Here is a 115,343-nt window from a genome sequence, read left to right as displayed (position 1 = left end):
CGCGCTCACCGTGCCGCGCTACCCGATGAACGTCTACTACAACGTCGGCAAGGCCACCGAGCAGACCGACGAGTACAACTGGCTGTACACGAAGAAGGCCGACGGCGGCAGCGGCATCTGCGAGAACTCCACCACGACCACCTGCCTGAAGGCCCCGCTGGACGTGAAGACCGGCTTCTCGTCCTACATCGTGCCCCTCGAGGCCCGTATCGCCATGGGCCACGTCCTCGCCAACGACCCGCGCCCGCACTTCATGCACCAGTCCAACCTCGCCGAGGAGCGGATCGGCTACACGGTCCTGGAGAAGGTCCTCTCCGACTACTCCGGCCTCTACGCCGACAACACCCCGCTGGTCAACCTCCGTATGCGGGACATCGGCACGGAGATGAGCAAGCGGGCCGCCTGGGCCGCCGCCCTCTCCGCCGGCAAGGTCACCGCCTACCGCATCGGCAGCACCGTCACCGTCTCCGCGCCCGCCGGTACGCAGCTCTCCGCCACCCTGCCCGCCGGCACCGTCCGGGGCGACACCGGGGCCGTCTTCGGCGACGCCTACGCGGGCCTGCGCTCCGGCTGGGCCGCCCCCGCCGCAGGCCAGGACCGGCTGGACCTCACCCTGCCCGCCGGCGCCACCCCGGCAGCCCGCGCACTGACCTCCGCCACCGCCGGCGGACGGCTCCCGGCCGCGAAGGCCCTGCCGGTCCCCGAGGGCGTCACCGCCCGGGTGCCCTACGGCCCCGGCGATGCCGCCGCCCGGCGCTGACCCGGACCGCCATCACTCCGTGCCGCACCACCCCATGCACAGCCGACACTGGAGAGAACCGAGTTCTATGCACGGACCGCCTGCCGAAACGGCATCCGACACTCCCATGGTGACCCTGCTCACCGAGGGAACGTACCCGCACAGCCATGGCGGAGTGAGCGTGTGGTGCGACCAGCTCGTCCAGGGCATGCCCGACGTCGACTTCCGGGTCATAGCGGTCACCGGCACCGGCCGCGAACCGCTCGCCTGGGAACCGCCCGGCCACGTCCGGGAGGTGGAGAGCCACCCCCTGTGGGGCCCTCCGCCCCCCGGCCGCGCCCCGCGCGGCCGGGACCTGCGGGCCTTCCTCACCGCCTACGAACAGTTCCTGCTGTCCCTCCTGGACCCGGACCAGGAGCCGCACTTCGCCCGCACCTTCTACCGCCTCGCCGACCACGCCGCCTCCGGCACCCTGTCGGCCGCCCTGCGCAGCGAGGCCGCCGCCCGCACCCTCGTCCGCGTCTGGAACCGGCCGCACCTGCACACCGCGGCCGCCCGCCCCACCCTGCACGACGCCCTGCTGGCCACCGACCTGCTGGAGCACGCGCTGCGCCCGCTCGCGGCCACCCCGCCCGCCCGAGGCGTCACCCACGCCGTCAGCGGAGGGCTCGCGACACTGCCCGGCCTGGTCGCCCACCACCGCTACGGCACGCCCTTCCTCCTCACCGAGCACGGCATCTACCTGCGCGAGCGCTACCTGAGCTTCCGCGCCGAGTCCTACCGCTGGCCGGTCAAGGCCCTGATGCTGGGCCTGTTCCGGATGCTCGCCGGGGAGAGCTACCGGTGCGCCTCCCTCGTCACCCCCGGCAACCGCTACAACCGGCGCTGGGAGGAGCACGGCGGTACCCCGCCCGACCGCATCCGCACCGTCTACAACGGCGTCGACCCCACGGCGTTCCCGCCCGCCGGGCCCGAGCCGGACGCCCCGACGCTCAGCTGGGCCGGGCGCGTCGACCCCATCAAGGGCCTGGAGACGCTCATCCGCGCCTTCGCGCTCGTCCGCGAGGAGATCCCCGAGGCCCGCCTGCGGCTCTTCGGCGGCACCCCGCGCGGCGGCGAGGGCTACCGCACCGCCTGCGAGAAGCTCGCCGCGGAACTCGGCGCGGGCGAAGCCGTCGTCTTCGAAGGGCGCGTCGACGACATCCGCGACGCCTACGCCGCCGGCAACGTCGTGATGCTCTCCAGCATCAGCGAAGGATTCCCCTTCACCCTCATCGAAGCCATGTCGTGCGGGCGGGCCACCGTCTCCACGGACGTCGGCGGAGTCCGCGAGGCCGTCGGCGACACCGGGCTCGTCGTACCGCCCCGCGACCCCGAGGCCATGGCCCGCGCCGCCCTCAAGCTCCTGCGCGACCCCGCACGGCGCGCGGACATGGGGGAGCGGGCCCGGCTCAGGGTCATCGAACAGTTCACCCTCCGGCAGACCATCGACGCCTTCCGCGACATCTACCACGACCTCGCCGGCACCCGCCGGCCCGAGTCCGCCCTCGAACGGCCCCGGCGCAGGCAGGCAGAGCCGGCCCGGGCGCTCGCGGACGCCGAGAGACCCGTCATGGCCCTGGCCGCGGGCGGTGCGGGATGAGCGGCTTACTCCGCCTCGTACCCGACGAGCCCGAGCCCGCCTACGAGCCGGCGGCCGCACGCGCAACGGTGCGGCCGCGGCCGACCTGGGCCGCCGACCCCGTCGACGAACTCGCCCAGCAGCTGGCCGAGGTGTGCGCCGCGGCCGTCCACCCCGACGAGATCGCGGCCGTCCTGGAAGCCGACGGCCTCACGGGCGAACAGATCACCGAACGTTACGGACGCGCCGACGCCTTCGAACTCGCAGCGGAGCTGTACGCGCGCGTGCCCCGCAGCCACCCCGAACCCGGACCCCGTCCGGACCCCTGGAAGGTGACCCCGGGCCGCTTCGTGCTGCGGGCCCTGGTGTTCACCCTCCCCGGCTTCGGCTACTCCCTCGCCGCGCCCCTGATGGCCGGCGCCAGGGACGGCTACGGCCTGCCCCCGGGCACGGCGGGCCTCGTCGCCTCCGCACTCGTGGCGTGGGCCTGGAACCAGGCCCTCGCCCACCGCGCCTACCTGCGCCTGGCGACGGGCGGGCGCAGCGCCGCGGCCCGCTGCCTGCAGTGGGGCGCACCGCTCGGCGCCCTCCTGGCCGCGGCCGCGGCGGTGATCCCGCCCGGCCTGCCGGGAGTGGCCGCCTTCGCGGCCGGCCAGGCGCTCTACCTCGCCGCGGCGACGGTCCTGCTGGTGCTCGGCCGGGAACGGCTGCTGCTCCTCATGCTCGCGCCCACCGCGGCCGGCGGAGCGGCGCTCCTGGCCGGCCGGCCGCCCGACGCCCTGCGCATCGCCCTGCTCCTGGCCACCGCCGGGGGAGTGCTCGCCGCGGCGGCCCACGAGGTCGTACGGGCCCGCCGCGAAGGGAAACCACCCGCACAGCCCGCCCTGTCGCCGCTCGCCTCCCTCCCGTACGGTCTGTTCGGCCTGGGCTGCGGCGTGCTGACGACCCTCGCCGCACTCGGCGACGTCCTGCGCCGCACCCCGGGCGCGACCACCGCCGGGGCCGCCGTCATCGCGCTCACCCTCAGCATGGGAGCCGCGGAATGGCTGCTGTACCGCTGCCGCGGCACCGCACTCGCGGCACTCGCCCGCTCCACCACCACGGCCGGGCTCAAGCTCGGCGCGGCCCGCGTGCTGAGCCTGTGCCTCGCCGCCTACCTCGCGGCCCTCGCCCTGCTCGCCCTGGCAACGGGCGCGCTGTGGCCGGACGGCCCACCGGTCACCGCCGGCCGGACCGCCTCCCTGCTCGCCCTGGGCGCCGTCCTGTGGACCGGGCTGCTCCTCCAGGCATTCGGCGTCGCCTGGCTCCCGGCCCTGGTGTGCCTGGCCGCGGCCGGCGCCGAATCGGCCGCCGCCGTCCTGCGGATTTCCACACCCGTAACGGCCCAGCTCCTCGTCTGTACGGCGGCGGCAGCCTGTCTGCTCGCCGCCGCCACCGCCCTGCTCAGCCGGATCACTGCGCACCGCTGACGCACCGTTCGCTCCGTCCCCGCTCCACCGCGGCCGGAGCCGGCCGCCACCGCTCACGCAAAGGGAGACCGTCATGCCCGCATCCGCACCCGCACCCGTAGCCGTCACCGGCGCGGAGGGATTCATCGGCTCGCACCTGGTGGAAGCGCTCGTCGCCGCCGGCCACCGCGTCCGCGCGATGGTGCAGTACAACTCCTTCTCCTCCTACGGGTGGCTGGAGACCCTGCCCGGCGAGGTGATGGACAACGTCGAGGTCGCCCTCGGCGACGTGCGCGACCCCGGCTCCGTCCACGGCCTGGTGACCGGCACCGAGGCCGTCTACCACCTGGCCGCCCTCATCGCGATCCCCTACTCCTACCGCGCCCCGCACAGCTACGTGGAGACCAACGTCACCGGCACCCTCAACGTGCTGGAGGCCGTGCGCCACCTCGGCATCCCGCGCCTGGTCCACACCTCCACCAGCGAGACCTACGGCACCGCGCAGACCGTGCCCATCAGCGAGGACCACCCCATCAACACCCAGTCGCCGTACGCCGCCTCGAAGGCCGGCGGCGACCGCCTCGCGGACAGCTACCACGCCAGCTTCGACGTCCCCGTCGTCACGCTGCGCCCCTTCAACACCTTCGGCCCGCGCCAGTCCATGCGGGCCGTCATCCCCACCGTCATCGGCCAGGTCGCCGCGGGGGAGCGCACCATCACCCTCGGCGACCTGCGTCCCACCCGTGACTTCAGCTACGTCAAGGACACCGTCGCCGCCTTCCTCGCCGTCGGCACCGCCCCCGCCGCCGACGTCGTCGGACGCACCTTCAACTCCGGTACGGGCGAGGAGATCTCGGTCGGCGACCTCGTCTCCCTCATCGGCAAGATCATGGACACCGAGCTGGAGGTCCGCGCGGACCAGGAGCGCATCCGGCCCGCCGCCTCGGAGGTCATGCGCCTGGTGTGCGACGCCGGCCGGCTGCGCGCCGCCACCGGATGGGCCCCCGCCCACACCCTGGAGCAGGGGCTCGCCCAGACCGTCGCGTTCTTCCGCGACCCGCTGAACCTCGGCCGGTACAAGGCCGGCATCTACAACGTCTGACGCGACGGCACCGCCCCGACGTCACCCACGCAGAGAGGAACAGCACCCATGCATGTCGTCATTCTTGCCGGAGGCAAAGGCGTCCGGCTCCGCCCGTACACCACCGCCCTGCCCAAGCCCCTGGTGCCCATCGGCGAGGAGCACGCGATCCTGGAGATCGTGATGCGCCAGCTCGTGGGCGCGGGGTTCACCAGCTGCACCCTGGCCATCGGCCACCTCGGGCACATCATCCGCGCCTACGTCGGCGACGGCTCCCAGTGGGGCATACGCGTCGACTACGCCACCGAGGAGAGCCCCCTCGGCACCATGGGACCCCTCCTCACCATGCTCGACCGGCTGCCCGAGAACTTCCTCGCCATGAACGGCGACATCCTCACCGACCTCGACTTCGGTGATGTGTACCGTACCCACGTGGCCTCCGCAGCCCCGCTGACCATCGCGACCTACGCCCGCCAGGTGAGCATCGACTTCGGGGTGCTGACCACCGACTGCGGCAGGGTCGTCGGCTTCGCGGAGAAGCCCAGGATGGACTACCGGGTCTCCATGGGCGTCTACGGCGTCTCGCGCACCGCCCTCGCCCGCTACACCCCGGGGCTGCCGCTGGGCTTCGACGAGCTGGTGCTGGACATGCTGGAGGCGAACACCCCGCCGCACGCCTACGAGTTCGACGGCTACTGGCTCGACATCGGCCGGCCGGACGACTACGACCGCGCCAACCGGGAGTTCTCCCTGCACCGCGACATGCTGATCAAGGGAGTGTGAAGGGCAGGCATGCGCATCATCGTCCTGGGCGGCACCGGCTTCCTGGGCCGGCACGCCGCCGAGCACCTGCGCGCCCTCCCGGGCGCGCAGGTGCTCGCCGCCGGCCGCTCGGCCTCCGCCGACGTCCCCGTCGACCTCGCCTCGGCGGAGGTGGACGCCCTCGCCGCCGCCCTGCGGCGCGCCGCGCCCGACGCCGTGGTCAACTGCGCGGGTGCGGTCGGCGGCAGCCCGGTGGGCCTCACCGGCGTCAACGCCCTGGGCCCCGCCGTCCTGTGCGAGGCCCTGCGCGCGGCGGCGCCCCGGGCCCGCCTCGTCCACCTGGGCTCCGCCGCCGAGTACGGGCCCGCCGACCGGCCCCTCGCCGAGACCGACGCCGCGCGCCCGCTCGGCCTCTACGGCGCCGCCAAGCTGGCCGGCACCCTCGCCGTCACCGGCTCCGGCCTGGACGCCGCCGTCCTGCGGGTGTTCAACCCCGTGGGCCCCGGCGCGCCCGCCGCCTCCCTGCCCGGCCGGCTCGCCGGGCTCCTCCGCGACGCCGGGCGGGACGGCCGCATCCGGGTCGGCGACCTCTCCGCCCACCGCGACTTCGTCGACGCGCGCGACGTCGCCGACGCCGTCGCGCTCGCCGTCACCGCGCCCGGCCCCCTACCGCCCGTCCTCAACATCGGCAGCGGTACCGCCCGCCCCGTCCGGGCGGTCGCCGACGGGCTCATCGCCTCGGCGGGCTTCCGGGGCCGGATCGACGAGGACGGCGACGGCTCGCCCCGCTCCGCCGCCGTGCCCTGGCAGCAGGCGGACACCGCCCTGGCCGCGAAGGCCCTGGGCTGGACGCCGCGGCGTCCCCTCGCCACCTCCCTCGCCGACCTGTGGGCCGAGACCCGTGACCGGGCCGGGGAGCACCCCCGGTGAGCCCACCCGACCCCCGGCCGGACGGGCAGCGGCTGCTCGTCCCGCTCTACGTCCACCCGGACGCCGACCCCGCGGCGTGGGCCGCCCTGGAGGCGGCCGCGCCCCGGCTCCACGGCGTCGTCCTCAACGTCGCGGACGGGCCCGGGTCCCGCCCCGACCCCTCCTTCGGGGCCGTGGCGGAACGCCTGCGCGGCGCCGGCGTACGGCTGCTCGGCTACGTCGACACCGGCTACGGCCACCGGCCGCCGCGCGCGGTCGTCGGCGACATCCGCCGCCACCGCCGCTGGTACGGCGTCGACGGCGTCTTCCTCGACCAGACGGCCGCGCAGGCCGCGCACCTGCCCCACTACCGCCGGCTCGTCATGCTCGCCAGGGCGCTGGGCGCGCGGACGGCCGTCCTCAACCCCGGCACCCACCCCGACCCCGGCTATGCGCGCGTCGCCGATCTCCTCGTGACCTTCGAGGGCACCTGGGAGACCTACCGGAGGGCCGGCGTGCCTCCATGGACCGCCGACCACCCGCCGGCCCGCTTCTGCCACCTCGTCCACGGCGTGCCGGCCGGGCACGCCGCCCACGTGGCGCGTACCGCCGGGGACCGGGGTGCCGGGGTGCACTGCGCGGTGCCGGGCGAGGGCGCCAACCCGTGGCGCGCGGCACCGTGGGTGAACGGGGAGCCGCGTTCGGCGGACGGGGGGCCGTCTCCCGGGGGCGGGACTTCGCCCGGCGCGGACGGGCCGGAGCCCGGGCCCGACCCGCGCCTTCGGACGGAAGGGGATCCGCTGCCCGCGGGCCGGCATCCGCTCCCCGCGGACGGGACCTTGCCCGGGACGGACGGCATCCGGCCCGGGGCGGGCGGCCCGGGGCCCGGGGGATCCCTCCGGCGGAGGGTGCGGTGACGCCCCTGCGCCGCCTGCCCTCCGCGGCGTTGCTCGTGTTGTTTCTGCTCGCCGGAGTGGCTGGGTGCTCGGGCACGGACGACGGCGACGGCCCGGACGGCGGAGGCGAGCCCACGCCCACGGCGTCCGGCGAAGCCCCCCGCGCCGCCGGGAAGCACTGGCGGCCCCGCCCCGGCACCCGCTGGCAGTGGCAGCTCGACGGCAAGGCCGACACGTCCGCCGGCGTGCCCGTCTACGACATCGACGGCTTCGAGAACACGGCCCGTACGGTCAAGGAGCTGCACGACCGCGGCGCCAAGGTGATCTGCTACGTCAACGCCGGCGCATGGGAGGACTTCCGCCCGGACCGGAAGGCGTTCCCGGAGCGGCTGCTCGGCGAGCGGAACAAGGGCTGGAAGGGCGAGAGGTGGCTGGACATCCGCCGCCTCGACGTCCTGCGGCCGATCATGGCGGCCCGCTTCGACATGTGCCGGCGGAAGGGCTTCGACGCCGTCGAGCCGGACCTGATGGAGGGCTACCGCAGCCGCACGGGCTTCCCGCTGTCCGCGGCCGACCAGCTCGCCTTCAACCGGATGCTGGCCGCGCTCGCCCACGAACGCGGCATGGCCGTCGGCCTGAAGAACGACCTGGACCAGATTCCCGCCCTCGTGGGCGACTTCGACTTCGCGGTGAACGAGCAGTGCGCCGAGTTCGAGGAGTGCGAGAAGCTGACGCCGTTCGTGAAGAGCGGCAAGGCCGTCTTCCACGTCGAGTACGACCTGGAGCGGAAGGACTTCTGCCCCACGGCGCAGCGGCTCGGCCTCAGCTCGATGCGCAAGAGGCTCGAACTGGACGCCTGGCGCGAGCCGTGCGGGTGACCGGCGCCGGCGCCGCGCCGGTCACACCTCGCCGACGTACACCCACTGCCCGTCCTCACGGACGAAGCGGCTGTTCTCGTGCTGGAAGTCCGCGCGGCCGCGGGCGGTGCAGTGGGCGCGGAACTCCACGGTGCCCTCCTGGTGGAAGGCCGTGCCGTCCGTCGTCCCCAGGATCTCCAGCCGGGTCCACTCCATGGCGGGGTCGAAGTCCAGCCCGTCGGGCCGGGTCGAGGAGTGCCAGGTGCGCAGCAGGTAGGCGGCGTCGCGGACGGCGAACGCGCTGTAGCGCGAGCGCATCAGCCGTTCGGCCGTCGCGGCCGCCCGCTCACCCGCGTGCAGGCTGCCGCAGCAGTCGCCGTAGGCCGCGTCGAGGCCGCAGGGGCAGGGGGAGGCGGCGGTGACGGCCGGCCGGGGCGCGTGGGGTCTGGTTCTTCTGGACACCCCACGATTGTGCCCGCTCCCCGGCCCGGCCCCGGCACCGGCTCAGCCGGCGGCGGGGACGTACGCCAGCCCGTGCGCGCCCGCCTCGCCCTTCCGGCCGACCTCCAGCGTGGTGATCACGTCCATCCGCTCCAGGTCCACCACGGTCACCGTGCCGGACACGACGTTGGCCACGTAGCCCACCGTGCCGTCCGGCGAGGACGTGATGGTCAGCGGGAACCGGCCGACGGGCACCTGGCCCACGACCTCGCCCCCGCCCGGTGCGAAGACGGTGAGCACCCCGTCCCGCTGGGCGCCGAGCGTCCCGCCCTCGCCCCAGTCCACCCGCAGCTCGCCCGTGAGGACCGCGCCCGTGGCCGTGGTGTGCACGGGGAAGACCACGCCCCCGGTCGGCAGTACGCGCTCCACCTCGCCGGTGGCGGCGTCGATCACCCGGATGCCGGGCTGTGCGGCCGGGGCGGACGCGAAGTCGGCCTTGGGCGCGGCGACGTAGACGTACCTGCCGTCGGGGGAGACGTCCAGCCCTTCGCTGCCGGGCACGGCGACGCGCCCGGCGAACTCGTCCCGTTCCAGGTCCAGGACGGAGACGAACGACGCCTCCTTGTTGGTGGACCAGCCGCGGCGGCCGTCCGGGGAGATCGCGAACCAGTGCGGGCCGTCGGCCATGACCGGGATCCGGCCGATGCGGCGGCGGGTGTCCGCGTCGAGGATCACGACGCCGCCCGGCTCGGTCGCGGTGGCCTCGACGCTGACGTACAGCCGGGAGCGCTCCCGGTCCAGGGCGAGGCCGTGCGGTGCGTGGTCCGGGGCGAGGTCGACGGTGTCGACGACCTTCCGGGCGTCGGCGTCGATGACGGTGATCTGCCGGGCGCGCCCCCGGTGGGCCCCGTAGTAGCCGTCGACGTACGTGCTCGCGCAGTACAGCAGGCGCCGGTCCGCATCGAAGCGCAACTCGTGCGGCTGCGCGGGCACTTCGACCACGTCGAGCTGCTCGTAGGTACCGGCGTCGAAGAAGGTGACGGTGGGTCCGGACTGGCTCACGACGGCCAGCACGTCGGGGCGGGAATCCGCGTTCGTGTTCATGGCCCGTATCCTCGGCCGCCCTTGCGGGGGCGTTCCAATGCCGGGCGGGCAAGGATGCCTTGCGGCAGGCGCATTCGCCCAGCTGACGGCGGCCGCGGGGCCCGGCCGACGTGGCGCGCGTCACATCCGCGTCCCCCGGGTGGCTGCCGGTGCGCGCCCCGCCTGCGTCGCCCGGGGCGTCCCCCGGGGCGCCCCCGGGCGTCGTCCTGCTGGCGGCGGAACCCCGGCGCCGGGATCATCTGAACCCCGAACGGTGCCTACGGGAGGAGTTCCCCGCATGTCCGGTTCGCCGTGCCGCGTGCTCCGCCTGCCCCACCCGCTCCGCCCGCCCCGTATCCGCGCGCCCCTGGTCGCGGCCCTGGCGGCGCTGGCCCTGGTGCTGTGCGGGCTGCCCGCCTCCGCAGCGCCCGCGGCGGCCTACGACCACCGGAGATGCGGGAACACCTCCGGCCGGGTGCTGCTCACCCTCGACGACTGGCCCTTCGACCACGGCGAACGGGCCGTGGAGACCGGCGCCTACCTCCAGGGGAAGGGGATCCGCGCGGCGTTCTTCCTCATCAACCAGTACGCCTCGCAGCAGCCTCAGGTCGCCGAAGTCCTGCGCCGCCAGGGGCACTGGGTGGGCAACCACACCTATTCACACCCGCACTTGACGAAGCTTCCGGAGGCCGAGGTGCGCAAGGAGATCCGTGACGGCGTCAGGAGCACGCTGTTCCGTCCGCCGTTCGGGGACTACGGCCCCCGGGAGAAGCGGATCGCCGCGAGCCTGGGCTACCGCGTGTGCACCTGGACCGTCGACACCCTCGACTGGGCGGATTCCGGCGGCCGCTTCCCCGACGTCGCCACGCTGCGGGCGAGGGTCCGCAACGCACCCGCGGAGGACAAGCGCGGGGGAGTGGTGCTCGGGCACCTCTTCAGCAACTACCCCGACGCCCTGCCGGGCATCGTCGACGACCTGCGGGCGCAGGGTTACGCCCTGTGCCGCAACACCGGCCCCACCGGTCCGGTGATCAGGGACCCGCTGCGGTGCTGACCGACGGGGTGTCGCCTTGAAGCCGACAATTCCTCACCTAATGTGAGGAACACTATGATCCGCACAATCGGCTGGAATGCCGCACCCGGCCCCCGGGCCGCTCCGCCGCACTCCTCCGGGCGGAAGGCGCCCCGGTGGACGCGGGCATGAGCGTGCCCGCCCGCCGCCTGCGCCACGAGGGCGTGCCGCAGGCGGCCCGCCGTGCCCTGTGGGTGGTGGCGGCCGCCTGCCCCGGCTTCTACTTCTTCCGGTATGTCACCGGCGACTCCGTCATGGCCCTGTACGCCATGTTCGGGGCACTGCCCCTCGTCATGTTCTGCCGCGTCCCCGGCCCGCCGCGGCAGCGGACCCGGATCCTGCTCACCGCCCTGCCCGCCGGCTGGGTCCTCGTCACCGCCGGAACGCTCCTCGCCGTCAATCCCTGGGCAGCCGTCGGCGGCATGTTCGCCGTCGGCTTCCTCGTCTCCTACTGCGGCGTCGGCGGCCCGCGCCTGACCGGCCTCGCCATGGCCTTCCAGCTCTTCTACGTGCTGCCCTGCTTCCCGCCCTACGCGCCCGCCACCCTGGACTCCCGGCTCACCGGCCTGACCGCGGGCATCCTGCTCGCCGTCCTGGCCGAGCGGTTCCTGTGGCCCGAGCCCGCCCCCGTCCCCTACCGCGCCGTCCTCGCCGAGGCGGCGGCGGCCGCGGCCGACTACGCCAGCGCCACCGCCTACCACCTCGAAGCCGGCGGCGGCGCGCCTGCCGAGCGGGAGGCGGCCCACCGCGCGATGGCCGCCGCCCGCCTCTCGCGCGTGCCCGTGAGCGAGAGACCCGCCTCGCCCTCCGTGCACGACCGGGCCCTCAACCACACCCGCGCGGCCGTCCGCCACGTGCGCGACCAGCTCGACCGCCTCGCCGACTGCCCCGGCCACCCCGCCGCGGGCCCCGCCGCCGTGACCCTGCTCCGGCACACCGAACTCTCCCTGCGGGCCGTCGCCGGCGAGCTGCGCACCGGCACCGCGGACGCCCGGCCCGACCCGCTGCCCGCGGCCCTCGCCGCCTTCGACGCCGTCCGCGTCGCCGAACTGCAGGAGGCCTCCACCGCCCGGCTGCGCCAGGACGCCGTCGCCCGGGGCGCCGCCGAAGGCACCCGGCTGGCCACCGTGGCCGCCCGCCTCGCGCTCGGCCACGCGCAGCCGCCCGCCGTGCCGCCGCCGCACCCCGGCGCGGACGTCCTCGCGTACGCGGACACGCCCGCGCACCTGCTGTGGTGGCGGCGCCTGCGGATGCACCTGACCCCCCGCTCGGTCCACCTGCAGAACGCCCTGCGCCTGGCCCTGGCGCTGGCCTGCGCACGGCTGCTCGTCGGCGCGCTCGAGATGTCCCACGGCTTCTGGGTGCTGCTCGCGACCCTCAGCCTCATGCGCACCTCGGCGGCCGACACCCGGGCGGCCCTGGCCCCGGCCTTCGCCGGCACGGTCGCGGGCGCCGCCGTCGCCGCCCTCATGCTCTACGCCGCCGGGGACCGGCCCCTCTTCTACGCCCTCGCCCTGCCCGTCGTCATCCTCGTCGGCTTCACCCTGGGGCCCCCGCTCGGGCCCGCCTGGACGCAGGCCGCCTTCACCCTCGCCTTCGTCCTCGTCTTCACCCAGATCTCCGGCGCCGACTGGCGGCTGTCCGAGGTGCGGCTCCTCGACGTCGCCGTCGGCGGCGCCGTCGGCGCCCTGGCGGGCCTCCTCGCCTGGCCGCGCGGCGGCCGCGGCGAACTCGCGCGCGACCTGGCGGACTTCCTCGCCGAGGGCGCCGTCGCCTGCCGCGCCGTCACCGCCCTGCTGGGCGACGACCGGCTCCAGCGCGACCGCTCCCAGGGCGACCCGCTGCAGGCCGCGCGGCGCGCCATGCACCTCGCCGAGGCCTCCTTCGCCCAGTACCTGACGGAGCGCATGCGCCGCAACCGGCCCGAGCCGCACTGGGAGGCCGCCCTGGCCACCGGGCGCACCATCGTGCACGGCGCCGAGCTCTTGCTGATGTCGCATCAGGAAGGGCTGCGCGAGCCCCTCCCGCCGGGACCCGCCGCCGCCCTGACCGGACTCGCCGGACAGGTGGCCCAGGAGGTGCTGCGCGCCGCGGACACGCTGCGCGGCTCCGGGCCGCGCGAGCCCCGTACGACCGTCTCCCGCTACCCGGCGGAGGACTCCGGCCCCTTGCGGCGGGCGGCCGACCGGCACGGCATCGGCGACGCCCACGTCCTGCTCGTCGTCGACGCCGAGGCCTGGCTCACCGGAGTGGCCCACGACGCGGTCCGCACCCGTTCGGCGCCGCCCCGGACGGAGGTGCCGGCCACACGCCGGGCGGGCCCGTCGAGGGCGCGGGTGCGGGGCGCCGGACCCGGCGGCCTCACGCCCTGATCTGCGCCTGCGCCCCCTCGCCCGGCGCCGCCCCCGCGCCCCGGGACGCCGGCACGGGCTCCTCCTGCGCCAGCCGGTCCGCGACCTGCCGGGCCTGGCGGACCACATTGCGCAGGTGGTTCGCGAACGGAATGCGGACGTGCGTACCGACCCCCACCACCCACACGTGCTCCGGCGGCGCCTCCGGCCCGCTCCGTACCCGCAGGTCCGCCTCCAGACCGCTGACAGCCGTGCCCCCCTCGGGCGCGCCGTCCACGTAGAGGGCGGTCTTCTCCCGGTCCCAGTGCAGGAGGGGCGGGCCGAAACCGGTCGCGTTGACGACGTAGTCGAAGCGCTCCGGCGCCGCGCCCGAGCGCTCCACCCGCCACGCGCCGCCCTCGAAGGAGACGGACCGAGGGTAGGGGCGGACCATGCGCAGCGCCCCGGAGTCGAAGTGCGCGAGCAGCCGCCGGGCGTTGACGTGGGAGAGGGCGGTCGCATACCGGCCGGTCATCCAGGCGAACTCCGCCGCCAGTTCCCGGAGGCGGCCCGGGGGCAGGGCGGGAGCCAGCGCGATGAGCTGCTCGATCATGGGCACGATGACGTCCGGCCACGCGCACGCGCCCGCCTCCACGAGGGCGGTCTCCTCGCGCAGCCGCTGCACCGGATCGCAGGCGCGGGAGACCTGCCGGCGCAGGGGACGGCGGTCGTGCAGCCGGATCGCCTCCACCACGCACCGCACCAGCCGGTCCTCCAGGTACGGGTCCGCGGGGTCGAGGCGGGAGATGCGCTCCAGCGGCGGGTACGGGCGCAGCGGCGCGGCCAGGGACTCGCGGACGGCGGGCAGCCGGCCCGACGGCGAGGTCAACGTGGTGCGATGGCCGTCGCGGCACAGCAGCAGCGCCGCGTCCGCCGCCGACTGGTGGCTGCCGAGGACGAGCACCCGCGAGCCCGGGCGCAGGCCCTCCCGGATCCGGGACGCCGGGTAGGGGCTGTCGAGATAGCGCGGGTGGCCGAGGAAGGCGGCGAAGCCGTCGGGGACGCGGGGGCGGTGGACGCCGGTGCAGACGACCACGTCGTCGGCGCGCAGCTCCTCGCCGGTGGAGATCCGCACCCGGTGGCCGTCCGGGCCGCCGGCGCCGATGCTCTGCGCGCTCGCCCGTACGTGCTCGGCGGCGACGCCGAGCCGCCCGGCCTGCTCCCGGGCCGCGGCGGAGCGGTCGGCGCAGTACTCGGCCATCCGGGCGCGGGGGACGCAGTCCTTCGCGGTGCCCGCCCAGCCGTGCTCGCGCAGGTAGGCGACGAAGTCGCCGGGCCGGTCCGCGAGGAGCGAGTTCAGCTCGGCCGCGCTGTTGCACAGCAGCAGCGGGTCGTCGTCCCCGAAGGCCAGGCCCCAGCCCACCGGGTGGGGGTCCACGACGCGCACGGACCGGACCGGCAGCGGTGGCCGGCGGTCGGCGAGCGCGCGGACCAGCTGCAGCAGCACACTGATCCCGGCGACCCCGCCGCCGACGATGACGACGTCCCGGCCGGCGATACGAGCGATGCGTCCCACGAGCACCGTCCTCCCCTCGGTCATCCCCCCGGGTCCGTAGAGCACCCTGCCCATCCGGCCCTCCCGCGGAACCCGCGCGGCCCGTGCAGAGGCGTAGACCGTGTCTCCGTCGCACACCCCCGGGTTCTTGGGCCGAACGGGCGTCACCGTCCGTCACCTCGGGCTGTCCGCTCCGGACTGCCTGTTCCTGCTGGTAGATCGGCAGGAACAGGTGCGACGCGGAAGGAGCGGCCATGGGTGAGCCTGCGGCACCGGTCTCGGCGCCGCCCTCCGTCGCCGCGAGCGCCGCGCGGATCGCCGCGGCCTGTGCCGGGGCCGTTCCCGCCGCCGTGGCACGGCTGAGCGGCGCCCACCTGTCGCCCGGCTGGGCCGTGGCCGTCTTCGGCCTGGGGGTGCTCTGCTCGGCGCTCCTGCTGATGTGGGCCGCGGAGACGGCCCGCGTGGACATGGCCGGGGCGCTCGCTCTGGCCCTGCTGGCCTTCATCGCCGTGCTGCCCGAGTACGCCGTCGACCTCTACTTCGCCTACGCGGCTGGTTCCGACCCCTCCTACGCCGCCTACGCGGCGGCCAACATGACCGGCGCGAACCGGCTCCTGGTGGGCGTCGGCTGGCCGCTCGTCGCGCTCGCCGCCGCCCTGGCGCTGCGCCGCCGCGGCGCGGCCCCGGGCGCGATCGTGCTGGAGCCGCACCGCCGCATCGACGTCGCCTTCCTCGCGGTGTCCGCCGTCTTCGCGTTCGTGATGCCGCTCAGCCGCGAGATCGGCTGGTACGTACCGGTGGTGCTCGTCCCCTGGTACGGCTACTACCTCTACCGGATCTCGAAGTGCGGCTCGGGCGAGATGGAGGAGCTCGTCGGCGTCCCGGCGCGGCTGGCCCTGCTGCCGCGGGCCGGGCGGCGCACCGTGACGGCCGTGCTCTTCGCGGGCGCCGCGGCCGTGGTCTTCGCCTGTGCCGAGCCGTTCGCGGAGGGACTGGTGGAGGCGGGCGCCTCGCTCGGCATCGACCGCTTCGTGCTGGTCCAGTGGCTCGCCCCGCTCGCGTCCGAGGCCCCGGAGCTGATCGTCGCCGTGGTCTTCGCCTGGCGCATGCGGGCCGGCGACGGCCTCGGCGCGCTGTTGTCCAGCAAGGTCAACCAGTGGACGCTGCTGGTGGGCTGCCTGCCCCTCGCCCACGCGCTCGGCGGGGGAGGGGCGGACCTGCCGCTGGTGACCCGTCAGGTCGACGAGGTCGCCCTGACGGCCGCGCAGACCGTCCTGGCCGTCGTCGTCCTGCTGGACCTGCGCTTCGCCCGGTGGCAGGCCGCAGCCCTGCTCATCTTCTTCGCGGTGCAGTTCGCGCTTCCGGGCGAATACGCCCGGGAGGTGCTGACCTACGTCTATCTGGGCCTGGCCGCCCTTCTGCTGACGACGCGGGTGCGCTACCTCCCGGACACGGTCCGGGCCCTGGGCGGGCGGATCGCGGGGGACCCGCACTTTTGAACTCCCGGGCCGGGAGGAGCCCGGTGCCGGCGTGGGCTAGGGCTCGGAGATCAGCTCCGTCACCGCCTTCAGCCCGTCCGTGGCCAGCGCCCGGCGCTGCCGGTCCGCCCCGGTGCCCCGCCGCAGCAGGCGGCTGACCAGCGAGCTCACCTGCCGGGTGTCGCCCGACTCCTCCAGTGACTGCCCTATGTAGGCGAGCAGGCTGCGGACGACCTCGTCCGCGCCGTGGCGCCGGCCCGCGGGGTCCACGAGGACCCCGTCGAGCCCGTGCCGGGCGGCGTGCCAGTTCGCCGCGGCCAGCAGCTCCGGCAGGCAGGGCGTCGGGGGCCGCCCGGCCTTCTCGTCGCGGATGGCGGTGGCGACCAGCCCGCGGACGATGCCCGCGAACATGACGGCGTCGTCGGCGCGCAGCTGGACGTCCAGGCAGCGCACCTCGATCGTGGGATAGCGGTCCGACAGCCGTGCCTGCCAGTAGAGCTGGCCCCGGTCCTCGATCGCCCCGGCCGTCAACAGCGCCTGGATGCGCGCCTCGTAGTCCGCGAGGCCGTCGAAGTACGGGGGCGGTCCGCTGACCGGCCAGCGGCTGTAGACCACGGTCCGCCAGCTGGAGAAGCCGGTGTCGAGGCCGTTCCACAGCGGGGAGTTGCCCGCCATGGCGACCAGGACGGGCAGCCAGGGCCGCACCCGGTTGAGGACCGCGACGCCCATCTCGCGGTCGGGGATGGCGACATGGACGTGCATCCCGTGGACGAACTGCTCGTCCACGAGCTGGGCGGCACGGATCCGCATCGCCAGATAGCGCGGATTGCCGGTGACCGGGATGCGCTCGGGCCCCGAGCACGGCGCCGTACCGCAGGCGGCGATCCGGCAGCCGGACCGCTTGGCGGCGGAGCTCACCGCATGGCGCAGCCGCAGCAGGTGCCGGCTGGCCTCGGCGAGATCGGCGCAGACCGGAGTGGCGACTTCCACCTGGGCCTGCAACAGCTCCGCCTGAATCTCCCGCTCGTTCACGACCGGTTCCAGGTCGACCGCCGCCCGGACCTCGTCGGCCAGGGGTACCGGCAGTGCGGTGGCCGGGTCGAGCAGAAGATACTCCTCCTCGATCCCTAGGGTGAGCATGCCGTAGGGCTACCCTCGCGCTCCCGAAGCGAACCGCACGGAGCCCGCCGCCACGGCTTTCTGACGCAAAGACGCCCTACCGACGCCCTGCTGCGGCCCTCGCCACCTCGACTTTTCCGCACCGCCGGGATGACTCGAATCAGTTCTTCAACGCCCTTTTGATAAAGGGGATTACCGGTTACCGGTGATGCCGGGTAACACCCCGGTTCCAGGGATCGCCGTGAAGTGAAGAAGTTCACAGAAGCACCTTTCGGCTCCGAATTCCGGCGGCCCGTGATGCAGGATCGTGCAGCGAACAACAAGATCCCGTCACCGAGGCGGGCGACCCGGGCGGACGCCGAGTCCTGCCGCCGTACCGGGTGCGGAGCAGAAACGAATGGATCGGCAGGAGCGGGAGACCCGAGCACGGCGGACCACGATGGCGGTGGTCCTTGGGGTGAAGCCATTTCAGGTGGCCGGGCAACTTCGACAGCCCGAACCCGACAGGTCATCTTTCGCAGGCGGATGACGAAGGGTTTTGGCATGTCTGCGTTCCCTGGCATATCCACGCTCATGTCCCGCGCCGGCGCCGCTTCGGTGGTCACCGCGGCCACCGTGACCGCGTCGATGCTCCTCCCCGGAATGTCGGCCGAGGCGAGCGCGGCCACTCCGGGCGCCGCCGCCCTGAAGGTCGCGGCCTCCAAGCAGGGCTCCCCCTACCAGTACGGCGCCGCCGGCCCCAACCGGTTCGACTGCTCGGGCCTCACGCTCTACTCGTTCAAGAAGGCCGGCAAGACCCTGCCGCGCACCGCGGCCGCGCAGTACAACAAGACCCGGCACATCTCCGCCGGCTCCCGCCAGACGGGCGACCTGGTCTTCTTCCACTCGGGAAGCAACGTCTACCACGTCGGGATCTACGCGGGTAACAACAAGATCTGGCACTCGCCCAAGCCGGGCACGACCGTCCGGCTGGAGAAGATCTGGTCCAACAGCGTCTGGTACGGCCGGGTCAACTGACCGGACTGACCGGACTGACCGGGCCGGGGCGACCCACCCCGGCCCGGAGACCTCCGGGGAACCTGTGAAGGGCTCCCCGGAGGAGTGCGTCACCGCAGTGCGTCAGGACCGCAGTGCGTCAGGCCGGTGCCCCGCCTCAGGGCAACTGGGCCCCGTACGCCTGCAGTGCTGCCGGTACGGGCTGGAAGAACGTCTCTCCGCCGCCGGAGCAGTCGCCGCTGCCGCCCGAGGTGAGGCCGAGGGCGGTGGCACCGTCGAAGAGGGCGCCGCCGCTGTCGCCCGGTTCGGCGCAGACCGAGGTGCCGATCATGCCCTCGACCGCCCCCTCCTCGTAGTTGACGGTCACGTCGAGGGCGGTGACCTCACCGCCGTGGACCCGGGTGGTGCTGCCGCTGCGCTGCACCTTCTCGCCGACGACGGCCTCCCCGGCCTTGCTGATGTTCTGCGTGCCGCCGTTGTAGAGGTCCACCGCGCTCGGGTGGGCGATGGTGGAGGTGTAGCGGACGAGCGCGTAGTCGTGGCCGGGGAAGGACGAGCTCTCGACGACGCCGATCTGGGCGCCGCCCTGGGTCGCGGACCAGGTCCGCGAGGCGTTGCCGCAGTGCCCGGCCGTGAGGAAGTACGGCTTGCCGCCCTTGGTGACGTTGAAGCCCAGCGAGCAGCGCACGCCGCTGCCCCAGATCGCGTCGCCGCCCGCGATGAGCGGACGGAACTTCCCTGCCGTTCTCTTGACCGCGACCTTGTCGCCGAGCCGTGCGACGGCCTTGTCGAGCCGGTCCTGCCGGGCGCCCGTGACCGTGCTGTCGGCGGTGACGACGACCTTGTTGATGCGGGGGTCCACCGACCAGGCCGTGCCTGGAATGGCTGCCTCCGCCTTCAGTGTCCGCAGGGCCGAGGCGAGCTCGGCGGCCGAGTGGCGCACGGTCCTCGGTTCGGCACCGGCGGCCCGTACCCTGGCCGCCGTCTCCTGATCGAGGACGCCGACGACGAGCCTACCGGTCCCGGCGTCGTAGTACGAGCCGGCCGAGTCCGCGCCGAGCTCGGCGGAGATCCGCTGAGCCAGCTCCGCGGCCTGCGGCGAGGAGAGCTGACGGGGCGCCGGTGAGGACGCGTGCGCGGCGGGGAGCGTCAGCGCCGCGGCCGTCAGGGCGACGATCGCCGCGCCGGCACCGGCCGTACGGCGTGTGGAGATGCGGGAACGTTTCACTCGTGACCTCCTGTGGGGGAGTGCCCGGCGGCACGGTGGTGCCCGGGCGTGGAGGACGTGCGGGTGCGATGCGCGTACGGGACGCACGTGCGCGACCCGTGTGCGTGACGCGTAGGTGATGCGCATCGGTGAGGACACGGCGCACGACAGGCCGATGAGATCGTCGCGTCCATGTCAAGAACGGGATACGGGCGAGTATCCCGATGAGACAAGCGGAAGTTCAAGAGCGACATTCGGTCGTGCGAAGGGTGCCGGCCGCAGCCCCCCGGAGGCTCAGCGGCACCGGAAGCCGTCCCCCTGAACGGGAGTGACGGGCATGGACGGCTGCCGGGCGGTGACCGGACAGCAGAGGGCACGCCTGTCCGGTATTCGCTCTCCGCGGTTCGCCCATGGAGCGGCGCCGGTGCGTTCTTTGCTCACTCTTAACGTCCGGGGCGCCGCAAAGGGAGGGCCGGGTCCCGCCGTTCGCACGGCGCTCCCCGGCCCGGCCTTGCGGTTACTGCGCCCCCGTCGTGTGGGTCGGACGGATCGGGCCGCTGCCACCCGGGGCCTGCGGCGCGGTGCCCTCCGCGCGCTCGACCGGCTTGTCCAGCTCGGACGCGAGTGCCTCCTCGGACGGCGTGGCGGCCTGCTCGGCGGGGGCCCCGGCCTGCTCGGTGCTCTTGGGGTCCTCAGCGGTCATATCGAAACTCCTGTGTCAGGCGCGCTGCGATGCGCATGGAACAAACTGTGCCTGCAGTATGTAACGGCGTCATCAACGGACGATCAACGGCCCCTCACCGGCCTCTGCTCCCGCGCCGGGCACTGAGGTACTGTCACCACCTGTCGCCGGACAGAGCCGGCAGGGCACGGTCGGGGGAAACATGCGGGACACAACAGAGCCGTCCGCAGACCGGCTCCACTTCCAGCTGCTCGGCCCGGTACGTGCGCTGGCGGACGGTCACCACGTGGATCTGGGCGCGCGCCAGCAGCGCGCCATGCTCGCCGTCCTCCTGCTGCGCGGCGGCGCCACCGTCTCCAGCGACGAGCTCATCGACGCCCTCTGGGGCGAGGCCGCACCGCCCCAGGCCCTCGGCACCATCCGCACGTACGCCTCCCGCCTGCGCACCCTCCTCGAACCCGGGCGCGCCGCCCGCACCCCCGCCACCGTCCTCGTCTCCGTCGCCGGGGGTTACGCCCTGCGCGTGGCACCCGAGCGCGTCGACGCCCTCGTCTTCGAGCGCCTCCTCGCCGAGGCCGCCGCCGCCCACGCCGCCGGTGACATCGCGACCGCCCACGCCTCGTACACCGCCGCACTGGACCTCTGGCACGGCGCCGCGCTCGCCGGTCTCCCCGGCCCCTACTGCGAGCGCCAGCAGGACAGGCTCTCCGAAGCGCGCCTGGCCGCGCAGGAGGGCCTCTTCGACTGCGCGCTCGCCCTCGGCCGCCACGCCGAAGTGGTCCCCGAGCTCACCTCGCTCACCGCCGAGCACCCGCTGCGCGAGCGGCTGCGCGCGCAGCTGGTCCTCGCCCTCTACCGCTGCGGCCGCCAGGTCGACGCGCTCGCCGCCTACGCGGAGGCACGGCGGCTGCTCGTCGAGGAGCTCGGCGTCGAACCCGGCCCGGAGCTGACCCGGCTGCACGCCCAGGTGCTCGCCGGCGCCCCGGAGCTCGCGCTGCCCGCCGCCGGGGCCACGGCCGCACCCGGCACCGGCCAGGCGCGCCGCCCGGCCGGAGCCCCCTTCCAGCTGCCCGCGGGCATACCCGACTTCACCGGCCGCGAGGACCTCGTGCGCGAGGTGCACGGCGCGCTCACCGGCGCCGCCGGCCCCGCCGTGGTGATCGCCATGCTCACCGGCATCGGCGGCGTCGGCAAGACCACCCTCGCCGTCCACACCGCCCACCTGGCCCGCCCCGGCTTCCCCGACGGCCAGCTCTACGTGGACCTGCGGGGCGCCGGCTCCGACCCCGCCGACAGCGGCAGCGTCCTGGCCCACTTCCTCCAGGCTTTAGACGTCCCCGAGACCGACATCCCCGACGACCTGGAACAACGGGCGGCCCTCTACCGGTCCGTGCTCGCCGACCGGCGCGTGCTGCTCCTCCTCGACAACGCCCGCGACGCCGCCCAGATCCGCCCGCTGCTGCCCGGCACCGCCGGCTGCGCCGTGCTCGTGACGACCCGCTCCCGGGCCATCACCCTCGGCGGCGCCCGCCACTTCCACATCGGCGTGGCCAGCGAGCCGGAAGCCCTCTCGCTGCTGGCCGCCATCGCCGGGCAGGAGCGGGTCGCCGCCGAGCCGCGCGCCGCCGGGGCCCTGGTCGCCTCGTGCGGCCACCTGCCGCTGGCCGTGCGCATCGTGGCCTCCCGCCTCGCCTCCCGGCCCGGCTGGACCCTCGCCTCGCTCGTCGCCCGCCTCGACGACGAGCGCCGCCGCCTCGACGAGCTGCAGGCCGGCGACCTGACGGTGGAGACCACCTTCCGGCTCGGCTACACCCACCTGCCGTCCGACCAGGCCCGGGCCTTCCGCCTGCTGGCCCTCGCCGACGCACCCGACCTCCCGCTGGCCGCCGCGGCCGCCCTCCTCGACCGCGACGACTTCACCGCCGAGGACCTCGCCGAGGGCCTCGCCGACGCCGGCATGCTCGAGTCGTACGCCCCCGGCCGCTACCGCTTCCACGACCTCCTGCGGCTCTACGCGCGTCGCCGGGCCGAGCGTACGGAGACGCCGCAGGAGCGGAGCGGGGCCGTCCTGCGCCTCCTCGACCACCTGCTCGCCACCGTCGCCAACGCCTCCCGCATCCTCGAACCCGACCACGCCCTGCACCGCCACCTGCACCCCGCCGGCGCACCCGGCCTCGTCTTCGCCGACGCCGACGAGGCCCGGCAGTGGCTGCGCCGCGAGCACATCACGCTCGCCGCCACCCTCACCCAGGCCGTGCGCGAGCTCCCCGGCGCGCTGCGCGCCGCCGGCGACGTGCTGCTCACCTGGTCCGGCCTCATCGAAGGCCCCGCCCACCGCGACGAACTGCGCCGCCTGTCCGAACTGACGGCCGCCGCCGCGCGCGGGGCGGGAGACCCGTGCGTCGAGGCCCGAGCCCGGTACACCCTCGGCAACCTGCACTACCTCACCGACGTGTACGAGGCCGCCGAGCGCGAGCTGTCCGAGGCACTGCGCCTCGCGGAGGCCGCCGGCGACCCCATGTGCCGCCACCTCGCCGCCAACGCCCTCGGCATCCTCTGCTTCGCCACCGACCGCCCCGCGCGCGCCCTGCCCCTCCTGGAGCAGGCCCGCGTCCTGTGCGACGTCCTGGGCGACAAGGGCAGCGAAGCGCGGGTGCTCGCCAACACCGCCCGCGTCCGCCTCGCCCTGGACCAGCCCCGCGAGGCCGAGCGGGACGCCGCCGAGGCCGTCCGTCTCGCCGAGGCCACCGGCAACGGCCCGACCGTCGCCCTCACGCTCTACCAGCACGGCTGCGTCCTCCACAAGACCGGCCGCCCGGACCTGGCGGCCCGTCAACTGCGCGACGCCCTCGGGTACTTCATCGAACAGCAGCAGCGCGGCTGGGAAGGGCTGGCCTGGGCCCGCCTCGCGGAGTGCCGGCTGGCCGAGTGGCGCGACAACGATGCCGTCTCCTGCGCCGAGCAGTCCCTGCAGATCGCCCGCGAACTGGGCAAGACCTACTGCCAGGGCCTGGCCCACGCCGTCCTGGGCCGGGCCCTTCCCCGCCTGGGCGACCCGTCCCGCGGCCGGGACCACCTGCACGAGGCCCTGGCCCTCTTCGAACGGCTCGGCGTCCCGGAGGCGGCCCGGGTCCGCACCCTCCTCGCGGAGACGCCGGTACGGACACGGTGACCCGCAGGCACGGGCCTTCCCTCAGCGGGCGGCGCGGTTCGAGGCGCCGCCGTTCACCGGCTGGGGGGCCGGGCCGGGATCGGGAAGGTTCTTGAAGAACTCCGAGGACTCGCGGTCGCGGATGCGGAACACGGCGTCGAGGAGGCTATGCGCCGAGCGGGACGCGCCGTCGGACCGCTCGGGGCCGAGCCCTCCCGCCCGCCAGGCGAGATAGACACGGGTGAGCTCGATCTCGGTCTCCCGCAGCAGGATCCAGGAGACGTCCCAGCGGTAGAGGCCCTTGAGCGCCGTCGTGATCGCCACGAGGAACCCCGCCCCGGAGATGGCCACCGACTTGCCCGGGAATTCGAGGGCGGTCAGCACGGGCAGCGCCGCGCCGACGAGGATCACCACGGCACCGCTCAGCCGGTAGAGCCGCCGGTGCCATCCGGCGCGGACGTCGTAGAAGTCGATGACGTCCAGGACGTACCGCTCGGCGGCGGCCGTGAAGCCCTCCTCGGAATTGCGCCACCGGGGCGCGGTCGCTCTCAGGCCCAGTTTCCTCAACACGCTTTTCCCCCACGTTCACAGGGCTGACACGGGCAGGTATCCGGAGAAGAAGACGTTGCTCACCGACTCCCGCGCGGCCCGCTCCTCCTCCGGCGAGTGGACGGTCCATCCGATGACGGGAAGGCCCCGCCGCTGCCAGAAGCGCAGGGCACGCGACGGCAGCGCCTCCAGTTCGAAGCTGATGAAGCCGGGGCGGGAGACGGCGTTGGTGACCATGGACCTGCCGACGGCGTGCAGGACCGGCGGCGCGGACCGCAGGGCGCCCGCGATCTGCCCGACCGGGACGCCGGGGAGCATGCGCCCCAGCCGGTGGACCGTACGGGGGTCGAAGGACTGCACGGCCACGCGGCCGCCGTAGCCGCGGAGCGCCGCGGCCACGGCCCGCTCCAGGCCGGACGCCCCGGCCACGCCCCACCGGCGGACGTCGACCATGACGGGCACCCGGCCGGCCACCACGGCGAGCACCTCGGGCAGCGTGGCGGGCACGTGGGCCGCGAGGGCCGAGGAGGCGACCGCCCGCAGTTCCCCGAGCCGCAGGGAGGTGACGGGCAGTTCACGGCCGGACGGCAGGCGGACCACCGCGTCGTGCACGACGGCGAGGGCACCGTCCCTGGTCAGCTGCACGTCGAGCTCGAAGGGGACGCCGTGCTCGACGGCGCGCCGGAACGCCGCCATCGAGTTCTCCGCCACGGCGTCCGGGCCCCCGTGCAGGCCCCGGTGCGCGATCGGCCGGCTCAGGTGCCAGGGGAGATCTCGCACGGTGCCCTCCGGAGCGGTCGTCACGACGGCGTCGCGGGCCGGGGGGCGTCGCACAGCCGCTGGAATGCCGCGAGCATGCGGGTCTCGGCCAGGGACAGGGAGTTGTGCACGCCGAGCAGGTGGTGGAGCTCCTCGAAGCGTACCCACGCGTCGCGGTAGCCGAGTCTGCGCAGGGCCTGGACCCGGTCCGGGGAGAAGGACAGCAGGCCGGTCAGCGGCCCCAGCGGGCCGGGCGGGACGATGGGCACGCTGGGCCGGATGTCGATGCGGGTGACGCGGCTCGCGGCGTGCGAGCTCACCACGGCGTCCGGGTGCAGGTGGACCACCACCACGACCTCGCAGTGCTCCTGCTCCGCGAAGGCGCGCACCGGCGTCCGGTCGCCGGGGCCGCCGAGCCCGCCGTCGAGGTAGGCGCAGCCGTCGACCACGCGGGAGGGGAAGATGAACGGCAGCGCGGCGCTGGCGAGCACGGCTTCCCTGATCTGGTGCTCCGGATAGCCGTTGAGCCGCAGGATGCTCCCCCTGGCACCGCCCAGCCACCGCAGGACTTCCATGAGGTGGCGCAGCCGGACGGGCAGCGACTCCGTGCGGACCAGCGGATAGGCGGCCACCCACAGGGGCCGGCCGGCCCGGATCGCCGCCGCGTCCACCGCCTCGTTCACCAGCTCCTCCAGCAGGCCCGCCCGGCGGCGCAGGCCCAGCAGCCGCGAGGCGAGCAGCCGGGCCTGCCGGGCCGTGCCCTCGGCCGCCGCCCCGGCCGCGTCCAGCGGCAGGCCCTGGTCGGCGAAGGGCACAACGCCCGACTGCGTGGAGAAGCGCTCCCAGAACTCCGCCAGGCGCAGGGTGCCGGACTTCAGGTCCGGGGCGCCGGCGAGCACGGCGCCGTTGAGGGCGCCGATGCTGGTGCCGGCGACGGCCGCGATGTCGAGGCCCATCTCCGCGAGGTAGTCGCAGACACCCAGCTCGTAGGCGCCCTTGGCACCCCCGCCGGCCAGCACCAGGCCGATGCGCAGGGAGCCGGTCGGCCGGAACGGCGGCCGGGTCCCGGGCGATGCGGCGGGGCCGTCCGGGCCCGGTGCCGCCGTGGGCACGGGGGCGGCCTGCCCCGGCGCCACGCTGCTCGCGCGCTCCGCCCACGTGGAGAAGGCGCGTTCGACGTCCTGTCCGTCACTCATGTCCCGTACCGTCCTGTCCGCCGTCGTCGGACTCCGCGAGCTTGCGGAGCCGGATCCGCCGTTGACGCGCCTCCGCGAACTGCTCGGCCACGATGCGCCGCACGAGCTGCTCGACGCTCAGGCTGGACGGCAGGAAGAGGTCCCCGCTGCCGCTGCTGTCGCGCAGGGCCGAGCGCGCGGCCTCGTCGGCTTCGGCTCCCCCCACGGCCAGCTCCGCCGCCCGGGCCAGGGCCGAGGTCAGCGGCCCGGTCGCGTCCGACAGCTCGTCCGCCACGCCCAGGCCGAGCAGTTCGGCCACCATCAGCCGGTGGTTCTCGCCGGGCAGGTCGCGGACGGCGGTGGTGAGCATGGCCGGCAGCGACTTGACCCCGTCGAACCAGGGCACGGGCGGGTCCTGCAGCATGCGCTCGGTCAACTGCCGCTGCATGAGGGCCTCTCCGCCGCTGAAGGCGTACGTGCCGGCCGGGCCGGAGGCCACCTCGCGGGCGAGCAGGACCGCCCCCACCAGCCAGGGCAGGCCCGGGTCGGGCCGCGGATGGCGCCAGCGGCGGGCGGCGGCGTCCATGGCCGTACGGGCCTCCAGCGCCGCCAGCCGGCGCTCGTGGTCGGACAGGAAGCGGCCCGTGTCACCGGCCAGCCGCGCCAGGACCGCCCCCAGCTCGCCGATCGCGTCCGCCGACCACCGGGTGGACGTCTCGACGCGCTCGATCCGCTTCTTCGCGTCGTGCACCTCTTCCGAGACCTCGGCCACCACGAGATCGGTCACGGTCATCCGCTCGCCGAGGTGCGTCAGCCAGCGCAGCGTGAGCTTCTGGGTGCTGAGCATCCGGTCGCGGACGGTCCGTTCGCGTATGCGGTCGCGGCCGGTGGCGCGGCCGAGCAGGCGGGCGAAGAAGCCCTCGCGGGCCCCGGCGCGCGCCAGGTCGTTCGCCGTGTGCAGGTCGTTGGTCAGCTCGAGGAGCAGCCGGTCGTCGACGAGCGGCACGCCGCGGGCGACGATCTCCAGGGAGAGGGTGTCCTCGGGGGCCGTCACGGTGTCTCGTCCGGGACCAGGAAGACGAACGCCTTCAGGTGGTGCTCGGGCGCCTCGCCCTGAACGGCGTAGGCCGGTGCGACGACGAAGCCCGGGGACCCGGTGTCCTGTCTGTTGTACGGCTGGTAGTCACCCTCGGCGAGGGCTTCGACGGCGACGTCGAACTGCAGGGTGGCGGGCAGCTCGACGGCCGCCATGTCCCGGACGATGCCGTTGGCCGCGTCCACGACCTTGCGCAGCCGGGGCTCGGCGGCCTCGGTCGCATACCCGCGCTCCGCCAGTGTGGACAGCACGGGCTCCGTCGTCGCGGCCGCGCCCTGCCGGGCCGGGGCGAAGAGGAGGTGCACGGTCTCGGCGACGGCGCGCGCCCGTGCGGCCGGCATGCCGCCGGCGATCCGGTCCCACTGCCGGGCGTCGGCCGGACACAGCTCGCGGGCGAGGTTGCGCAAGTCCTGGTCGACCAGCCGCTGGTAGCGCTCCTTGATCTGGGAGTGTCGCCGGTGCATGTCGCTCGGCGCCTCCCCGGTGGCGATGGCGTCGCGGACCCCCGCGGAGCGCAGCCGGTCCAGCAGGGTCTCCACCTGCCGGACCCGGGCCTCCAGGTGTTCCACGCGGGAGGCCATGACCGTCACCCCGTCCGACAGCCGGCCCACCGTCTCCCGCAGGCGCGCGATGTCGTGCTGCGCGGAGCCCCCTCTCCTGGACTTGGCGGCCTGCTGTTCGGCCCGTACCTCCACGTCGTGCCGCCACGACTCCACCGCCACCAGCCGGTCGTGCAGTTCTCCCAGCTGACCGAGCCACCACTCCTGCGAGTACTGCCCGCTCGTCGCCGCTCGCATGGAGGGGGCGGCGGGCTGCTCCTGAGAGGCCTCGTGCTCGTTCCACCCGTAGTGGTCGTACATTGGCTCGGCTCACCTTCCTTTCGGGGCGTCGGGGCGGTCGGTGCTGCCGCGGCCGTAGAGGTCGTCGAAGGCGACCTCGGCGCTGCGGGCGGCTCCGGACCGGCGGTCGCGGACCTCTACTTCGATCTCCGTCGTCCCGAAGGAGAAGGCGACGTCCAGGGAACGCCGGCTCGTGGGGAGGCCGACCGAGCCCGAGATATCGGGAATGACTTTCCCGATGGCTTCGCAGCCCTCCTCGTCCGTGTATTGCGGGTCATGTGCGTAGGTGGCGTGGATGGTCACCTGGACCGAGGTCCACTTGGGGAATACCGCCACCGTGCTCAGCGCCTGGTGATCGGTCGGAACGAGATCGCCGCGCCGGGCCATCACGACGAAGCGGTCATTGCATTTCTCGTTTCCGTCGTCGTCGATGAAGAATTTCTCCTGGGGGTCGATACCGTGCCGGAACGGCATGCTGCAGCCGAATCCGTAGGTGTATTTGGAGCGCCGCCCCCAGATGATGGACGGGTCGTAGGCGAAGTGCACGGCGCCGCCGAGAACGGCGACGGCGGGGTCCATCGGTGTGATCACCCGGACTTCGTGGCCGAAGCGCTGGGCGATGCGGTCGCGCAGGTAGGTGGAGCGGGCGAATCCGCCCACCAGCAGCATTTGCTCGCGGCCCACCGGCGGCCCGTCGCCGGACGCGGCGGCCCGCTGCCGCTCGATGGTGCCGAGGATGGGGCGCACCACGGATTCGAAGAGCTTCGTGACCTCGTGTGCGGTGATCTCGATGTAGTGCGTCTCGCCCGAGGCGAGCACCGTCAGCCGGGACTTGGTCGCCTCGTCGAGGGCGTCCCAGATCTTGCCGGGGACGCTGATGAGCACCGTGTCACTGATCACGGGGGTGCCGTCGGCGGCGGTCTCGGAGACGAGCCGCACCTTCTCGGTCTCCCATTCCGACTCCAGCTGCCCGACCTCCTTGGGGAAGGCGGCGACCAGCTGTTTGAGCTGCTGCTCCCCGAAGCGGTCGGTGAGGATGCCGGTGACGAAGGCGTGGTTGACGTAGGCGGAGCCGAGGCGGTCGCCGTCGGCGACGCGGGTCTCCTTGAGCTGCCCGGGGCCGACGCCCTCGGCCCGGATCTGGTAGCTGGTGATGTCGACGGTGCCGCCGCCGCAGTCGACGACCATGAACCGGCTGCCCGGGGTGTCGACCTCCAGCTGCCCCTCGGGGCGGTCCGGGCCGAGCACGGTGCCCGCGTTGAGCGCGCAGTAGACCGCGGCGGCCTCGGGCTCCTGCACCAGGAGCAGCCGCTCGGCGTCCCCCGGGAGCCCGGCCGCGACGGCGGCCGTCCGCATGAACTGCCGGTCGGCCTCGGTCCACATGGCGGGGATGGTCAGGCACCAGCGGATCTCGTCGGCGGTGTAGGCTGCGCCGCCGACGGCGTAGCGGCCTATCTGGTCCAGCGCGGCCCCGCGGACGTGCATGAGCATGGCGGTGACCAGGCCCTTGACGGTGTCACGGCGTGCCCCCGCCAGGCGGCCCTGGAACTCCGGGATGTCCGACTTGCCCTCGCGGCCGTGAACGGCCATCTTGAACTTGCTGGCGTAGCCGAAATTCTGGGGGTTCCCGCGGGCGAGTTCGCGGTCCCAGGCATTGCGTGCCTTTTCGCCGAACTTCACCGGTTCGCCCGCCCGGTTGACCAGAACGGCGCTCAGGTCCTTCGGGTAGGTGTGGCCCCCGGATTGTGTGAACGGCTGGTAGACCACGACCCGGTGTCCCGCCGCGTCCTGGAGCGCGGAGACGGTGGCCCAGGCGAATCCGGTGCCGTGCGTTCCGAAATCGATCGCGACGATCACCTTGGGTTTGAAAATCACACCACGTGTTGACGGCGTCATGGCTCCCCCGAGCTCCGCACAGTTGCCGACAGGTGCTTGAGGGTACACGTCACTCCGGGTGCCCGGGAGTCCATTCGCGGAATGGCTTCCACCTGTGCGCGGCGGCGGTCCGCAGAATGGATTCCCTTGCTATAAGCACCGATTGAGGGGACGCCGGGAACGAGGGCGGGAGAGCGGCTGCGATATTCTTAGATATATCCGTTCGATCTTTCTCCGGTGCCGTTCGGTGCGTTATCCCGGCAACCCTCCATTGATCTCGACGACCTGACCGGTGATGTACGAGGCCCGGTCCGACACCAGGTACGCGACCAGATCGGCCACCTCCTCCGGGGCACCCGCCCGGCCGAGCGGGATCTGCTCCAGGTGACGCTTCGTCACCGCCTCCGGCAGGGCGGCCGTCATGTCGGTGCTGATCAGCCCCGGGGCGACGACGTTGGCGCGGATGCCGTACCTGCCGGCCTCCTTGGCGAGCGAGCGGGTGAAGCCGATGATGCCCGCCTTCGAGGCGGAGTAATTGGTCTGCGTCGCACTGCCGCTCACCCCGGCGATGGAGGAGAGGGTGACGATCGCCCCCTTGCGGCGCTTCATCAGCGGGAAGACGGCCGCGCGGCAGATGTGGTACGTGCCGTGCAGGTTGGTCTCGATGACCTCCCGCCACTCCTCGTCGGCCATCAGCGCGAGGGGCCGGTCGCGGGTGATGCCCGCGCAGGTGACGACCGCGCTCGGAGGGCCGAGCTCGCGCACCGCCGCGGTGACGAACTCCCGGGCCGCGGCGGCGTCCGCCACGTCCGCCTGCCGGGCGTATACCCGGACGCCCGCCGCCAGGGCCGCCTTCGCGGTGCCCTCGGCGGCGCCTGCGTCGGAGCGGTAGCAGAAGGCGACGTCGTGACCGTCCTCGGCCAGCCGCGTCACCACCGCCCGCCCGATGCCGCGCGAGCCGCCGGTGACCAGGGCCACCGGCCGCGGTGCGGCACCGGGCGGAGGGCCGCTCCGCGCGGTGCCGGCCGCCGCGCTCATGCCGCGGACCGGCTCGCGACCCGGTCCCGCACCAGCTCGGCGATCCGCCGGAAGGAACCCAGGTCCGCGAGGTCGGAGTCGTCGATGCGGATGCCGTACTGCTCCTCTATGCGTACGGCGATCTCCAGGGAGATCAGCGAGTCCACGTCGAGGTCCTCCTTGAAGCGGGCGTCGTCGGTGACCTCCTCGACGGGGAGTTCGAGGGCGTCGGCGACCACGGCGCGGAGCTCTTCGACGTCGAGGGGGGAGGTCGTGGGCTGAAGGGTCATGTCGGTCTCCGGATTCGGGGGTCGGTCGGGTCTTCGGTACGTGAAATGTGCTCGGGGAACGGCGAGTTGAATGGTCAGGGAGCGGTCAGCAGCAGCGCCGCCGCGGCGTCGTCGTCCGCACTCCCGGCCGAGGCCAGGACCGCGCGGCCGCCGTCCTTCGCGCCGCCTTCCGCGCCGCGGTCGAAGTGTGCGACGGCCGCAGCACACTGCAGCACGCCCAGGGCACCGGAGCAGCGGCCGAGCCGCCCCGTCAGGTCGACGGCCGCTGCGTCCGCAGGAGCACCGGCGTCGTCCTCGCCGGTCAGCCACAGGCCGACGGAGGCGGGGGAGGCGCCCCGCAGGACGGCGGTCACCGCCGCCCCCGGGTCCGCGCCGCGCGCGTACGCGCCTTCGCCGACGACGGCCCGCGGCCGGGCACCGCGTGCCTGCGCCCGCGCCCGCGACTCCAGGACGAGGGCGACCGCGCCGTCGAAGACCGGGCCGCCCAGCAGCTTGGTGACGGCGTCGCCCGACGGCTCGACGCCGATGACGACGGCCGTCTCCGCGCGCCCCGCGGCGAGGACCCCGCGCGCCCAGAACACGGCGTCGAGCCCGCTGGTGGGGCCGTTGCACAAGGTGATGCCGGGGCCGCGCAGCCCGTGGCGCATGGCGACGGAGCCGGCGATGACGTTGCTGGAGGTCTGCGGGAGGCCGAGGGGGCTCAGGCCGGTCACGGTGTCCCGGGCGATGATGTCGGCGAATGCGCAGACGCTGTCCAGGATGGCGAAGTTGGAGCTGACGAGCACGGCCGTGGTGCCGCCGTCGCCGGTGAAGGCCTTGCCGTCGTGCAGGCCGGCGTCGCGCAGGGCCGGTTCGGTGGCGCGCAGGGCGAGGCGCGAGGCGCGGTCCTTGTGCCGCATCTCGCGGCCGGTGAGCCCGGTGTGCGGGTCGAAGCCGCCCTCGCGCACGGCGCCGAGGAGTTCGTCGGGAAAGGTGAGGCCGCGGACGGCGAGTCCGACGCCGGTGACGACGACCTGGGGGGCCGCGGAGCCGCCCGCCGTCCGGACGGCGGCAGTGCTTGCGCTGTCGCTCATCGCGCCGCCTCCACTATCGCCGCGGCGTTGATGCCGCCGAAGCCGAACGCGTCGATCTGGGCGAGGCCGATGCCGGCCGCGGCCGCCGTGTCCTGGACCAGCCGCAGCCCCGCGGCCTCCTCGACCGGTTCGGCGAGCCCGAGCACCGGCGGCACCGTGCCGTGCCGGAAGGCCAGCGCCGCGACCACCAGGCTCAGCAGCCCCGAGCCGCCCAGCGTGTGGCCGGTCATCGACTTGACGGCCGTCATCAGCGGTCCGCCGCCCCGGTGCCCGGTGCCGGGCCCGAAGATCTGCGCAAGCACCCCTGCCTCGGTGGAGTCGTTCTTGGGGGTGCCGCTGCCGTGCAGCATGACCAGGTCGATGTCCTCGGGGGAGACCCCGGCGCGCCGGTGGGCGTCGCGCACCACCCGGGTGATGCCCTCGGGGTCGGGGGCCGTGGGGTGATGGGCGTCGCAGTTGATGCCGACGGCCCGCACGCGCGCGTGCACGCGCCGCCCGGGCGAGTCGTCGGCCGGGACGCGCTGAACGACGACGGCCACTGCGCCTTCGCCCATCAGCATGCCCTTGTGCGAGCGGTCGAACGGGCGCAGGGCGTCGGGGACGTCGTTCTGCACCCGGTCCAGCGTGCCGAAGGCGCTCTCGCCGATCGCGTCCGTGCCGGCCACCACGACGGTGTCCGCGGCCCCGGCCTCGATGAGGTCGGTGGCCATGGCCAGCGCGTACAGCGAGGCGGCGCAGGCGTTGGCGAAGGTGTACGTGCGCGTGGCGCCGAAGGTCTCCCGCAGCGCGGTGCCGAAGTGCAGGGAGGAGGGGGTCAGTGGGGCGCCGCCCCGCCACCACAGCTCGGCGCTGCGCTGTTCCTGGAGGGTCGTGCCCACCAGGACGGGGACGTCACCGAGGTCGTGGGGGAGGCCCGCGTCCGTGAGGGCCTGGGCGACGGCCTGCTGCAGCCAGCGGGTGGCCCGGCCCGGCTCGTCGGCGCCCGGGCGGGCGCGGTCGTCGACCTCGTACGCCTGCCTGGCCCGGTATCTGGTGGTGTCGAAGGCGCGCAGGCCGGCGAGTCCGCTGCGGCCCGCGCAGAGCGAGTCGAAGATCTCCTGCGGGGTGGCGCCGATGCTCGCGACCGCCCCCATGCCCGTGATGTCCCAGGTCATGACTGTCCCATCCGCTCGCGCAGCCGGTAGGCGGCGAGCTTTCCGGTGGCCGTCGCCGGCAGGACGTCGACGAACTCGAAGCGGCTGGGCCGCTTGTACGGAGCCAGGCGGCTGCGGACGCAGGCCCGGATGGCCCGGCGGACGGTGTCCCGGTCGGTGCCCTTCGCGGTGACCGTGAAGGCCACCGAGCGCTGCAGCCCGTCGGGGTCGGGGGCGCCGATCACCACGCAGTCCGTGACCCCGTCGATCGACCGGACCACGTCCTCGATCTCGCGGGGGACGACCTTGTAGCCGCCGAGGTTGAGGATGTCGTCGGCGCGGCACAGGTAGGCGATGGTGCCGTCGGGGTTCCGGCGGACGATGTCGCCGGTGTACGCGCCGCCCGCGTCGAACGTCACCGCGTCGTCGCCGGCCCGGTCGACGTAGCCGAGGGAGACCGTGGGCCCGGCGATGTGCAGCCGGCCGTCCGTGCCGTCGGGCACCGGCTCGCCGCGGTCGTCGCGGACGGTCACGGTCACCCCGGGCACGGGCAGGCCGGCCAGCCCGTGCAGGGGCCGGTCCGGGGGCGTCGCGACGGCGACGTGCATGACCTCGGTCGCGCCCAGGCAGTTCATGACGTGCGCGCCGAAGGCGGCCTCGATGCGCCGGCTCAGCCCGGCCGGGCAGTGCTCGCCGGCGGTCAGGCACAGGCGTACGGACGACAGCGCGTCCGCGTCCAGGCGGTCGGCGGATTCGAGGAGGCCCGCGTACAGGCGCGGCACCGAGCACAGCACGGTCGGCCGGTACCGGCGCAGGGCGGCGCTCACCGACCGCGGGTCGACGGCGCCGCGGAGGACGACGGCGCTCGCCCCGGCGGCCAGCGTGCACAGCACCGAGCTGCCGAAGCCGTAGCCGAACGACATCCGGGCGGTGGACAGCAGGACGTCGCCGGGGCGCAGGCCCAGGACCGCGCCGTAGCCGTCGAGCATGGCGCCGATCCCGGAGGCGGAGTGCCGCACGCCCTTGGGCCGGCCGGTGGAGCCGGAGGTGTACTGGACCAGCCACTCGGCGCCGGCGGGGCGGGACGCCGCGGGGACGGGCGCTCCGGTGGGGTGGGCGCCCGTGGACCGGCCGGTGGCCAGGCCCTCCCGGACCTGATCCCCTGTCAGGGCGGGCAGGTGGGCGAACGCCTCCTGCAGGGAACGCTGCTGGGCCGGGGCCGTGTCGAGGTGGACGACGCCGGCGCCGCAGTCGGCGGCGACGAACCGGATGTCCTCGTCGCCGAGCATCGGGCTCACGGGAACCGGCACGCACCCGTGCCACCACAGCCCCAGCACGGCCACGACCGTGGCCACGGAGTCCTCGGCGACGATCAGCGCGCGGGTGCCGGCCGGCACGCCGAGCGCGTCCAGTGCCCGCGCGTAGCCCTGCGCGGCCTCGTACAGGCGGGCGTACGAGACGGAGCCGGCGTCCGGGTCGGTGTACGCGGTCCGCTCCCCGTGGCCCGCAGCGACGTGGGCGCCGACCAGACGGTCCACCAGGCCGCCCGCGCGCGGGCCCTTCGCGGCCAGCAACTCCGCCGCGTCCCGGACGCTGTCCATCCCCGCCGTCTCGTCGTCGCCGAGCGCGACCCCGAAGGTCTGCTCGATGCGCGCCGCGATTTCCACCTTCTCCAGGGAGTCGACCTTCAGGTCCTGGTGGAACGAGGCGTCGGCCCGTACGTCCTCCACGTCGATGTCGAGGACGAACGCCACTATGTCGCGCAGCCGGTCGCCGGTATCGGATTTCCGCACAGGTGGCACTGTGTACTCCTTCTCGGGAACGTACGGCACCGGTCACTACGGATTCCGGAGCACGCCGGAGGACTTTCCCGAACATAGCCACGGGCCTGTGACGGCCGAACCCGCGGCGGGGGAGTCCGTCAAGTGGAATCCGCACCGGCCCGCCGGGGTCGCGCTCGGTCTTCTACTCCCTTCGCTGCGGGGTGACTTGACGGGCTATCCCGCCGGGGTTGGCGGGCCGCCGGACGGCGCGCCTAGCGTCGCCTTCCGGTGGGCCCGCACAGCGGACTGCCATGTTCCGGCAATCGCGGACGCCACACGCACACGCACCACACACGCACACCGTGCACCGCATGCCGATCCGTTCCGAATCCGAGGCCAGGTGAATGATGCCCCTCACATCGCACACGCTCCTCACACCGGAGGCCCGCCTGCGCCTCGTGGACCACCCCGGACTCGGCGGCGGCAACGCCTGGCGCGTGGCCGCCGAGACCAACCCCGCGGCCGACCTGCCGCTGATCGCCGCCGACATCCCGCTGCTCAACACGGACGGCTGGCAGCAGACCGAGTTCAGCCTCCGCAGCCTCGACGGCCTCGCCGAGGCGTGGGCCACCTGGTACCACGACCGCGGCGTCCGGCCGCGCGACCGCGTCGCCGTCTACATCGAGGACTCCTTCGAGGACCACCTCCACCTCGCCGCCCTCGCCCGCATCGGGGCGATCGCCGTCCTCATCAACGGCCGGATGAAACCGGAACTCGCGCTCGGGCTGATCCGCCGCACCGCCCCCGTCGGCATCTACACCGACGCACCCCGGCTGGCCCTCTTCGCCGGCCGCGAGCGCGAACTGCCCGTCGTCCGCTGGACCTGCACCCGCCAGGACGCCGGCATCCTCGGCAACCGCACCCTGCCCGCCGGGGCCGAGTACCGCCACGGCGCGGACGACCCCGTCGTCATCTGCCACTCCTCGGGCACCACGGGCAACCCCAAGCCCGTCGTGTGGACCCACGCGCAGAGCGTCGCGGGAGCCCGTTACCGGCTGGCCAACCCGCCCGGCCCCGAGACCTCCGTCGTCCTCGCCGCCTACCCCCAGTCCCACTCCAGCGCCATCGCCTTCACCTTCTACTCCCTGCTCGCCGGCGTCCCCACCGTCGGCTGGTCCGACCCCACCGGGCCCGGGCTCGCGCGCGGCTGCGCCACCTACCGGCCCGGCGTCGTCCTCGCCTTCAACGAGGCCCTGGCCCACCTCGCGACGTACAACCCCGACCCGGAGGACTTCACCTCCGTCGAGGTGTGGGTCAACCTCGGCGACTGCGGCCACGACGCCCACATGCGGCGCCTGATGGAGCTGGGGCACACCACCGTCGGCGACCGCACCGTCCCCGGCTCGGTCATCGACGACGGGCTCGGCTCCTCCGAGCTCGGCTGGGCCGCCCTGCGCCGCGAGATCACCCCCGGCAGCCCGCCCCGCGCCCGCCACCTCGGCCGCCGCGTCCCCCTCTCCGAGGTCGCCGTCCTGCGCGAGGACGGCAGCCACGCGGACCCCGGCGAGGTCGGCCTGCTCGGCGTCCGCGGCGACTCCATCGCCCGCGGCTACTGGAACGACTCCGACACCACCTACCGCTCCACCCTCGCCGGCTACTGGCTCTCCGGCGACCTCGTCCACCGCACCGAGGACGGCGAGTACTTCCACGTCGACCGCGCCGTCGACCGCATCCGCACCGACGCCGGCGACGGCTACTCGGCCCTGATGGAGGAGGAGATCCTCCTGGGACTGAAGGAGGTCGCCGACTGCGCGGTCGTCGCCGGGCACGACCAGGACCGTACGGTCCCCGTCGCCCTCGTCCGGCTGTTCGACGGCGGCGGGGACGCCGCGGACCTGCTGCGCCGGGCCAACGACGTCCTCGACCGGATCGGCCAGCCCCGGCTCGCCCTGCTGGAGATCGCGGCCTCCCCGGGCGACATCCCCCTCGGCCCCACGGGCAAGGTGCTCAAGCGGCAGCTGCGCGAGAAGTACGTGGCCCTGCAGACCTACCGGCCCGCTGACCCCGCGGCCGTGGCCACGGCCGGCGACGGGACGGCGGTGACGCTCCGATGACGACCGTCACCCCCCGCCCCGCGAGCCTGCTCGACGCGCCGCCCGAGGACACCGTCGCCTGGATCAACGCGGCGGGCGAAGGCACCCTGGCCGGGCGGATGGGCATCACCTTCCACGAGGCGACGCCGCAACGCCTGGTCGCCACCATGCCCGTGGCCGGCAACACCCAGCTCTACCGCATGCTCCACGGCGGGGCCTCCGCCGTGCTCGCCGAATCGCTCGGCTCGATCGGTGCCGTCCTGCACGCCGGCGACGGTCACATCGCCGTCGGCGTCGACATCAACGCCACCCACCACCTGGCGGTCCGCAACGGGACCGTCACCGGAGTCGCCACCGCGCTCCACCTCGGCAGGACGACGGCCACCTACGAGGTCGTCATCTCCGACGAGAGCGGGCGGCGCCTGTGCACCTCCCGCATCACCTGCGCCATCCACGGCCGACGGAAGAGCCGCTGACCCGCAGCCCTTACACCCGGCCGGCCCCTTCACCCGTACCGACCACAGGTCCGCGAACCGCGCCGTCCGCCGCGCGCGACCGGCGCCGAGGAGCCCCATGACCGACCAACTCGCCCCGCCCGCCGTGGCGGAGGCCTCGACCACACCGACCGTACGCACCGGACCTACCCTCCTCGTCCTGCTGTCCGCCATGTTCTTCGCCCAGTTCGACTTCTTCGTGGTGAACGTCGCCGCGCCGTCGCTGGAGAAGAGCATCCACGCGGGGCCCGCCGCCCTCGAACTCGTCGTCGGCGGCTACGCCTTCGCCTACGCGGCCGGCATGATCACCGGAGGCCGGCTGGGTGACAAGTACGGCTACCGGCGGCTGTTCGTCATCGGCACGATCGCCTTCGGCATCACCTCGCTGCTGTGCGGCATCGCCGTCAACCCCGAGCAGCTCATCGCCGCCCGGCTGGCCCAGGGCCTCGCCGGCGCGGTGATGGTCCCGCAGGTCCTCGCCGTGATCACGGCGGACTTCCCCGACGAGCGCAAGCCCAAGGCCATGGCCTGGTACGGCGCCGCCGCAGGTCTCGGCTCCATCGCCGGCCAGGTCCTCGGCGGCGCGCTGATCGCCGCGGACTTCGCCGGGCTCGGCTGGCGGAGCATCTTCCTCATCAACGTCCCGTTCTGCGCGGTGATCGCGGCCGCCGCCATGCGCGTCCTGCCCGCCCGGACCCACCGGCGGCGCATCGGGCTCGACCCCGTCGGGGCGTCCGGCGTCACCCTCGCCCTCGCCCTGCTGCTCGTGCCCCTGACCATGGGCCACACCTCGAACTGGCCGGTGTGGACCTGGGTCAGCATGGCCCTCGCGATCCCCGTCGCCGCGCTCACCCTGCGCTGGGAGCGCACCCTCGCGCGCCGCGGCGGCGACCCCGTGCTCGTCTTCCCGTTGTTCCGCAGCCCCTCCTTTAGGGGCGGCGTGATCGCGAGCGTCGCGTTCATGGTCTACTTCGGCAGCTTCATGTTCACGCTCACCCTGCTGCTGCAGTCCGGCATGGACCTCGGCCCGTTCCAGGCGGGCCTGGTGTTCTCCCCGATGGGCATCCTCTTCACCGCCACCTCGATGATCGGCGGCAGGCTCACCGGCCGCTGGGGCATGAGCGCCCTCGTCGTCAGCAGCGGCGTGATCGTCCTGGGCCTGGTGGCCCTGGCCGTACGGCTGTACGCGGCCGGCCCCGACACCGGCCTGCCGTGGATCGTGCTGTGCCTGTGCCTGATCGGCGCCGGCAACGGCGTCGTCCTGCCCGCCCTCTTCGGCGCCGCGCTGATGCGGGTCCGGGCCCAGGACGCGGGCATCGCCTCCGGCATCCTCACCACCACCCAGCAGTTCGCGAGCGCGGCCGGTGTCGCGGTCGTCGGCGCGGTGTTCTTCGCCGTCGCCGGCAAGCACGCCACCGCCGCGAGCTGGGCCGACGCCATGGCCTGGGCGACCGCGATCAGCGTGCTGATGGTCCTCGTCGTGATGTGGATGACGTGGACCTTCCGGCGCTTCACCGGCGGCGGGGAGAGGCCCGCCGAGGTCCCCGCCGCGCACGTCTGACCACCACACCGACAGGAGACAGCACGCCATGTGCGGAATAGCAGGATGGGTCTCGTACGACCCGGCACGCCCCGTCACCGCCGACACGGCGAACGCGATGACGCACACCATGGCGTGCCGCGGCCCGGACGCGCACGGCCTCTGGCTGGACGACCGGGCCGCCCTCGGCCACCGCCGCCTCGCCGTCATCGACCCCGACGGCGGCAAACAGCCCATGACCTTCGAACACGCCGGCCGGACGGTCGTCGCCCTCACCTACAGCGGCGAGGTGTTCAACTTCCGCGAGCTGCGGGCCGAGCTGGAGGGCCGCGGGCACGTCTTCCGTACGAGCAGCGACACCGAGGTCGTCCTGCACGCCTACCTCGAGTGGGGCGAGGACTGCACCGAGCGCCTCAACGGCATGTACGCCTTCGCCCTGTGGGACGCCCGGACCCAGGAGCTGCTGCTGGTCCGTGACCGCATGGGCATCAAGCCGCTGTACTACCACCCCACGCCCGACGGCGTCCTCTTCGGCTCCGAGCCCAAGGCCATCCTCGCCCACCCCGCCGTACGCCCCGCCGTCGACGCCGAAGGCCTCGCCGAGCTCGTCGCCTTCACGAAGACCCCCGGCCACGCCGTCTACAAGGGCATGTACGAGCTGCCCCCCGGCCACACCGCCCGCATCCGCCGCGGCGGCCTGACCCTGCGCCGCTACTGGGCCCTGGAGTCCCGCGAGCACACCGACGACCTCGACACGACGATCGCCCGCATCCGCGAGCTGCTGGAAGACATCATCGCCCGGCAGATGGTCGCCGACGTCCCCCTCGGCACCCTGCTCTCCGGCGGCCTGGACTCCAGCGTCATCACCGCCCTCGGCGCCCGGCAGCGCACGGCCGAGGGCGGCGCCCCCGTACAGTCCTTCGCCCTCGACTTCGCCCGCCACGCCGAGAACTTCACGGCCGACGACTGGCGCGGCACGCGCGACACCCCGTACGCCGAGGCCCTCGCCCGGCACGCCGGCTCCGACCACCGGGTCATCACCCTCCCGTCGTCCGCGCTGCTCGACACCGCCGCCCGCGAAGCCGTCATGCGCGCCCGCGACCTGCCCTTCGACCTCGGCGACGGCGACACCTCCCTCTACCTGCTGTTCAAGGCGGTCCGCGAGCAGTGCACGGTCGCGCTCTCGGGGGAGTCCGCCGACGAGGTCTTCGGCGGCTACCGCTGGTTCCACCACCCCCGCTCCGTGGCCGCCGACACCTTCCCCTGGCTCGCGCCGCCCTTCGGCACCGGCATCTCCGGCCCCGGCAGCGGCCCCGGCGAGGCCCTGCTGGACCGCGGCCTGCTCGAGAAGATCGACCTGCAGGGGTACCGGGCGGAGCGCTACCGCGAGGCACTCGCCGAAGTGCCCCGCCTGCCCGGCGAGAGCGGCCTGGAACGGCGCATGCGCGAGATCGGCTACCTGCACCTGACGCGCTTCGTCCAGTGGATGCTCGACCGCAAGGACCGCGCCAGCATGGCCGTCGGCCTGGAGGTCCGCGTCCCCTTCTGCGACCACCGCCTCGTCGAGTACGTCTTCAACACCCCCTGGGCCATGAAGACCTTCGACGGCCGGGAGAAGTCCCTGCTGCGTGCCGCCACCCGCGACCTCCTGCCGGACGTCGTCGCCGACCGCGTCAAGGCCCCGTACCCCACCACGCGCGACCCGTACTACCTCGACGGCCTGCGCAGCGCGCTGAAGCGGGCCACCGAGGGCCCGGACTCGCTCGTCCGCCCGCTCCTCGACGGCCCCTCGCTGGCCGCGGCCACCGCCGACGACCCCCGGCCGGGCTACCGCACCGGCAGCGAACTGGTCCTGGCCCTGGACTTCTGGCTGCGGACGCACGACGTGTCGCTGGAGTTCTGAGCACGGGGGACGGAGGGCCGCCCCGCCCCCCGTCTCCCACCCCCCGTCTCCCAAGTCGGCCAGTTGTCGACTGCCGGGCGCCACGCACAGCCACGACACTGCCAGGTGATTCCCGCGGCCGAGTACGGAGTACGTCGAGCACAGGGAGGCACCTGATGATCCATCTGACCGAGACCCTGGCCCTGCAGAGCGTCGAGGAGTTCCTGACGCCGGCGGAGCTCGGACAACTGGTCAAGATCATGGACAGCGAGATCGCGGCGACCGGATGGAAGCCGCGCCGCCAGGCCGAACTCCTCCGGGCCCCAGGGCTGGCCCAGGAGATCCTGCGCGCCGCCACGGCCCGCGCCCTGCACGTCCTGCAGCGGGCCCTGCCCTCGGTGGCCGCCGACGCCCGCTGGGACTACACCGAACTGACGGCCGGCCAGCACATTCCGGCCCACATCGACGGGATCCCCGACCCGGCCGTCGCGCCCCGGCGCATCGGACGCATCGGCGTGGTCCTCGAAGACGCCGACGCGGGCGGAGAGTTCTACATCGAGACCACGGCCGCCCCGGCCGTCTGGACGGGGGACGTCGTGGGCGAGGCCGAGGGCTACGCCCCCGGCACCCCCCTGACGCACCGGATGCCGCACCTGGGCGGCCACGAGGCCGTCCCCGCCTGGCTCCGCGGCATCGACGCCACCCGCTGGGTCACCCCCACCCGCCCCGGCACCGCACTCGCCTACGGCGCACAGGTCCTCCACGGCGTACAACCGGTCCGCGCCGGAAAACTGCGCAAGTTCGTCACCGACCTGCTGGACACCCCGGCACGCAGGTAGCCGCGACAGCCGCACCCCGTACCGCGCGTAAATCGCTTGGCCAGGTCACCGGCGTCCGCACAGACTTGCCCCATGCAGGAGCCCTACCGCCGGATCCGGGCGGCGCACACCGACAGCACCATCACCGTCTACCAGGCCTACGCACCCCGCCTCGGCCTGCCGGCCGCCCGGGACGGCCGGTTCCCGGCCGCGTGGAAGCGGGACCGGATGACGTGGATAAAGCCCTCCTTTCTCTGGATGATGTACCGCTGCGGCTGGGCCACCAAGGCCGACCAGGAGTGCGTCCTCGCGATCGAGATCGACCGGGTCGGCTTCGACTGGGCCCTGGCCAACGCCTGTCTGTCCCACTACGACCGGGACGTCCACGCCGACCGCGCCGCCTGGCAGCGCGAGCTGAAGGCCGCACCGGCCAGGGTGCAGTGGGACCCCGAGCGCGACCTGCACCTGAAGGCCCTGCCTCACCGGTCGCTCCAGCTGGGGCTCGCGGGCGAGGCGGCGCGTCGTTACGCCGATGAGTGGACCGTGTCCATCACGGACGTCACGCCCCTGGCCCGTGAGGTCCACCGGCTGGTCGGCGCCGGGGACCTCGACGAGGCGCGGCGCAGGCTGCCGGAGGAGCGGCCGTACGAGCCGGCCGGCGGCTCGTGCTCGTAGCGGGTTCATGGCCGGAATTCGCTCGTCGCTTCGCCATGAACCCGCCGATGCGCGCGTTCGTGTCCCGGGTCAGTCCGCCGGCAGCAGCTCCGTGAGCGGCAGGGCTGCCGCGTCCTGCGGGGGCCGCGAGAGGTAGAGCGTCGTGTGGAAGTACCCCTCGGTCTCCTTGCCCCGGGGGTCCTCGCCCGCGGCCTCGACGGCCTCGACGGCGTACCGCTGCTCCTCCGGCCCGCTGAAATGGCGCTGCGGGAACGTGCGGGCGGTGTACTTCTCCGTGCTCAGGCCGTGGGCGGCCAGGGCGTCGGCGATCGGCTCGTACGAGGCGGTCCGGAGCACGAACGAGGCCACCCAGGGCGGCGTGTCCGTGCCCGCGGTGAGGGCCTTGAGCGTCCTGGCGGACAGGAATGTGGTCCCGCCGGTGACGGTGATGAGCCGGGCCCGCCGCGTCTGCCGCAGCAGCTCTCCGCTGGGCTCGGCGGTCTCCAGGTTCTCGGCGAACCCCTCGTCGAGCAGCCCGGCGGCCTGCGCGTAGGACACGGCCTGCGCGGCCACGTCGATGCCGACCACGCGGGCGGCTCCCGGCCGCCGGCGTGCCGCGAAGTACGCCCGGTCGTCCTCGATGAGCTCGGCCGTGGTGAGCGGCGCGACCTGCGGCGAGGTGTAGCGGGTGTAGAGCTCGTCCAAGGTGACGTCGTGGTTGAGGAGTGCCGCGTTGATGCCGTAGGAGCAGCAGATGTCCACGACGGTCGGCGGCTCGTCGCCGGGTGGGCCCCCGAGCGTCTCGGCCATACGCCGGAAGACGCTCTGGGCATGGTGCGGTGTCTGGTACTCCAGAGGTCCCAGCACCGTGAAGTACGCCCGGGGGTCGGGCTGGTCGTAGATCTTGTCGAACGAGGTCATCCCGGAGGTCATCGCACAATTCCTCTCGCCCCTGGGGGCCGGCCGGACCGGCCCCGCTACAGGTAGAGCCTCCGGGGCCGAAAAGGGAACAGGGCAGGGGCTGAATTCGGCCATTTTCGGCGTATGTGCTGTCCCGTACTCTTCGACGCTACCCCGCCCCGTCCGGATCGTCCGCGGACCTGGTCAGACCACCGCGCCCGAGTCCCTCGGGTCCTTGCGTGGTGCGGGGGACGCGGGTGGTGCGGCGGCGGGCCGGTGTTCTTCGAGGATCACGGCGATCGGTGCGGCCGTCAGGACGGTCGAGCCGATGCCGAACAGCACCCCGGCGAGCAGCGCCAGGGAGAAGTCGGCGAGCGAGTCGCCTCCCAGCACCGCGAGCGCGGCGAGGACGAAGAGGACGCCCATGCCCGTGTTCACCGTGCGCGGCACGGTGTGCAGGATCGCGCTGTCGACGGCGGACGCCAGAGGCGTCCGCCCCTCGCCCGCCCCCGGGCCTCCGGCCCGTCCAGGGCGCCGCGTCTCGCGGATGCGGTCGAAGACGACCACCGTGTCGTTGACGGAGTAGCCGACCACCGTGAGCAGCGCCGCGAGGAAGACGCTGTCGGCCGGCCGGCCCAGCCAGGCGAAGAGCCCGGCCACCAGCAGCACGTCCTGGACCATCGCCGCCACCGCCGCCGTCGCGAAGGTCCAGCGGAAGCGCACGCTGAGGTAGACGAGCTGGGCCGCCACCGCGACGCCCAGGGCGATCAGCGCCTTGTCGCGCAGCTCGCTGCCCAGGCTCGGCCCGATCCGCTCGTCGCGCTCGACGGTGACGGCCCCGCCGTGGGCTTCCAGGGCCGACTGGATGCGCTGCCGGCCGCCGTCGTCCATGGCGCCGGTGCGCACGACGACGTCACCGTTGCCCGACTTCTGTACGACGGCCCGCGGGAATCCGGCGTCACCGACCGCGGCGCGCGCCTTCTCCACGTCCACGGGGCGGCTCGTGCCGTACTCGACCAGACGGCCCCCGGTGAACTCGACGCCGAGCTGCAGCCCGCGCGCCCCGAGACCCGCGACGGCGAGGGCCAGCAGCGCGGCGCTGACGCCCAGCCAGATGCGGCGGTAGTGCATCAGACGGGGGCCGCGGCGGGCGAGGAAGGCCCGCATCCGGCCCGTCGAGGCGACTCCGGCCAGGCGCGGCCGGCGCCGGACGCAGTCGTGCCGCAGCGCCCAGTCCGCGAGCACCCGGGTGATGACGAGGGCGGAGATCATGGAGGCCGCGACGCCCACGGACAGGGTGACGCCGAAGCCCTTGACCGGGCCCGTGGCGAAGAAGAAGAGCAGGCCGGCGGCGAGGAGGGTCGTCACGTTCGAGTCGACGACGGCGCTCCAGGCCTTGCCGAAGCCCTTCCGCAGCGGGCCGCACAGATCCTGCGGGCCGCTGCGGCGGGCGGCTGCGACCCGGGTCCGTTCGTACTCCTCCCGGGTCCGTTCGAAGACGAGGACGTTCGCGTCGACGGCCATGCCCACGGCCAGCACGAACCCGGCCAGCCCGGGAAGGGTGAGCGTGGCCCCGAGCGCGACCAGCGCGGCGTACGAGATCAGCCCGTACAGCGCGAGCGCCACCGTGGCCAGGACGCCGAGCAGCCGGTAGACGGCGATGACGAACAGCGCCGTGCAGACGAGGCCGATGACCGCCGCGCCCGCGCTCGCCCGGATCGCCTCGGCGCCCAGCGTCGGGCCGACGGTGCGCTGTTCGACGACCTCGACCGGGACGGGCAGGGCCCCGCCCTTGACGAGCGCCGCCAGATCGCGGGCCGCGGCGTCGTCGAACCCGCCGGTGATCTGGGCGCTGCCGCCCTGGATCCCGGTCCGGCACGGCACGCTGCGCTGCATGGCCGGTGCCGAGACGACGCGGTCGTCGAGGACGATCGCGACCCGGCGGGAGGTCTCGCCCGGCGCGGCGCACGCGGCCTCGCCCGTGACGCGCGCCCAGCTCTTCTCGCCGCCGCCCCGGAAGGAGAGGGCGACGGTCCAGCCGCTGCCGGTCTGCGCGTCGAGGACGGCCCGGGCGTCCTTGACGTCCTTGCCGGTGAGGGCTGCCGGGCCCAGGCGCAGGGAGTGGCCGGGGGCGTCGGGGTCGGGGAGGGTCCGTGCGCCGGCGGCGCCGTCCGCGGCCGCCGGGGGACGGTCGCCGTCCGGCGCGGTGCCGAGTACGGGGTGGAAGGTGAGCTGGGCGGTGCGGCCGATGACGTCGACGGCCTTCCGGGGGTCCTGGACGCCGGGCAGTTCGACGACGATGCGGCGCTCGCCGGAGCGTGCGAGCGACGGCTCGGCCACGCCGAGCGCGTCGACCCGCTGCCGCAGGACCTCCAGCGCCCGGTCGGTGGCGGCGGCGTCCGCCCGGGACGTGGGCGAGTCCCGCGTCTCCAGCACGATCTGGGTGCCGCCGCGCAGGTCGAGGCCGAGCCGGGCGGGGGTGGTCAGGGCGAAGAACAGGGAGGCCGCGACGACGGCGAGGGCGACGAGCGCGCGCCACAGCGGGGCACGGCGCGAGGGCCGGGGTGACATGGTTTCTCCACTTCACGGCAGACGGAGGTGGAGCGTCGGCAGCCGGAGGCCCGGCCTCGCAGGACGGATTGACGAAACGCCGGAAATGACGCCTTGTCAGATGCCGCTGCGGGCACGCGAGAAGGGCAGGGCGGGGCCGACGCTCAGGGCGTCAGATGCTCCGTGTGGAGGGAGGGCCGCGGGTGCGGCGCGAGGAGGGGGCCGCCGCGGGCGGGGCACGCTCCTGCCGGGGCCCGGCGGCCTCGCCGGTCGGCAGCGGGACGGCGAGCGGCCCGGTCACCGGGCCGGGCACCGCTCCGGGCAGCCCGGGCAGACGGGTGTGCTGCACGGCTGCGGAGACGTGGAGGCCCTGGGCGCGGGTGCCGTCCGCCGCGGGCGGGGAGTCCGGCGCGCTGAGCGCGGGACGGGCCGGGTCGGCGGAGCCGGTGACCGAGGTGACGGAGGTGACCGAGGCGAGCGAGCCGACCGGTGGGGCGACGGCCGGGGCACCGACGGCGGGCCCCGTACCGCAGACCACGCTGAGCAGGAGGACGAGCAGGGACCACAGGGCGACCGGCACCGGAGTGCGCCGTGCGTGCTGCTCCACACCGCCTCCGTCCGTTCGGTTCCGTGCCCGGTATCGCCGTCAGCGCGCGCCGGGGCGCGCAGGCTCCACCCTAGCCCGCGAGGCCGGGGCGGCCACCACCCGTCACGGCGACGGCCTCAGCCGGTCGACAGCGAGCCCGCCACCTCCGTCAGCGCATCGAGGACCGGCCGGATGAGCGGGTGGTCCTCGGCGCCGCGGCGGACCGCCGCGAACACGCGCCGGGTCGCGGCCAGGCCCTCGACGGGGCGGACGACGGTGTCCTTCAGCTCCATGCCGCGCAGCGCCGAGCGCGGTACGAGGGCCACCCCGGCTCCGGCCCCGGCCAGGGCCACCACGGCGCGGAAGTCGTCCGAGGAGTGCACCAGGCGGGGCTGGAAGCCGGCCAGTTCGCAGGCCAGCACCACCACGTCGTGGCAGGGGTTGCCCGGGTAGGGCCCGATCCAGTCGCTGTCGGCCAGCTCGTCCAGGCACACGTGGGAGCTGCCGGCCAGCGGGTGCGCGGCGTGCAGGACGGCGTCGAAGGGCTCGGCGTAGAGCGGCACCCGGACGAGCCGCAGGTCGTCCTCCCGCGGGGCGCCCCGGTACTCGACGGCGAGGGCCACATCGGCCTCCCCGTCCAGCACCATCGGCAGGCTCGCGTCGCCCTCGGCGTCGCGCACCCGGAGCCGGATGCCGGGATGGCGGACGGCGAGGAGCCCGATGACCGGGGCCAGCACCTCCGCGATGCCCGTGGCGAACGCCGCGACGGTCAGCTCGCCGGCGGTGCCGCCCGCGTACGCGGCGAGCTCCGCCTCGGCCCGCTCCAGCTGGGCGACGACCTCGTGGGCGTGGGTCAGCAGGATCTCGCCGGCCGCGGTGAGGCGGACGCCGCGGCCGCTGCGGGTCAGCAGGACGTGGCCGGTCTCCTGTTCCAGCGCCGCGAGCTGCTGGGAGACGGCCGAGGGGGTCAGGTACAGCGCGGCGGCCGCGGCGGTCACCGTACGGTGGTCCGCCACGGCCCGCAGGACGCGCAGCCGCCGGGGGTCGATCACCCCGTCATTTTGCCAGGAACGGGCGGCGGCCCCGGCAGGGCCGCGAGCAGCGACCTCCGCGGGGCCCCGCCCGACGCCCCGGCAGGCCCCGGCAGCGCCCCGGCGGTGCTCAGCCCCGCAGTGTGTTGCGCGCGTCGACGAACGCCGCGACGGCCCGCTCCACGTCGGCGGTGGAGTGCGCCGCGGACAGCTGCACGCGGATCCGGGCGGCACCCATCGGGACCACCGGGTAGGAGAAGCCGATCACGTAGACGCCGCGCTCCAGCAGCAGCTCCGCCATCCGGCCGGCCTCCGCCGCGTCACCGATCATGACGGGGGCGATGGCGTGGTCGCCGGGCAGGATCTCGAAGCCCGCCTCGGTCATCTTCGTGCGGAACAGCGCGGTGTTGGCCTTCAGCTGCTCCCGCAGGTCGCCCGCGGACTCCAGCAGGTCGAGGACCTTCAGGGAGGCGGCGGCGATGACCGGCGCGAGGGAGTTGGAGAAGAGGTACGGGCGCGAGCGCTGGCGCAGCAGGGCGACGATCTCGGCGCGGGCGGCGACGTAGCCGCCGGAGGCGCCGCCGAGGGCCTTGCCGAGGGTGCCGGTGATGATGTCGACCCGGTCCATGACGCCGTGCAGCTCGGGGGTGCCGCGGCCCTCGGGGCCGACGAAGCCGACCGCGTGGGAGTCGTCGACCATCACCATCGCGTCGTAGCGGTCGGCCAGGTCGCAGATCTCGCGCAGCGGCGCGACGTAGCCGTCCATGGAGAAGACGCCGTCGGTGACGATCAGCTTGCGGCGCGCGCCGCCCTCGACGGCCGCCTGGAGCTGCTTCTCGAGGTCGGCCAGGTCGCGGTTGGCGTAGCGGAAGCGGCGGGCCTTGGACAGGCGGATGCCGTCGATGATGCTCGCGTGGTTGAGGGCGTCGGAGATGACCGCGTCCTCGGCGCCGAGCAGGGTCTCGAACACGCCGCCGTTGGCGTCGAAGCAGGACGAGTAGAGGATCGTGTCCTCCTGGCCGAGGAACGCGGACAGCCGGCCCTCCAGCTCCTTGTGGACATCCTGCGTGCCGCAGATGAAGCGCACCGAGGCCATGCCGTAGCCCCAGCGGTCGAGGGCGTCCTTGGCGGCGGTGACGACCTCGGGGTGGTCGGCGAGGCCGAGGTAGTTGTTGGCGCAGAAGTTGAGGACGTCGCCGGGGGCGCCGCCCGCCGTGACGTGGACGGAGGCGCTCTGCGGGGTGCCGATCACGCGCTCGGGCTTGAAGAGACCGGCCTCGCGGATCTCGTCGAGGGTGGCGCGGAGGTCGTCGCGGACGGACGCGTACATGCGGGGGACTCCTTACGGAAGGAAAGGGGGGCTACCTGGCCTGGGCGGGGCCGCCCGGCGGGAGGGCGGCCGGGCGGGTCAGGCGGTCCAGTCGAGGATGATCTTGCCGCTGCGGGCGGTGGCGGCCTCGTCGAAGGCCGCGTCGAAGTCCTTGTACGAGTACCGTCCGGTGATCACCGGGCTGAGGTCGAGGCCGCCCTCGAGCAGCACCGTCATCGCGTACCAGGTCTCGTACATCTCCCGGCCGTAGATGCCCTTGACGGTGATCATCGAGGTGACGATCTTCGCCCAGTCGACGGGGAACTCCTGGGCGGGCAGGCCCAGCATGGCGATCTTTCCGCCGTGCGTCATGTTGGCGATCATGTCGCGCATGGCCTCGGGCCGGCCGGACATCTCCAGGCCGACGTCGAAGCCCTCGCGCAGGCCCAGCAGACGCTGCGCGTCCGCGATACCGGCGTCGGAGACGTTGAGGGCCAAGGTCGCGCCCGCCTTGCGGGCGATCTCCAGGCGCGGCTCGCTGACGTCGGTGATGACGACGTTGCGGGCGCCGGCGTGCTTGGCGACGGCCACGGCCATGATGCCGATCGGGCCCGCGCCCGTGATCAGCACGTCCTCGCCGACCAGCGGGAAGGAGAGCGCGGTGTGCACGGCGTTGCCGAACGGGTCGAAGATCGCGGCGACGTCGAGGTCGACCTTCGTGCGGTGCACCCAGACGTTGGAGGCGGGCATCACGACGTACTCGGCGAACGCGCCGTCGCGGCCGACGCCGAGGCCGACCGTGCTGCGGCACAGGTGGCGGCGGCCGGCCAGGCAGTTGCGGCACTTGCCGCAGACGAGGTGGCCCTCGCCGCTGACCAGGTCGCCGGCCGTGATGTCCTGCACGTCCGCACCCACGGCGGCGACCTCGCCGACGAACTCGTGGCCGAGCACGAGCGGGGTCTTCACCGCGCCCTGGGCCCAGCCGTCCCAGGAGCGGATGTGCAGGTCGGTGCCGCAGATGCCGGTGCGCAGCACCTTGATCATGACGTCGTCGGGGCCGTACTCCGGCTCCGGGACGTCCATGAGCCACAGCCCGGGCTCGGCCTTGTGCTTGACGAGTGCCTTCATGGCTGCGGCTCCAGGCGTCGTGAGGTGATGCGTGATTCTTTTGCGCGCACCAATGTGCCCAGTGGTGACCGTGAAGTCCATCGAGGTTTTCTTAAGCCGGGCAACAGCAGAACTTCACGCGGGCCTCGGCAGGCCTCACCCGAGGCGGGTCAGCTTGGCCCCCGAGCCCGGCGCCGCCATGTCCTTCCGGAGCGCGACGGGCACCTGCGCCCGGCCCGGCCCGCTCCCGACGGCCAGCGTGCCGACCTCCGTACCGGCCCGGGCCGCGTGCGGGATGCCCTTGGCGCCGGCGGCGAGCTCGCGCTTCGCCTCCAGCCCGCCCCAGCCGACGGCGCGCAGGTCCGCCGTGGCGACGACCGGCGTCCGGCCGCCGAGGCCGTCATCCACGTACCCCACGACGTCACCCTTGCGGACCACCGTGGCGGGGACGAGGGCGTCCTGCACCGCCTTGATCATCTTGTAGCTGCGCTCCTTGACGACCTTCAGGTGGGCGTTGGCGTCGTCGCTGCCCGCCTGCCGCTGGGCCATGGTCGCGCCGACGATCAGGCGCTCCTCGCCCTCGATCGTCCGCTTCGCCGCCCACATCAGCGTTCCGCCCGCCGGACGGCTCGACCCGGTCTTGATGCCGAGCCCGCCGGGGTTGGTGACGAGCAGGTCGTCGTTGTTGTTGTAGATCCGCCCGGGCAGGCCGGGGACGTCGGCGTTCGGCATCTTGACGATCTTCCGCAGGACGTCGTTCTTCATGACCTCCTCGGCCAGCTTGACCTGGTCCGCGGCGGTGCTCACAGTCGACGCGTCCAGCCCGCTCGGGTCGGTGTACGTCGTGTCGTCCATGCCGAGCTCCCGGGCCGCCTCGTTCATCTTCTTCACGAAGGCGTCCTCCGACCCGGCGTCCCAGCGGGCCAGCTGCCGCGCGATGTTGTTGCCGGAGGGGATCAGCAGCATCTGCAGCATCTGGAACCGGGTGTAGGTCTGCCCCTCCGAGACCTCCACGCGCGACTCCTCCTGGGCACCCGCCTCCTTGGCGGCCGTGGCGTCGATCGTGATCGGCTCGCCCTCCTCCCCGCTCTTGAGCGGGTGCTCCTTGAGGATCACGTACGCGGTCATGACCTTGGCGACGCTCGCGGTCGGCACGGGCTTCTGCTCGCCGTGCGTGCCGAGGCTGCCGACGCCCACGACCCTGGCCGCGGCCTGGCCCTCCTCCGGCCACGGCATGGAGAACGCCTCACCGGTGAAGGTGTACGGGTCCCCGGCGACCGTGAACCGCGGGTCCGGCAGCGGCCGGATCAGCTGGACGACGCCGAGGAGGACGGCGAGCAGCAGGACGAGCGGCCCCCAGATCTTCAGCCGCCGCGCCACGGTGCGGGCCGCAGGCGCCGGCCGCTCCGTCGTCTCCTCCTCCGGCTCCTTCTTCGGCTCCGCCATGCCGGGGGACTCGCCTGCCACCGATGCCTCCTCCAGATCGTCACCACTCGCCATCGAACCGATGTGCTAGACGAGTGCGACATACCTGGGGGTTCCATCATCAATATGCTGATCTGGTGAGCATGCGGTCCGCCCCCTCCGCCTTCCGGAAGCCGTCGAGGACCTTGCCCTCCGTGCTGAGCCAGCCGCGCTCGTAGTCGAACCGCGGGGTGCCGGAGAAGGTCAGGTAGAGCCACTTGAAGTTCTCGGCGAAGAAGTAGGCGGGGCAGTGGTCGCCCTTGGTCTTGGGCTGCCGGGTGACGTCGGTGATCACCGTGTAGCCGCCCGGCACGCGGTGGTGCTTGCGGAGGTTGCGGAAGTACTGCCAGGCCGTCGTCCGGTAGTACGGGTCCCCGGTCTGCCACCACAGCTGGAAGGCGCAGTTGGCGTACTCGGGCCGCAGGTCGTTGCGGCGGCTGCGGGCCTGCAGGCGGGCGTAGTCGATCTCCTCGGGGATGACCTCGTACTTGTCCAGGACGGCCGTCCAGGAGCGGTAGTAGTCCGCCGCGAGGTCGTTGTCCCCGCCGACCGGCAGGACGGCGACGGCCAGCGCGGACTGGCGCCGGCTGATCAGCTTCCCCGTGCGGAAGTCGACGTGTTTGAACCAGAGCCTGCCGTCGACGCGCTCCGCCTGGTGCTTGCGCATCGCGGCGGTGAACATCTTGAACCAGTCCCGGCAGTCCTCGTCGTGGAACATCAGCCAGGCGCCCCACAGGTACTCGTAGAACGAGTCCGCCGGGGGATTCACGGCGACGCTGTCGCGGTCCGCCCACCGGCCGGTCTCGACGTTCAGCCGGGTGGCCAGCAGGTCGAGCGACGAGCGCCGCTCGACGACCGCGCGCAGCGCCCGCTCGGCGGCCCGCCGGTACCGCAGGTCGCCGGTGATCCGGGAGAGGACGCCGAACTCGAGGATGTTGGTGCCGATCTCGGCCACGGGCAGCGTGGTTCCGGAAACGCGCCCCGTCCGCAGGTTCACGTACCGGTACGGCATGCCGGTCGGTGACGAGGTGAAGGCGGGCAGCAGCCGGTCGGCCAGGTCGGTGCAGCGGTTGAGCAGGACCTTCTCGCCGGTGGCGAGGTAGCCCGAAAGGAGGCCCCCCACCAGCCGGATGGTGCACTCGAAGACCTGGAAGTTCGCGTCGACGTCGAAGTCCAGGTGGTTGCCGATCCAGTCGACGCAGCGCTCGACCTCGGTGTCGAGCTCCATCAGGTAGTGGGTGTCGAGCGCCTCGATGATCGACAGGCCCACCGGGTGGTTCCTGGCGAAGAAGTCGTGGTAGCGGCCCGACACCGGGAGGACCTCGTCGTGTCCCCAGGCGAACCGCTTGTAGCCGTCCCACGCATGGACGAACTCCGCCCGGATCTCCCGGGCCTTCTCGCGGTCCGCACGGAACTTCCCGCGCCGCCCGGGCACGGCCGGGGCGGCGTGCGCGGCCCCGGCCCCGGACGGTGCGGCGGCCCCGGCTCGCGTCTGCGCCGCGGCGCGCCCGGCCCCGCCGAGCGTGCCGCTCACGGCGAGACCGCCGGTGGCCGCGAGCCCGGAGAGCAGGCGCCGCCGGGTCGCGGGCGCGGGGAGCGAGTCGTACGTCATGACGGGCAGGACCTCCTGGCCACCGGTTCCGCCCCCCGACACTGATCGCAGTATGCGTCGGGCGGGCCGCTCCGGGCGGCAGGCGCGGCGGGCGGATGGTCATACCACCGTTCGGCCGGATGGCGAGAACCGGACGGCCCCGGAACCGGCCGCTGCCATGCTGATCGCGCGGCGCGGCCGCCGGTGGCCCCGCCGGGACGACGGAGGTGCTCTGTGCGCGAAGGTGCTCGTGAGACGAGGGCCGAGGAGGCGGGGCGGCGCAGCGCCGCCCTGGTCATCGAGGAGGCCCTGGGATTCCTCTACCCGGCTGCTCTGCGCGCAGCCGCGGCCGTGGGCGTGGCGGACCACCTGGCGGACGGCGCCCGCACCCCGGAGGAGCTGGCGGCGGCCACCGGGACCGACGCGCCGAGCCTCCGGCGCGTCCTGCGGCTGCTGGCCACGCGCGGGCTGTTCGAGGAGGACGACCACGGCCGCTTCCGGCTCACCGAGGCCGGTGACGCGCTGCGCTCGGACGCGCCCGTGCCGGTCGGGCCGGCGGTCCTGATGCTCACGGACCGGACGATGTGGCGGCCGGCCGGGGAGCTGACCAGGTGCCTGGAGGACGGGGGCTCGGCATTCGGCCACATCTTCGGCATGCCCTTCTTCGAGCACTTCGCCCGGGACGAGGAGACCGCCGCGGTCTTCCACGAGGGCATGGCCGCCATGTCCGAGGCGGAGAACCGACCGATCGCCGACAGCTGTCCCTTCCCCGGGGCCGCCACGGTCGTGGACGTCGGCGGCGGCCACGGCGGCCTGCTGCTGGCGGCGCTCCGCGGCCGTCCCGGCCTCCACGGCGTCCTCCACGACCGGGCGCACGTGCTGGCGGGCCACCGGCTCGACACCGAGGAGACGAAGGGCCGCTGGTCGCTGCACGAAGGCGACTTCTTCACCGCCGTCCCGCCCGGCGACGTCCACCTCCTCAAGCGCATCCTGCACGACTGGGACGACGAGCAGTGCGTGGGCATCCTGCGCAACTGCCGCCGCGCGCTGGCGCCGGGCGGCCGGGTGCTCGTCGTCGACGCGGTCCTGCCGCCGGGCAACGCCCCGCACCAGGGGAAGACGCTGGACGTGATGATGATGGCCTCCCTGGTCGGCCGCGAGCGCACGGAGAGCGACTTCGCCCGGCTGTTCGACGCGGCGGGGCTGCGGCTGTCGCGCGTCATCCCCACGCCGACCGTGCTGTCGATCGTGGAGGGCGTGGCCGGATCAACCGGATCGAAATCCTCCATATCCCTTGTGTCCCGGATCACTTGAGCCTGCCGCCCAAGGTCCATTGACCTCGATCACCCGCAATGGCAAGGATGATCGAAAACCAGGCCTTTGGGGGAAGGGCATGAGTGTTGACATGGCGTATCACCATTTGGGGGCGGGGGTTCTCGATCACGCCCGGAGCCGGCCCGACGGGATCGCGCTGGCCCTCGGCAAGCGCGACGTCACCTACGCGGAGGCCGCCGGAACGGCACTGACCTGGGCGGCCCGCATCCTCGACGTCACCGGCGGCAGTCCCCGCCGGGTGGGCGTCTTCGCCCACCGCAGCGAGACCTCCTACCTCGGCACGCTGGCGGCGCTCTTCTCCGGTGCCGCCTTCGTGCCGCTCAACCGGCGCTTTCCCGTCAAGCGCACCCGCTCCATGGTGGAGCGCGCCGGTCTCGACGCGCTGATCGTGGACCAGGGCTCGCTGCCCCGACTCGCCGAGGTGTTACGGGGGATCGCCCGGCCCCCGGCCGTGCTGCTGCCGCACGGCGACGCGGGCGACCGCGAGCAGCTCGCCGCCGCCGGCGTCCCGGCCGTGCTCACCGCGGCGGACCTCGCCGGCGCCGAGCCGCTCGCGACCGCCGTGCAGGCCGGGGAACACGACCTCGCGTACCTGCTCTTCACCTCCGGCAGCACCGGCGCCCCCAAGGGTGTGCCCGTCACCCACGGCAACGTGCGATCGTTCCTCGCAGCGGCCCAGGCCCGCTACGGCATCACTCCCGAGGACCGGTTCAGCCAGACCTTCGACCAGACCTTCGACCTGTCGGTCTTCGACCTCTTCATGGCCTGGGAGCACGGCGCCCGGGTCTGCGCCATGGACTCCATCGAGATCCTCGCCCCCTTCCGCTACTTGGAGCGCAACGAGGTCACCGTCTGGTTCTCGGTGCCCTCCGTGGCCGCCGTCCTGCGCAAGCGCGGGTCGCTGACGCCGGGCCGGATGCCGGGCCTGCGCTGGAGCCTGTTCTGCGGCGAGGCGCTGCCGCGCGCCACCGCGGAATCCTGGCAGGCCGCCGCCCCCGCCTCGGCCGTGGAGAACCTGTACGGCCCCACCGAACTGACCATCGCCTGCACGGCCTACCGCTGGGACCCGCAGACGAGCCCGGCCGCGTGTGTCCACGACAACGTCCCGATCGGGCGCCCCTTCCCGGGCCTCGCGCCGCTCGTCGTGGACGAGGCGCTGGAACCGGTCGCCGAGGGCGGCACCGGCGAGCTGTGCGTGGCCGGGCCGCAGACCGCGCCCGGCTACTGGCAGGACCCGGACCGCACGGCGGAACGGTTCTTCGAACGCGACGGCAGGACCTACTACCGCACCGGCGACCTCGTGCGCGCTCAGGACGGCGGCGACTACGTCTACCTGGGCCGCAACGACCAGCAGGTCAAGGTCGGCGGCTACCGCATCGAACTGGGCGAGATCGAGGCGGCGTTGCGCCGCTCCGGCTGCGCCGAGGCCGTCTGCATCCACCGGCCCGCCGATGACGCCATCGCCGCCGTCGTCTCCGGCGCGCACGACCCGGAGGCGCTCGCCGACGCCGTCGCCGCGCTGCTGCCCGCCTACATGGTGCCGAAGTCCGTGCACGCCGTCGACGAGATGCCGGTCAACGGCAACGGCAAGGTCGACCGCAACGCCCTGCGCTCCTGGCTGGACACCCTCGTCGCAGCCCGGTGAGCGGCAGCCGCACACCCGGCTGCACGACACGCCTCGAAGACCGCTCCGTGGAGAAGAACATGAACAGCGTCGACCAGCTGATCGCGCACACCCTCAGGATCGACGAAGGCAGGATCACCGCCGACCTGGAGTACCAGTCCGTCCGGGAGTGGGACTCCCTGGGGCACGTGACGCTGATGATGGCCCTGGAGAACGCCTACGGCACCCCCGTGGACGACGAACTCACCCTGGAACTGCGGACGGTGGCCGCGATCCGCGCCTTCGCCGCCGAGCACGCGGGTTCCTCCGCAGCCGAGGGCGCGGGCCCGGCGGCCCCGGCGGACGAGAAGCCCGCCGCGCCGGCGGTGACGGCACCGCAGCCCGGCAAGGCCGTCCGCCGCGGGCTCGAAGGCGTCAGCTTCGACCACACCACCATCACCCGCATCGACGGTGCCGAGGGCGTCCTGGAGTACCGCGGCTACAGCATCCACGACCTGGCCGAGCACGCCTCGTACACCGAGGTCGCCCACCTCCTCGTCCACGGCGAACTGCCCGACGCGCACGCCCGCGCAGCGTTCGAGAAGGAGCTGCAGGCCCGCCGCGCCCTGCCGCCCGAGGTGCTCTCCCTCGTCCGCTCGCTCGCCCACGCCCATCCCATGGACGCGCTGCTCACCTGCCTGCCCGCCCTCGCGGCCTACGGGCCCCGGCGCGACGCGGCCGCGGACGAGACGTACGGGGAGGCGCTCGACGCGGGGATCACGCTGCTGGCCCGGATCCCCATGCTGGTCGCGGCCCACCACGCCGTCCGGGAGGGCCGCGAGCCGGTCCTGCCGGCCGAGGACGTGCCCGCCGTCGAGGCGTTCCTGACGGTGCTCCTGGGTACGGCGCCCACCCCCGCGGCGGTCCGCTTCATGAACAAGGGGCTGATCGTCCACGCCGACCACAGCTCCAACGCCTCCGCGTTCGCCGCGCGCGTGGCCACCGGCTCCCGCGCCGGGATGACCGCCGCCCTCACCGCCGCCGTGGCGACGTTCGGGGGTTCGGTGCACGGCGGTGCGGCCGAGCGGGTCGTGCGCCTCATCGACGACGTCGGCAGCCCCGCGAACGCCGGGGCCTACGTGCAGGAGCTGCACGGCCGCGGCGAGCCCGTCATGGGCTTCGGCCACCGCGTCTACCGCACCGAGGACCCGCGGGTGCGCCACCTGCGCGCCACTGTCGCCGAGCTGAGCGCGGAGCGCGGGGACACCCGGGGCCTGGACATCCTCGACGCGGTCGCCGCCGCGATGGGCCCGTACGCCCGGCGCGGCGTCGCCCCCAACGTGGACCTGTACGCGGGACTGGCCTACCGGCTGCTCGGCCTGCCCGACGACCTGGCCGTGCCCCTCTTCGTCGTCGGCCGCACCGCCGGCTGGGTCGCCCAGGTGCTCGAACAGCACGCCAACAACGTGCTCATCCGCCCCCTGCTGAGCTACGACGGCCCCCGCTCGCGCAGCTACGCGGGAGGCGCCGCATGAGCCGCCACCTGCTGTGCATCGGCCGCTCCCGGCAGATGCACGCCAAGGCCCACCGCCTCGGCCTGCGCCTGAGCGTCGTCGCCGAGCTGTCCCGGGTGCGCACCCAGCGGGACCTGTCGATGTACGAGCGGATCGTCGCGCTGCCCGATACGGCCCAGGTGGCCGAGTGGGTCGCCGCCGCCCGCATGGTGCACGAGCACGACCCCGTGGACGCCATCGGCGGGTTCAACGAGGAGACGCAGGAGTTCGCCGCCGTGATCGCCGGCGCGCTCGGCCTGCCGTACCACGCGCTGGAGACCGTCCGCGCCACCCGCCACAAGCACCTGATGCGCGACGCGCTCCGGGAGGCCGGCGTCGACCCCACGCCGGCGCGCGAGATCGGCGGACGCGACGAGGTGACGGCCTTCGCGGCGGAACACGGCTATCCGCTGGTGGTCAAGCCGGTCGACGGCAGCGGCAGCGCGGCCGTCACCGTCGTCCGCTCGGCCGCGGACGTCCCCGCCCGGCTGCCCGAGGGCTACCGGATGCTCGCGGAGGGCTTCCTCGACGGCGAGGAGTACAGCGTCGAGGCGCTCTCCGAGAAGGGGGAGCACCGTGTCGTCTGCGTCACGCAGAAGTTCACCGACGAGGCCACCCGGGTGGAGACCGGCCACTGCGTGCCCGCGCCCGTCGACGACGCGCTGCGGGCCGCCGTCGACGCGTTCGTCCCGCGGGTGCTCGACGCCCTCGGCGTGACGGACGGGCCCACGCACACCGAGATCATCGCCACGGCCGGCGGGCTGCGCGTCGTCGAGACCCACCTGCGGCTCGGCGGCGACCACATCGTCGAACTGGTCGAACTCGCCCTGGGCATCGACCTCGACACCGCCTGGATCCGGCAGGTCGCGGGGGAGACGGTCGTGCCCGACCTGTTCACCGAGGCGTTCCGCGCCGCCGCGATCACCTTCGTCACGCCCGCCGCCGCCGGCGTCCTGGAGCGCACGGAGGGCACGCAGGCGGCCGCCGCCCTGCCCGGCGTCGTCAGCGTCGAACAGCTCCAGGAGCCGGGCGCGGTGCTCGGGAGGACGCTCACCAGCCAGGGCCGGGCCGCCTGCGTCATCGCCACCGGCGCGACCGGCGCGGAAGCCGTGGAGCGCAGCCGGGCGGCGGCCGGGAAGCTGAAGTTCGTGGTGGCATGCGCGGGGTGAACCCGGGCCGGCCCGGCACCTGGCTGCTCGGCGGCACCCTGGCCACCAGCCTCGGCGGCGGCATGCAGACCCTGGCCGCCGGAAAGCTGCTCTACGACGAGACCGGCTCGATCGCCGCCTTCGGCGTCGTCCTGATCGTCGAACAGCTCCTCACCTTCACGGTCCCCCTGGTGGCGGGGCCGTGGGTGGACCGCGGCGACCCGCGGCGCATCTGCACCGCGATCGAGCTCGCCCGGGGGACGGCGCTCATCGCCATCGGGTGCGTCATGCTCTCCGGGCCGAGCCCCCTGGGCTGGATCATGGCGATGTCCCTGTGCATCAAAGCGGGACAGCCGTTCTACCGGGGCGCCATGTTCTCCATGGCGCCGGCCGCCGTACCCGGCGCGGCACTGGGCACCTTCAACGCCTACTCGAACATCGCCCAGCAGGGCGGGGCGCTGCTCGGGGCCGCCGTGGCCGGAGTGATCATCCAGGGCTGGGGCGCCCCGGCGTGCTTCCTGGTGACCGGGGCCGGCTTCCTGCTGTCGGGCCTGGCCATCGCCGCCGCGCGGATACCGCGGCCGGAGGCGGAGCCCGCGGCGGGCAAGGGGGCCTCGGCCGGCTGGGGCCCGGTCGTCGCCCTGCTGCGCACGGAGCGGGGCTTCGCCCGCCACCTCCTCCTGGGCACCGCGGACAACATCGCCGTGGTGCTGTTCAACCTGCTGCTGTTCGCCCTGGTCGCACGCCACTTCGGCGGCAGCGCCTACTGGCTGTCGGCCATGGACTGCGCCTTCGCCGTCGGCGCGATCTGCGCCGCGCCCGCCCTCGGCCCCCTCGAAGCGAGGCTGGGGCCCAAGGGCGCGGTACGGGCCGGGCTCGCCGGGCAGGCACTGTGCTTCGCGGCCCTCGCGGCCGGGCCGGGCGGCCCCGTCGTGATCGGCCTGGCGCTCGCCCTGGGCGCGTGCAACACCGTCTCCTGGACGACGGTGACCACCGCCCTGCAGCTCAGGGCGGGCAAGGCCGTGCGCGGCCGGATCGGCACCGCCCGCAACCTCGTCACGGCGGGAGTCTCGGCGGCCCTGGTGCCGGTCGTCTCCCGCCTGGAACAGCGGTCGCCGGGCTTCGCCCTGCTGGCCGGTGCGGTCGTCATCGCGGCGTACGTGCTGCTGGCGGGGGCCGTCGCGGGGGACCGGGAGACGCCCGGCGAAGACAGCGCGGCACGGCAGGACGGCACGACACGTAACGAGACGTCGGGGGACGAGAAGGAAGTGACTGCCACGTGATCACCCGGGAGCAGCTCGCGGGACGCGACGCGCAGCTGTACAGCCTGCCGCGGTTCGCCGCCGGACACGGCGTGGACCTCGCGGCCGTACCGTACAGCGGACGCATCCTGCTGGAGGCGCTGCTGCGCGCGGGCGAGCCCGAGAAGGCGGCCCTCCTCGCGGGACGGCTGGCCGCGGGCGAGGAGGCCGGCCTGGAGATGGCGTTCCCGCCCGCCCGCATCCTCGTGCAGGACTACACCGGCATCCCGCTGCTGGTCGACCTGGCGGCGCTGCGCAGCCGCGTGGACCGGCCCGAGCGGGTCAACCCGGTGCTGCCGGTCGACGTGGTCGTCGACCACTCGGTCCAGGCCGACTGGGCGGGGCGCCCGGACGCGCAGGCCCGCAACGAAGCGCTCGAACACGCCCGCAACGCCGAGCGCTACGCCTTCCTGAAGTGGGCCCGAAGCGCCTTCGACGGCGTACGGGTGATCCCGCCGGGCCGCGGCATCGTGCACCAGGTGAACCTGGAGCAGCTGGCCACCGTCGTCGCCACCGGCGCCGGCGGCCTGCTCTTCCCGGACACCGTCATCGGCACCGACAGCCACACCACCATGGTCAACGGGCTGGGCGTGCTGGGCTGGGGCGTGGGCGGCCTGGAGGCCGAGGCCCTGATGCTGGGCCTCGCCCAGCCGATCCGCGTCCCCGCGATCGTGGGCGTCCGCCTCACCGGCACGGTCCGGCCCGGCGTCTCGCCCACCGACGTGGTGCTGACCCTCACGCAGCGGCTGCGCGAGGAGAACGTGCGCGGCCTGCTGGTGGAGTTCACCGGCCCCGGTATCGACGCGCTGTCCGCCGCCGACCGGTGCACCGTCGCCAACATGGCCCCGGAGTACGGCGCGATGGCGGCGTACTTCCCCGTCGACGCCGAGACCCTGCGCTACCTGCGGCAGACGGGGCGCCGCGACGAGGACGTCCGTCTGGCCGAGGCGTACTGCCGCCACCAGCACCTGCTGCGGGAGGAGGGCGGCCGCGGCCCCGAGCCGCGCTTCGGCCGCGTCGTCGACTTCGACCTCGGTGCCGTGCGGCCGAGCCTCGCCGGCCCCAGCCAGCCCGACCAGCGCATCGCCGTCTCCGGACTGCCGGGCTCCTTCGCCCGGTTCCACGGCGGGCCCGTGCGCACCGCGAACGGCCTGAGCGACGGCGACATCGTCATCGCCTCCATCACCTCCTGCACCAGCACGTCCAACCCCAAGGCCATGCTGGCCGCCGGCCTCCTGGCCCGGCGGGCCGTCGAGCGCGGCCTGTCCGTCCCCGGCCGGGTGAAGACGAGCCTGTCGCCCGGCTCCCGCGCCGTCACCCGCTACCTGGAGGACGCCGGGCTGCTGCCCTACCTGGAGAAGCTGGGCTTCCACGTCGCCGGCTACGGGTGCATGACCTGCAACGGCGGCAGCGGCCCCCTCAACGACGGCGTCGGGGAGACCGCCGACGCGCACGGCCTGAACGTCGCCGCGGTCCTCAGCGGCAACCGCAACTTCGAGGCACGCGTCCACAGCCAGGTCCGGGCGGGCTACCTCGCCTCGCCCGCGCTGGTCGTCGCCCTCGCCCTCGCCGGCACCGTCCGCACGGACCTGGAGAGCGAACCGCTGGGCACCGGAAGCGACGGCGAGCCCGTCCTGCTGGCCGACATCTGGCCCACCGGCGCCGAACTGACCGCTCTGGAAGCCGAGTTCCTCACCCCCGAGCTGTTCGCCGCCGCCGAGGGGGACGACCCCGGCTGGGACGCCATCACCGCACCCGCCGGCCCGGTCTTCCCCTGGGACGAGGACTCCACCTACATCCGGCCCCCCGCCTTCGTGGGCGCCACCCGGCCCGCCGACGCACCCGTGCGCGCCGCCCGCGCCCTGCTCGCCCTCGGCGACGACGTCAGCACCGACCACATCTCCCCGGTCGGCGCCATCCCGGAGGACTCGCCCGCCGGCGTCCACCTGCGCGAGCGGGGCGTGACGGACTTCAACTCCTACGGCTCCCGCCGCGGCAACCACGAGGTCATGGCCCGGGGCACCTTCGCCAACCCCCGCCTGCACAACGCCCTGACCGGGCCCGGCGGAAGCGGCGGCACCACGCTCCACATCCCCAGTGGCCGGCGGCTGCCCGTCCACGAGGCGGCCCGCAACTACGAGGCCGCCGACACCCCGCTGATCGTGCTCGCCGGGAAGAACTACGGCAAGGGCTCCTCCCGCGACTGGGCGGCCAAGGGCCCCTGGCTGCTGGGCGTACGGGCCGTACTCGCCGAGAGCTTCGAACGCATCCACCGGGCCAACCTCTGCGCCATGGGCATCCTGCCGCTGCTCCTCCCGGACGGAAGGAGCTGGGCCGCGCTCGGCCTCACCGGCCACGAGGAGTTCGCGCTGGAGGGCCTGGAGCACATGCGCGACACCGGCACCGTGCGCGTCGTGGCCGGCGGCACCGCCTTCACGGCCCGCGCCGAGGTCCACTCGACGGGGGAGTGGGACGTCCTCCTCGCGGGCGGCACCCTCCCCCACCTGCTCGGCCGGCTGGAGGCCGCCGGGCAGGAGGACGGCGGGGGAGCGGCATGAGCCGGGACATCCTCGCCGGGCTGGACCTGCTCGACGCCGCCGGCGCCGAGGCGCTCGCCGGCCGGAAGCAGTCCTTCGCCCCCGTCCACCTCGGCACGCGCGACGTGCCCGTCGGCACCCTCCTGGACCTGATCCACCAGGACGACGCCCTGCTGCCCCCGCGCACCGGGCACCTCGGCAACTGGGAGGACATCGCCCTCGGGCGCTCCGGGCCGATGGACTTCAACACCGCCATCTGCGGGCAGGGACACGGCTATCCGCTGATCTACGGCTTCACGCAGACCGAGACCGAGCCGGACGGCGACACCCCGGCCGGCGGCGACGGCGTCTACCTGCCCGGGTCCGTCGTCGACCGGGGCGGGCGGAGCGTCCTGCCGCTCTTCAGCTGGGACGGCCGGGCGCTCGTGCGCCGCGACCGCAGCCGCCCGCTGTTCTGCCCGCTCGTCAGCACCGAGCACGAGGGAAGCCTCGTCCCGCTGGTGGACCTGCACTGGCGCCGCATGCACACCCTCGCCGGGTACCGCTTCGAGCTGGAGGCCTCCTCGATCGTCGCGAACGCCGAGGCGTTCACCGGCATGCTGACCCTCCTGCTGGAGGAGGCGGCCGCGGGCCCGGGCCCGCGGCGCGCCTTCGGCGAGCTGATCAGCCACGCCGTCCGGCTCGACGGAGAGGTCTCCCGCTGCGAGATCCGCGCGGACGGCCGCGGCTTCCTCCTCGCGGGCCACCGCTACGGCTCGGCCCGCGCCCTCGCGGAAGCGGCCCTGGAGCCCTTCCGCGCCCTGACCGGCCCGCAGGACTTCCAGGACCGGCTGGGCACGCTCCCGCCCGTCCTGCCCGTGGTGTCCCACCTGCTGACCAGCGTCCTGACCGGGCTCTTCGGCACCCACCTGCCCGACGGGCCCGCGGGCCACGACGAGGAACCGTTCGTCACCCACCTGCACTGGGGCGCGCGGGCGATGGCCGGCTGCCCGCCCCGCCGCGGCGGCTACTTCACCCGCAAGGCCACGGTCCGCGGGATGCGCGCCATCGCCGCAACCCTCGTCCGCTCCTTTCCCGGGGCCCGGCCCCTGTGCGTGGTGCTCCTGCCGGCGCCCGTCTTCATGCTCTGCCCCGCCGGCACGGACCCCCGCGACGCGGACCTGATGGCCGCGCTCCTGCGCACGGTCGGCGCGGCCCGGCCCGAGGACGCCTACGACACCGCGACCGGCTGGCTGCAGGAGCACGGCGACGGCTTCTCCGCGTACCTGCGCGGCAGGTTCCGCGACGGCAGCGGCGTCCCGCACGACGGGGTCCTGCGCGAGCCGTCCGTCCCCGTCGAGCCCGAAGGCTTCCGGGACCTCACCTTCCGCCAGGCCTCGGCGGTCGTGGGGGCCTTCGAGGAAGTGATCAACGCATGAGCCGCAGCACCGGCCGCAGCGCGAGCCGCAGCACGAGCGGGCCCGTGAACGGACCCGTCGGCGGACCCGTGAAGGCCGAGCACCACACCCTCCGCGCCACGCTCGCCGAGCCGTTCTCCAGCAACACCGGCCTGACCACCCACGTGCACCAGCAGGTGCTCGTGCTGCACTGGGAGGGCCTGACCGGATACGGCACCGCCCTCGCGGCCCGCCCCGGCGAGCTCGACGCCTGCCTGCCGCTGCTCACGGACGCCTCCCCGCTCGCCCTCGTCCGCACCCTCGGCCGGCTGCACGCGGCAGGGATCCGCCCGGCCGTGGCCGCCGCCGTCGACATGGCCCTCCACGACCTCCTCGGCAAGCGGGCCGGACTCCCGCTGCACGCCCTGCTCGGACTCGCCGGGCAGCCCCTCGCCCCGACGGCCCTGTCCATCGGCGCCGGCTCGGACGAGGAACTGGTCCGCCGCGGCCGGGCCCTGGCCCACTGGCCCGTCCTCAAGCTCAAGCTCACCCCCGAGGACGACGGCAGCCGGGCCGGGGTCCTGCGCGAGGTCTACGACGGGCGCATCTGGGTCGACGGCAACGGCTCCTGGACGCCCGAGCGCGCGGTCGAGGTCGCCCGCGAACTCGACCGGCACGGCGTGGAACTCCTCGAACAGCCCGTCCCACCGGGCCCGGCCGACCGCCTGCGCTACGTCCACGAGAACGCGCCCCTGCCCGTCGTCGCCGACGAGGACTGCACGGGCCCCGAGGACGTCCTGCGGCTGCGCGGCTGCGCCTCCGCCGTCAACATCAAGCTGACCAAGTGCGGCGGCCTGCGGCGCGCCCACGAAACCGCCACCCTCGCCCGGCGGGCCGGGCTGAAGGTGATGCTCGGCTGCAAGACCGAGAGCGCACTCGGTGTCACCGCCATGGCCCAGCTCGCCCCCCTGGCCGACCACCTCGACCTGGACGGCCACGTCGACCTGACCGACGACCCCTTCCGCGGACTGCGGATCGACGAGGGGACGCTCCTGATGCCCGACGGCCCCGGCCTCGGCGTGACCGCAACAGACACCACCGATGGAGAGAGCTGACATGAAACTCCGCTGCGCCGTCCTCGACGACTTCCAGTCCGTCGCGACCACCGTCGCCGACTGGTCGCCCGTCGCCGGCGACGTCGACGTCGTCTCCTTCCCCGAGCACTTCGGCACCGAGGACGCACTCGCCGCCGCCCTCGCGGACTTCGACATCGTCGTCACCCTCCGCGAGCGCGTCCCCTTCCCGGCGTCCCTGTTCGCCCGGCTGCCCCGGCTGAAGCTGCTCGTCGCCTCCGGCATGCGCAACTCCGTCATCGACTACGCCGCCGCCGAGCGGCAGGGCGTGACCGTGTGCGGCACCGCCAGCTCCTCCACCCCGCCCGTCGAGCTGACCTGGGCCCTGCTCCTCGGCCTCGCCCGCGGCATCGTCCCCGAGGCCACCGCGCTGCGCCTCGGCGGCCCCTGGCAGTCCACGGTCGGCGCCGACCTGCACGGCCGCCGCCTCGGCCTGCTCGGCCTCGGGAAGATCGGCAGCCGGGTCGCCCAGGTCGGCCTCGCCTTCGGCATGGACGTGGTGGCCTGGAGTCAAAACCTCACCAAGGAGCGGGCCGACGAGGTCGGCACCGGCCTCGCGGCCTCCAAGGAGGAGCTCCTGGAGACCAGCGACTTCGTCTCGATCCACCTGGCGCTGAGCGAGCGCACCCGGGGCCTGCTGGGCGCCGCGGAGCTCGGCCTGATGCGGCCCACCAGCTATCTGATCAACACCTCGCGGGCCGCCGTCGTCGACCAGGACGCGCTCGTCGCCGCGCTGCACGCCGGGACCATCGCGGGCGCCGGCGTCGACGTCTTCGACGTCGAGCCGCTGCCGCAGGACCACCCGATGCGCAGCGCGCCGCGCCTGCTCGCGACCCCGCACCTCGGCTATGTCTCCCGCAGCAACTACGCGACCTACTACGGCCACGCCGTCGAGGACATCCAGGCGTTCCTGGCGGGCTCGCCGGTCCGCCGCCTCGGCTGAGACGGCACCCGCCCGGCCCCGGCCGGCCGCCTCGCGCCGGCCGGCCACCCGCCCCACCTCTTTCCCTTGCCTCACCCGTCCCACCGGAGCACTTCTGTGAGCATCATCAGCACGGCTCGTCGCACGATGAAACTCGGTGCCTTCCTCCCGGCGCCCGGACACCACGTCGCCGCCTGGCGGCACCCCAACGCCCGCCCGGACGGGGGCCTCGACTTCGCCTACTACCGCTCCCTGGTGCAGACCGCCGAACGCGGCAAGTTCGACATGGTCTTCCTCTCCGACGGCGCCGGCGTCCGCACGCACTACAAGGACGCCGACGAGCTGAGCCGCCAGGGCCGCATGGTCCACTTCGAGCCGCTCACGCTGCTGTCGGCCCTCGCCGTGCACACCACGCACATCGGGCTCACGGCGACCGCGTCGACCACGTACAACGAGCCCTTCAACGTCGCGCGGAAGTTCTCCTCCCTCGACCACCTCAGCGCCGGGCGCGCGGGCTGGAACGTCGTCACCTCGGTGACGGACGCCGAGGCGCAGAACTTCAACCTGGACCGGCAGCCCGCGCACGCCGCGCGCTACCACCGGGCGCGGGAGTTCATGGAGGTCACCACAGGCCTGTGGGACTCCTGGGAGGACGACGCGTTCCTCTACGACAAGGAGTCCGGCCGCTACTTCGACCCCGCGAAGCTGCACGTCCTCAGCCACAAGGGTGAGCACTTCCAGGTGCGCGGCCCCCTCAACCTCGCCCGCTCCCCGCAGGGCCGTCCCGTCATCGTGCAGGCCGGCTCCTCGGGCGACGGCATGGACTTCGCGGCCCGGTGGGCCGAGGTCGTCTTCACCGCGCAGCAGACCCTCGGCCAGGCGCAGGTCTTCTACAAGGACATCAAGGACCGGGTGGCCGGCCACGGCCGCAACCCCGACGACGTCAAGGTCCTCCCCGGCGTCTTCATCGTGGCCGGCCGCACGCAGGCCGAGGCCGAGGACAAGTACGCCGTCCTGCAGGACCTCGTCGACCCCGTCGTCGGGCTCGGCCTGCTCACCGGCCTCCTCGGCGACGTCGACATCTCCCACCTCCCGCTGGACGGCCCGCTGCCCGAACTCCCGCCCACCGAGGGCAGCACGAGCCGGCAGCAACTCGTCTACGAGCAGGCCCGCAGCCAGGGCCTGACCATCCGGGAGCTGTTCCTCTCCGTCGCCGGCGGCCGCGGCCACCACTTCCTGCTCGGCACGCCGGAGACCATCGCCGACGAGCTCGAATCCTGGTTCACGCAAGGCGGCGCCGACGGCTTCAACGTCATGCCCGGCTACCTCCCGGACGGCCTCGACGACATCGTGGACCTCGTCGTCCCCGAGCTGCAGCGCCGCGGGCTGTTCCGCACCGAGTACGAGGGCACCACGCTGCGCGACCACCTCGGGCTGCAGCGCCCCGGCTTCGCACGCAGCGGGGCCGAGTCGTGACCGTCGACGCCACCACCCTGCGCTCGGTGCTCCGGGCCCACGCCTCGGGCGTGGCCGTCCTCACGGCGGCCACCCCGGCCGGGCCCGCCGGGGTGACCATCACCTCCTTCACCTCGCTGAGCGCCGAACCCGCCCTGGTTTCCTTCGCCCTGGCCGACTCCTCCTCGACGTGGGCGCGCATGAAGGACGCGCACTGGTTCGGCATCCAGACGCTGGGGGCCGGCCAGGCCGAGCTGGCGGAACGGTTCGCCGCCAAGGGCGCCGACCGGTTCGCGCCGCCCACACGCTGGAGCACCGGCCCCCACGGCGTGCCGCTCCTGGAGGGCTGCCCGGCGCGCCTCGTCTGCTCGCGCCGCGACGTGGTCCGGGCCGGCGACCACCACCTGGTCGTGGCCGCCGTCGAGCACGCCGAGCGCGGCGAGCCCGCCGACGGCCTGGTCCACCTGCACGGCGCCCTGCGCGCCGTCGGCTCCACCACACCCGCAAGGATCTGACCCGTGCACAAAGTCCTCCTCTTCTCCCGCCGCTCGCTCGGCAAGCGCCCCCTGCAGGAGTGGCTCGGCGCCACGGCGGGCAACGTCGTCCTGGTGACGCCCCGCCCCGCCGTCGAAGGCTCCGAAGACGTCGTCGAGCAGCACTTCCTCGGCCACGAACCGGTCGACTCCTACGACTCCTGGGCAGCCGACCGGGCGGCGGAGGCGGCCGCCCGCTCCTTCGGGGTCGGCCTCGTCGCCAGCACCAGCGAGGACGACGTCATCCGGGCCGCCCGGCTGCGCGAGCGGCTGGGCCTGCCCGGCCAGCACACCGCCTCCGCGCTCGCCTACCGGGACAAGGCCGTCATGAAGCGGCACGCCCGGGACGCCGGCCTCGCGGTCCCCGCCTTCGCGCCCGTCGACGACCCGATGGACCTGCTGGACTTCATCGACGCCCACGGCTACCCGGTCGTCGTCAAGCCGCGCTTCGGCGCGGGCGCCGAGGGCGTCGCCATGCTGCACTCCGAGGAGGACCTGGACGCGTTCCTCGACCCCGGCGCCCGGCGGGCGGGCCCCGAGACGCCGTTCCTGCCCGGCCGGTGGATGGCGGAGGCCTTCGTCCGTGCCCCCTTCTTCCACGTCGACGGCATCATGCGCGACGGCGCCGTCGTGCACTGCTGGCCGTCCCGGTACAGCGGCGGCATCGCGGAGCACCTGAAGGACGCCACCGGCTTCAGCAGCACGCTGCTCGCACCGGACGACGAACGCACCCCCCTCCTCACGGAGTTCGCGGCCGCCGTCATCGCCGCCCTGCCCGGCTCGGAGCAGACCACCGCCTTCCACCTGGAGGCGTGGATCGGCGACGACGGCCGGCCCGTGCTCTGCGAGATCGCCTGCCGCGCCGGGGGAGTGCTCATCGCCGACGCCTACGAGCGCGCCTTCGGCGTCCACCTGGCCAAGGAGGGCCTGCGCGCCCAGTGCGGCCTGCCGCTCACCCTCACCGAGCAGCCCGCGGCCCCCGCCCCGGCGGTCGCCTGGGCCATCTTCCCGCCCGGCAAGGGCGTCTTCGCCCCTCCGGCCGGCCCCTGCCCCGTGCCGGGCGCCGAGCTGACCCTCCACCTCGCCCCGGGGACGAGGAGCGAGGGACTGCAGTACGCGGGAGAGGCCGCCGCGGCCGTCATGGTCACCGCGGACACCGCGGACGAGGCCGGTAGACGGCTGAACGACGCCACGCAGTGGTGGACGCTGAACGCACGCTGGACGTAGCGGTGGTCCGCCGCGGCCCCCGGAGCCGCGGCGCGGACCGGCGCCCGGCGGCGCCGGTCCGCGCTCCGGAGCCCTCCGTGCACTCCTGAACGCCCTGATGAACGGGGTCCTACCAGTTGTACCTTTGCGCTGGGACGCGACAGCGGAGGGGACCGCCTCATGTCGACCCTGGATATCGCGACCGCGTCGCTCGACCTGCCCGCGGTCCGCAGTCAGGTCGACGTCGTCCTGTCCGCATTCCTGGAACGCAAGGCCCGCGCCGCCGCCGCGGACGGCCACCCGGCCGTGGTCACCGAATTCCTCGGCGACTTCCTCTTCTCGGGCGGCAAACGGCTGCGTCCCCTGCTGTGCGTCATCGGCTGGCACGCCGCCGGCGGCCACGGCACCCCCGCCCCGACGCTGCGGGTGGCGGCCTCGCTGGAGATGTTCCACGCCTTCGCCCTCGTCCACGACGACCTCATGGACGACTCCGCCACCCGCCGCGGACGGCCCACCGTGCACCGCGCCTTCGCCGACCGCCACCGGGCCGGCCGCAGCGAGGCCGCCGCCGACCGGCTCGGCAGCAACGCCGCCCTCCTGATCGGCGACGTCGCCCTCGTCTGGTCCGACGAACTCCTGCACACCGCCGGACTGCGCGCCGGCCGCCTCGCCGACGTCCTGCGGGTCGTCGACACGATGCGCACCGAAGTGATGTACGGCCAGTGCCTCGACCTGCTGGCCACCGGCCGCCCCACCGCGAGCACCGCGCACGCGCTGGCCATCGTCCGCTGCAAGACCTCCAAGTACACGGTCGAACGCCCGCTCCACATCGGCGCCGCCATGGCCGGTGCGGGCCCGGCCTTCCGCGCGCGGCTGAGCGAGTACGCCCTGCCGCTCGGCGACGCCTTCCAGCTCCGCGACGACCTCCTCGGCGTCTACGGCGACCCGGCCGTCACCGGCAAGCCCCGGCTGGACGACCTGCGCGACGGCAAGCACACCACGCTCGTCGCCCTGGCCCTGGAACGCGCCGACCGGGCCCAGCGGCGGGCCCTGCACGCCCTGCTGGGCAACCCGGACCTGGACGAGAGGGGCGCCGACCGGATCCGTGCCGTCTTCGCCGAGACCGGCGCCCACGCCACGGTCGAACGGCTCATCCGGTCCCGCTGCGAGCAGGCCGAGGAAGCCCTCGACCACGAGTCCTTCCCGCCCGCCGCGCTCGGCGCCCTGCGCCAGCTGGCCCGGGGCGCCGCCGCCCGCACCGCATGACGGTCCGAACACCGTTCGCACGGGCGAAGTTACGTTACGTCAAGGTTTTTATGCGACGGACTGGACGCACGGGGCCTCCGGGACGGCATCAGAAGTGAGAGCGCGTGATGCTCTCCCGGGTTCTCGGGGGGCAACAGGCCTGGACCGCTTCGGAAAAGAGACTAGGGAAACGTGATGTTCGACGGCACGAGGCCGCCCGGACGCCGCAGGGGGGCGACCCTCGCACGGCGCACAGAACAGCACCACGTGCGGGGACCGGCGTGAGCGCCCGGCACGCCGTGCTGGGCACGGCCGCCAAGGATCAGCACTCGGTGGTGTACGAGTCCTTCGTCCTGCGCAAACGGGGCGCCTATGTGAACTGGTCCTACGTCAAGCTGTATTCGATGGAGGACGCCCGTGAGGCGGCGAACGAGGCCTTCTTCAAGCTGTACCTGCACTGGGACGACGCGCTGGCCAGCGCCAGCACCGACGCCTTCGCCTTCAAGATCCTCCGTGATGTCGTGGCCGACATACTACGAAAACGCGACCGCCGTCCTTGTGTTCCGGTCGGCCTCGCCTTCGAGCCCACGGTCAAGCCCATCGCCGGCATCCCCAGCGAGGAGGTCGACCAGATCACCGCGCGCATGGAGGTGCACCGGGCCGTGGCCCGGCTCTCCGAGCGGCAGAACCGCTGTATCTCCCTGCACTACTTCCTCGGCTACACCCCCGAGGAGATCGCCGACATCACGGGCCTTGCCGCCTCCACCGTCCGCTCCCACCTGGCCGCCGGCCGCAGTGCCCTGGCCGCGATCCTCGACGCGTCCGCCGACGAGCCGCCCGCTCACGAGAAAGGCCACCACGGATGATCGACGACATCCTGCGCGGGACGCAGATCCGCACCCCCGCTTACAGCAGCGAGCAGCGCGCCGAGGACGACCGCCTGCTGCGGGCCCGGATCGAGCAGGTGGAGCGGCGCCGCGCCCTCGCCGCCCGCAGCCCGGCCCACGACTGGCTGGTTCCCACCTCCCCGGAACTGGCCGACCTGCTCCTGCAGTCCGTCGACGACGAGGCCCTCGCCTCGCTGTGGAAGCTCAAGCGACGCCTGCGCCGCGATCTGAAGGAGCTGTGCAGCCAGGTCGCCCAGGCGCCCGGTGCGGCCGATCGGCTGGTGGAGTTCGCGGAGGCCGAGCGCCCGACCGACCCCGTGGGCGCCCGCGGCCTGGGCTGCCTGCTCTACCTCAACGGCTGTGAGGCGGGGGCGCGGTTCTGGTGGCGGTACGCCGCCGGCGCCGACGACTCCACCAGCGCCTACTGCCTCTTCCTGGAGGGGCTGCTGCGCGACCGGCCCGGTGAGGCCGTCCACTGCTACCGCGAGCTGAACGCCGGCGGATTCCTGTGCGAGGAGGACTGGGAGAGGCCCGACGCCGGGGCTCCCGCCACCGCCTCGTGGCCGACGGCCGTCAGCGAACACATCCGCGAGGTCAACACCGGCTCGGGGCACGGACAGGTGCCCATCCCCGAGGGTTACCTGGACGACGCCTCCCCGGCCGAACGCGACGAACTCCTCTGCCACCGCTGCTGAACGCCGCCGCCCGTGCCCTGCGGACCCGTGCGGGCCGCAGGGCACCGCCATGCCGACCCCGGACCGAAGGATCACCATGCCCCGACCACGCATCCCCCGCCCGCGCCGGCCCCGGCGACGCCGGTTCCCTACGCCGCGGCAGCACGGCGGCGTACGCCGCTTCGCCCGCGCCCACCGGATCCAGATCGCCGGCGCCCTCCTGAGCGGCACCCTGCCCGCCGCGGCCGAGTTCCTCGGCCCGTGGCTGTGGCACTGATACGCAGGGGTGACGCCCGGCCCTGTGGAGCCGGGTGTCACCTCGCTATCCTCGGGGTGACCGAGGGGGTGGCGGCGGTGCCGGGACAGCAGGAACACAGGTGCGGAGCCTGCAACGGCGACGGCATCACCACCAAGATCGAGCACAGCGTCGAGACCGACGAGAGCGGCCGTCAGCAACCGGTCACGCACACCCGCCATTCGTCCTGCACCTTCTGCGGCGGCACCGGCAGCACCTCGGGATAGCGCTCAGCCGGACAGTCGCCGCACCGTCGCACAGCCGCACCGTCGCACAACCGCACACGGAAGAGGTCCTCGTGCCATCCGAGCCCATGCGTCCCGTCTTCACCTGCGTGATCTGCGGGTGCGTCTACATGCCGCCCAAGGCCATGGCGTATCCGCACCTGGGCACGACCGCCTCCCCCTTCCACTGCGGCGCGGCCGGCTGCCGCCGGGCCGCCGCGGCGATCCCCCCGGTGCACCGGGACCTCTACGCGAAACTGGCCTGGGCGCAGGCCGCACAGTGGACGGCGAAGGAGCCGGAGCCCGGCCCCGAGCCGGCGCGGCGCCGCGGCCGGGCCGCCACCCGGCCGGGCGGCAGCCGCTCGAAACTGCGCTGAGCGCCTCCGCCCGGCGGGCGCGGGCGCCCGGTCAGCAGCGCCCGGCGCCACCCCGCCGACAGGCCGGCCCGGGGCCGGCCTGCCCCCGTGTCAGGCCGCAGGGGCCGAAGTGACCTTCTTGCCCTGGTCGTTCACGGCGAACCACAGGCCCTGCTTGCCCTGCCCCGCCGTGTCGCCGGGTTTCTTGTCGCCCGTGAACCAGTAGACCGGCCAGCAGTCGACCGCCAGCTGCTCGGTGCCGTCCGGGCGGGTGACGGTGGTGATCAGCTTCTCCGGCACGCCGCGCACCGCGCTCTTCTCGACGGGCTCGGCGGGCTTCCACGTCTCCAGGCACGTGCCGGTGCACGCGAACTTCATCGGCCAGGCGCTGTCCTTGGCGAACCGGTACAGGGTCCGGCCCTGGCCGTCCACGAGAATCTTGCCGAGAGCGGGGTTGTCGGCGACGGACACGCCCGCGGCGGCGGGCTTCGCGCCCGCCTTCTTGCCGTCCGGGGCGAACGCGCTCCACGTGCCGCCCACGCCCTGGCCCTTGGTGTCGCCGGGCGCCGTGTCCTTGGCGTAGCGGTAGACGGGCCAGCCCGCGAGCGTGAGCTGCTTGGTGCCGTCGGCGCGCTTGACCTCCCCGACCGTCGCCCCGATCCCGGACGCGGCGGTCGCGTCGCCGGCGGGCACGGGAGGCCAGGCCTTCGCGCAGTCGCCGTCGCACGTGGAGGCGGGCGGCTGCGCCGTGTCCTTGTCGAAGCGGTAGAGGGTCATGCCCGCGCTGTCGGCGACGACGGAGCCGATCCCCGGGGCCTCACGCACCGTCATCTCCTTGGCCGGGGCGTTCTTCGCCTGCGTTTGCGAGGAGTCGCCGGAGCCGTAGCCGCCGCCGGCCCCGTACCCCTCGCCGATCTTGGAGGAGCTCCCGGCGGGGGCCTTGCCGTAGTCGTCCTTCGTGGACGAGTCACCGCCGCCGCAGGCCGCCGTGAGCATCATGACCGTGATCGCCGCTCCTGCGAGAGAGGCGTGACGCAGCTTGTTCATGAACCGTCCTTTGCTCGTGTTCCGGCGGTGAACCGCCGTTGCTGGGGGGATACGGAGCCGGTCCTTCGTCCGCTCAACGGGACCGGAGGTTTGTCACGCGGTGATAGAAAGCGCTCACCCGGCGGCCGCGATGCGCAGGGCGAGGGCCGGGCAGCGCCGTACCGCCCGCAGGGCCCGGCCGCGCATCCGTGCCGGGAGGGGCATCACGGCCCGCTCGGGGTAGCCGTCCGTGCCGAGCCGCAGCAGCCCGGGCAGCAGGTCCGCGCACAACCCGTGCCCCCGGCACAGCGTCCAGTCCACGAGCAGCTGCTCGGCGGGCGGCCGGGCGGAGCCGTCGGCACGGGCCGGTGACACGGACGTGTGCACGGCAGGCCCCTCGGGCAGCGGCAGGGCGCCCAGCGTCGGGCGGGCGCAGCCGTGGCCGAGGGCGTGGGCGGCGAACTCGTCGGTGAACACGGTGAGCGCGGACGCCACGAACCGGGCGGTGCCGTCGGGGTGGGCGCAGGCGCCGCGCCGCTCCACCGCGGCCATCCGTGCGCGGGCCGCGTCCAGGGCGCGCTGCCCACCGCCGTCCGCCGCGTCGGCCAGGGCGTCCGTGAGGGAGGGCAGGCCGAGGGCGCAGGGCCCGCACTGGCCGGCCGACTGGGCCGCCAGCCACCGGGCCGTGCGGACCACTTCGCCCACGGGGCACGTCGTCTCCGGCAGCGGCAGTACGGCTCCGGCGCCGAGGACACCGCCGGCCGCGGCGAGCGAGTCGCGCGAGACGGTGGCCGAGCGTGCGGCCTGCGCCGGCAGCCAGCCGCCGTGGTAGCCGCCGACCAGGACGCCCTGGCCCGGCGCGGTCCGGCACAGGTCGAGGATGTACGTCAGGGGCACGCCGGTCGGGGTCTCGACGACGTGGGTGCCGGCGACGGTCAGCATCACGGTGCCGGGCTCGGTGGGCAGCCCGCACGCGCCGTAGCCCGCGGCCCCGAGCCGTGCCGCGGCGGCGAGCTGGGCGAAGGTCTCGGTGTTGGAGAGCAGAGTGGGGGAGCCGCCGAGCCCGCTCTCGCTGGTGCGGATCCTGCGGCCGGACGGCAGCGCGGGGCCGCCGTCGATGCCGCGGACGAGCGCGGAGCTCTCGCCGGTGACGAAGCGTTCGGGCAGCAGGGTCACGTCCGCCCGCGGCTCGGAGGCGTCGCGCTCGGCGATGGCGCGGTTCACCGACCGCTCGACGTCGGGGCGGGTCACGCCGACGGCCACGCGCCGGGCGCCGAGCGCCTTCGCCGCGAGCACGGCGCCGTCGAGGACCAGGTGCGGGGCGTAGAGCAGCAGGGCGGTGTCCTTGAGGCAGCCCGGTTCGCCCTCGCTGCCGTTGACGACGACGGCGGCGGAAGAGCCCTTGCGGTGCAGGGACGCGGCGACCGCGCGCAGCTTGCGGGCGAAGAGGAAGCCCGCGCCGCCCCGGCCGCGCAGGCCGATCTCCTCGGCGAGCCCGGCGAGTTCGCCGGTGTCCAGGCCGGGGACGGGGCCGTGCACGGCCAAGTGGGCGTCCCGGTCCATCCACGCCGTCTCGTCCAGGCCCGCCAGGAGCCTCGGCGGCCCGACGGTGGCCAGTACGGGCACGGTCCGGTTCACGGCGTGCCTCCCCGGCCCCCGCGGCCCGCGCGTTCCTCGTGCAGCCGCGAGCGCAGGCGCAGGGCCAGGGCGCCCGCCACTCCCGCCAGGCACAGCGCGTACGCCGCGGTGGCCCAGCCGGCCGCGGGACGGCCCGCGTGCAGCCCGTGCACCAGGGCCGCGCCCCAGGCCGGGTAGGCCGCCATGTGCAGGGCCCGCCACTGGCGCGAGCTGCCGACGCTGCTGAACGCGCTGCGGAACGCCCCGGTGACCGCGACGGCGACGAACAGGTAACCCGCCATCGTGCCCAGGCCGATGAGCAGTGGCTGTGTGTTGTCGGTGAACGGAACGGCCGCGGCCGCGGTACTGGTACGGTCCTCGGCAACCTTCACCCAGATGTGCAGGGCGAGAAAGCCGAGCCCGGCCACGGCCAGCCCGCGGTGCACGCCCTGGGCGAGGAGTCGGTGGGCCGAGCCCAGCAGCCGCCGGTCGGTTGCGGCCAGCCCCCACAGCACGGTGGAGGTGAGCGAGACGAGCGCGAGGACCCCCGCGCCGAAGTCGAGGAACTCCTGCGTCCGTTCGGCCACTTTGGCCCGGGCGGCGACGGCGAGGAGGAGCAGGATCGCCGCCGGAAGGGCGGGGCGGGCCGAGGGCCGCAGCTGCGGCCGGGCCCGCGCCCTCGTGGCCCGGGGTCGAGGAAGAGTTTGCATTCGCGACATGTGCATACGGGTCTCCGCCGGGCGGTCTCCGGTGCTTCCGGCGACCGCCCGTGTTCCTGAGAAATCCGGAAATCCCTCGCTTCGGCGATATCCGCCGGGAGGGCCCTTGTTGAATTCACACGGTGTGACCGGTCGGCCACGGGAAGCCCGGCGGCCGAATGTGCAGAAGCATCGTCCATCTCCGCAGGATCTTCATAAGGTTTATCGCGCTGTGACAAATTCCCGTACGGCTGTCCCCCTGACGGCCGCCGACTGCTGATGATGCCCACTCAGGCGAGAGGGGCCCGGCCCGCATTCTCCGGTTTCCCGGCCCTCGCGCCCGGAACGGAAGTCCGGAGGTAAGACGATGTGCGAAATCCTGAACCGCATCTGGTCGCGGCCGCGCGGTGAGTGGACCCGGGCCGTGAGAAGGGAACTCCCCGCGGTCGCCGCCCGGCTGGCCGAGGAACTCCAGCGCAGCACACCGGCGTTCTCGGCGGTCGCACAGCGCATCGGCCCGGAAGCGACGCGGACCGCCGTCGAGCAGGCGCTGCTGCTGACGCTGGGGCTGGGGCCCGAGGCCGCCGCGGGGCGCATACCGCAGCCGAGGCGAAAACCCGCCCGCGTCGTCACCGCCATGCCCGGCACCCGGGCGCGCCAGGCCCTCTTCGCCGCACTCGCCGACGACCGCTGCATCCCCTCCGACGTGCTGGCCGAGCTCGCGGGCCAGGCCGGCTGGCCGCTGCCCCGCCGGGTGCGGGCCGTCGTCCTCGCCGCCCCCGGCGACGTGCCGTCGCCCGCGCCCCACCTCGTACCGCAGCCGTCCCCGCAGCTGACGTCCCAGCTGGCCGCGGCGCTCGGCCAGGGGCTGCCGGGCACGGTCGAGGCCGACCTGTGCCTGCTGATCCCCGACCCGGGGCCGCGGGCCCGGCCCGCGCTGGACGCCGCCCTGGAGGCGGCGCTGGGCGGCCGGCCGGCCGCCGTGGGCCACTCCGTGCCGGTCGCCGAAGCCGCGGCGTCGCTGCGCTGGGCGCGGCGGCTGATGGGCCTCGCGGGAACGGTGAACGGCCCGGGCGGGCGCGTCACGTTCGTCGACGACCACCTCTCCGACCTGATCGTGCTGCAGGACGAATCCCTGGCCCGGGCCCTGTCCGTACGGTGGCTGCGGCCCCTGGACGACCTCACCCCGCGGCAGAGCGAGCGCCTGGAAGTGACGCTGCTGGCCTGGCTGGAGAGCGGCGGGGCACCGGAGGCGGCCCGCACGCTCAAGGTGCACCCGCAGACCGTGCGCTACCGCCTGCGCCAGATCGAGAAGCTCTTCGGGCCCGCGATGCGCGAGCCGCACAGCCGCTTCGAACTGGAGCTCGCGCTGCGCAGCCGGCGGCTGCTGGCCCGGGCCCGGCTGCTGCGCTCGCGGGCCCACGGCACCGCACGGGCGGTGGGCGCGGCCGTGCAGCCGCTGGGTTCCGCAGGGCGGGCCCGGGTCAACGGCCTGTGAGCCCTGCGCGCTCCGCCGGGCCCGGACATGGCGCGGCGGCCCCGAATCCGGCAGTTCGGGGCCGCCGCCTTCCCGGCTCCGGGTGGCAGTGGGGGGAGGCGCACCCGGCGCCGGGGGTCGGTGGGAGGAGCAGGAGGGACAGGAGGGTTGGGGCGAGGGCTCCTCAGCAGGTGCGGCCGGTGTTGATGCAGTTCGCCGCCCTGGCCATCAGGGAGTCAGGCATCACGTTGATGAAGTCGCCGTGGTCGGTGACGGGCTTGTGCAGCTGCTCGGGGAAGCTGTCCACGGCGAACGGGACGCCCGCCGGAACGTCGTAGGTGATCCGCTGCACCAGCTGCGGGATGGCGCGGAAGCCGCGCGGGCACGAGCCGTCCGCACGGGCGAACGCCACGTGGGTGCGGTGGTTGGCGCTGTCCGTGCCGCGCCCGTCCCAGCAGTTCTGGAAGGCGAAGGTGCGTACGACGTCCGCGCCGTTCGGGCAGACCGGGTATTTGTCCTTCAGCTGCCGGTTCTCGAAGCCCGCACAACTCCACGAGGCATTCGCGTTGGCCGTGCCGTTGGTGAGCGCTTTGGCGTCGCCGGTGATGATGCGCAGGAATCGCGGCATCGCGGTCACCTTCGTCACCGGGCTGCCCCGGAACTGCAGGGTCACGGACGCGGGCCGCAGGATGGTTCCCATGTTCCCGTCGTGCCCGCCACCCGGTGCCCGGGCGTCCGGAGCGGCTTTTCCGTCCAGGACGCGCAGCACCGGCCAGTAGTGCGTCGACTTGTCCCCGTTGGTGCAGGTGGTCCCCGCCGCGGCGAGGCTCGCATCGGTGGAAAAGGCGTCGGTGGATTTATTGCCCACGTAATCGTGCATATGGTGGGCGCCGTTGCGCACCCCCGGTGTCACGATGACATTGTCGGGGTTGAAGTGGCCGTTCTCATTGCGACCGCACACGGTGGTGAACGTGCCGGTCGACCCTCCGCGGGCGGCGGCGGGCGTGCCTTTCGCGGCCGGGGCGTTCCTGATGTCGGCGAAGTCGGCGCGGGACGGGCCGCCCGGCATGCCCCCGCTGCCGAGCCGGGAGCTCAGGGAACGGGAGGAGTCGTCGGCCGCGGCCGTGCTGACCTTGCTGGTCCGGCAGCCGCTGAGGCCGGTGAGCTCGCCCGGCGAGGTGCCGGCCGTGTCCGCCGCGCCCGCCGCGCGGAGGGAGCCGGCGATCCGGCCGATGGTCTCCGTGCGCTTGCGCTGCAGATCACCGAGGACGGCCTCGGGCTCCGACTCCGTCATCCGCCCGTAGGCCTGGGCCACCTGGGCGTCGAGCTGGGACAGCCCCTTGGAGACCTCGGCGCGGGCCGGCGCGGGCACGTCCTGCAGCCGGTCGCCGACGTCGGGGCAGGAGAGGGTCGTCGCCGCGGCGGCGGCCTGCGTCCGCGCATCCCGGGAGGAGCTGCCGCCGTCACGGCCCGCGGCGTCCCGGGAGGCGCCGGCCGAGGCGTAGTCGGCCACGATCGCCGTACCGCCTCCGCCGAGCAGCAGCGCCGCGGCCGCCACCACCGCCCGGGTCCGCAACTTCGAGCGTTTATGGGCCTGTCGCATCATGTGGGGTCACTTCTTTTCGTTGTCGCCTGTGTGGGGGAAGTCGACGAGTCCGGTGTTCTCGAGGACGGTGATGTGGTCGAGGACGACGGTGTTGGCGCGGGTCGCCAGGGCCCGCACGGTCGCGTTGCCGGTGCGGTCGCGCACGAGGGCCACCAGGCCGAAGACCTTGCCGTGGGCGGCGCGCACGAGATTGGCGAACACCCGGTCGAACGTGGCGCCGCGGGAGTCCTGCAACTGGTCCAGCCACCCCTGCTGATCGGCGCCCGGGCGCTCCGGCAGGCTCACGCCCAGCGAGCGGGCCGTGTCGATGGAACGCTGATCGAGCTCGGTGTGGCCGTCGACCAGATGGTCCCCGGCCATCCGCACCGCATCCGTCGTCCCGCGCTCCTGGGCGAGCTTCCCCGCGGGCTTCTCCCAGAGCCCGGCCATCCGCACCCGCCGGACGAAGTCCCGGTCCAGCGCCGTCAGCGGCCCGGACGGTGTCTGCCGGGTCCCTTCCCCGTCGTCGGTCCACGCGGTGCGGGCGCCGGCCGCCGCCGGCCCGGCGCTGCCGAAGAGGTACACCGGCACCAGCAGCGCCAGCAGGGTCGCGGCCAGCGAGAAGACGACGAGCCCGGTGCCGAGGGTCCGCCACGACACGGGCCGGCGCGCCTGCAGGGAGCCGACGGACCGCAAGGAACGTACGGACCGCAAGGAACGCACGGGTCGCATGGATCGCATGGCACCTTCTTCACTCGCTCGTCTGCCCGGAACGCCCACGGACGCTAACCCCGCGGAGAACACGGCGGACAAGCCTTCGCTCCCTCTGACAAACCCCCGTTCCCGTCCCCCGCGCGCTGCTACCGTTCCGCGCGCGCATGGAGGGTGGCCTGTTTCCTCCGGGCGGCGTGCCGCGGCTCAGAGCTCGACGAGGGCCTGCACCGGGAGGTGGTCGCTCGGGAAGCGGCCGTCCTCGGAGTAGGTGTTGATGCCGGCCCGGACGGTGCGCACCGACGGCGAGGCCAGGATCCAGTCGATGCGGTCCCCGTCCGGGACCAGGGGCCGGTAGCCGTGGAACGTCGCGTACTGCGGGCCGCGCTCGGCGGCGGTGTCCCAGGTGTCGGCCAGGGACCCGTCGCCGAGCAGCGCGTCGTAGACCGGGTTGCCGTGGGCGGGGACGTTGAAGTCGCCGGTGACGATCCGGGGGAGGGCCGGGTCGAGGGCCCGCAGCCGCTCGCCGATCAGGGCCGCGCTGCGCTCCCGCGCGTACTGGTGGAGGTGGTCGAGGTGGGTGTTGAGGACGTGGAAGCCGCCGCCGGTGCGCCGGTCGGTGAACCGGACCGCCGTCGCCATGCGGACGATGGTGTTCCCCCAGGTGGCCGAGCCGATCAGGGCGGGCGTGTCGGACAGCCAGAAGTGGTCGAACTCCTCGGGCGCCAGCCGGAGCGTGTCGTAGACGACCGCACCGAACTCGTCGCGGCTCCCGCCGTGCCGGCCCAGCCCGATCCACGCGTAGCGGGGGCCGAGATCCTCGGCGACGTCGCGCAGTTGCCGGTACAGGCCCTCCTGGGTCCCCAGCACGTGGGGCCTTGCGTCCCGCAGCAGCCGCCGCATCACCGGGCGCCGCTCCGACCAGGGGTGGGGACCGGTCTCGGAGGCGTACCGCAGGTTGAACGACATCACGCGCAGCCGGGGCGGCGAAGCGGGAGCGGACATGGTGCCTCCTGGTCGGGAAGGTCCGGAAGGTCCGGAAGGGCCAGGAGATCCTCCCGGCCGGACGGGAGAGAGGCAAGGGCGGAAGCGGACTTCTGCCGCGGTCCGTGCTGTACCCCCGTGCCGTGCGTTCTCGTGATCCGGGTCACGGAAGGGCCGGGTGACCGGGCGTCACGAGGAGGATGTCAGGGAGGAGGCCACCGGTTCGGACATGCCGGGCCGGGCCGGGAGTGAAGGGACGTGCGCTGTGCCGTACGCCGTGAGCGCGGGCGGGGTCCGCATCGCCTACCGGGCCGGGGGCGAGGGCTCCCTTCTGGTCCTGCTGTCGGGCCAGGCCTGCAGCCACCACTGGTGGGACGGCGTCCGGGACGACTTCCACGCCGCCCACCGCACCGTCACCCTCGACTACCGGGGCACGGGGGAGAGCGGCAAACCCGACGAGCCGTACAGCATCGAGGGGTTCGCGCGGGACGTGATCGCGGTGCTGGACGACCTCGGTGCCGACCGGGCCCACGTGTACGGCACGTCCATGGGCGGGCGGGTCGCCCAGCTGCTGGCCGTCCGTCACCCGGAGCGGGTCCGCGCGCTGGTGCTCGGCTGTACGTCACCGGGCGGCCCGCACGCCGTCGAGCGCAGCGACGACGTGCGCAGGTCGCTGGCCCGGCCGGGGCCCGCGGCCGTGCGGGCCCTGCGCGAACTGATGTACACCCCGGCCTGGCTCGCGGCCCACCCGGGCCCTTCGCCCACGCTCGGCGACCCCGCCATACCGGCCCACGCCCGGCGCCGGCACCTGGCCGCCAGCAACCGGCACGACGCGTGGGACGCGCTGCCCGGCGTCACCGCGCCCACCCTGGTGGTGCACGGCAGCGACGACCTCCTCAATCCCACGGTGAATGCGCACCTCCTCGCGGACCGCATCCCGGGTGCCCGGCTGCACCTGATCCCCGGGGCGCGGCACGCCTATTTCGAGGAGTTCCGCGCCACGGCGGGCCCGCTCGTCCTGGACTTCCTCGCGGAGCACGAGCGCACGACGTGACGGGCCCCGGTGCGGGGGAGGGGTCAGGCCGGGACCGCCTCGATGAGGTGGAAGGCGTTCGGGCGCGGCAAGGGCGTGATGGAGTCCAGGCGGAAGCCTCCCCGGGCGCACAGGGCGGCGAAGTCCTCGGCGGTGCGTTCCCGGCCGCCCACCGTGACCAGCATGTTGAGGTCGCTGAGGTAGGTCAGGTCGGTGTTCCCGGCGGGCACGGTGGGAGGCAGGACCGGCTCGACGATCAGGAGGGCGCCGCCGTCCGGGACGACCTTGCGGATGTGGCGCAGAATGGTCGTGCACTGCTCGTCGTTCCAGTCGTGGATCACGCTTTTGAGCAGGTAGAGGTCCCCGCCGGGAGGGGCCGAGGCGAAGAAGTCGCCGGTCTCCAGGGAGACCCGGTCGGTGAGGCCGTCGCGCGCGAGCCGCGCGGGTGCCTGGGCGAGGCCCTCGGGGGTGTCGTAGAGGATGCCGCGCGGCCGGGGGTGCGCGCGGAGGACCGCGGAGAGCAGGGTCCCGTCTCCGCCGCCCACGTCCACCACGGTGCCGAAGCGGCCGAAGTCGTAGTGCCCGGGGACGGCCCCGGCGGCGAGCTGCGTGGCCTGGCTCATGGCTGTGTTGAACTGGGCGGACAGCTCGGGCCGCTCCCGCAGGTAGCTGAAGAAGTCCGTGCCGAAGGCGGTGTCGAAGGTCGTCGCCCCCGTCCGGACGCCTTCGTCCAGCAGCTCCCAGCCGCGCTGCAGCGAGGGGTCGGTGAACATCCGGGCCACGGCGGTCATCGCACCGGGGACGTCCGGGCGCAGCAGGTCGCCGGCCGCCGTGGTGGCGAAGGTGCCGGGCGCCTTCTCGGTGAGCAGCTGCAGGCCGGCCAGTGCCCGCAGCAGCCGGTGCGTGGCCTGCGGGTGGGTGCCGAGCGCGGCGGCCAGCCCGTCGGCCGTGCACTCGCCGCCGCCTATGCGTTCGAAGACGCCCAGCCGGACGGCGGCGCCCAGCGTCTGCGTGGCCATCTGGCCGAAGACCAGCTGCGCCACGGTGTTGCGCTCCTGCCAGCCCGCCGGTGCCTGCCCGTCGTCGTTTCCCGTCGTGGTCATTGCGGCCCTCCCGTCATGGCGCCTTCCGGCACCCGTCAACGATCGTGCGGCATGCCGGGGCCGGTGGCGCGGGGGCGGCCCGATCGCCCGACATTCAACTTAGGTAACCCTAAGTTGAATGTCGGGCGATCGGCAATGCTCCCTCAGTTGCCGTCCTCCGGGCGCAGGCCGAAGTGCACCGTCTTCGCGGTCAGCAGGAACAGGTCCGCACGCCGGTCGATCCCCGCCGGGTCGGCCGGGTCGAGCAGCCGGTCGAGCGTCGCCGCGTCCCCGGCGTCCAGGAGCTCGGTGCACATCCTGCGCTGCCGCTCCAGGGACTGCCGCACCGACTGCCGCGTCCGCTCGTCGAGCGGTGCGGGGCGGTCCACGAGGAAGGTCTTGCTGCGCACCTGCGCGAGCCCCGCGGCCCGCAGCATGCCGGGCCAGTCCTCGACCACGGCGACGGATCCGGGCAGTTCGTCCCGCATCCGGCTGAACCGTTCCGCCATGGCCACGTCCAGCCGGGCCTGCAGGCCGGGCCGCCCGAAGCCGAGGTCGCGCGGCAGCGAACGGGCCCGCATCTCACCCTCGACGACGGCCAGCACACCCCCGGGGGCGAGCAGCCCGGCGAGCCGGCCGAGGGCGTCCTGCTGGTCGCCGACGTGGTGCACCACCTGTGCCGTCCACACCAGATCCGCCGACCCCAGGCCGTCGATCCCCTCGGGGAACCCGGCCGCCCTGGTCCCCAGCCGGACCCCGAGCCGGCCGGCCCGCTTCTCGGCGCGGGCCAGCAGCTCCGGCGAACCGTCCACGGCGACGACCTCGGCCTGCGGGAACGCCTGCGCCAGGCGGCAGGCCGCCACCCCCGGGCCGCTGCCGATGTCGAGGATCCGCCGCGGTGCGCCGCCGGTCAGCTGCCGCAGCTCCTCGACGGCCTGCTGTACGTAGGGGCCGTGCGCCTCGCCCTCGAGCTCCAGCATGTCGGCCAGTGCCGCCCAGTCGAAGTCGTTCACCGGATGTGCTCCCTCGGCTCGTCGGCCGGCTCCGTCGGCCGGCTCTTCCCTCTGGCGCAGACTGTGCGGCCGGATGGCGATCCTTGACAAACCTTGTTGCTGTTTCTGCAATAGGGGCATGGAAGAAGTGCTCGCCGCCGTCGGCCCCCGTCTCAAGAACATCCGCCGGCAGCGTCAGTGCACCCTGGCCGCCCTGTCGGAGGCGACCGGCATCTCGGTCAGCACGCTGTCCCGGCTGGAGTCCGGGCAGCGCAAGCCGAGCCTGGAGCTGCTGCTGCCCATCGCGCACGCCCACCAGGTCCCCCTCGACGAGCTGGTCGGCGCGCCGCCCGTAGGCGATCCGCGCGTGCGGCTGAAGCCCGTCCGGCGCGGGGACTCCACGGTGGTGCCGCTGACCCAGCAGCCGGGCGGGCTGCAGGCGTTCAAGATGGTCATGGGCACCTCACGCAGCCGCCCCGACCTCCGCACGCACGAGGGCTACGAGTGGCTGTACGTGCTCGGCGGCAGGCTGCGGCTGGTCCTCGCCGAGCACGACATCGTCCTCCAGGTGGGCGAGGCCGCCGAGTTCGACACCCGGGTGCCGCACTGGTTCGGCAGCACCGGGGACGCGCCGGTGGAGGTCCTCAGCCTGTTCGGACCCCAGGGCGAGCGCATGCACGTCCGCGCCAAGCCCTCCGGCCAGGCCTGACACCGGCACAGGCCGGGCTCGACGTCTCCTCAAGCACCGGCCGCCAGACTCCGGGCCGTGACGCCTGCGTACGTACGGCCGTGACGTCCGCCGCCGCCCGCAGCCCGCCGGCGGCGATGCCGCGGGCCGCCCCGACACCCCCGTACCCCTTGGAGACCTCCCCGTGCGCTTCTTCGCCGACGTCACACCCCTGCGCCGCTCCGCGGACTTCCGCCGGCTGTGGTGCGGGAACACCGTGTCCTGGATGGGCCAGCAGATGACCGCGCTCGCGGTCTCCCTGCAGGTCTACGCGATCACCGGCTCCACGTTCTCGGTGGGCCTGGTCGGCCTGTGCTCCCTGGTCCCGCTGATCGTCGCGGGCCTGTACGGCGGAGCCGTCGCCGACACCGTCGACCGGCGGGCCCTCGGCCTGGTCAGCGCGTCCGGCGCGGCGCTGCTGTCCGTCGTCCTGGCTGGCGCTGCGCTGCTCGGACTCCGGCAGGTGTGGCTCCTGTACACGGTCGTCGCCCTGCAGTCTGTCTGCTTCGCGATGAGCACCCCGGCCCGCAGCTCGATGATCCCCAAGCTCCTGCCCCGGGAACAGCTCCCCGCCGCCAACGCCCTGTCCTCCCTGACGACCAACCTCGGCCTCATGGGCGGCCCCATGCTCGGCGGCGCCGTCGTCGGACTCTGGGGCTTCCAGGCCGCCTACCTGATCGACGTGGCCGCGTTCTCCGCCTCCCTGTACGCGATGTGGCGCCTGCCGTCGATGCGTCCCGAGCCGGCGGGGGTCACGGGGGCGGGCGGTGCGGCCGGTGCGGCCGGGGCGCCCGGTGCTTCTGCGGACCGGCGGCCGCAGGGGCGCGCCTCCGTACGGGGCGGCCTGCGCTTCCTCGTCACCCGCCCCAACCTGCGCATCACGTTCCTGGCCGACCTGGCCGCCATGGTGCTGGCCCAGCCCCGAGCGCTCTTCCCGGCCATAGCGGGACTCTGGTACGGCGGTGACACGAAGACGGTCGGCCTGCTGGTCGCCGCGCCCGCCGTGGGAGCGGTGCTGGGCGGGCTGTTCTCCGGCTGGCTCGGCCGGATACACCGGCACGGACTCGCCGTGCTGCTCTCCGTCGCCGGCTGGGGAACGGCCGTCACCGTCTTCGGCCTGACCCGCAACCTCTGGCTCGGCCTGCTCTTCCTCGCCCTGGCCGGATGCGCCGACAGCATATCGGCGGTCTTCCGCACCACCATGCTCCAGGCGGCCACCCCGGACGACATGCGCGGCCGCCTCCAAGGCGTCTTCATCGTCGTGGTCGCGGGCGGGCCCCGGCTGGGCGACTTCCTCGCGGGGTCCGCCGCGGACCTCGCCTCACCCTCCTGGGCCGTCGTCGGCGGCGGCCTCGCCTGCCTGGCGGCGATCGCGTTCATCGCGGCCCAGTGGCGCAACTTCGCGCGCTACGACGCGCGTTCCCCTCAGCCGTAGGACCAACCCGGCCGTGCACGCGGCTCAGCCGGAGAACCGGCCCGCCAGCAGGCCTCCGAGCGCCGTGCGCCGGTGCAGCACCGCCCGTCCGGCCCGGACCGTCGTGATCAGACCCGCGTCGCGCAATGCGGCCGCGTGGGCGGAGGCGGTGGCGTTGCTGACGCCCACGCGCCGGGCCAGGCCGCTGGTGGTGTGCTCCTGCGCGAGCGCGAGCAGGATGTCGGTCCGGGTCCGCCCGAGCACCCCGGCCAGGGCGTCGTCCGCGCCTGCCGTACCGCCGCCCGTTCCCCCTGCTCCGTCCGGCGCGAGGGGCAGGCCGGGACCGGCCGGATAGGTCAGGCCCAGGGGGCCGCCGGGCAGATCGGCGAGGACAGGAGGGCCGTTCCAGTGGAACGTGGGCAGGAGCAGGAGGCCGCGCCCGTGCAGCCGCACCTCCCGCTCGCCGGGAGCCTCGATCTCCCAGACGTCCCCGCGCAGCCGGGCGCCGGGGACGAGGCCGGCGAGCGCGGCGCCGGTCCCGTGCTCGGCCACGGCCAGGGCGTGCCGGGTGAACTCGGCCCGGTGCAGGTCCTGGACCAGGGGCCACACGGGTCGCAGGACCGTCTCGAAGGCCGTGTGCTGGGCGTGGCGGATCAGCTGCCGGGCACCGGCGTCACCCCGGTGCAGCTCGCGGATCCACGGCGGCACGGGGGCGGCGTGCCCGGCGTACACGCGCTCGATCTCGGAGCGGACCAGCTCCGGGCGCGCGGCGAGCACACTGTCCAGCGCGTCCTCCAGCGTGTCGCTGAACACGTCGAGGAAGCCCGGCGCCGCTCCCGCGGGGACGAGGTCCCCCAGCGGCTCGGCGGAGGCCGGCAGGGAACGCAGCAGCCGCTGCCGCCAGCGGCCGAAGAGCAGCTGGTCGTCGCGGCGGAACACCATCATGAACGCCGCGTTGAGCTCCTGCAGCGGAGCCGGGCGGGGCGCGAACCGGACCCGCGCGAAGTCGGCGGCCGTGAAATGGATCCGGATCACTACTCTCCCCGGCGCCGCAGCGCCATCGTTTCGGGCAGGGCCTGAACGATCGACCGCGATCCCCGCCGGGCACCAGCATGCAGGCGTGCCCCTGCCATTCACGCAGGGGGCCGCCGGGCGCCACAAGGGCCGGCGTCACAGTGGGCACCAGGGGAGAGCCATGCGTCAGCACAGAGTTCGTGAACAAGCCGGGGTGAGCCGTCGGGCCGTCACCAGGTCGGCCGTCCTGGCCGCCGCCGCCCTGCTGCTCCCGGGAGGCCCCGGCGGGATCGGCGGGATCGGCGGCACCGGCGGGGCCGTCGCGCAGGCGCGGGCCGCGGCCGGCCTCACCCTGCGGCTGCCCGCGCCGACGGGCCCGTACCGCACCGGGGTCACCACGCTGTACCTCGTCGACCGCTCGCGGCCCGACCCGTGGGAGCCGGGCATCCCCGTCCGGGAGGCGATGGCCACCGTCTTCTACCCGGCGCGCACCGTCCGCGGCTTCCCGGTCGCCCGGCAGATGAGCGCAGGCGCCGCCGAGTCCTTCGGGCTGGGCGGGCGCAGGGTCCACCCGGAGCTGCCGGAAGCCGGTGCGGACTGGTCGGCCACCATGACCCACTCGCACACGGGCGCCCCCGCACAGGCCTCGCGCCGGCGGCCGGTGCTGCTGTACAGCCCCGGCGGCGGCGATCCGCGCACCATGGGCACCGCGCTCGCCGAGGAACTGGCGAGCCACGGCTACGTGGTGGTGACCGTCGACCATCCCGGCGATGCCGGTGAGGTGGAGTTCCCGTGCGCCCTGACCGGACGGGAGACGGTCCGCCCGACGGTGCTGCGCGACGACCCCAGGAACCACCCGGAGCTCTTCCGCACCCTGATCGACACCCGTATCGCGGACACCCGCTTCGTCCTGGACCGGCTGGCGGAAGTGGCGGCCGGACGGAACCCGGACGCGGCCGGGCGCGCCCTGCCGGAACACCTCGGCCGTGCCCTGGACCTGCGGCGGGTCGGCGTCTACGGGCACTCGGCAGGCGGCACCACGGCCGCGGAGACGATGTACGAGGACCGGCGCATCGGCGCCGCGGTCAACCTGGAGGGCTACCTGGACCGGGCGCCGGAGACGCCCGGCCGGGCGGGGGAGCTCTATCCGGTCGCCCGGCACGGGTCGGACCGGCCGCTGCTCCTGCTGGGCACGGACGGCTTCCCCGGCAGGCAGGAGCTGGAGGCCTCCTGGCGGGCGGTGCTCGCCCGCTCGGGAGGGCGCGCCCGCCGACGGCAGCTCGACGGCGCCGCGCACGGGGTGTTCACCGACTACGCCGCGCTGGCGCCCCAGTTGCAGGCCGCCGGGCTGATGACGGCGGCGGGCCGGGCCTCGCTGACCGGCCCGGCCGGTCCCGAGCAGTCGGTGCCGGCCGTGCGCCGCCACGTGCTCTCGTTCTTCGCTCGCCACCTTCCGGTGCGCTGAGCGGGCACGACCCGGAGGTCACGGCGTCCCGTTCCGCACGGCGGACGGCGGGCCGCCGCCGAACGAGGCCAGCGCGTGGACCAGTTCCACCCGGGAGCGGACCCCGAGCGCCGCGAAGACGTTGCGCAGGTGGTGGTCGACGGTCCGGTGGCTCAGCGCGAGGAGGGCGGCCACCTCGCGGTTGGTGCGGCCTTCGGCCACGTGCCGCGCCACCCGCAGCTGCTGGGGGGTGAGGCCGGCCGGGCAGCGGGGGCGGGGGACGCCGCCCGGCTCCGCCTGGCCCGCCGCCCGCATCTCCTCGCGGGCCCGCTCCGCCCACACGTCGGCTCCGCACGCCTCGAACAGCAGCATGGCGCCGCGCAGGTGCCCGCGGGCGTCGGCCGGCCGGCGCAGGCGCCGCAGCGCCATGCCGAACACCAGCTTCGTACGGGCCTGGGAGAACTCGGAGCCCACCCGCTCCACCAGCGCCAGCGCCCGGTCGAAGCAGGGGTCCGCCGTGGCCGGGTCCGCGGTGGCGGACAGCACGGCCCGGCAGTGCAGGGCCACGGCCCGGGCCCGCTGGTCGCCGTTGACCGCCGCCCAGTCCTCCAGGGTCCGCAGGATCAGCCGGGCCTGGCGGCAGGCGCGCTTGCGCGCCGGGGCCGGGAGTTCGGCGACGGCGAGGGCGACGGCCTCCACGAAGGAGGGGATGACCCGCAGGCGCCAGGCGAAGTGATGCACTCCCGACTCGCCCAGGACGAGGGGGCGCAGCCGCTCGACGGCCTCCCGCGGCTGCTGGTGCGCGAGGTCCAGCCATCCCAGGCTCCACGTCGCGATCAGCGCGGGGACCATCAGGCCGTGGGCCTGCGCCGTGCCGAGCGCCCACCGGGCGTGGTCGCGGCAGGCGGCGGCGTCCCCGCGGATCGCCGCGGTCATGGCGAGCGTGCTGCGCAGCTGCGCCGCGGCGTTGCTCCGGCCGGCGGCGAGGGCGGCCTCCAGGCCCCGCCCGGCGTGGGACGCGGCGCGGGCGTAGTTGTCGGCGACGAGTTCCACCAGCGCGAGGAGGCCGAGGAGTTCCGGCGTCGCCCGCTGCGGCGCTGCGGCCCGGGCCAGGGCGCGGGTGGCGAGGTCCCGGGCGTGCGAGACCTCGCCCAGCATGAGGGCGGCGCGGCAGGCGTGGACGAGTGTGTGCGTACGGCCGTCCGCCGCGGGCACGCCGCCGGACGCCGCGCGGAGCAGCGGGACGGACAGGGCGTGTTCGCCGCGCAGGGCCGCGGCGATGCCCCGGTAGTAGTCGCGCACCACCGGGGGCGCCGCGGCGTGGCCGCCGATGCGCTCGGCGGCCCCCGCGTATCCGGTCCGGTCGCCCGCGGTCCAGCTCGCCTCCGCGGAGTGGAGGAGGGCGGCGAGCTCCTCGTCCGTGCGGTTCGCGTGCCGGAACAGCGTGGCGGCGAGGCGCAGGGCTTCGCGCGCGTTGATCACTTCGCCGGTGCGCAAGGAGCGCAGGCCGCGGACGAGTTCCTGCTGCCCGCGGGCGGCGGAGGCGGCCTTCCGGCGGACGGACAGCGTGCGCAGGACCGTGGCGCGCCGCGAGAGCCCGGCGAGCCGGGCGTGGTCCGCGGCCGCCACGAGGAGCCGGTCGCGCGTGCCGTCCTCCTCCGTGCGCCCGGCGGCCCGCAGGAGGACGGACGAGCACCGTACGTGCAGGCGCCGCGTGGTGCCCGCTCTGCCGGCGGCCGGCCGGGGACGGGAGCGAGGAGGACGTACGGCCTGGGAGTCGCGCACGGTTGCTCCTCGTCGTTCCGGGGGCGGCGGAAAAGGAGTGCGTTGCCAGCAAGTTACCCGCAAGTAAAACCACCGGGTAGGCGATTTCGCCGATGCGTGGCCCCCCGATGCGGACGCATGCTCTCCGCAGCCGCTCGGCAGACCACTCCCTGGAGGACCGTATGCGAAAGATCAGCCGTGCCCTGGCCCTGACGGCAGCCGTGGCCGCCCTCCTGACGACCGCGCCCGCCGGCACCGGCACCGCCGAGGCCGCCCCCGCGCGCACCCCCGTCGTGTTCGTCCACGGCTACCTCAGCGACGCCGTGATCTGGGACTCGGCCCGCACCGCCTTCCGCAGCGCGGGCTACCAGGACGGTGAACTCTTCTCGTACGCCTACGACTTCCTCGCCTCGAACGAGGCGAGCGCCCGCGGGCTGGCCGGCTTCGTCGCGAAGGTGAAGAAGGACACCGGGGCGCAGCAGGTCGACATCGTGAACCACTCCATGGGCGGCCTCGTCTCCCTCTGGTACGCCAAGGAGCTGGGCGGCGCCGCGGACATCAAGCACATGGCCTCGCTGGCGGGGAGCAACCACGGCACGTACACCGCAGGGCTCTGCACCGTGGTCTCCCCCTCCTGCCGGGAGATGACGCCCGGCTCGGCCTTCCTCGGCAGACTCGCCTCCGGCGACGAGACGCCCGGAGCCGTCGACTACCGCACCTGGTACTCGCCGTGCGACGGGGTGATCAACCCGTTCACGAGCACCGTGCTCGACGGCGCGGTCAACACCCTGCTCCCGTGCGTGACGCACCTGGGGTTCCTGACCGACGAGGGGCTGCTGTCCCAGGTGGCCTCCTACCTCAAGGCTTGATCCCGTCGGGCTCGTAGTTGGTCAGGACGCAGCCGTCCACCACCGCCTTCTCGGAGCGGTAGCCCTGCGGGGTGGTGAAGCCCGGCCGGCACTCCAGGCGGAAGAACTGCTGCTGGTACAGCCCGAACCGGGAGGAAGGGTCGTTGGTCTCGATGGCGACGTTCCCGCCGAGGAGCAGCACGCTCTTCGTCGCCTTCGGCCGGCCGCCGTTCTCCTGGATCTCCTTGAGCTGGACGGCCTTGGCGCGCGACTGCAGGGCGGCCATGTCGTCGACCTTGTCGAGCCAGACCAGCCCGTGGGCGCGCTGTGCGCCCCCGGGCTGCCCGCACAGTCCGCGCTCGCCGACGCCCCATCCGGCCGGGTCGCCGTCGATGAAGGGCTCGTAGTCGATGGACCGGATGGCGACGGTCTCCGGATCCGTGGAGAAGCGCTTGCAGTCGACGCTGGACGCGATCAGCTTCCTCAGCTCGGAGAGGCTGCCGGCGCTCGGCAGGCCGGGGTTCGCCGGTGGCTTCTGCCGCCCGTCCTGCGAGGCCCCGGGTTCCGGACTTCCGGCGCCCGCGCCGTCCGCCGTGTGCACGAAGTCGCTCAGCACGCAGTGGTCGACGAGGGCCTTCTCCTTCTTGTGGCCCTCCGGCACGCCGAACGTCGGGTTGCAGGTCAGGACGCGCATGCCGGACTTCGCGAGCGCCCGGGCCGTCGTGGCCGAGGTCGGCTCGGCCACGAAGTCCTTGCCGACGAGGACGCGGCTGTACAGGCCGTACTCCGGCTCGCCGGCGGCGATCTTGTCCATGACCTGCTTGTGGTAGGCCTCCTGGAACTTCTTCATGTCCGGCGTCAGGAAGATGCCGGTCGCGCCGTTCTCGCGCAGGTCGCTGCAGACTCCGAGCCCGGTCACGGACCCGCCGACGCTCTTGACGCTGCTCGACCGCAGGCGCACGTCGTCCGGGCCGCCCGTCGCCAGGTTCTCGCAGGAGGTGTACTGACGGAGGTACTTCTGTGCGTCGGCCGTCGAACCGGCCGACGGCGGTCCCGCCTGCGGGGCGGGGGCGCCCGGCCGCGCGGGCGTCGTGACGCCACCGGCCCGGCCGGGTTCCGGCTTGTCGTCGCACGCGGTGACCGCGGAGAGGGCGATGAGGGCCGCTGCGGCCGCGGCGAGGGTCTGCTTGATGCGCATGCGGGGCTTTCGTCGGTGGGAAGGAGCGGAAAACTCCCAGGGGTGTGGCATGCGCATGCTAGTCAGCTGATCCGGTTCGTCGCGTACGGGGCCCGAGCCGGGCGGCGCCCCCGCCTGCGGGGCGGGGGCGCCGCTCAGGCTCACTTCGCGGTGGCGATCCGCCCGTTGACGAAGACCGGGGCGCCGTCGTCGGCGTGCTCGATCGTGTTGCCCGGCACCGTGAAGCCGACCTTGCCCGGCTCGAAGACCAGGCACATGCTCGACCCGCCGTAGCTGAAGTAGCCGAGCTCGTCGCCCCTCGTGACCTCGTCGCCCACGCTGACGCTGAACCGCACCGAGGAGATCTCGGTGATGCCGACCGGGATGACGCAGACCTGGCCGATACCGGGTGTGGTGCTCTCGATGACCACCAGGCCGCGGGTGTTGACGTTCGCCTGATAGCCCTGGGAGAGCGTGCCGGCGCTCTCGTCGACCTTCTCCATCTTCAGCTCGCTGAACATCAGGCCGGGGACGAGCTCGACGTGCTTGACGACCCCGTCGACCGGGGCGTGCCAGCGGTGGTAATCCGCGCCGGAGAGGAAGGACTGGAAGACGTCGCCCCCGGTGAACCGCTCGGTGTCCGCATAGCCGTTGAGCATCCGGCGGAGCGAGTACGGCTGGCCCTTGACGTCGAAGATGTCGGCATCCAGCTGAACGTCCGACACGTACCGCACCACCGACCCGTCGTTGGGCGAGACGACGGCCTTCGGGTCCTCCTTGGCCCCGTTGGGGCGGAACTCCGGCTTGATGTGCCGGTGGAAGAACGCGTTGAAGGAGGCGAAGCCGCCGTAGAGGGCACCGGGGTCGGGGATGACGAACTCATACAGCTTGTTCTGCTCGGAGGCGGCCTGGCAGAGCCAGCCGTCGGGGCCCTCGTTGAGGACGTAGCGGCTCTCCGGGCTGTCCAGGAATCCGCACCACACCGTCAGGATCTTCCGGAGCGCGTCGTTGAAAGGCTCGTTGCGGAAGGCCTCCCAGCCCGCGTCCGTCGCCATCATGTAGCAGAACAGGGCGGACAGGGGGAAGAAGACGCGCTCGTTCGGGTCCAGGCGGTACTCGGGCGCGGTCACCGTGATCTCGTCGAGGCAGTTCAGCATCTCCTCGATGTTCCTGACGTGCTTGTGCTGATGCTCCGGGTCGAGCTGCTGGGCCTGCTCGATCATCAGGTTCACGAGGTCCCGGAGGGGCTTGTCCCGTTCGAGCAGCTCCGCCAGCTCCTGGACGACGGGGACGTGGCCCGCCGTCCGCTGCCGCGCCCTGGCGACGAACTGTGTCAGCCACGCGTCCACGGCCCTGCGGTTGCGCGGCAGATATCCGGCCGCGCGGCCGAACGAGTTCTGGTACCGCGCTTCGAGCGCTGCCGCTGTGCCGGGCTTGACCATGGTCGTCCCTTCGTCGATCGGACCGTTGCACGGCGCCGCACCGGCGTACGAAGCCACGTGCTCCGTACGCCGGTTGCGTGTGCCGAATGCCCGACCGTAGCGGGCCGTTCCGGGGCGCCGCAGGAGCCCGAATCAGCCGCGGGCCGCCGGGACGGGCGGCGCCGCCTGCGCCTGCTGCGGCCGGGCCGCGGCGGGGGCCGGGGCCGGGCCCGCGGACCGGCGGACGAGGGCGAGCGCCACCAGCCCGCCCAGGACTCCCAGCACCCCGGAGACGAGGAACGTCTGCCGCAGGCCGGCCGCGAAGGCCTCGTGCACCAGCTGCCCGATCAGATCCCGCTGCGCGGGGCCGGCCTGGGCGACGACCGCTGCGGCCTGGCCCCCCGCCAGCGCATCGGCGGTCGCGGACGGGTCGGCGACGGCCCCGGCCCCGTGGTCGCGGAGCGCGCCCGCCAGCCCGGCGTGGAAGACCACGCCGAGGACGGCGATGCCCAGGGCGTTCCCCAGCTGGCGCGCGGTGTTGACGGCGCCGCTGGCCATCCCGGCGCGCTCCGGGGCCACGGAGGCCATCGCCGCGGACGCCAGCATGGGCGTTGCGATGCCGACGCCGATGCCGGTCACCGCGAGGCCCGGTACGAGGGCGGTCCACGTCGAGCCCGCGTCCACGGTCGCCTGGAGGAAGGCGCCCGCACCGATCAGCAGCAGCCCGCCGCCGACGGTCCAGCGCGGCGAGACGTCGTGCAGGAAGCGCCCGGCCAGCGACGCGACGACGAAGGCGGCCGCACTCATCGGCAGGCAGGTCAGGCCTGCGGCGACCGGCCCCATGCCACGGACGGACTGCAGCCACAGCGAGGTGTAGGCGAGGTAGGAGAACGCGGCGACGGACAGCAGGACCGCGGCCGCCATGAGGCCGGAGAAGGACGCCCGGCGGAACAGCGTCAGGTCCAGCAGCGGCTGCTCGCGGCGCGTCTCGATCAGCAGGAACGCGACCAGGGCGGCTGCGGCGAGCCCGAAGACGCCCAGGGTCGCGGCCGAGGTCCAGCCGTAGTCGCTGCCCTTGATCAGCGCGTACGTCGCGCCGCCCGCCGCCACGGTGAAGGCGGCCAGCCCGGGCACGTCCACCCCGCGGCCCCGGCGGGGCGCCGCCGCGGCGACGAACCGCAGCGTCATGGCGATGGCCAGCACGCTGATGGGCAGGTTCACGAAGAAGATCCAGCGCCAGTCCAGGTGCTCGGTCAGCAGACCGCCCATGACGGGCCCGGCCGCCGAGGCGGCTCCGCTGACCGCGCCCCAGGCGCCGAACGCCACGCCCCGGTCCCTGCCGTGGTAGATGCTGCTGATCAGTGCCGTCGTCGTCGCGAGCATCGCGGCGCCGCCGACGCCCTGGACGCCGCGGAAGACGATCAGTGCCTCCGGGCCGGTCGCCAGGCCGCAGGCCAGCGAGGCGAGGGCGAACAGGGCGAGGCCGGCCACATACACCTGCCGGTGGCCGGTGCGGTCGGCGAGGGAACCGACGCCCAGCAGCAGTGCGGCCAGCGCGAGCGCGTAGACGTCCATCACCCACTGCAGGTCCGCGAACGAGGTGTGCAGGCTCCCGGCCATGTCGGGGAGCGCCACGACGACGATGGTCACGTCCACGAGCAGCATGAACGTCCCCAGGCACACCGCCACGAGCGGCAGCCACTTACGCATGTTCCATACCTCCGGAGGGTGTTGTCCGACGAGGACCGAAGGTCGCATCCGCTGGCTGTTTCTCAGAACTCAGGGCGGGTCCGGTGACGGAATCCGGTGTGAAGTAGCCATGAAATGATGGAAAGCATGAGCCATGACGAGCAGACGTTCGACCTTCTCGACCGGCAGCTGGTGCAGGCGCTGATGGTCGACGGCCGGGCCGCCTTCAGCCGCATCGCCGCCGTCCTCGGCGTCACGGACCAGACGGTGATCCGCCGCTACCGCAGGCTGCGCGGCGCGGGCCTGCTCCGGGTGCTCGGCCTGCCCGAGGGCGAGCGCGTCGGCCTGTACGAATCGCGGCTGCGCATCCAGTGCGTCCCGGGAGCGGCCGTCGACATCGCGGAGGCGCTGGCACGCCGTCCGGACACGGGATGGGTCAAGATCTACTCGGGCGGCACCGAGGTGGGCTGCCTCGTCAGCTCGCGCACGCGCGAGGACCACGAGGGGCTCCTGCTCCGCAAGCTGCCGCGCACCCGGCAGGTCACCGGCGTCACGGCGCAGACCATGCTCTACGAGTACACCGGCGGCGCGAACCGCCGCTTCGGGCGGGACGAGCTGACCGGGGAGCAGATCGCGGCGCTTGAGCCCGCACCGGCCGGCGGGGAGGGCGCGGACGAGGACGTCGTCCGGCTCGACGACGCCGACTACGCGATGCTGGCCGTGCTCGCCCGGGACGGCAGGGCGGGCTACCCGGAGCTCGCCGGGGCGGCCGGCCGGTCGGAGTCCACGGTCCGGCGGCGCATCGAGTACCTGCGGGGAAGCGGCGCGCTCTCCTTCGACGTCGAGGTCCACTCCGTCCACCTCGGCTACGCGATCGAGGCCGGGATCTCCGCCACGGTCGCGCCGAGCGAGCTGGCGGCGGTCGGCCGGGCGCTCGCCCGCCATCCCCAGGTGCCGTTCGCCGCGGCGGTGACCGGTGCGGCCAATCTCGCCGCGTCGGTGATCTGCCGCGATCAGCGCGACCTGTACCGGTACATGACCGAGGGCATCGGCGCGCTGACGGCCGTGCACCGGCTGGAGGTCCTCCCGGTGCTTCGGCACGTGAAGAGGGCGGGGCTGCTGAGCGACGGCAGCAGGCTCTTCGACGCCCCGTGAGGGCGGGTGCCCGTCGCCCCGTGAGGCGGGTGCGAGGGGTGTTGCCGGCGGTCCCGGCCCAGGGGTAGACCGGGACCACCGGGGGTGTCCGAGGGGAGCGGACCACCCGAACGGAACGCACAGGGCCGATGAGGAGGGTCTCGTCCCTGGTGTTCGCCCACATTGGCGCCGCGGGTGCTCACCGTCGTGAGCGCTGCAGGCCCGGGTGCCACAGGAAGTAAATATATTTACTGCCCAGTAAGCAAGAGTATGAAAATTTTCATTCGATCCGGAGCCCGGTCCGGGCGTGAAAGTCCCGGTATCGGTGGGCGTCAGTCGTCGAGGAAGAAGTCGTGCTGCTCCGCCGCCTGCTCGTACTTTTCCAGCCGCATCTGCGTGCGCTCGGGATCGGCGTCGGCCATGGCCTGGAGGATCGCCGCGGAGAGCACCCCCGGCGCCGCGTACGAATCGAAGACCAGGCGCGAGCCGGTGCCGGCGGTGAGCGCCACGTCCGCCTCCTCCACCAGGGGCCCCAGGCTCGCGTCCGTGATCAGCGCGACGCGCAGGCCCGTGCTGCGGGCGGCCCGCATCGCGGCCAGCATCTCGTTGGAGTGCCGCGGCATCGCGAACGCCAGCACCCACGTGCCGCCCGCCTCGCGCGACTGGAGCAGGGCGTCGTAGGCGACGCTGCCCCCGCGCGAGACCAGGCGCACGTCCGGGTGGATCCGCTTCGCCGCGTACGCGAAGTACTCCGCCAGCGAGACGGAGATCCGCAGGCCGAGGATCGTCAGCGGGACCGACCTGGCCAGCTCGCGGCCGATCTCGAGCACCTGGTCGGTGTCCGTGAACGCACGGCGCAGGCTCTCCAGGTTCCCGATCTCGGCGTCGACCGCCGCCTGCAGTTCGTTGCGGCGGTCCTCCTCCCGCGCGCCGGGGGAGCCGGCGACCGCGCTCAGGGCGATCGGCTGCAGCGCCTCGCGGAGCGCGGGATACCCGCTGAAGCCCACGGAGACCGCGAAGCGGGTCACCGACGGCTGGCTCACGCCCACGCGGTCCGCGAGGTCCGTGATCGACAGGAACGCGGCCTCGGTGAGGTGGTCGGTGATGTACTGCGCGATGCGCCGCTGCCCGGGAGACAGCCGGTGACCGCCGAACAGGGCCCGGACCTTGTCCGCGGGGAGCGGATCCGGGACGCGGGGCCGCTGCCCCGGCCCGCCGGGCTTCCCCGGTGTGATCGCGGACGCCTGAGCGCGCGCCTGCTGCCCTGATGGCACCGGTGTGCCTCGTTCTCGTCCCACGGCGCTCAACATAGCTGAAGCGCCGTGGGGGCCTGCATCAATCGGCCTTCTCACCGCGGCTGCGGTGATCTTAAGGTCCGGCCGGGGAGAGGGGGCGCCCACACATCGCGGTGCCCGGGAGCGGGGAGGGTGATCAGCGGGAGCCGAACTTCACGCTGGCGAAGCGGAGGCTGCGGGGGGCGTCCCGGCCGGGGGAGAGGCGCAGCGCCTGCTGCTTGCAGGTCTTGTCGGTGTAGAGGGCGACCGGAACCCCCGTGCCGTTGTGCGCGCCGCGGGCCTCGTCGCTCATCGTCAGGCACCGGCCGTCCGGCGGGTTCTGGATGTAGAACGGGGCGCCTTTGGGGCCCGCCCAGGAGAACCAGCCCTTGGCGGCGACCGCCGATCCCGTGGGCAGGGCCAGGGCGAGAGCGCATCCGGCGAGAGCGACGAGCGCGGGGCGGATGAAGCGCATCACTGATCCTTCCATTCGATTGCAGAGGAATGCACAGGAAATGCACGAAATGTCTTCACAGAGTGAACGACGCCGGGCGCCGATCGACACGCACGCCGGCGGAAGCGTCGACTGGCAGCGGATAGCGAGGTCCTGCGGACCTGGATCCGCCGCGACGTCATCGACCGGCGGGCCCGGGCCCGCCTCGGCGCGCAGATGGCCGAGCGCTCGGCCCGCCGTGTCTGCGGCGGACGCCCGCGTGAGCACCAGCATGGCCGTCACGTACCGGGCCCGGTTCTCCGCGCCCGCATCCGTCATGAGGACCACCTTGGGCGTGAGCGTCACCGGCGCGCATCCGCTGTCGTACTCAGTTACGAAGCGGGCCTGCGACGGAGGGGCCGCCTCCCGACGGCCTGTCAGGGGGGCGTCAGGAACGGGCGCCGGTGCTTGCGCCCGTGCTCACCGCGCCCTTGGATGATTGACGTGAACAACCACCTGCGCCACGACGACCGGCCGCCTCATACGGCGACGCCCGGCACCGTGCGCCGTGTGCTCCCGGTGCGCTAGGCGCCACCGCTCTCCACCGAGCCGACGCGCCCTGCGCGCAGTCGCACACCGTCACCTTCCTCTTCCCGGCCGCTGACCGGCGCGCGCTGCCGCGCCCGTCGCGGCGCACCCGCTCGCACGGCGGTCCCGTCATCCGGCGGAACACCGCCGCTTCACCCGTTCCCGGAGTGGATCACCATGTCTTCTGCTGTCTCGCCCTCCCCCCGGACCGTGCTGGTCACCGGCGCCACCTCCGGCATCGGCTGGGAGACCGCCCGGCTGCTCGCCGGCCGGGGCGACACGGTCATCGTCCACGCCCCGGACCAGGCCTCCGGCGACGACGCCGTCGCCCGCCTGGTCGCGTCCGGCGCCGACACCCTGCGGCTGCGCCTCGCCGTCGCCGACTTCTCGCGCCTGGACGAGGTCCGCGCCATGGCCGCGCGCATCGCCGACGAGCACCCGGCCCTGGACGTCCTCGTCAACAACGCGGCCGTGGCCGCGCCCGAGCGGCGCGTGCTCACCGGCGACGGGAACGAACTCTCCCTCCAGGTGAACTTCCTCGCCGCCTACCTGCTCACCCACGAGCTCGCCGGCCCCCTCGGCGCCCGCCCCGGCAGCCGCGTGATCAACGTGTCGTCCTCGATGCACCGCACCGCGTCCATCGCGTGGAACGACCCGCACCGGGGCAAGCGCTACTCCCGCCTCGCGGCCTACGCCCAGTCCCAGCTGGCCCTGACGATCTTCGCGCGGGAAACGGCGCCCTGGACCGCGGTCAGCGTGCACCCGGGCGTCTGCAACACGGCCCTGCTGCCCCTGTACGCGCACGAGGGCGACTCCGCGGTCGACGGCGCCCAGCGGGTGGTGCGCCTGTGCGACCCGGCGACCGAGGTCGTCCCCGGCGCCTACTACGACCGCACGGCGCTCTCCCCGGCCGCCCCCGTGGCCATGGAGGACCGCACCGTCCGCCGCCTGTGCAAGCTCGCCGACCAGCTCGTGGGCAAGTCCGTCTGACCCGTCCGACCCGTCTGACCCGTCGCGGATGCCTTGGGGATGCTCTGGGGAGCGCCCAGGTTCGTTCGCCTCCGGACGGCCCGGCCTCGCGGCCGTCCGGAGCGGCTCTCAGCCGCCCGCAACGTCGTCGTCCCGGACGACGCACAGCCCCCAGATGACGAGGGCGCACAGCGCGATGGCCACGATCGACCACAGCGGGTAGTACGGAATGGACAGGAAATTGGCGATCAGCAGCAGCGCCGCGACGACCACGCCGAGGATCCTGGCCCACAGCGACACCCGGAACAGGCCGACGCCCACCATCAGCGCCGCGATTCCGAGGAACAGGTGGATCCATCCCCAGCCCGCCAGACTGAATTCGAAGACGTAGTCCGGCGTACTGACGAAGACGTTGTCATGGACGATGGCCATGATCCCCCGGAATATATCGACGAAGCCCGCGATCAGCATCATCACGGCCGCGAACAAGGTGAGCCCACCGGCAGCGGCCTGGGAGCTCTCCGAGCGCGGATGGAGGGTGGATGACATGGGACTACCTCCCTTGCCTGTACGACAGCCCGTAGGACAGGCGGACCCTCACCTCCATGGTTTCCTCATCCCCCGTCGCTGTCCATGCGGGGAGCTCCTGCCGGCCGCCGGTTTCCCGCTGGTCAGCCCGGTCGGCCGGGTCGGCGCGCCCGCGAAAGTCATGTAATATTCATGTCGCGCGCCGCTAGCTCAGTTGGTTAGAGCAGCTGACTCTTAATCAGCGGGTCCGGGGTTCGAGTCCCTGGCGGCGCACAGTGAAGCCCCCGCCGATCCGTCGGCGGGGGCTTATTTCATGTCAGGCGCGAGCAGGCGGCGCCCGCAGGACGAGCAGGGCCAGGTCGTCGTGGCCGTCGCTGGGCCGGGCCTCGGCCACGGCCCGGCCGAGGACGTCGAGCGGCGCTCCCGCGTGGGCCGCCGCGACGTCGGCGATCGTGCGCAGCCCGGCGTCCACCCCGTGGCCCGGGTGCTCCACCAGGCCGTCGGTGAACATCAGCACGGTGGCCCCGGCGGCCAGGACGTACCGGTGGTCGTGGCGGGCGAAGCGGGCGTCCACCCCGATCGGCACGTCCGGCTCGGCGTCGAGGAAGTGCGTGCTGCCGTCCGCGGTCACCACCAGGGGCGGGGGGTGCCCCGCACTGCTCCAGACCAGCGACCACCCGTCGTCCCGGGGTGCGAGGCGCACCAGGCAGGCCGTCGCCATCGTGGGCTCGGCGACCGCCTCGAGCGTACGGTCCAGGCGGCTGAGCAGTTCGCTGGGCAGCGCGTCCGAATCGAAGGCCAAAGCACGCAGCATATTGCGGATCTGGGCCATGGTGGCGGCGGCGCGGACGTCGTGGCCGAGCACGTCCCCGACGATCATCACCCGGGTGTCGTCGGGCAGCACCAGCGCGTCGTACCAGTCGCCGCCGAGCAGGGCGGGGTCCGCGGCCGGCTGGTACGTGGCCCAGGCGTCGAACGGGCAGAGGTCCGGCAGGCTCGGCAGCAGCAGCCGCTGGAACTGCTCCGCGCCGGCCCGGACGCGGCCGTAGAGCCGGGCGTTCTCGATGGCCACGCCGGCGGCGCCCGCCAGCGCGACCACCACGGACTCGTCGTCGGCGTCGAAGGTGCCGCCGCCCTGCCGGTCGGCGAGGTAGAGGTTGCCGTAGACCTTGCCGCGCACGGTGATGGCGACGCCGAGCAGCGACCGCATCGGGGGGTGGCCCGGCGGGAACTGGGCGGCCTGGGGGTGATCGGCGATGACGTCCACGCGCAGGGGGCGGGGGTCGGTGATGAGCAGCCCGAGGAGGCCTTCGCCGTGGGGGAGGGCCACCCCGGTGAGCCGCTCCTCCTCCTCGCCGTGCAGGCCCACGGGGATGAACTCGGCGAGCTTGGTGCCCTCCTCGTCCAGCACGCCGAGGGCGCCGTAGCGCGCTCCGACGAGCTCCATCGCCGTCGCCACGATGCGGCGCAGGACGACCGGGAGCTCCAGCTCACCGCTGATCGTGAGTATGGCCCCCAATAAGCCCCGCATCCGCTCCTGGGCGCGGGCGAACTCGGCCAGCTGTTCCCCGAGCCGGTCGAGGTCCGCGTCGAGGCTCAGCCGCCGGCGGGCAGGGCTGTGCGGGGGACGGCCGTCATGATCTGTCTCGCTTGCTGCCACCGGCCACAGGCTAGTGACTCGGGGTCCGGAGCGTGGCCAATACTCGTATGTCAGTCCCGTGTCGGCCGCGCCCCGCCGCCCCCGGGCTCACAGCCTGGTGACGGACTCCTGGTGGGCGTAGCTGAAGCCCTCGTCGTCGAAGTAGAAGACCGTGACCTTCACCTGGTCGCCCTTGGCGAAGTGCGAGCCCGTGGCGGGGCGCAGCGTCACGCGGGCGGCGTGGCTCTCGTAGTCGCAGGTGAGCTTGTCGACCTTGATCGTTCCCGCGGCGACGGACTGGTCGTGACCGGTCGTGCCCGGCTTGACCGCGTTGGCGACCAGCTGGTGGTTCATGCCCGGGTCGCAGGAGTACGTGACGTCCGCCTGCAGGCCGGGCTCGTGGAGCGCCACCTTGCCGATCTCCAGGAGGTTGGCCTTGGCGGCAGCGGACGGGGCGGTGGCGAGTGCGCCTGCGCCGATCACGAGTGCAGCGGCCGCGGCGCCGGCGAGGCGGCGCGCGAAGCGGGACGACGTCATGACGGTTCCTTCCCCCCTGAACTGCCGCGGAGCCCCCTGGCCGTACCGGCCGCTGCGACAGTTGTTCGTATGTCGTGTGAGATCTCGGATGCTACGTGACGCGCCTCGTGCGGAGCGGCGGTTTCAGGCCATGTCCGGGGTGTCCGGGGAGGGGAACCTGGGGTTGGGGGTGAGGATGCGGCGCAGGACGGACTCGACCTCGGTGCGGGTGGGAGGCCGGGTGCCGGCCAGGCCGCGCAGGGTGATGCCGTTCATGGCCGCGGTACCTCCCGGTGCCGGATTACGGGATTCCGCATCATCTCGCGGCCGGGGCGTGACGTTCGCCTGCTCCGGTCGTTCTTCACGGCGGGTGCACGTAATACCGTCGGGCCGCCAAGGCGATCGCCTTGGCGGCCCGACGGTTTCCGCGTGCCGGACGGCCGGGCCCGTCAGAGCGCCAGCATCGCCGCGATCGCCGAGCGCCAGTCCTCGCCCGGGCGCTCCACCAGCTCCTCGGCCAGGGCCTCGGCGCGGTAGCGGTGGCGGTGCAGGAGGCCGGGGCCCGGGCCGGGGGAGGGGACGATCTCGCTGGGGCTCTCCAGCAGCCGCACGAGCTCGGTGGCGAACTCCTCCCAGCCGACGTGCCCGCCGATGGCGTTCACCGTGCCCTGCGGAGGCCGCTCGGCGCAGGTGACCAGGGTCCGGGCCAGGGCCGCGGCGTGGATCCAGGGGACGCCGGACCAGGCGTCGCCGGAGGGGGGCACGGCGCCCGCTGCGGGCAGGACCACCGGCCGGCCGGCGCGGGCCGCCTGGAAGAGCGCACCCGTCGCCCCCCAGCGCAGCTGGTCGCGCAGCCTCGGGTGCGGCCCCCAGACGATCGGGGCGCGGACCACACCCGCCCCGCCCCGCCCGGCCGTGCCCGCGGCCTCCCACAGCATCCGCTCGCAGTCGGCCTTGGCCCGCCCGTACGCGGTGAGCGGCTCCTGCGGCGGAGTGTCCTCGGCGACGTCCGTCACGGACGGGCGCCCGTAGGCGTCCACGCTGCTGACGAAGACGAACGAGCCGCGCCGCCAGCCGTCCAGCAGGACGCGCATCGCCGCGACGTCCACCTCCGGAGAGGTGAAGGTGCAGGCCGCGTGGATGACCGCGTCCACGCCGCCGGAGACCGCCGCGCGCAGGCTGTCCGCGTCGGCGAGGTCGCCCTCGGCCACCTCGACCCCGTCGGCCGCCACCAGGTGCGCCGACTCGGGCCGCACGAGCGCCCGGACCGGGCGCCCCCGGGCGGCCAGCTCCCGCAGGACGAACGCCCCGACGCCGCCGGTGCCGCCCGTGACCAGGACCGTGCCCGCCCGCGCGGACGGGGTACGGGCCGCCGGGGTGCGGGCCGCGGGGCGGCGGCGCGCGCGGGCCCGCTCGTCCAGCAGCGCCCCCAGCGCGCGCGGGGTGCGCTGTTCCAGGACGTCGAGCCCCGTCAGCGGCACCCGCAGCCGCTCCCGCAGGCGCTCGGCCACCCGTACCGCCAGCAGGGAGTGCCCGCCGAGGAGGAAGAAGTCCCCGTCGGGGCCGGGCCGTTCGCCCAGCAGCTCGCCGAAGACCGCCGTCACGGCCTCCGCCGAGGCGCCGAGCCCCGGCCCCTGCGGGCTCTTCGGCCCCTGCTGGTTCTCCGGCTCCTGCGGGCTCTTCCGTTCTTCCGGGGTCTCCGGCGCCCCGGCGCCCACCGCGCCCGGGCGGGAACCGGCCGCCAGCGGGCGCCTCCGGCCCGCCGCCAGCGCCTCCAGCACCTCCGCGAAGGTCTCCAGCAGCTTCCGGGCCGCTCCCTCGTCGACCCGTCCGCGGTCGAAGCGCACCAGGCAGCGCGGTCCGGCGTCGTCCGTGCCCTCCTCCAGGTAGAGGCCGAGGCCGAACTTGACCCCGCCCAGCTCGATGTCGACCGGCTCGCACCGCGCCCCGGCCAGCTGCAGCGCCGCGGGCCTGCCCAGGACGTCCGCGGTGACGCCCACCAGGGGGTTGCCTCCGCTGTCGCGAGCAGCCGCGCCGAGCCGCTCCACCATCAGATCGAAGGGGACGTGGCGGTGGCCCTGCGCTTCCAGCAACGCGTCCCTCACCCGTGGCAGCAGCGCCCCGGCGTCCCCGGCCCCGGCCAGGCGCGGCCGGATCGGGAGCGTGTTGACGCACAGGCCCACCAGATCGCGGGCCCCGGCCGTGTCCCGGTGGCTGCTGGCGCACCCGACGACGAGGTCCTCCTCGCCGGTCGCCTCCAGCAGCGCCGCGAACGCCGCCGAGAGCACGACGGTGAACAGCGTCGCGCGGTGCACGCGGCCCGCCGCCCGCAGGCCCTCGACGGTCCCGGGGGCCGGTGTCACGGACAGGGTGCGCGCCTCGCCCCGCCCTCCGGCCTCCGCCGCGGCCCGGGGGAGCGGCACCGGGCGGGCGTCCGCGAGCCGCTCCGCCCAGTACGCCAGGCCCGCGTCGAGCGCGTCCGACCCGGCCCGTTCGCGCCGGGCGAAGTCCGCGTACCGCGGGGCGGGGTGCTCCGGCTCCCCGTCGCGCCCCTCCAGCTCCGCGCGGTAGCGCTCGCCGAGCTCGTGGGCGATCACCTCCAGGGAGCCGCCGTCGACGGCTATGTGATGGAACGTCAGCAGGAGGGTGTGGTCGTCCGGGGCGTGCCGGACGTGCAGGGCCCGCAGCACCGGGCCGGCCGCAAGGTCGAACCGGCGGGCCGCCTCCGCGTCGAGGAGCCTCTGTGCGGCGCCCCCCGCGGCGTCCACGGTCCGCACCGGTACCTGCCGCGCCGCCGTCACCTCCTGGTACGGCTCGCCGCCGGCCTGCCCGTAGCGGGTGCGCAGCACCTCGTGACGGCTCACCAGCCCCGTCAGGGCCCGGCCGAAAGCGTCCGCGTCGAACGGACCGCGCACCCGGGTGGCGAACGGCACGTTGTAGACGGCGCCGCCCCGGCCGAGGCGCTCCATGAGCCACATCCGGTGCTGCGCGTGGGACAGCGGCGCGCGGCCGTCCCCGGCCTCCGCCGGTGCGGACGCGGGCGAGGGGCGCTCCCGCCGCGCACGGGCGTCGGCGCTGCGGCGCCGGGCCAGCCGCAGCAGCGCCTCCTGCCGGGAGGTCTCCGAAGCCGTACCGCTCACCGGGACGCCCCGTTCTCCTCGGTCTCCGGCTCAGTGCCGTACATCTCCACCAGCGCCTCCTCGATGAGTCCGGCCTGCCCGGCCACGGTGGGCGCCGAGAAGAACGCGGCGAGCGTCAGCTCCACGCCCAGGTCCTCGCGCAGGTCGTCGACGACGCCGAGCGCGAGCAGCGAATGCCCGCCGAGGGCGAGGAAGTCGGCGTCCGTCGTACCGACCTCGCACTCCAGCGCGCGGCCCCAGGCGTCGGCCACCGCCCGCTGCACGGGCGTCAGCTCCTGCCGTACGGGCGCGGGTCCCTGCGCCCCGGCGGCCGGCGGGAGACCGGGCAGCGGCCGCTCGGCGAGGGCCGGGCGGTCCACCTTGCCGTTGCCCGTCAGCGGCAGTGCGTCGACCACGGACCACGCGTTGGGCAGCAGGTGCGCGGGCAGCCGCCCGGCCAGGTGGTCGCGCAGCGCCGCGACGGCGGGCTGCCCCTCGCCGTCCGGCACGACGAACGCCACGAGCCGGGCGTCGTCGGCGCCGGGGCGCACGACGGCGACCGCGGCGTCGGCCACGCGCGGGTGGTCGCGCAGGGCGTGCTCGATCTCGCCGGGCTCGATCCGGAAGCCCCGGACCTTGACCTGGTCGTCGACCCGGCCGTGGAAGTCCAGCGTCCCGTCGGGCCGGGCCGACACGACATCGCCCGTGCGGTAGATCCGCCCCGCCGAGGGGTGCTCCACGAACCGCTCCGCGGTCAGCGCGGGCTGCCCGAGGTAGCCCGCGGCCAGGCGCGGCCCGCCGACCCACAGCTCGCCGCGGGTGCCCGCGGGAACCGCGTCGCCGTGCTCGTCCAGGACGTGCACCGTCGCCCCGGCCAGCGGGCGGCCGATCGGCGGCGGGCCGTCGCAGTCGGCGTCCCGCACGCGGTGGCCGGTGGCGAAGCTGGTCGTCTCGGTCGGCCCGTAGCCGTTGACCAGCTCCAGCCAGGGGTGCGCCCGCAGGACCGCGCGCGCGTGCCGCGCCGACAGCGCCTCGCCGCCCACGATCACCGAACGCAGCACGGCGAAGAGCGGCGAGCGGCGCGCGGCCAGGTGGTGGAAGAGCGCGGTGGTCAGGAACGCCACGGTGACGCCGAGCCGCTCCACGTCCCGCACCAGGCTCTCCAGCGACTGCCGGCCCGCGGTGGAGACGGCCACGGCGGCGCCGTTGGCCAGGGCCACCCATGTCTCGAACGGCGAGCCGTCGAAGGTCAGCGCCGAGTGGAGGAGGACCCGGTCCCGCCGGCCCACTGTCAGATAGGCCGGTTCGGCGGTCAGTTCCGCCACGCCCCGGTGGGTGATCGCGACGCCCTTCGGGCGGCCCGTCGAGCCCGAGGTGTACATCACGTACGCGGTCGCGCCGGGGTCGTACGCGGGCGGCTCCGGCAGGTCGTCCTCGGAGTGCTCCACGGCACAGCTCCCGGCGAGCCCGCCCGTGGTCAGGACCAGCGCCCGGACGGCCGGTACGCCGGCCGCTTCGAGCAGGTCCTTCTCGCCGACGACCAGGGAGACGCCGGCGTCGGCGAGCATCGCCTCGGTACGGGGGCGCGGGTACGCCGCGTCCAGCGGTACGTAGTGGCCGCCCGCCCACCAGACCGCGAGTTCCGCCACGACGACGCCCACCGAGTGCGGCAGGAGCAGGCCCACCGGAGTGCCCTGTCCGACGCCGCGGGCCCGCAGACCGCCGGCCAGCCGCCGGGCGGCCGCGGCCAGTTCCCCGTAGGTGAGGGTGAGTTCGCCGTCCGTCACGGCGAGGGCGGCCGGCTCGGCCGCGGCGTGCGCGAGCACGCGCCCCAGGACGCCGCCGGGAGCGGCGGGCAGGGCGCTGCCCGGTGAGGGGCTCGTGGGCACGGCCGGGGCGTCCGTGCCGCGGCCGGGTATGGCGCCCGGCGCCGCGGGAACGGGGTTGTCCGGGGTGGGGTTTGCGGTAGTGGTTGTGCGCTCCTGGTGGGCGCCCGTGAGCTCGGCAGAGTGGCCCGTGCTGTGGTCCGGTATGGCGCCCGGGGCTGCGGTAACAGCCTTGCCCGGGGCGGGGTTTGCCGTCACCGGCGTGTGCTCCTGGGGGGAGTCTGCGCGCCCGGCCGGGTCCTCCGTGCCGCTGCCCCGTGCGCCGTCCGAGGGCGCGGGGACCGCGCTGCCCTGCGCCGGGGGTGTCACCGGCGTCTTCTCCCGGTGGGAGTCCACCAGTGCCGCCAGGCTGCGCAGGTCGGGCCGGCGCAGCAGCTGGGGCGCCCGCAGCCGGACGCCGAACCGTTCCTCCAGGGCGGTCAGCAGCCGGGCCGCGCTCAGCGAATCGCCGCCGGACTCCAGGAAGTTGTCGTCCGGACCGGTCTCCGGGCGGCCCAGGACACCGCGGCACAGCTCGACGACGATCCGCTCCGTGTCCGTACCGGTGACCGCGTCTCCCGCCGCAGCCGGGGCCGCCGCAGGAGCCGCTCCGGCAAGCAGCACCGCCCGGTCCACCTTGCCGTTGCTGTCGAGCGGGAACGTCTCCACGTAGCGCAGCGCCGACGGCACCGCCTGCTCGGGCAGGCGGCCGCGGACCGCCTCCAGCAGCTCCGCCGCCGGCGGGGCCCCGGCACCGGGTGCGAGGCGGACGAACGCGATCAGCCGGACGTCGCCCGCGGGGGAGGACTCGGCCGCGACGACGGCCCGCAGGACGCGCGGGTCGTCCTCGAACGCGGCCTCGGTCTCGGCCGGTTCGATGCGCGCGCCGCGCACCTTGACCTGGTCGTCCAGGCGGCCGAGGAACTCCAGCACGCCGTCCGGCCGCATCCGCACCCGGTCGCCGGTGCGGTAGACGCGGTCGGTTCCGGTCACCTCCGGCGGCGGGGCGACGAAGCGGCGCGCGGTCAGGGCCTCGTCCAGGTAGCCGGTCGCGAGGCCCGCGCCGCCGATCCGCAGCTCGCCCGCCTCGCCGCGCGGCACGACGTGCCCGGCGGGGTCCGTGACGCATACGACGGTGCCGTCGACGGGCGTGCCGATCGGCGGCGGGGTGCCGGGGGAGTCCCCGTCCGCCACCAGGGCGTGCGTGGTCGCCACGACCGTGGCCTCGGCCGGACCGTAGGCGTTGTCCACGCGCGCGGTGACGTCCGGTCCGGGCCGGCGGCGCAGCCGGTCGCCGCCGATGCTGAGGTGGCGCAGTGCGGGCAGGTCCGGCCAGGGGCGTTCGAGGACGATCTCCGCCAGGGGGGTGGGCAGGATGGTCACGGACACGCCCGCCCGCCGCCACCAGGCGGTGAGGACGTCCGGGTCCCAGCGGACGTCGTCCGGGGGGACGGTGAGTGCCGCGCCGGAGGTCAGGGCGGCCCACAGCTCCAGCACGTGGGGGTCGAAGGAGACGCCGACCAGCAGGCTGTGCCGGTCGCCCGGGCGGGCGCCGGTGCGCGCGGCGTACCAGCGCAGGCGGGCGGCGAGCGCGGCGGAGGTCACCGCCACGGCCTTGGGCGTTCCGGTCGACCCCGAGGTGAGCACCGCGTAGAAGGTGCCGCCGGGAGCGGCGGGGCGGCCGGCGGCGGTGCGGGCGGCGGGGAACGCCGCGACGGGCTCCCCGTGCGCGTTCGCGCCCGCCGCGGGCAGCGGCAGGGCCAGCCGCTCGGCGTCGTCGTACGCCCCGGGCAGCGCGCCGGGCGTGCCGATCAGGCAGGTGACGCGGAGCCCGTCCGCCACGGCGGCCAGCCGCCGTTCGCCGGGGCGCGGCCCGAGCGGGAGGTAGACGGCCCCGAGCCGGGCGAGGGCGACGGCCGTGGCGACCAGGGCGACGGAGCGGTCCAGGCAGACGCCCACGAGGTCGCCGGGGCGCACGCGGTCGCGCAGCGCGTCGGCGGTCCGGCCGGCGAGGGCGTCGAGTTCGGCATAGGTCCAGGTCAGTTCACCGTCCTCGACGGCGGGGGCGTCCGGGTCCCGGGAGAGCTGCCGGGCGTACCGGGCCAGGACGTCGTCCCAGCCGTGCGCGGTGGCGGTGCCTCCGTGGGCGACGGACAAGGCGGTGGAAGGGCCGGCGGCCGGGGCGGTGTCAGGTGAAGAAGTCATGATTCCTCCGTGGATGACGTCGGAAGGGAGAAGGGGGGAGAAGGGGTACGGAAACGGTCAGCCCAGTCCCATGGCCCGGGCGACGATCACCTTCTGGATCTCGGAGGTCCCCTCGATGATCGTCATCATCCGGACGTACCGGTACAGGAATTCCAGCGGGTGGCCCCGCACCCAGCCCGTCGCCCCGTGCACCTGCAGGGACCGGTCCACGACCCGGACCGCGGTCTCGGAGGACGTCAGCTTGGCGAGCGCCGCGTTCTCCGGGGTCTCCACGCCCTCGTCCACCAGCCGCGCGCACGCCAACGTCAGCAGCTTGGCCGCCTCCACCTCCGCCCGGCTGCTCACGAGGTGCTCCTGGACGTGCTGGTACGCGCCGATGCGCTCCCCGAAGGCCCGCCGCTCGCGCGCGTACCCGACCCCCAGCTCCAGCGCGTGCTCGGCGATGCCGTTGCACATCGCCGCGACCACGAGCCGGCCGCGGGAGAGGCTGTCGATGCCGTTGCCGAGCGCCGCGCCGACGCCCGCCTCACCGCCGATGACGGCGTCGGCGGGCAGCCGCACCTCGTCCAGCACCAGCTCGTACAGCTCCTCGCCGGACATGCCCTGGTAGCGCTGGCCGATGCGCAGGCGCGGCTGGTCCATGCCCATGACGAACGCCGTGGGGCCGCCCTCGCCCCCGTCGCCGTCCACGGCCCGGGCCACGACGATGACGAAGTCCGCGTGACCGGCGTTGCTGACGAACGTCTTGCGCCCCGACAGCACCCAGCCGCCGTCCGCGTCCCGCGCGGCGGTGGTGGTGAGGTGGAAGGCGTCGGACCCGGCGTTCGGCTCGGTCAGCGCGAGGCAGCGCGTCGCCTCGCCGCGCACCAGCGGCTTCAGGTACTGCTCGATCTGCTGCTCGGTGCCCTGGCGCAGCAGCGGGCTCGGCCCGTCCGAGCCGGCGAGCGCGTACGGGGCCAGCGGGCAGCCGCTGCGGCCGGCCGCGTGGTGCAGCAGCACGACGGCGCTGAACGGCATGCCGGAGCCGCCCAGTTCCTCGGGGTGGTCGCCGGCGTAGAAGCCCAGCTTCGCCGAGCGGCGGCGGACGTACGCGCGCAGGTCGGCCGGCGGCATGTCCCCGTTCTCCGGCAGCTCGGCCGCCAGCGGGACCAGCTCGCGGCGGACGAACGCGGTGAAGGCGTCGGCGATCTCGCGGTGCTCCGTCTCCAGGACGGAGGAGGGGGTCGTGGCGCTCATCGGGCGGTCTCCGTCAGGGCTCGGGCCTGGTCGGCGAGGACGGGGTGCTGGAAGAGGACGCGCAGCGGCGGGCGCTTGCCGAGCCGGGTCTCCAGCCAGGCGGCGAGGTGGGCGGCCAGCAGGGAGTGCCCGCCGACCTGGAAGAAGTGGGACGACGGCGAGAACCGGTCGTGCCCCAGCACCTCCCGCCAGCCCTCGGCCACCAGGGCGACGGCCGGGTCGGTGGCGTCCGCCTGCTCCTGATCCGCCGGGCCGGCGGCCGTTCCCGCCTCGGCGGCGAGGCGGGCCAGCGCGGCCCGGTCCGGCTTGCCGCCGGGCAGCGCCGGCATGGCCGCCGCCGGCCGGATCCAGCGCGCGGGGACGAGCGCGGCGGGCAGCCGCTCGGACAGCGCCTTGTGCAGCAGGGCCTGGTCGGGCTCCTCGCCGCCGTCGACGAAGCCGGTCAGGCAGGGGCCGCCGGTCGCGTCCCGGCCGAGGACGACCGCGCACGAGCGCCCGCCGAGGACCTCGGAGGCCACCGCCTCGATCTCCTCCGGCTCGATGCGGTAGCCGCGCAGCTTGACCTGGTTGTCGCGGCGGCCGAGGAACCACAGCAGGCCGTCGCGGTCCCGGTAGCCGAGGTCGCCGGTCAGATAGGCGCGTGCCCCGCCGAGCGCGGGCACGGTGACGAACCGGGCCGCGGTGGCCGCCGCGGCCTCGCCGCCGAGGTAGCCCTCGGCGAGCCCCGCGCCGGAGACGGCGAGTTCGCCGACCGCGCCCACGGGCAGCGGCTGCAGACCCGCGTCCAGGACGTGCACGCCGACGCCCGGCAGTGCGGTCCCCAGCGGCACTTCGCCGCTCTCGCCGCCTTCGCCCGTGCCTTCGGTCCCCTCGCGGGTCACCTCGTGGACCGTGGAGGTGATGGTCGCCTCGGTCACCCCGTAGGCGTTGAGGATCCTCGCGTCCGTCGCGGCGAGGACGTCCCGCAGCGCGGCGGCCGGCAGCCGCTCGCCGCCGGCGACCAGCAGCCGCGGCTCCCACATCCCGTCGCGGAGCGCCTCGCACAGCTCCTCCCGTACGGCCAGGAGGTAACTCGTCGGCAGGTTGGCCACGCTGACGCGGCGGGCGGCCAGGACGGCGATCAGCTCGGCCGCGGTCGGGACCTCCCGCTGCGGCACGACCAGGGACGCACCGGCCAGCAGGGACGGCAGCACCTCCTCCAGCGCCACGTCGAACGAGGGCTGGGCGAAGAGCAGCACCTTGTCGTCGGTGCGCAGCCCGAAGCGCCCGGCCACCGTCGTCGCGTGGTGGGCGAGTGCGGCCCGGCCGACCGCCACGGCCTTGGGCAGGCCCGTGGAACCGGACGTGTGGATGACGTACGCGGCCCCGTCGATGCACTCGGCCGGCGCGGCGGCGGGGAAGGCACCTTCGGCGTCGAGCAGCGCGACCGGGACCGGCAGGCCCGCCGCGGGCAGCGCGAGGGCGCTCTCGCGGTCCGTCACGACCAGGGCCGGGGACAGGCGCTGCAGCAGCGTCTCCAGGCGGTTCGCCGGGTCGTTGGGGGACAGCGGGCAGTAGACCGCGCGGAGGCGCAGGCACGCGAGCAGGGTCACGACGGTGTCCACGCCGCGCGGCAGGACGGCCGCGACGGGCCGGCCGGCGGTGACGCCCGCCGCACGCAGGCGCGCGGCCAGCTCGTCGACGAGCCGGCCGAGTTCACCGTAGGTGATCTTCCGGGCGCCGCTGACGAGGGCGGGGAGGCCGGGGTCGTGACGGGTGACGGGATCGAGGACGGCGTCGGGGGCGTCCGCAGCCCCGGACTCGTGAGCCTGCGCCGCCGGTACGGAGGCCGGCTGTGCGCCGAGCTCCGCGAGAGGCGCCTGCGGAGCCTCCAGATAGGCCCGTACGAGACCGAGGAAACGATCCGCCAGCAGCCGGGCGGCGTCCTCGTCGAACAGGTCCCGGTCGTAGTCCCAGACCAGCGTCATGCCGGCCGCGCCCTGCCGCGGCCCGACCGTGCGCCGGTCGTCGGGCAGCAGCACCAGGTCGAGGTCGAAGCGGGTGGTGCCGGTGTTGAAGCCCTCGAACAGCGACACGTCCAGACCCGGCACCTCGACCTCCGGCAGCGCCGCGTCGTGGGCGCTGAACATGACGCTGAAGAGCGGGTTGTCCGCGCCGGACGTGTGCAGGCCGAGCTCGCGGGTGAGCACCTGCACCGGGACGTCCTGGTACGGCAGGGCCCGGATGAGGCTGTCCGTGACCTCGTCCACCGCCTCGTCCGCCCCGGCCGCCGGGTCCAGGCGCAGCCGCAGCGGGATCGTGTTCACGAACATGCCGGTGGCCGACTCGAATCCCTCGGGGCGGTTGCCGACCGCGGTGCCGACGACGAGGTCCGCGCGGCCGCTGTGGCGGCGCAGGAGTTCGGCGAAGAGCGCGAGGAGCGTGGAGAAGGGGGTGTGGCCCTGGGCGCGGCTGTGGGCGCGCAGGCGCTCGGCGAGCGCGGCGTCGACGGCCTGCCGCAACTGGCCGCCCGCGTGCCGGCGCCGGGCCCCGGGACGGGCGAGACCGGGCAGCGGCAGGTCGAACGACGCGTCGCCCAGCTCGCGCCGCCAGTACGCAAGGCCCGCCTCGCGCCGGGCCGCCCGCTCGGGGCTGCCGGCGGCCTCGACGTGATCGGTGTAGGAGGCGGCCGGCGGCAGGACCGCCTGTTCGCCCAGCACGCGGGCCCGGTAGACGGTGAACACGTCGTGCAGCAGGATCGCGAACGAGTGCCCGTCGTGGACGAGATGGTGCTCGACGTGGACGAGGCGGTGGTGATCCGCGCCGAGCCTGACGAGGCACCAGCGCAGCAGCGGCGCCTCGTGGACGTCGAGGGGCGTCTCGGCCTCGGTGCGCAGCAGCGCCGCGAACGACTCCTCGGGGGCGGCCTCGCCGCTGAGGTCGACCGTCCGCCACCGGGGCGCGCAGTTCTCGCGCACGCGCTGGCCGGGCAGGCCGCCGGGGGAGTCGACGAGCTCGAGGCGCAGGCCGGGGTGCCGGTCCAGCGCGGCCGCCAGCCCCTCCCGGAGCGCGGCCTCGTCGAGGGTGCCGCGCAGGTCCACGGTGGCGGTGAAGTTGTAGGCGCGACTGCCGGGCAGCATCTGCTCGTGCAGCCAGACGATCTCCTGGGATGTGGAGAGTCCGAACATGATCAACCTTTCCGGATCGGGAGGTGTGCGGGCCGGGGCCGGGTGGGCCCGTGCGGCCGCCGGAGGGGCCGCCCCGGCGCCGCGCGCCGGTCGGGCGGTGCGGCGCGGTGCGGGGCGGCTCGCGGCGGGCTCAGCCCGCAGGCGCGGGATGCGCGGTGCGCGTGGCGAGTGCGGCGAGCGCGTCGGTCAGGTGGTCGAAGGCCTCTTCCGCACGGTGGTCCGCAACGGCCGACCGGTCCCAGGCCATGCGGACCAGCAGGTCGGAGCCGTAGGAGACGGAGACGGCGAAGGGGGCCTGTACGGGGCGGCCGTCGATGTGCGTCTCCCGCCCCGTGGCGTCGCCGAGCCGCAGCGGTGGCCGGCGGCCGAGATCCTCGAAGGTGAGGAGGCCGTCCAGCCGGCCGGACCACGGTGCCCCGGCCCGGCGGGCCGCGTGGACCACCTCGTCGAAGGGGGTGTCGGCGCGGTCGAGGTCGTCCCACCAGGCCGAGGCCCGCTCGGCGAGGCCGGTGTCGGCCGCCGGGTGCGCGACGGTGTTGAGGAAGCACCCGAGGACCGGCGCGGCGCCGGGGGGCCTGCCGCCCCACGGGTAGCCCAGGGCCGGTACGGCGTCCGGGCCGTGGAGCGTGCGGGCCGCCCCGGAACAGGCGTCGAGGAGGACGGGGAAGGCCGTGGAACGCGCGCCGTCGCCGGGGACCGGGATCCGGCGCAGGGCGGTGCCGGAGCCGGTGCCCGGGGCGGGGCGGGCCGGCGCGTGCACCGGGGCGCTCGCGCCGCCGCCGCGGAGGTCCGCGAGGCGCTTCGCCCAGTAGGCGAGGGCCTCCGGCTGCGACGCCCTGTCCTCGGCGGCGAGTTGACGGTGCACGGCGTCCGCGTAGGCGGCCATGCCGTCGGCCGCCACGCCCGCGGGCACGTCCTGCGGCCCGAGCCCGTCGCGGTAGGCCTCGGAGAGGCCCGCCGTGATCAGGCCCAGGGACTGCTCGTCGCAGGCCGTGTGGTCCAGGACCACGGCGAGGATCTCCTGCGGGCCGCCGTCGTCCGCCAGGACGAACCGCAACGGCGGGCCGTCCACGGGCCGTTCGGCCAGCGTGCGCAGCAGGGCGTCGCGAGCGCTCTCCCCGGGCCGCGGCCGGACCCGGTCCACCTGCCCGACGGGGTCGCCGGGCACC

93 protein-coding genes, 1 tRNA gene, 3 pseudogenes and 1 riboswitch (2 of these 98 cut by a window edge) are annotated in these 115,343 nt (G+C 74.3%); of the genes and pseudogenes, 46 read left to right on the top strand and 51 right to left on the bottom strand.

Features of this window, described 5'->3' with window-relative positions:
* From FGW37_RS03370 to FGW37_RS03335, 8 genes are all read left to right on the top strand, one after another.
* Window positions 1-760, top strand: the end of a protein-coding gene (locus FGW37_RS03370) for a hypothetical protein (RefSeq protein ID WP_179079685.1). Its footprint begins 1,418 nt before the window's first position; the window shows 760 of its 2,178 coding nt (coding positions 1,419-2,178); its start codon lies beyond the left edge, outside the window; the stop codon is at window positions 758-760.
* A gap of 67 nt (window positions 761-827) precedes the next feature.
* Window positions 828-2,381, top strand: coding sequence for a GT4 family glycosyltransferase PelF (gene pelF, locus FGW37_RS03365; protein WP_179079684.1), 1,554 nt, complete (start codon window positions 828-830; stop codon window positions 2,379-2,381).
* Window positions 2,378-3,829: a hypothetical protein gene (locus tag FGW37_RS03360; protein WP_179079683.1), complete on the top strand. Its 1,452-nt coding sequence runs from the start codon at window positions 2,378-2,380 to the stop codon at window positions 3,827-3,829. The genes pelF and FGW37_RS03360 overlap by 4 nt, the downstream gene beginning before the upstream one ends.
* 73 nt (window positions 3,830-3,902) lie before the next feature.
* A complete protein-coding gene (locus tag FGW37_RS03355; protein WP_179079682.1) occupies window positions 3,903-4,910 on the top strand; it encodes a GDP-mannose 4,6-dehydratase in 1,008 nt (335 codons plus the stop codon).
* Window positions 4,911-4,958: 48 nt separating this feature from the next.
* The gene (locus tag FGW37_RS03350; RefSeq protein WP_179079681.1) at window positions 4,959-5,672 is read left to right on the top strand and encodes a nucleotidyltransferase family protein; all 714 of its coding nucleotides are present in this window, start codon (window positions 4,959-4,961) and stop codon (window positions 5,670-5,672) included.
* Window positions 5,673-5,681: 9 nt separating this feature from the next.
* Complete coding sequence (locus tag FGW37_RS03345; RefSeq protein WP_179079680.1) at window positions 5,682-6,581, top strand: NAD-dependent epimerase/dehydratase family protein; 900 nt, start codon at window positions 5,682-5,684, stop codon at window positions 6,579-6,581.
* A complete protein-coding gene (locus FGW37_RS03340; RefSeq protein ID WP_179079679.1) occupies window positions 6,578-7,477 on the top strand; it encodes a spherulation-specific family 4 protein in 900 nt (299 codons plus the stop codon). Before FGW37_RS03345 ends, FGW37_RS03340 begins: the two co-directional genes overlap by 4 nt.
* A gap of 5 nt (window positions 7,478-7,482) precedes the next feature.
* Window positions 7,483-8,334 (top strand): endo alpha-1,4 polygalactosaminidase, encoded by an 852-nt coding sequence (locus tag FGW37_RS03335; RefSeq protein ID WP_179084484.1) that lies wholly within the window; start codon window positions 7,483-7,485, stop codon window positions 8,332-8,334.
* A 21-nt stretch (window positions 8,335-8,355) separates the two neighbouring features.
* Here the strand turns inward: FGW37_RS03335 and FGW37_RS03330 are convergent, their stop codons facing one another.
* Window positions 8,356-8,775, bottom strand: coding sequence for a YchJ family protein (locus tag FGW37_RS03330; protein ID WP_179079678.1), 420 nt, complete (start codon window positions 8,773-8,775; stop codon window positions 8,356-8,358).
* Window positions 8,776-8,817: 42 nt separating this feature from the next.
* Window positions 8,818-9,858 carry a YncE family protein gene (locus tag FGW37_RS03325; protein ID WP_179079677.1) on the bottom strand — a complete coding sequence of 347 codons (1,041 nt, stop codon included), beginning with the start codon at window positions 9,856-9,858 and terminating at the stop codon, window positions 8,818-8,820.
* 277 nt (window positions 9,859-10,135) lie between these two features.
* On the opposite strand from FGW37_RS03325, the gene FGW37_RS03320 reads away from it, so the two are divergent.
* Both FGW37_RS03320 and FGW37_RS03315 read left to right on the top strand, forming a co-directional pair.
* Window positions 10,136-10,891 (top strand): polysaccharide deacetylase family protein, encoded by a 756-nt coding sequence (locus FGW37_RS03320; RefSeq protein WP_179079676.1) that lies wholly within the window; start codon window positions 10,136-10,138, stop codon window positions 10,889-10,891.
* Between the two features lie 146 nt (window positions 10,892-11,037).
* Window positions 11,038-13,281: an FUSC family protein gene (locus tag FGW37_RS03315; protein WP_179079675.1), complete on the top strand. Its 2,244-nt coding sequence runs from the start codon at window positions 11,038-11,040 to the stop codon at window positions 13,279-13,281.
* Here FGW37_RS03315 and FGW37_RS03310 read toward each other — a convergent pair.
* The gene (locus FGW37_RS03310; RefSeq protein WP_179079674.1) at window positions 13,271-14,815 is read right to left on the bottom strand and encodes an FAD/NAD(P)-binding protein; all 1,545 of its coding nucleotides are present in this window, start codon (window positions 14,813-14,815) and stop codon (window positions 13,271-13,273) included. The genes FGW37_RS03315 and FGW37_RS03310 overlap by 11 nt on opposite strands.
* Before the next feature lie 233 nt (window positions 14,816-15,048).
* Between FGW37_RS03310 and FGW37_RS03305 the strand changes: the two genes are divergently transcribed.
* The gene (locus FGW37_RS03305; RefSeq protein ID WP_179079673.1) at window positions 15,049-16,293 is read left to right on the top strand and encodes a sodium/calcium exchanger protein; all 1,245 of its coding nucleotides are present in this window, start codon (window positions 15,049-15,051) and stop codon (window positions 16,291-16,293) included.
* A 36-nt stretch (window positions 16,294-16,329) separates the two neighbouring features.
* Here the strand turns inward: FGW37_RS03305 and FGW37_RS03300 are convergent, their stop codons facing one another.
* Window positions 16,330-17,412, bottom strand: coding sequence for a carboxylate-amine ligase (locus tag FGW37_RS03300; RefSeq protein WP_179079672.1), 1,083 nt, complete (start codon window positions 17,410-17,412; stop codon window positions 16,330-16,332).
* 355 nt (window positions 17,413-17,767) lie between these two features.
* Window positions 17,768-17,930, top strand: a riboswitch (cyclic di-AMP (ydaO/yuaA leader).
* Window positions 17,931-17,934: 4 nt separating this feature from the next.
* Here FGW37_RS03300 and FGW37_RS03295 point away from each other — a divergent pair.
* A complete protein-coding gene (locus FGW37_RS03295) occupies window positions 17,935-18,408 on the top strand; it encodes a C40 family peptidase (protein WP_179079671.1) in 474 nt (157 codons plus the stop codon).
* 136 nt (window positions 18,409-18,544) lie between these two features.
* On the opposite strand, the gene FGW37_RS03290 is transcribed toward FGW37_RS03295, so the two are convergent.
* A complete protein-coding gene (locus FGW37_RS03290) occupies window positions 18,545-19,615 on the bottom strand; it encodes a S1 family peptidase (RefSeq protein ID WP_246430243.1) in 1,071 nt (356 codons plus the stop codon).
* A gap of 496 nt (window positions 19,616-20,111) precedes the next feature.
* Window positions 20,112-20,297 carry a hypothetical protein gene (locus FGW37_RS03285; RefSeq protein ID WP_179079669.1) on the bottom strand — a complete coding sequence of 62 codons (186 nt, stop codon included), beginning with the start codon at window positions 20,295-20,297 and terminating at the stop codon, window positions 20,112-20,114.
* Window positions 20,298-20,478: 181 nt separating this feature from the next.
* Here FGW37_RS03285 and FGW37_RS03280 point away from each other — a divergent pair, with 181 nt between their 5' ends.
* Entirely contained in the window at window positions 20,479-23,448 is a 2,970-nt protein-coding gene (locus tag FGW37_RS03280; protein ID WP_179079668.1) for an AfsR/SARP family transcriptional regulator, read from the top strand.
* 21 nt (window positions 23,449-23,469) lie between these two features.
* Here FGW37_RS03280 and FGW37_RS03275 read toward each other — a convergent pair whose 3' ends face one another.
* From FGW37_RS03275 to FGW37_RS34060, 13 genes and pseudogenes are all read right to left on the bottom strand, one after another.
* A complete protein-coding gene (locus FGW37_RS03275; protein ID WP_179079667.1) occupies window positions 23,470-23,994 on the bottom strand; it encodes a DUF4231 domain-containing protein in 525 nt (174 codons plus the stop codon).
* A gap of 18 nt (window positions 23,995-24,012) precedes the next feature.
* On the bottom strand, window positions 24,013-24,756 hold the full coding sequence (locus FGW37_RS03270) for a glycerophosphodiester phosphodiesterase family protein (protein ID WP_179079666.1): 744 nt from the start codon (window positions 24,754-24,756) through the stop codon (window positions 24,013-24,015).
* Window positions 24,757-24,776: 20 nt separating this feature from the next.
* Window positions 24,777-25,931 carry a patatin-like phospholipase family protein gene (locus FGW37_RS03265; RefSeq protein WP_179079665.1) on the bottom strand — a complete coding sequence of 385 codons (1,155 nt, stop codon included), beginning with the start codon at window positions 25,929-25,931 and terminating at the stop codon, window positions 24,777-24,779.
* On the bottom strand, window positions 25,924-26,964 hold the full coding sequence (locus FGW37_RS03260; protein ID WP_179079664.1) for a hypothetical protein: 1,041 nt from the start codon (window positions 26,962-26,964) through the stop codon (window positions 25,924-25,926). The genes FGW37_RS03265 and FGW37_RS03260 overlap by 8 nt, the downstream gene beginning before the upstream one ends.
* The gene (locus FGW37_RS03255; RefSeq protein WP_179079663.1) at window positions 26,961-27,866 is read right to left on the bottom strand and encodes a hypothetical protein; all 906 of its coding nucleotides are present in this window, start codon (window positions 27,864-27,866) and stop codon (window positions 26,961-26,963) included. The genes FGW37_RS03260 and FGW37_RS03255 overlap by 4 nt, the downstream gene beginning before the upstream one ends.
* A gap of 9 nt (window positions 27,867-27,875) precedes the next feature.
* Window positions 27,876-29,720, bottom strand: a complete 1,845-nt coding sequence (locus tag FGW37_RS03250) for an Hsp70 family protein (RefSeq protein WP_179079662.1) — start codon at window positions 29,718-29,720, stop codon at window positions 27,876-27,878.
* A gap of 252 nt (window positions 29,721-29,972) precedes the next feature.
* The gene (gene fabG, locus FGW37_RS03245; RefSeq protein WP_179079661.1) at window positions 29,973-30,758 is read right to left on the bottom strand and encodes a 3-oxoacyl-ACP reductase FabG; all 786 of its coding nucleotides are present in this window, start codon (window positions 30,756-30,758) and stop codon (window positions 29,973-29,975) included.
* Entirely contained in the window at window positions 30,755-31,027 is a 273-nt protein-coding gene (locus FGW37_RS03240; RefSeq protein WP_168094871.1) for an acyl carrier protein, read from the bottom strand. Before FGW37_RS03240 ends, fabG begins: the two co-directional genes overlap by 4 nt.
* Before the next feature lie 74 nt (window positions 31,028-31,101).
* Complete coding sequence (locus tag FGW37_RS03235; protein WP_179079660.1) at window positions 31,102-32,100, bottom strand: beta-ketoacyl synthase N-terminal-like domain-containing protein; 999 nt, start codon at window positions 32,098-32,100, stop codon at window positions 31,102-31,104.
* Window positions 32,097-33,254, bottom strand: a complete 1,158-nt coding sequence (locus FGW37_RS03230; protein ID WP_179079659.1) for a beta-ketoacyl-[acyl-carrier-protein] synthase family protein — start codon at window positions 33,252-33,254, stop codon at window positions 32,097-32,099. The genes FGW37_RS03235 and FGW37_RS03230 overlap by 4 nt, the downstream gene beginning before the upstream one ends.
* Window positions 33,251-33,514 (bottom strand): annotated as a pseudogene (locus FGW37_RS34070) (AMP-binding enzyme); the annotation flags it as partial. The pseudogene FGW37_RS34070 and the gene FGW37_RS03230, both read right to left, overlap by 4 nt.
* Before the next feature lie 174 nt (window positions 33,515-33,688).
* Window positions 33,689-34,834, bottom strand: a pseudogene (locus tag FGW37_RS34065) (AMP-binding protein); the annotation flags it as partial.
* Window positions 34,814-35,026 (bottom strand): annotated as a pseudogene (locus tag FGW37_RS34060) (acyl carrier protein); the annotation flags it as partial. The pseudogenes FGW37_RS34060 and FGW37_RS34065, both read right to left, overlap by 21 nt.
* Before the next feature lie 374 nt (window positions 35,027-35,400).
* Here FGW37_RS34060 and FGW37_RS03220 point away from each other — a divergent pair.
* The 6 genes from FGW37_RS03220 to FGW37_RS03195 all read left to right on the top strand — a co-directional run bounded on the left by FGW37_RS03220 (window position 35,401) and on the right by FGW37_RS03195 (window position 42,498).
* Entirely contained in the window at window positions 35,401-37,110 is a 1,710-nt protein-coding gene (locus tag FGW37_RS03220) for a class I adenylate-forming enzyme family protein (protein ID WP_246430242.1), read from the top strand.
* Window positions 37,107-37,565, top strand: coding sequence for a hotdog fold thioesterase (locus tag FGW37_RS03215; protein WP_179079657.1), 459 nt, complete (start codon window positions 37,107-37,109; stop codon window positions 37,563-37,565). Before FGW37_RS03220 ends, FGW37_RS03215 begins: the two co-directional genes overlap by 4 nt.
* A gap of 97 nt (window positions 37,566-37,662) precedes the next feature.
* Window positions 37,663-39,144, top strand: coding sequence for an MFS transporter (locus tag FGW37_RS03210; RefSeq protein ID WP_179079656.1), 1,482 nt, complete (start codon window positions 37,663-37,665; stop codon window positions 39,142-39,144).
* Window positions 39,145-39,172: 28 nt separating this feature from the next.
* On the top strand, window positions 39,173-41,026 hold the full coding sequence (asnB, locus tag FGW37_RS03205; RefSeq protein ID WP_179079655.1) for an asparagine synthase (glutamine-hydrolyzing): 1,854 nt from the start codon (window positions 39,173-39,175) through the stop codon (window positions 41,024-41,026).
* Between the two features lie 155 nt (window positions 41,027-41,181).
* On the top strand, window positions 41,182-41,844 hold the full coding sequence (locus tag FGW37_RS03200) for a hypothetical protein (RefSeq protein WP_179079654.1): 663 nt from the start codon (window positions 41,182-41,184) through the stop codon (window positions 41,842-41,844).
* 72 nt (window positions 41,845-41,916) lie between these two features.
* Window positions 41,917-42,498 carry a DUF4291 domain-containing protein gene (locus tag FGW37_RS03195; protein ID WP_179079653.1) on the top strand — a complete coding sequence of 194 codons (582 nt, stop codon included), beginning with the start codon at window positions 41,917-41,919 and terminating at the stop codon, window positions 42,496-42,498.
* Window positions 42,499-42,567: 69 nt separating this feature from the next.
* On the opposite strand, the gene FGW37_RS03190 is transcribed toward FGW37_RS03195, so the two are convergent.
* From FGW37_RS03190 to FGW37_RS03155, 8 genes are all read right to left on the bottom strand, one after another.
* The gene (locus tag FGW37_RS03190; protein WP_179079652.1) at window positions 42,568-43,410 is read right to left on the bottom strand and encodes a hypothetical protein; all 843 of its coding nucleotides are present in this window, start codon (window positions 43,408-43,410) and stop codon (window positions 42,568-42,570) included.
* Between the two features lie 171 nt (window positions 43,411-43,581).
* Window positions 43,582-45,948 carry a protein translocase subunit SecD gene (secD, locus tag FGW37_RS03185; protein ID WP_179079651.1) on the bottom strand — a complete coding sequence of 789 codons (2,367 nt, stop codon included), beginning with the start codon at window positions 45,946-45,948 and terminating at the stop codon, window positions 43,582-43,584.
* Window positions 45,949-46,099: 151 nt separating this feature from the next.
* Entirely contained in the window at window positions 46,100-46,534 is a 435-nt protein-coding gene (locus tag FGW37_RS03180; protein WP_179079650.1) for a hypothetical protein, read from the bottom strand.
* Window positions 46,535-46,650: 116 nt separating this feature from the next.
* Window positions 46,651-47,565 carry a LysR family transcriptional regulator gene (locus FGW37_RS03175; protein WP_179079649.1) on the bottom strand — a complete coding sequence of 305 codons (915 nt, stop codon included), beginning with the start codon at window positions 47,563-47,565 and terminating at the stop codon, window positions 46,651-46,653.
* Between the two features lie 109 nt (window positions 47,566-47,674).
* On the bottom strand, window positions 47,675-48,874 hold the full coding sequence (locus FGW37_RS03170; RefSeq protein ID WP_179079648.1) for a glycine C-acetyltransferase: 1,200 nt from the start codon (window positions 48,872-48,874) through the stop codon (window positions 47,675-47,677).
* Between the two features lie 78 nt (window positions 48,875-48,952).
* Window positions 48,953-49,981, bottom strand: coding sequence for an L-threonine 3-dehydrogenase (gene tdh / locus FGW37_RS03165; RefSeq protein WP_058041577.1), 1,029 nt, complete (start codon window positions 49,979-49,981; stop codon window positions 48,953-48,955).
* A 135-nt stretch (window positions 49,982-50,116) separates the two neighbouring features.
* The gene (locus tag FGW37_RS03160; protein WP_246430241.1) at window positions 50,117-51,427 is read right to left on the bottom strand and encodes a D-alanyl-D-alanine carboxypeptidase family protein; all 1,311 of its coding nucleotides are present in this window, start codon (window positions 51,425-51,427) and stop codon (window positions 50,117-50,119) included.
* Window positions 51,428-51,506: 79 nt separating this feature from the next.
* Complete coding sequence (locus FGW37_RS03155) at window positions 51,507-53,036, bottom strand: glycoside hydrolase family 47 protein (RefSeq protein WP_179079646.1); 1,530 nt, start codon at window positions 53,034-53,036, stop codon at window positions 51,507-51,509.
* Between the two features lie 213 nt (window positions 53,037-53,249).
* On the opposite strand from FGW37_RS03155, the gene FGW37_RS03150 reads away from it, so the two are divergent.
* The 18 genes from FGW37_RS03150 to FGW37_RS03065 all read left to right on the top strand — a co-directional run bounded on the left by FGW37_RS03150 (window position 53,250) and on the right by FGW37_RS03065 (window position 72,819).
* On the top strand, window positions 53,250-54,329 hold the full coding sequence (locus FGW37_RS03150) for a methyltransferase (protein WP_179079645.1): 1,080 nt from the start codon (window positions 53,250-53,252) through the stop codon (window positions 54,327-54,329).
* Window positions 54,330-54,408: 79 nt separating this feature from the next.
* Complete coding sequence (locus FGW37_RS03145; protein WP_179079644.1) at window positions 54,409-55,995, top strand: amino acid adenylation domain-containing protein; 1,587 nt, start codon at window positions 54,409-54,411, stop codon at window positions 55,993-55,995.
* Window positions 55,996-56,054: 59 nt separating this feature from the next.
* Window positions 56,055-57,488: a citrate/2-methylcitrate synthase gene (locus FGW37_RS03140; protein WP_179079643.1), complete on the top strand. Its 1,434-nt coding sequence runs from the start codon at window positions 56,055-56,057 to the stop codon at window positions 57,486-57,488.
* On the top strand, window positions 57,485-58,675 hold the full coding sequence (locus FGW37_RS03135; protein ID WP_179079642.1) for an ATP-grasp domain-containing protein: 1,191 nt from the start codon (window positions 57,485-57,487) through the stop codon (window positions 58,673-58,675). Before FGW37_RS03140 ends, FGW37_RS03135 begins: the two co-directional genes overlap by 4 nt.
* On the top strand, window positions 58,663-59,937 hold the full coding sequence (locus tag FGW37_RS03130; RefSeq protein WP_179079641.1) for an MFS transporter: 1,275 nt from the start codon (window positions 58,663-58,665) through the stop codon (window positions 59,935-59,937). The genes FGW37_RS03135 and FGW37_RS03130 overlap by 13 nt, the downstream gene beginning before the upstream one ends.
* Window positions 59,934-62,513, top strand: a complete 2,580-nt coding sequence (gene acnA, locus FGW37_RS03125) for an aconitate hydratase AcnA (protein WP_179079640.1) — start codon at window positions 59,934-59,936, stop codon at window positions 62,511-62,513. The genes FGW37_RS03130 and acnA overlap by 4 nt, the downstream gene beginning before the upstream one ends.
* The gene (locus tag FGW37_RS03120; protein ID WP_179079639.1) at window positions 62,510-63,910 is read left to right on the top strand and encodes a DUF6025 family protein; all 1,401 of its coding nucleotides are present in this window, start codon (window positions 62,510-62,512) and stop codon (window positions 63,908-63,910) included. The genes acnA and FGW37_RS03120 overlap by 4 nt, the downstream gene beginning before the upstream one ends.
* Window positions 63,907-64,983, top strand: a complete 1,077-nt coding sequence (locus tag FGW37_RS03115) for a mandelate racemase/muconate lactonizing enzyme family protein (RefSeq protein WP_179079638.1) — start codon at window positions 63,907-63,909, stop codon at window positions 64,981-64,983. Before FGW37_RS03120 ends, FGW37_RS03115 begins: the two co-directional genes overlap by 4 nt.
* Before the next feature lies 1 nt (window position 64,984).
* Window positions 64,985-65,944, top strand: a complete 960-nt coding sequence (locus FGW37_RS03110) for a D-2-hydroxyacid dehydrogenase family protein (protein WP_179079637.1) — start codon at window positions 64,985-64,987, stop codon at window positions 65,942-65,944.
* A gap of 96 nt (window positions 65,945-66,040) precedes the next feature.
* Entirely contained in the window at window positions 66,041-67,399 is a 1,359-nt protein-coding gene (locus tag FGW37_RS03105) for an LLM class flavin-dependent oxidoreductase (RefSeq protein ID WP_343067005.1), read from the top strand.
* Window positions 67,396-67,893, top strand: a complete 498-nt coding sequence (locus tag FGW37_RS03100) for a flavin reductase family protein (RefSeq protein ID WP_218650567.1) — start codon at window positions 67,396-67,398, stop codon at window positions 67,891-67,893. Before FGW37_RS03105 ends, FGW37_RS03100 begins: the two co-directional genes overlap by 4 nt.
* A gap of 3 nt (window positions 67,894-67,896) precedes the next feature.
* The gene (locus FGW37_RS03095; protein WP_179079636.1) at window positions 67,897-69,138 is read left to right on the top strand and encodes an ATP-grasp domain-containing protein; all 1,242 of its coding nucleotides are present in this window, start codon (window positions 67,897-67,899) and stop codon (window positions 69,136-69,138) included.
* Window positions 69,139-69,297: 159 nt separating this feature from the next.
* Window positions 69,298-70,383 (top strand): polyprenyl synthetase family protein, encoded by a 1,086-nt coding sequence (locus tag FGW37_RS03090; protein WP_179079635.1) that lies wholly within the window; start codon window positions 69,298-69,300, stop codon window positions 70,381-70,383.
* Between the two features lie 260 nt (window positions 70,384-70,643).
* Complete coding sequence (locus tag FGW37_RS03085; protein WP_179079634.1) at window positions 70,644-71,228, top strand: RNA polymerase sigma factor; 585 nt, start codon at window positions 70,644-70,646, stop codon at window positions 71,226-71,228.
* Complete coding sequence (locus tag FGW37_RS03080) at window positions 71,225-71,944, top strand: hypothetical protein (RefSeq protein WP_179079633.1); 720 nt, start codon at window positions 71,225-71,227, stop codon at window positions 71,942-71,944. The genes FGW37_RS03085 and FGW37_RS03080 overlap by 4 nt, the downstream gene beginning before the upstream one ends.
* 76 nt (window positions 71,945-72,020) lie before the next feature.
* Complete coding sequence (locus FGW37_RS03075) at window positions 72,021-72,200, top strand: hypothetical protein (RefSeq protein WP_179079632.1); 180 nt, start codon at window positions 72,021-72,023, stop codon at window positions 72,198-72,200.
* 56 nt (window positions 72,201-72,256) lie between these two features.
* Complete coding sequence (locus FGW37_RS03070; RefSeq protein ID WP_179079631.1) at window positions 72,257-72,445, top strand: hypothetical protein; 189 nt, start codon at window positions 72,257-72,259, stop codon at window positions 72,443-72,445.
* Window positions 72,446-72,516: 71 nt separating this feature from the next.
* Window positions 72,517-72,819: a hypothetical protein gene (locus tag FGW37_RS03065; RefSeq protein ID WP_179079630.1), complete on the top strand. Its 303-nt coding sequence runs from the start codon at window positions 72,517-72,519 to the stop codon at window positions 72,817-72,819.
* Window positions 72,820-72,909: 90 nt separating this feature from the next.
* On the opposite strand, the gene FGW37_RS03060 is transcribed toward FGW37_RS03065, so the two are convergent.
* The 3 genes from FGW37_RS03060 to FGW37_RS03050 all read right to left on the bottom strand — a co-directional run bounded on the left by FGW37_RS03060 (window position 72,910) and on the right by FGW37_RS03050 (window position 76,160).
* Entirely contained in the window at window positions 72,910-73,845 is a 936-nt protein-coding gene (locus FGW37_RS03060) for an SCO0930 family lipoprotein (protein WP_179079629.1), read from the bottom strand.
* Window positions 73,846-73,959: 114 nt separating this feature from the next.
* On the bottom strand, window positions 73,960-75,462 hold the full coding sequence (locus tag FGW37_RS03055; RefSeq protein ID WP_246430240.1) for an NADH-ubiquinone oxidoreductase-F iron-sulfur binding region domain-containing protein: 1,503 nt from the start codon (window positions 75,460-75,462) through the stop codon (window positions 73,960-73,962).
* The gene (locus FGW37_RS03050; protein ID WP_246430239.1) at window positions 75,459-76,160 is read right to left on the bottom strand and encodes a hypothetical protein; all 702 of its coding nucleotides are present in this window, start codon (window positions 76,158-76,160) and stop codon (window positions 75,459-75,461) included. Before FGW37_RS03050 ends, FGW37_RS03055 begins: the two co-directional genes overlap by 4 nt.
* A gap of 346 nt (window positions 76,161-76,506) precedes the next feature.
* Here FGW37_RS03050 and FGW37_RS03045 point away from each other — a divergent pair, with 346 nt between their 5' ends.
* Window positions 76,507-77,637: a PucR family transcriptional regulator gene (locus FGW37_RS03045; protein ID WP_179079628.1), complete on the top strand. Its 1,131-nt coding sequence runs from the start codon at window positions 76,507-76,509 to the stop codon at window positions 77,635-77,637.
* Window positions 77,638-77,800: 163 nt separating this feature from the next.
* On the opposite strand, the gene FGW37_RS03040 is transcribed toward FGW37_RS03045, so the two are convergent.
* The 3 genes from FGW37_RS03040 to FGW37_RS03030 all read right to left on the bottom strand — a co-directional run bounded on the left by FGW37_RS03040 (window position 77,801) and on the right by FGW37_RS03030 (window position 80,917).
* Entirely contained in the window at window positions 77,801-79,222 is a 1,422-nt protein-coding gene (locus FGW37_RS03040) for a DUF1996 domain-containing protein (protein ID WP_179079627.1), read from the bottom strand.
* A 6-nt stretch (window positions 79,223-79,228) separates the two neighbouring features.
* Window positions 79,229-79,933: a DUF4142 domain-containing protein gene (locus FGW37_RS03035; protein WP_179079626.1), complete on the bottom strand. Its 705-nt coding sequence runs from the start codon at window positions 79,931-79,933 to the stop codon at window positions 79,229-79,231.
* A 186-nt stretch (window positions 79,934-80,119) separates the two neighbouring features.
* Window positions 80,120-80,917, bottom strand: a complete 798-nt coding sequence (locus tag FGW37_RS03030; RefSeq protein ID WP_179079625.1) for an endonuclease/exonuclease/phosphatase family protein — start codon at window positions 80,915-80,917, stop codon at window positions 80,120-80,122.
* Between the two features lie 244 nt (window positions 80,918-81,161).
* Between FGW37_RS03030 and FGW37_RS03025 the strand changes: the two genes are divergently transcribed.
* Entirely contained in the window at window positions 81,162-81,950 is a 789-nt protein-coding gene (locus tag FGW37_RS03025) for an alpha/beta fold hydrolase (protein ID WP_246430238.1), read from the top strand.
* 23 nt (window positions 81,951-81,973) lie between these two features.
* Here FGW37_RS03025 and FGW37_RS03020 read toward each other — a convergent pair whose 3' ends face one another.
* Together FGW37_RS03020 and FGW37_RS03015 are read right to left on the bottom strand one after the other, a co-directional pair.
* Window positions 81,974-83,032, bottom strand: a complete 1,059-nt coding sequence (locus FGW37_RS03020) for a methyltransferase (protein ID WP_179079624.1) — start codon at window positions 83,030-83,032, stop codon at window positions 81,974-81,976.
* Between the two features lie 143 nt (window positions 83,033-83,175).
* Window positions 83,176-84,024: a class I SAM-dependent methyltransferase gene (locus FGW37_RS03015; protein ID WP_179079623.1), complete on the bottom strand. Its 849-nt coding sequence runs from the start codon at window positions 84,022-84,024 to the stop codon at window positions 83,176-83,178.
* Window positions 84,025-84,142: 118 nt separating this feature from the next.
* On the opposite strand from FGW37_RS03015, the gene FGW37_RS03010 reads away from it, so the two are divergent.
* Together FGW37_RS03010 and FGW37_RS03005 are read left to right on the top strand one after the other, a co-directional pair.
* Window positions 84,143-84,712, top strand: a complete 570-nt coding sequence (locus FGW37_RS03010) for a helix-turn-helix domain-containing protein (protein ID WP_179079622.1) — start codon at window positions 84,143-84,145, stop codon at window positions 84,710-84,712.
* Window positions 84,713-84,875: 163 nt separating this feature from the next.
* A complete protein-coding gene (locus FGW37_RS03005) occupies window positions 84,876-86,165 on the top strand; it encodes an MFS transporter (RefSeq protein WP_246430237.1) in 1,290 nt (429 codons plus the stop codon).
* A gap of 24 nt (window positions 86,166-86,189) precedes the next feature.
* Here the strand turns inward: FGW37_RS03005 and FGW37_RS03000 are convergent, their stop codons facing one another.
* Window positions 86,190-87,179, bottom strand: coding sequence for a winged helix-turn-helix domain-containing protein (locus tag FGW37_RS03000; protein ID WP_179079621.1), 990 nt, complete (start codon window positions 87,177-87,179; stop codon window positions 86,190-86,192).
* Window positions 87,180-87,372: 193 nt separating this feature from the next.
* On the opposite strand from FGW37_RS03000, the gene FGW37_RS02995 reads away from it, so the two are divergent.
* Entirely contained in the window at window positions 87,373-88,623 is a 1,251-nt protein-coding gene (locus FGW37_RS02995; RefSeq protein ID WP_246430236.1) for an alpha/beta hydrolase family protein, read from the top strand.
* An 18-nt stretch (window positions 88,624-88,641) separates the two neighbouring features.
* Here the strand turns inward: FGW37_RS02995 and FGW37_RS02990 are convergent, their stop codons facing one another.
* Complete coding sequence (locus FGW37_RS02990; RefSeq protein ID WP_179079619.1) at window positions 88,642-90,387, bottom strand: helix-turn-helix transcriptional regulator; 1,746 nt, start codon at window positions 90,385-90,387, stop codon at window positions 88,642-88,644.
* Window positions 90,388-90,548: 161 nt separating this feature from the next.
* Between FGW37_RS02990 and FGW37_RS02985 the strand changes: the two genes are divergently transcribed.
* Entirely contained in the window at window positions 90,549-91,235 is a 687-nt protein-coding gene (locus FGW37_RS02985) for an esterase/lipase family protein (protein WP_179079618.1), read from the top strand.
* Here the strand turns inward: FGW37_RS02985 and FGW37_RS02980 are convergent.
* The 3 genes from FGW37_RS02980 to FGW37_RS02970 form a co-directional block, all read right to left on the bottom strand.
* On the bottom strand, window positions 91,225-92,412 hold the full coding sequence (locus tag FGW37_RS02980) for a hypothetical protein (protein ID WP_179079617.1): 1,188 nt from the start codon (window positions 92,410-92,412) through the stop codon (window positions 91,225-91,227). The two genes, FGW37_RS02985 and FGW37_RS02980, sit on opposite strands and share 11 nt — an antisense overlap.
* 140 nt (window positions 92,413-92,552) lie before the next feature.
* Window positions 92,553-93,890 carry a phosphatidylserine decarboxylase family protein gene (locus FGW37_RS02975; protein WP_218650566.1) on the bottom strand — a complete coding sequence of 446 codons (1,338 nt, stop codon included), beginning with the start codon at window positions 93,888-93,890 and terminating at the stop codon, window positions 92,553-92,555.
* Window positions 93,891-93,965: 75 nt separating this feature from the next.
* Entirely contained in the window at window positions 93,966-95,522 is a 1,557-nt protein-coding gene (locus FGW37_RS02970) for an MFS transporter (RefSeq protein ID WP_179079616.1), read from the bottom strand.
* A 126-nt stretch (window positions 95,523-95,648) separates the two neighbouring features.
* On the opposite strand from FGW37_RS02970, the gene FGW37_RS02965 reads away from it, so the two are divergent.
* Window positions 95,649-96,656 carry an Lrp/AsnC family transcriptional regulator gene (locus tag FGW37_RS02965; RefSeq protein WP_179079615.1) on the top strand — a complete coding sequence of 336 codons (1,008 nt, stop codon included), beginning with the start codon at window positions 95,649-95,651 and terminating at the stop codon, window positions 96,654-96,656.
* A 311-nt stretch (window positions 96,657-96,967) separates the two neighbouring features.
* On the opposite strand, the gene FGW37_RS02960 is transcribed toward FGW37_RS02965, so the two are convergent.
* Window positions 96,968-97,909, bottom strand: coding sequence for a MurR/RpiR family transcriptional regulator (locus tag FGW37_RS02960; protein WP_179084475.1), 942 nt, complete (start codon window positions 97,907-97,909; stop codon window positions 96,968-96,970).
* Between the two features lie 157 nt (window positions 97,910-98,066).
* The gene (locus FGW37_RS02955) at window positions 98,067-98,384 is read right to left on the bottom strand and encodes a hypothetical protein (protein ID WP_179079614.1); all 318 of its coding nucleotides are present in this window, start codon (window positions 98,382-98,384) and stop codon (window positions 98,067-98,069) included.
* Between the two features lie 723 nt (window positions 98,385-99,107).
* On the opposite strand from FGW37_RS02955, the gene FGW37_RS02950 reads away from it, so the two are divergent.
* Window positions 99,108-99,920: an SDR family NAD(P)-dependent oxidoreductase gene (locus FGW37_RS02950; protein WP_179079613.1), complete on the top strand. Its 813-nt coding sequence runs from the start codon at window positions 99,108-99,110 to the stop codon at window positions 99,918-99,920.
* 108 nt (window positions 99,921-100,028) lie between these two features.
* Here the strand turns inward: FGW37_RS02950 and FGW37_RS02945 are convergent, their stop codons facing one another.
* Window positions 100,029-100,448 carry a DUF7144 family membrane protein gene (locus FGW37_RS02945; protein ID WP_179079612.1) on the bottom strand — a complete coding sequence of 140 codons (420 nt, stop codon included), beginning with the start codon at window positions 100,446-100,448 and terminating at the stop codon, window positions 100,029-100,031.
* 178 nt (window positions 100,449-100,626) lie between these two features.
* On the opposite strand from FGW37_RS02945, the gene FGW37_RS02940 reads away from it, so the two are divergent.
* Window positions 100,627-100,700 (top strand) — tRNA-Lys (locus tag FGW37_RS02940).
* Between the two features lie 43 nt (window positions 100,701-100,743).
* Here FGW37_RS02940 and FGW37_RS02935 read toward each other — a convergent pair.
* The 8 genes from FGW37_RS02935 to FGW37_RS02900 all read right to left on the bottom strand — a co-directional run.
* Window positions 100,744-102,087 carry a PP2C family protein-serine/threonine phosphatase gene (locus tag FGW37_RS02935; RefSeq protein ID WP_246430235.1) on the bottom strand — a complete coding sequence of 448 codons (1,344 nt, stop codon included), beginning with the start codon at window positions 102,085-102,087 and terminating at the stop codon, window positions 100,744-100,746.
* Between the two features lie 87 nt (window positions 102,088-102,174).
* Window positions 102,175-102,603, bottom strand: a complete 429-nt coding sequence (locus FGW37_RS02930) for a hypothetical protein (protein ID WP_179079611.1) — start codon at window positions 102,601-102,603, stop codon at window positions 102,175-102,177.
* A 123-nt stretch (window positions 102,604-102,726) separates the two neighbouring features.
* A complete protein-coding gene (locus tag FGW37_RS33805; RefSeq protein ID WP_281394666.1) occupies window positions 102,727-102,858 on the bottom strand; it encodes a hypothetical protein in 132 nt (43 codons plus the stop codon).
* A gap of 173 nt (window positions 102,859-103,031) precedes the next feature.
* Entirely contained in the window at window positions 103,032-105,722 is a 2,691-nt protein-coding gene (locus tag FGW37_RS02925) for a condensation domain-containing protein (protein WP_179079610.1), read from the bottom strand.
* A complete protein-coding gene (locus tag FGW37_RS33125) occupies window positions 105,719-109,771 on the bottom strand; it encodes an amino acid adenylation domain-containing protein (RefSeq protein WP_246430234.1) in 4,053 nt (1,350 codons plus the stop codon). The genes FGW37_RS02925 and FGW37_RS33125 overlap by 4 nt, the downstream gene beginning before the upstream one ends.
* A 57-nt stretch (window positions 109,772-109,828) precedes the next feature.
* On the bottom strand, window positions 109,829-111,007 hold the full coding sequence (locus tag FGW37_RS02910; protein ID WP_179079609.1) for an acyl-CoA dehydrogenase family protein: 1,179 nt from the start codon (window positions 111,005-111,007) through the stop codon (window positions 109,829-109,831).
* The gene (locus tag FGW37_RS02905) at window positions 111,004-114,174 is read right to left on the bottom strand and encodes a non-ribosomal peptide synthetase (RefSeq protein WP_179079608.1); all 3,171 of its coding nucleotides are present in this window, start codon (window positions 114,172-114,174) and stop codon (window positions 111,004-111,006) included. The genes FGW37_RS02910 and FGW37_RS02905 overlap by 4 nt, the downstream gene beginning before the upstream one ends.
* Window positions 114,175-114,304: 130 nt before the next feature.
* A protein-coding gene (locus tag FGW37_RS02900; protein WP_179079607.1) for a condensation domain-containing protein crosses the window boundary here: on the bottom strand, window positions 114,305-115,343 show its 3' portion. Its footprint extends 287 nt past the window's final position; only the last 1,039 of its 1,326 coding nucleotides appear in the window; its start codon lies beyond the right edge, outside the window; it ends in the stop codon at window positions 114,305-114,307.

The organism is Streptomyces rectiverticillatus (assembly GCF_013394065.1).
Classification (GTDB): Bacteria; Actinomycetota; Actinomycetes; order Streptomycetales; family Streptomycetaceae; genus Streptomyces; species Streptomyces rectiverticillatus.
The sequence above is the reverse complement of the archived record's forward strand: the minus strand, read 5'-3'. Positions and strand labels throughout refer to the sequence as shown.

Coding starts and splice junctions, on each gene's coding strand:
- pelF (WP_179079684.1), top strand. CDS start 828: ATGCACGGACCGCCTGCCGAAACGGCATCCGACACTCCCATGGTGACC.
- FGW37_RS03360 (WP_179079683.1), top strand. CDS start 2,378: ATGAGCGGCTTACTCCGCCTCGTACCCGACGAGCCCGAGCCCGCCTAC.
- FGW37_RS03355 (WP_179079682.1), top strand. CDS start 3,903: ATGCCCGCATCCGCACCCGCACCCGTAGCCGTCACCGGCGCGGAGGGA.
- FGW37_RS03350 (WP_179079681.1), top strand. CDS start 4,959: ATGCATGTCGTCATTCTTGCCGGAGGCAAAGGCGTCCGGCTCCGCCCG.
- FGW37_RS03345 (WP_179079680.1), top strand. CDS start 5,682: ATGCGCATCATCGTCCTGGGCGGCACCGGCTTCCTGGGCCGGCACGCC.
- FGW37_RS03325 (WP_179079677.1), bottom strand. CDS start 9,858: ATGAACACGAACGCGGATTCCCGCCCCGACGTGCTGGCCGTCGTGAGC.
- FGW37_RS03320 (WP_179079676.1), top strand. CDS start 10,136: ATGTCCGGTTCGCCGTGCCGCGTGCTCCGCCTGCCCCACCCGCTCCGC.
- FGW37_RS03315 (WP_179079675.1), top strand. CDS start 11,038: ATGAGCGTGCCCGCCCGCCGCCTGCGCCACGAGGGCGTGCCGCAGGCG.
- FGW37_RS03305 (WP_179079673.1), top strand. CDS start 15,049: ATGGGTGAGCCTGCGGCACCGGTCTCGGCGCCGCCCTCCGTCGCCGCG.
- FGW37_RS03300 (WP_179079672.1), bottom strand. CDS start 17,412: ATGCTCACCCTAGGGATCGAGGAGGAGTATCTTCTGCTCGACCCGGCC.
- FGW37_RS03295 (WP_179079671.1), top strand. CDS start 17,935: ATGTCTGCGTTCCCTGGCATATCCACGCTCATGTCCCGCGCCGGCGCC.
- FGW37_RS03285 (WP_179079669.1), bottom strand. CDS start 20,297: ATGACCGCTGAGGACCCCAAGAGCACCGAGCAGGCCGGGGCCCCCGCC.
- FGW37_RS03280 (WP_179079668.1), top strand. CDS start 20,479: ATGCGGGACACAACAGAGCCGTCCGCAGACCGGCTCCACTTCCAGCTG.
- FGW37_RS03265 (WP_179079665.1), bottom strand. CDS start 25,931: ATGAGTGACGGACAGGACGTCGAACGCGCCTTCTCCACGTGGGCGGAG.
- FGW37_RS03255 (WP_179079663.1), bottom strand. CDS start 27,866: ATGTACGACCACTACGGGTGGAACGAGCACGAGGCCTCTCAGGAGCAG.
- fabG (WP_179079661.1), bottom strand. CDS start 30,758: ATGAGCGCGGCGGCCGGCACCGCGCGGAGCGGCCCTCCGCCCGGTGCC.
- FGW37_RS03240 (WP_168094871.1), bottom strand. CDS start 31,027: ATGACCCTTCAGCCCACGACCTCCCCCCTCGACGTCGAAGAGCTCCGC.
- FGW37_RS03235 (WP_179079660.1), bottom strand. CDS start 32,100: ATGAGCGACAGCGCAAGCACTGCCGCCGTCCGGACGGCGGGCGGCTCC.
- FGW37_RS03230 (WP_179079659.1), bottom strand. CDS start 33,254: ATGACCTGGGACATCACGGGCATGGGGGCGGTCGCGAGCATCGGCGCC.
- FGW37_RS03220 (WP_246430242.1), top strand. CDS start 35,401: ATGATGCCCCTCACATCGCACACGCTCCTCACACCGGAGGCCCGCCTG.
- FGW37_RS03215 (WP_179079657.1), top strand. CDS start 37,107: ATGACGACCGTCACCCCCCGCCCCGCGAGCCTGCTCGACGCGCCGCCC.
- FGW37_RS03210 (WP_179079656.1), top strand. CDS start 37,663: ATGACCGACCAACTCGCCCCGCCCGCCGTGGCGGAGGCCTCGACCACA.
- asnB (WP_179079655.1), top strand. CDS start 39,173: ATGTGCGGAATAGCAGGATGGGTCTCGTACGACCCGGCACGCCCCGTC.
- FGW37_RS03200 (WP_179079654.1), top strand. CDS start 41,182: ATGATCCATCTGACCGAGACCCTGGCCCTGCAGAGCGTCGAGGAGTTC.
- FGW37_RS03195 (WP_179079653.1), top strand. CDS start 41,917: ATGCAGGAGCCCTACCGCCGGATCCGGGCGGCGCACACCGACAGCACC.
- FGW37_RS03190 (WP_179079652.1), bottom strand. CDS start 43,410: ATGACCTCCGGGATGACCTCGTTCGACAAGATCTACGACCAGCCCGAC.
- secD (WP_179079651.1), bottom strand. CDS start 45,948: ATGTCACCCCGGCCCTCGCGCCGTGCCCCGCTGTGGCGCGCGCTCGTC.
- FGW37_RS03170 (WP_179079648.1), bottom strand. CDS start 48,874: ATGTACGCGTCCGTCCGCGACGACCTCCGCGCCACCCTCGACGAGATC.
- tdh (WP_058041577.1), bottom strand. CDS start 49,981: ATGAAGGCACTCGTCAAGCACAAGGCCGAGCCCGGGCTGTGGCTCATG.
- FGW37_RS03155 (WP_179079646.1), bottom strand. CDS start 53,036: ATGACGTACGACTCGCTCCCCGCGCCCGCGACCCGGCGGCGCCTGCTC.
- FGW37_RS03145 (WP_179079644.1), top strand. CDS start 54,409: ATGAGTGTTGACATGGCGTATCACCATTTGGGGGCGGGGGTTCTCGAT.
- FGW37_RS03140 (WP_179079643.1), top strand. CDS start 56,055: ATGAACAGCGTCGACCAGCTGATCGCGCACACCCTCAGGATCGACGAA.
- FGW37_RS03135 (WP_179079642.1), top strand. CDS start 57,485: ATGAGCCGCCACCTGCTGTGCATCGGCCGCTCCCGGCAGATGCACGCC.
- FGW37_RS03130 (WP_179079641.1), top strand. CDS start 58,663: ATGCGCGGGGTGAACCCGGGCCGGCCCGGCACCTGGCTGCTCGGCGGC.
- FGW37_RS03120 (WP_179079639.1), top strand. CDS start 62,510: ATGAGCCGGGACATCCTCGCCGGGCTGGACCTGCTCGACGCCGCCGGC.
- FGW37_RS03115 (WP_179079638.1), top strand. CDS start 63,907: ATGAGCCGCAGCACCGGCCGCAGCGCGAGCCGCAGCACGAGCGGGCCC.
- FGW37_RS03110 (WP_179079637.1), top strand. CDS start 64,985: ATGAAACTCCGCTGCGCCGTCCTCGACGACTTCCAGTCCGTCGCGACC.
- FGW37_RS03090 (WP_179079635.1), top strand. CDS start 69,298: ATGTCGACCCTGGATATCGCGACCGCGTCGCTCGACCTGCCCGCGGTC.
- FGW37_RS03080 (WP_179079633.1), top strand. CDS start 71,225: ATGATCGACGACATCCTGCGCGGGACGCAGATCCGCACCCCCGCTTAC.
- FGW37_RS03075 (WP_179079632.1), top strand. CDS start 72,021: ATGCCCCGACCACGCATCCCCCGCCCGCGCCGGCCCCGGCGACGCCGG.
- FGW37_RS03060 (WP_179079629.1), bottom strand. CDS start 73,845: ATGAACAAGCTGCGTCACGCCTCTCTCGCAGGAGCGGCGATCACGGTC.
- FGW37_RS03050 (WP_246430239.1), bottom strand. CDS start 76,160: ATGTCGCGAATGCAAACTCTTCCTCGACCCCGGGCCACGAGGGCGCGG.
- FGW37_RS03045 (WP_179079628.1), top strand. CDS start 76,507: ATGTGCGAAATCCTGAACCGCATCTGGTCGCGGCCGCGCGGTGAGTGG.
- FGW37_RS03040 (WP_179079627.1), bottom strand. CDS start 79,222: ATGATGCGACAGGCCCATAAACGCTCGAAGTTGCGGACCCGGGCGGTG.
- FGW37_RS03035 (WP_179079626.1), bottom strand. CDS start 79,933: ATGCGACCCGTGCGTTCCTTGCGGTCCGTACGTTCCTTGCGGTCCGTC.
- FGW37_RS03030 (WP_179079625.1), bottom strand. CDS start 80,917: ATGTCCGCTCCCGCTTCGCCGCCCCGGCTGCGCGTGATGTCGTTCAAC.
- FGW37_RS03020 (WP_179079624.1), bottom strand. CDS start 83,032: ATGACCACGACGGGAAACGACGACGGGCAGGCACCGGCGGGCTGGCAG.
- FGW37_RS03010 (WP_179079622.1), top strand. CDS start 84,143: ATGGAAGAAGTGCTCGCCGCCGTCGGCCCCCGTCTCAAGAACATCCGC.
- FGW37_RS02985 (WP_179079618.1), top strand. CDS start 90,549: ATGCGAAAGATCAGCCGTGCCCTGGCCCTGACGGCAGCCGTGGCCGCC.
- FGW37_RS02980 (WP_179079617.1), bottom strand. CDS start 92,412: ATGCGCATCAAGCAGACCCTCGCCGCGGCCGCAGCGGCCCTCATCGCC.
- FGW37_RS02970 (WP_179079616.1), bottom strand. CDS start 95,522: ATGCGTAAGTGGCTGCCGCTCGTGGCGGTGTGCCTGGGGACGTTCATG.
- FGW37_RS02965 (WP_179079615.1), top strand. CDS start 95,649: ATGAGCCATGACGAGCAGACGTTCGACCTTCTCGACCGGCAGCTGGTG.
- FGW37_RS02955 (WP_179079614.1), bottom strand. CDS start 98,384: ATGCGCTTCATCCGCCCCGCGCTCGTCGCTCTCGCCGGATGCGCTCTC.
- FGW37_RS02950 (WP_179079613.1), top strand. CDS start 99,108: ATGTCTTCTGCTGTCTCGCCCTCCCCCCGGACCGTGCTGGTCACCGGC.
- FGW37_RS02945 (WP_179079612.1), bottom strand. CDS start 100,448: ATGTCATCCACCCTCCATCCGCGCTCGGAGAGCTCCCAGGCCGCTGCC.
- FGW37_RS02930 (WP_179079611.1), bottom strand. CDS start 102,603: ATGACGTCGTCCCGCTTCGCGCGCCGCCTCGCCGGCGCCGCGGCCGCT.
- FGW37_RS33805 (WP_281394666.1), bottom strand. CDS start 102,858: ATGAACGGCATCACCCTGCGCGGCCTGGCCGGCACCCGGCCTCCCACC.
- FGW37_RS33125 (WP_246430234.1), bottom strand. CDS start 109,771: ATGACTTCTTCACCTGACACCGCCCCGGCCGCCGGCCCTTCCACCGCC.
- FGW37_RS02910 (WP_179079609.1), bottom strand. CDS start 111,007: ATGAGCGCCACGACCCCCTCCTCCGTCCTGGAGACGGAGCACCGCGAG.
- FGW37_RS02905 (WP_179079608.1), bottom strand. CDS start 114,174: ATGTTCGGACTCTCCACATCCCAGGAGATCGTCTGGCTGCACGAGCAG.